This is a genomic window from Cytobacillus firmus, assembly GCF_023657595.1.
Classification (GTDB): domain Bacteria; phylum Bacillota; class Bacilli; order Bacillales; family Cytobacillaceae; genus Cytobacillus; species Cytobacillus firmus_B.
In genome coordinates this window covers 1,606,959-1,722,301 of the sequence record NZ_CP098323.1, presented here as the reverse complement: position 1 = coordinate 1,722,301, position 115,343 = coordinate 1,606,959, and the positions used below count along the sequence as shown (strand labels likewise).

Annotated in this window: 115 protein-coding genes and 1 other annotated feature (2 of these 116 cut by a window edge); of the genes, 15 read left to right on the top strand and 100 right to left on the bottom strand. The window is 41.4% G+C overall.

Annotated elements, in window-relative coordinates; all coding sequences use genetic code 11:
• From rsgA to NAF01_RS08885, 14 genes are all read right to left on the bottom strand, one after another.
• Positions 1-207 carry the 5' portion of a ribosome small subunit-dependent GTPase A gene (gene rsgA / locus NAF01_RS08950; protein WP_048007932.1) on the bottom strand. The gene continues 675 nt to the left of window position 1, outside the view, so 207 of the gene's 882 nt are visible here — the first part of the coding sequence; its start codon is at positions 205-207; its stop codon lies off the left edge, out of view.
• 15 nt (positions 208-222) lie between these two features.
• Complete coding sequence (pknB, locus tag NAF01_RS08945; protein WP_250802439.1) at positions 223-2,208, bottom strand: Stk1 family PASTA domain-containing Ser/Thr kinase; 1,986 nt, start codon at positions 2,206-2,208, stop codon at positions 223-225.
• Complete coding sequence (locus NAF01_RS08940; protein WP_197214831.1) at positions 2,201-2,965, bottom strand: Stp1/IreP family PP2C-type Ser/Thr phosphatase; 765 nt, start codon at positions 2,963-2,965, stop codon at positions 2,201-2,203. The genes pknB and NAF01_RS08940 overlap by 8 nt, the downstream gene beginning before the upstream one ends.
• A 4-nt stretch (positions 2,966-2,969) precedes the next feature.
• Complete coding sequence (gene rlmN, locus NAF01_RS08935) at positions 2,970-4,055, bottom strand: dual-specificity RNA methyltransferase RlmN (RefSeq protein WP_197247994.1); 1,086 nt, start codon at positions 4,053-4,055, stop codon at positions 2,970-2,972.
• Positions 4,056-5,411: a 16S rRNA (cytosine(967)-C(5))-methyltransferase RsmB gene (gene rsmB, locus NAF01_RS08930; protein WP_250802140.1), complete on the bottom strand. Its 1,356-nt coding sequence runs from the start codon at positions 5,409-5,411 to the stop codon at positions 4,056-4,058.
• The gene (fmt, locus tag NAF01_RS08925) at positions 5,408-6,358 is read right to left on the bottom strand and encodes a methionyl-tRNA formyltransferase (protein ID WP_250802139.1); all 951 of its coding nucleotides are present in this window, start codon (positions 6,356-6,358) and stop codon (positions 5,408-5,410) included. The genes rsmB and fmt overlap by 4 nt, the downstream gene beginning before the upstream one ends.
• Positions 6,355-6,840 (bottom strand): peptide deformylase, encoded by a 486-nt coding sequence (gene def / locus NAF01_RS08920; RefSeq protein ID WP_048007927.1) that lies wholly within the window; start codon positions 6,838-6,840, stop codon positions 6,355-6,357. The genes fmt and def overlap by 4 nt, the downstream gene beginning before the upstream one ends.
• 107 nt (positions 6,841-6,947) lie before the next feature.
• Positions 6,948-9,362 carry a primosomal protein N' gene (gene priA / locus NAF01_RS08915; RefSeq protein WP_250802138.1) on the bottom strand — a complete coding sequence of 805 codons (2,415 nt, stop codon included), beginning with the start codon at positions 9,360-9,362 and terminating at the stop codon, positions 6,948-6,950.
• A complete protein-coding gene (gene coaBC, locus NAF01_RS08910) occupies positions 9,359-10,567 on the bottom strand; it encodes a bifunctional phosphopantothenoylcysteine decarboxylase/phosphopantothenate--cysteine ligase CoaBC (RefSeq protein ID WP_250802137.1) in 1,209 nt (402 codons plus the stop codon). The genes priA and coaBC overlap by 4 nt, the downstream gene beginning before the upstream one ends.
• Before the next feature lie 194 nt (positions 10,568-10,761).
• Positions 10,762-10,983, bottom strand: a complete 222-nt coding sequence (rpoZ, locus tag NAF01_RS08905; protein ID WP_048007924.1) for a DNA-directed RNA polymerase subunit omega — start codon at positions 10,981-10,983, stop codon at positions 10,762-10,764.
• A gap of 2 nt (positions 10,984-10,985) precedes the next feature.
• Positions 10,986-11,600, bottom strand: coding sequence for a guanylate kinase (gmk, locus tag NAF01_RS08900; RefSeq protein ID WP_048007923.1), 615 nt, complete (start codon positions 11,598-11,600; stop codon positions 10,986-10,988).
• A gap of 10 nt (positions 11,601-11,610) precedes the next feature.
• Positions 11,611-11,874, bottom strand: coding sequence for an extracellular matrix/biofilm regulator RemA (gene remA / locus NAF01_RS08895; RefSeq protein ID WP_026585597.1), 264 nt, complete (start codon positions 11,872-11,874; stop codon positions 11,611-11,613).
• A 60-nt stretch (positions 11,875-11,934) separates the two neighbouring features.
• A complete protein-coding gene (locus NAF01_RS08890; RefSeq protein ID WP_197214827.1) occupies positions 11,935-12,807 on the bottom strand; it encodes a YicC/YloC family endoribonuclease in 873 nt (290 codons plus the stop codon).
• Positions 12,808-12,984: 177 nt separating this feature from the next.
• Positions 12,985-15,663, bottom strand: coding sequence for a calcium-translocating P-type ATPase, SERCA-type (locus tag NAF01_RS08885; RefSeq protein WP_197214826.1), 2,679 nt, complete (start codon positions 15,661-15,663; stop codon positions 12,985-12,987).
• A gap of 543 nt (positions 15,664-16,206) precedes the next feature.
• Between NAF01_RS08885 and NAF01_RS08880 the strand changes: the two genes are divergently transcribed.
• Positions 16,207-17,922 carry an Rqc2 family fibronectin-binding protein gene (locus NAF01_RS08880; protein WP_250802136.1) on the top strand — a complete coding sequence of 572 codons (1,716 nt, stop codon included), beginning with the start codon at positions 16,207-16,209 and terminating at the stop codon, positions 17,920-17,922.
• A 42-nt stretch (positions 17,923-17,964) separates the two neighbouring features.
• On the opposite strand, the gene pyrE is transcribed toward NAF01_RS08880, so the two are convergent.
• The 24 genes from pyrE to spoIIGA form a co-directional block, all read right to left on the bottom strand.
• Complete coding sequence (gene pyrE / locus NAF01_RS08875; protein ID WP_048007919.1) at positions 17,965-18,600, bottom strand: orotate phosphoribosyltransferase; 636 nt, start codon at positions 18,598-18,600, stop codon at positions 17,965-17,967.
• Positions 18,590-19,309 (bottom strand): orotidine-5'-phosphate decarboxylase, encoded by a 720-nt coding sequence (gene pyrF / locus NAF01_RS08870; RefSeq protein WP_048007918.1) that lies wholly within the window; start codon positions 19,307-19,309, stop codon positions 18,590-18,592. Before pyrF ends, pyrE begins: the two co-directional genes overlap by 11 nt.
• Positions 19,278-20,222 carry a dihydroorotate dehydrogenase gene (locus NAF01_RS08865; RefSeq protein ID WP_197214824.1) on the bottom strand — a complete coding sequence of 315 codons (945 nt, stop codon included), beginning with the start codon at positions 20,220-20,222 and terminating at the stop codon, positions 19,278-19,280. The genes pyrF and NAF01_RS08865 overlap by 32 nt, the downstream gene beginning before the upstream one ends.
• On the bottom strand, positions 20,219-20,995 hold the full coding sequence (locus NAF01_RS08860) for a dihydroorotate dehydrogenase electron transfer subunit (protein ID WP_283914500.1): 777 nt from the start codon (positions 20,993-20,995) through the stop codon (positions 20,219-20,221). The genes NAF01_RS08865 and NAF01_RS08860 overlap by 4 nt, the downstream gene beginning before the upstream one ends.
• A complete protein-coding gene (gene carB / locus NAF01_RS08855; protein ID WP_197247979.1) occupies positions 20,995-24,207 on the bottom strand; it encodes a carbamoyl-phosphate synthase large subunit in 3,213 nt (1,070 codons plus the stop codon). Before carB ends, NAF01_RS08860 begins: the two co-directional genes overlap by 1 nt.
• Positions 24,186-25,292: a carbamoyl phosphate synthase small subunit gene (locus tag NAF01_RS08850; RefSeq protein WP_197247970.1), complete on the bottom strand. Its 1,107-nt coding sequence runs from the start codon at positions 25,290-25,292 to the stop codon at positions 24,186-24,188. The genes carB and NAF01_RS08850 overlap by 22 nt, the downstream gene beginning before the upstream one ends.
• Positions 25,289-26,575, bottom strand: coding sequence for a dihydroorotase (locus NAF01_RS08845; protein ID WP_197214820.1), 1,287 nt, complete (start codon positions 26,573-26,575; stop codon positions 25,289-25,291). Before NAF01_RS08845 ends, NAF01_RS08850 begins: the two co-directional genes overlap by 4 nt.
• Positions 26,538-27,476 (bottom strand): aspartate carbamoyltransferase catalytic subunit, encoded by a 939-nt coding sequence (locus NAF01_RS08840; RefSeq protein ID WP_197214819.1) that lies wholly within the window; start codon positions 27,474-27,476, stop codon positions 26,538-26,540. Before NAF01_RS08840 ends, NAF01_RS08845 begins: the two co-directional genes overlap by 38 nt.
• Before the next feature lie 150 nt (positions 27,477-27,626).
• On the bottom strand, positions 27,627-28,931 hold the full coding sequence (locus NAF01_RS08835) for a solute carrier family 23 protein (RefSeq protein WP_197214818.1): 1,305 nt from the start codon (positions 28,929-28,931) through the stop codon (positions 27,627-27,629).
• Between the two features lie 138 nt (positions 28,932-29,069).
• Entirely contained in the window at positions 29,070-29,618 is a 549-nt protein-coding gene (pyrR, locus tag NAF01_RS08830) for a bifunctional pyr operon transcriptional regulator/uracil phosphoribosyltransferase PyrR (protein ID WP_197214817.1), read from the bottom strand.
• A 178-nt stretch (positions 29,619-29,796) separates the two neighbouring features.
• Positions 29,797-30,708, bottom strand: coding sequence for an RluA family pseudouridine synthase (locus tag NAF01_RS08825; protein WP_197214816.1), 912 nt, complete (start codon positions 30,706-30,708; stop codon positions 29,797-29,799).
• Positions 30,680-31,177 carry a signal peptidase II gene (gene lspA, locus NAF01_RS08820; RefSeq protein ID WP_009330836.1) on the bottom strand — a complete coding sequence of 166 codons (498 nt, stop codon included), beginning with the start codon at positions 31,175-31,177 and terminating at the stop codon, positions 30,680-30,682. The genes NAF01_RS08825 and lspA overlap by 29 nt, the downstream gene beginning before the upstream one ends.
• 79 nt (positions 31,178-31,256) lie before the next feature.
• The gene (locus tag NAF01_RS08815; protein WP_250802135.1) at positions 31,257-31,544 is read right to left on the bottom strand and encodes a hypothetical protein; all 288 of its coding nucleotides are present in this window, start codon (positions 31,542-31,544) and stop codon (positions 31,257-31,259) included.
• A gap of 173 nt (positions 31,545-31,717) precedes the next feature.
• Positions 31,718-34,489, bottom strand: a complete 2,772-nt coding sequence (gene ileS / locus NAF01_RS08810; protein WP_250802134.1) for an isoleucine--tRNA ligase — start codon at positions 34,487-34,489, stop codon at positions 31,718-31,720.
• A 94-nt stretch (positions 34,490-34,583) separates the two neighbouring features.
• Positions 34,584-34,849 (bottom strand) — a binding site (T-box leader).
• Positions 34,850-34,899: 50 nt separating this feature from the next.
• Positions 34,900-35,418 (bottom strand): DivIVA domain-containing protein, encoded by a 519-nt coding sequence (locus NAF01_RS08805; protein ID WP_048007906.1) that lies wholly within the window; start codon positions 35,416-35,418, stop codon positions 34,900-34,902.
• A 455-nt stretch (positions 35,419-35,873) separates the two neighbouring features.
• Positions 35,874-36,647 carry a YlmH family RNA-binding protein gene (locus NAF01_RS08800; RefSeq protein ID WP_197247958.1) on the bottom strand — a complete coding sequence of 258 codons (774 nt, stop codon included), beginning with the start codon at positions 36,645-36,647 and terminating at the stop codon, positions 35,874-35,876.
• 65 nt (positions 36,648-36,712) lie between these two features.
• Positions 36,713-36,976 carry a YggT family protein gene (locus tag NAF01_RS08795; RefSeq protein WP_009330847.1) on the bottom strand — a complete coding sequence of 88 codons (264 nt, stop codon included), beginning with the start codon at positions 36,974-36,976 and terminating at the stop codon, positions 36,713-36,715.
• A gap of 6 nt (positions 36,977-36,982) precedes the next feature.
• Positions 36,983-37,429 carry a cell division protein SepF gene (locus NAF01_RS08790; RefSeq protein WP_048007904.1) on the bottom strand — a complete coding sequence of 149 codons (447 nt, stop codon included), beginning with the start codon at positions 37,427-37,429 and terminating at the stop codon, positions 36,983-36,985.
• 4 nt (positions 37,430-37,433) lie between these two features.
• Positions 37,434-38,120, bottom strand: a complete 687-nt coding sequence (locus tag NAF01_RS08785; protein ID WP_159344832.1) for a YggS family pyridoxal phosphate-dependent enzyme — start codon at positions 38,118-38,120, stop codon at positions 37,434-37,436.
• Entirely contained in the window at positions 38,121-38,948 is an 828-nt protein-coding gene (pgeF, locus tag NAF01_RS08780; RefSeq protein ID WP_197247957.1) for a peptidoglycan editing factor PgeF, read from the bottom strand.
• Between the two features lie 69 nt (positions 38,949-39,017).
• Positions 39,018-39,287 carry a YlmC/YmxH family sporulation protein gene (locus NAF01_RS08775; protein ID WP_095242286.1) on the bottom strand — a complete coding sequence of 90 codons (270 nt, stop codon included), beginning with the start codon at positions 39,285-39,287 and terminating at the stop codon, positions 39,018-39,020.
• A 94-nt stretch (positions 39,288-39,381) separates the two neighbouring features.
• A complete protein-coding gene (gene sigG / locus NAF01_RS08770) occupies positions 39,382-40,161 on the bottom strand; it encodes an RNA polymerase sporulation sigma factor SigG (protein ID WP_026041699.1) in 780 nt (259 codons plus the stop codon).
• 168 nt (positions 40,162-40,329) lie between these two features.
• The gene (sigE, locus tag NAF01_RS08765) at positions 40,330-41,049 is read right to left on the bottom strand and encodes an RNA polymerase sporulation sigma factor SigE (RefSeq protein ID WP_048007900.1); all 720 of its coding nucleotides are present in this window, start codon (positions 41,047-41,049) and stop codon (positions 40,330-40,332) included.
• Positions 41,050-41,093: 44 nt separating this feature from the next.
• Positions 41,094-42,032 carry a sigma-E processing peptidase SpoIIGA gene (gene spoIIGA / locus NAF01_RS08760; protein ID WP_197247955.1) on the bottom strand — a complete coding sequence of 313 codons (939 nt, stop codon included), beginning with the start codon at positions 42,030-42,032 and terminating at the stop codon, positions 41,094-41,096.
• Positions 42,033-42,326: 294 nt separating this feature from the next.
• Here spoIIGA and hmpA point away from each other — a divergent pair, with 294 nt between their 5' ends.
• Positions 42,327-43,556: an NO-inducible flavohemoprotein gene (hmpA, locus tag NAF01_RS08755; protein ID WP_197214811.1), complete on the top strand. Its 1,230-nt coding sequence runs from the start codon at positions 42,327-42,329 to the stop codon at positions 43,554-43,556.
• 345 nt (positions 43,557-43,901) lie between these two features.
• Here hmpA and NAF01_RS08750 read toward each other — a convergent pair whose 3' ends face one another.
• The 25 genes from NAF01_RS08750 to NAF01_RS08630 form a co-directional block, all read right to left on the bottom strand.
• Entirely contained in the window at positions 43,902-44,075 is a 174-nt protein-coding gene (locus tag NAF01_RS08750; RefSeq protein WP_197247953.1) for a hypothetical protein, read from the bottom strand.
• 3 nt (positions 44,076-44,078) lie between these two features.
• Positions 44,079-45,224, bottom strand: a complete 1,146-nt coding sequence (gene ftsZ / locus NAF01_RS08745) for a cell division protein FtsZ (RefSeq protein WP_197207422.1) — start codon at positions 45,222-45,224, stop codon at positions 44,079-44,081.
• 148 nt (positions 45,225-45,372) lie between these two features.
• Entirely contained in the window at positions 45,373-46,659 is a 1,287-nt protein-coding gene (ftsA, locus tag NAF01_RS08740; RefSeq protein ID WP_163143116.1) for a cell division protein FtsA, read from the bottom strand.
• Positions 46,660-46,783: 124 nt separating this feature from the next.
• A complete protein-coding gene (locus NAF01_RS08735) occupies positions 46,784-47,152 on the bottom strand; it encodes a small basic family protein (protein ID WP_019381715.1) in 369 nt (122 codons plus the stop codon).
• Positions 47,152-47,883, bottom strand: coding sequence for a DUF881 domain-containing protein (locus NAF01_RS08730; RefSeq protein ID WP_163143113.1), 732 nt, complete (start codon positions 47,881-47,883; stop codon positions 47,152-47,154). Before NAF01_RS08730 ends, NAF01_RS08735 begins: the two co-directional genes overlap by 1 nt.
• A gap of 69 nt (positions 47,884-47,952) precedes the next feature.
• Positions 47,953-48,684, bottom strand: coding sequence for a DUF881 domain-containing protein (locus NAF01_RS08725; RefSeq protein WP_048007894.1), 732 nt, complete (start codon positions 48,682-48,684; stop codon positions 47,953-47,955).
• Positions 48,632-49,423, bottom strand: coding sequence for a cell division protein FtsQ/DivIB (locus NAF01_RS08720; RefSeq protein ID WP_048007893.1), 792 nt, complete (start codon positions 49,421-49,423; stop codon positions 48,632-48,634). The genes NAF01_RS08725 and NAF01_RS08720 overlap by 53 nt, the downstream gene beginning before the upstream one ends.
• Before the next feature lie 191 nt (positions 49,424-49,614).
• Complete coding sequence (gene murB, locus NAF01_RS08715) at positions 49,615-50,523, bottom strand: UDP-N-acetylmuramate dehydrogenase (RefSeq protein ID WP_048007892.1); 909 nt, start codon at positions 50,521-50,523, stop codon at positions 49,615-49,617.
• 66 nt (positions 50,524-50,589) lie between these two features.
• A complete protein-coding gene (gene murG / locus NAF01_RS08710) occupies positions 50,590-51,693 on the bottom strand; it encodes an undecaprenyldiphospho-muramoylpentapeptide beta-N-acetylglucosaminyltransferase (protein ID WP_250802133.1) in 1,104 nt (367 codons plus the stop codon).
• Positions 51,694-51,978: 285 nt separating this feature from the next.
• Complete coding sequence (gene spoVE / locus NAF01_RS08705) at positions 51,979-53,079, bottom strand: stage V sporulation protein E (protein WP_048007890.1); 1,101 nt, start codon at positions 53,077-53,079, stop codon at positions 51,979-51,981.
• Between the two features lie 169 nt (positions 53,080-53,248).
• Entirely contained in the window at positions 53,249-54,601 is a 1,353-nt protein-coding gene (murD, locus tag NAF01_RS08700; protein ID WP_222497079.1) for a UDP-N-acetylmuramoyl-L-alanine--D-glutamate ligase, read from the bottom strand.
• Positions 54,602-55,576, bottom strand: a complete 975-nt coding sequence (gene mraY / locus NAF01_RS08695; protein ID WP_048007888.1) for a phospho-N-acetylmuramoyl-pentapeptide-transferase — start codon at positions 55,574-55,576, stop codon at positions 54,602-54,604. It abuts the gene before it with no gap.
• 2 nt (positions 55,577-55,578) lie between these two features.
• Positions 55,579-56,028, bottom strand: coding sequence for a hypothetical protein (locus NAF01_RS08690; RefSeq protein ID WP_197214808.1), 450 nt, complete (start codon positions 56,026-56,028; stop codon positions 55,579-55,581).
• A gap of 1 nt (position 56,029) precedes the next feature.
• Positions 56,030-57,490, bottom strand: coding sequence for a UDP-N-acetylmuramoyl-L-alanyl-D-glutamate--2,6-diaminopimelate ligase (locus tag NAF01_RS08685; RefSeq protein ID WP_222497081.1), 1,461 nt, complete (start codon positions 57,488-57,490; stop codon positions 56,030-56,032).
• Positions 57,491-57,875: 385 nt separating this feature from the next.
• A complete protein-coding gene (locus NAF01_RS08680; protein ID WP_197247946.1) occupies positions 57,876-59,792 on the bottom strand; it encodes a stage V sporulation protein D in 1,917 nt (638 codons plus the stop codon).
• Positions 59,793-59,890: 98 nt separating this feature from the next.
• The gene (locus NAF01_RS08675; RefSeq protein WP_250802132.1) at positions 59,891-62,113 is read right to left on the bottom strand and encodes a penicillin-binding protein; all 2,223 of its coding nucleotides are present in this window, start codon (positions 62,111-62,113) and stop codon (positions 59,891-59,893) included.
• On the bottom strand, positions 62,113-62,478 hold the full coding sequence (ftsL, locus tag NAF01_RS08670) for a cell division protein FtsL (RefSeq protein ID WP_163143091.1): 366 nt from the start codon (positions 62,476-62,478) through the stop codon (positions 62,113-62,115). Before ftsL ends, NAF01_RS08675 begins: the two co-directional genes overlap by 1 nt.
• Before the next feature lie 34 nt (positions 62,479-62,512).
• Positions 62,513-63,445, bottom strand: a complete 933-nt coding sequence (rsmH, locus tag NAF01_RS08665) for a 16S rRNA (cytosine(1402)-N(4))-methyltransferase RsmH (RefSeq protein WP_048011615.1) — start codon at positions 63,443-63,445, stop codon at positions 62,513-62,515.
• Between the two features lie 111 nt (positions 63,446-63,556).
• Positions 63,557-63,988, bottom strand: coding sequence for a division/cell wall cluster transcriptional repressor MraZ (gene mraZ, locus NAF01_RS08660; RefSeq protein WP_048011616.1), 432 nt, complete (start codon positions 63,986-63,988; stop codon positions 63,557-63,559).
• Positions 63,989-64,266: 278 nt separating this feature from the next.
• Positions 64,267-65,901, bottom strand: coding sequence for a bacillithiol biosynthesis cysteine-adding enzyme BshC (gene bshC, locus NAF01_RS08655; RefSeq protein WP_197247944.1), 1,635 nt, complete (start codon positions 65,899-65,901; stop codon positions 64,267-64,269).
• Between the two features lie 142 nt (positions 65,902-66,043).
• Positions 66,044-66,430 (bottom strand): DUF3397 domain-containing protein, encoded by a 387-nt coding sequence (locus tag NAF01_RS08650; protein WP_309486291.1) that lies wholly within the window; start codon positions 66,428-66,430, stop codon positions 66,044-66,046.
• A gap of 10 nt (positions 66,431-66,440) precedes the next feature.
• Complete coding sequence (locus NAF01_RS08645) at positions 66,441-67,334, bottom strand: 2-dehydropantoate 2-reductase (RefSeq protein WP_197247942.1); 894 nt, start codon at positions 67,332-67,334, stop codon at positions 66,441-66,443.
• Positions 67,335-67,517: 183 nt separating this feature from the next.
• Positions 67,518-69,059, bottom strand: coding sequence for an acyl-CoA carboxylase subunit beta (locus NAF01_RS08640; protein WP_163143082.1), 1,542 nt, complete (start codon positions 69,057-69,059; stop codon positions 67,518-67,520).
• Positions 69,060-69,426: 367 nt separating this feature from the next.
• On the bottom strand, positions 69,427-69,639 hold the full coding sequence (locus NAF01_RS08635) for an acetyl-CoA carboxylase biotin carboxyl carrier protein subunit (RefSeq protein ID WP_076261491.1): 213 nt from the start codon (positions 69,637-69,639) through the stop codon (positions 69,427-69,429).
• 15 nt (positions 69,640-69,654) lie between these two features.
• Positions 69,655-70,998, bottom strand: coding sequence for an acetyl-CoA carboxylase biotin carboxylase subunit (locus NAF01_RS08630; protein ID WP_197247941.1), 1,344 nt, complete (start codon positions 70,996-70,998; stop codon positions 69,655-69,657).
• A 263-nt stretch (positions 70,999-71,261) separates the two neighbouring features.
• On the opposite strand from NAF01_RS08630, the gene NAF01_RS08625 reads away from it, so the two are divergent.
• The gene (locus NAF01_RS08625) at positions 71,262-71,735 is read left to right on the top strand and encodes an N-acetyltransferase (protein WP_035328746.1); all 474 of its coding nucleotides are present in this window, start codon (positions 71,262-71,264) and stop codon (positions 71,733-71,735) included.
• A 78-nt stretch (positions 71,736-71,813) separates the two neighbouring features.
• Here NAF01_RS08625 and NAF01_RS08620 read toward each other — a convergent pair whose 3' ends face one another.
• From NAF01_RS08620 to NAF01_RS08605, 4 genes are all read right to left on the bottom strand, one after another.
• Complete coding sequence (locus NAF01_RS08620; RefSeq protein WP_197214799.1) at positions 71,814-72,443, bottom strand: RsfA family transcriptional regulator; 630 nt, start codon at positions 72,441-72,443, stop codon at positions 71,814-71,816.
• Between the two features lie 108 nt (positions 72,444-72,551).
• Entirely contained in the window at positions 72,552-73,310 is a 759-nt protein-coding gene (locus NAF01_RS08615; protein WP_250802131.1) for an enoyl-CoA hydratase/isomerase family protein, read from the bottom strand.
• Positions 73,311-73,449: 139 nt separating this feature from the next.
• Positions 73,450-73,623 carry a 50S ribosomal protein L32 gene (rpmF, locus tag NAF01_RS08610; RefSeq protein WP_009791160.1) on the bottom strand — a complete coding sequence of 58 codons (174 nt, stop codon included), beginning with the start codon at positions 73,621-73,623 and terminating at the stop codon, positions 73,450-73,452.
• Between the two features lie 118 nt (positions 73,624-73,741).
• Positions 73,742-74,266, bottom strand: coding sequence for a YceD family protein (locus tag NAF01_RS08605; protein WP_048011377.1), 525 nt, complete (start codon positions 74,264-74,266; stop codon positions 73,742-73,744).
• Between the two features lie 228 nt (positions 74,267-74,494).
• Between NAF01_RS08605 and NAF01_RS08600 the strand changes: the two genes are divergently transcribed.
• Complete coding sequence (locus NAF01_RS08600) at positions 74,495-75,709, top strand: nucleotidyltransferase (RefSeq protein WP_250802130.1); 1,215 nt, start codon at positions 74,495-74,497, stop codon at positions 75,707-75,709.
• A gap of 107 nt (positions 75,710-75,816) precedes the next feature.
• On the opposite strand, the gene NAF01_RS08595 is transcribed toward NAF01_RS08600, so the two are convergent.
• Both NAF01_RS08595 and NAF01_RS08590 read right to left on the bottom strand, forming a co-directional pair.
• Positions 75,817-76,827 carry a SepM family pheromone-processing serine protease gene (locus tag NAF01_RS08595; RefSeq protein ID WP_163143059.1) on the bottom strand — a complete coding sequence of 337 codons (1,011 nt, stop codon included), beginning with the start codon at positions 76,825-76,827 and terminating at the stop codon, positions 75,817-75,819.
• A complete protein-coding gene (locus NAF01_RS08590) occupies positions 76,824-77,615 on the bottom strand; it encodes a patatin-like phospholipase family protein (RefSeq protein ID WP_197247938.1) in 792 nt (263 codons plus the stop codon). Before NAF01_RS08590 ends, NAF01_RS08595 begins: the two co-directional genes overlap by 4 nt.
• A 327-nt stretch (positions 77,616-77,942) precedes the next feature.
• Between NAF01_RS08590 and ylbJ the strand changes: the two genes are divergently transcribed.
• Positions 77,943-79,160, top strand: a complete 1,218-nt coding sequence (gene ylbJ / locus NAF01_RS08585) for a sporulation integral membrane protein YlbJ (protein ID WP_197214794.1) — start codon at positions 77,943-77,945, stop codon at positions 79,158-79,160.
• A gap of 78 nt (positions 79,161-79,238) precedes the next feature.
• On the opposite strand, the gene coaD is transcribed toward ylbJ, so the two are convergent.
• From coaD to NAF01_RS08570, 3 genes are all read right to left on the bottom strand, one after another.
• A complete protein-coding gene (gene coaD, locus NAF01_RS08580; protein ID WP_048011382.1) occupies positions 79,239-79,718 on the bottom strand; it encodes a pantetheine-phosphate adenylyltransferase in 480 nt (159 codons plus the stop codon).
• Positions 79,719-79,777: 59 nt separating this feature from the next.
• Positions 79,778-80,332, bottom strand: a complete 555-nt coding sequence (rsmD, locus tag NAF01_RS08575; RefSeq protein WP_197247936.1) for a 16S rRNA (guanine(966)-N(2))-methyltransferase RsmD — start codon at positions 80,330-80,332, stop codon at positions 79,778-79,780.
• A gap of 354 nt (positions 80,333-80,686) precedes the next feature.
• Entirely contained in the window at positions 80,687-82,090 is a 1,404-nt protein-coding gene (locus NAF01_RS08570; RefSeq protein WP_197214793.1) for a stalk domain-containing protein, read from the bottom strand.
• Between the two features lie 185 nt (positions 82,091-82,275).
• Here NAF01_RS08570 and NAF01_RS08565 point away from each other — a divergent pair, with 185 nt between their 5' ends.
• Positions 82,276-82,665: a DUF7147 family protein gene (locus tag NAF01_RS08565; protein WP_076261517.1), complete on the top strand. Its 390-nt coding sequence runs from the start codon at positions 82,276-82,278 to the stop codon at positions 82,663-82,665.
• Between the two features lie 37 nt (positions 82,666-82,702).
• Here NAF01_RS08565 and NAF01_RS08560 read toward each other — a convergent pair whose 3' ends face one another.
• The 5 genes from NAF01_RS08560 to NAF01_RS08540 all read right to left on the bottom strand — a co-directional run bounded on the left by NAF01_RS08560 (position 82,703) and on the right by NAF01_RS08540 (position 84,999).
• Positions 82,703-82,978, bottom strand: a complete 276-nt coding sequence (locus NAF01_RS08560) for a YlbG family protein (protein WP_009330926.1) — start codon at positions 82,976-82,978, stop codon at positions 82,703-82,705.
• Positions 82,979-83,138: 160 nt separating this feature from the next.
• On the bottom strand, positions 83,139-83,576 hold the full coding sequence (locus NAF01_RS08555; protein ID WP_163143047.1) for a YlbF/YmcA family competence regulator: 438 nt from the start codon (positions 83,574-83,576) through the stop codon (positions 83,139-83,141).
• 59 nt (positions 83,577-83,635) lie between these two features.
• The gene (locus NAF01_RS08550; protein WP_250802129.1) at positions 83,636-84,067 is read right to left on the bottom strand and encodes a hypothetical protein; all 432 of its coding nucleotides are present in this window, start codon (positions 84,065-84,067) and stop codon (positions 83,636-83,638) included.
• A 269-nt stretch (positions 84,068-84,336) separates the two neighbouring features.
• Complete coding sequence (locus NAF01_RS08545) at positions 84,337-84,579, bottom strand: YlbE-like family protein (protein ID WP_048011183.1); 243 nt, start codon at positions 84,577-84,579, stop codon at positions 84,337-84,339.
• 12 nt (positions 84,580-84,591) lie between these two features.
• Positions 84,592-84,999, bottom strand: coding sequence for a YlbD family protein (locus tag NAF01_RS08540; RefSeq protein ID WP_250802128.1), 408 nt, complete (start codon positions 84,997-84,999; stop codon positions 84,592-84,594).
• Positions 85,000-85,159: 160 nt separating this feature from the next.
• Between NAF01_RS08540 and NAF01_RS08535 the strand changes: the two genes are divergently transcribed.
• Both NAF01_RS08535 and NAF01_RS08530 read left to right on the top strand, forming a co-directional pair.
• Positions 85,160-85,657 (top strand): PaaI family thioesterase, encoded by a 498-nt coding sequence (locus NAF01_RS08535; protein WP_197214790.1) that lies wholly within the window; start codon positions 85,160-85,162, stop codon positions 85,655-85,657.
• A gap of 14 nt (positions 85,658-85,671) precedes the next feature.
• Positions 85,672-86,046 (top strand): hypothetical protein, encoded by a 375-nt coding sequence (locus tag NAF01_RS08530; protein WP_163143029.1) that lies wholly within the window; start codon positions 85,672-85,674, stop codon positions 86,044-86,046.
• A 12-nt stretch (positions 86,047-86,058) separates the two neighbouring features.
• Here the strand turns inward: NAF01_RS08530 and NAF01_RS08525 are convergent, their stop codons facing one another.
• The 3 genes from NAF01_RS08525 to NAF01_RS08515 all read right to left on the bottom strand — a co-directional run bounded on the left by NAF01_RS08525 (position 86,059) and on the right by NAF01_RS08515 (position 88,384).
• Positions 86,059-87,099 carry a CAP domain-containing protein gene (locus NAF01_RS08525; protein ID WP_250802127.1) on the bottom strand — a complete coding sequence of 347 codons (1,041 nt, stop codon included), beginning with the start codon at positions 87,097-87,099 and terminating at the stop codon, positions 86,059-86,061.
• 210 nt (positions 87,100-87,309) lie between these two features.
• Positions 87,310-87,741 carry a CBS domain-containing protein gene (locus NAF01_RS08520; RefSeq protein WP_048011188.1) on the bottom strand — a complete coding sequence of 144 codons (432 nt, stop codon included), beginning with the start codon at positions 87,739-87,741 and terminating at the stop codon, positions 87,310-87,312.
• Between the two features lie 13 nt (positions 87,742-87,754).
• Entirely contained in the window at positions 87,755-88,384 is a 630-nt protein-coding gene (locus tag NAF01_RS08515; protein ID WP_226620003.1) for a CAP domain-containing protein, read from the bottom strand.
• A 233-nt stretch (positions 88,385-88,617) separates the two neighbouring features.
• Here NAF01_RS08515 and NAF01_RS08510 point away from each other — a divergent pair, with 233 nt between their 5' ends.
• Positions 88,618-88,977, top strand: coding sequence for a YugN family protein (locus tag NAF01_RS08510; protein ID WP_048011190.1), 360 nt, complete (start codon positions 88,618-88,620; stop codon positions 88,975-88,977).
• A 94-nt stretch (positions 88,978-89,071) separates the two neighbouring features.
• On the opposite strand, the gene NAF01_RS08505 is transcribed toward NAF01_RS08510, so the two are convergent.
• Positions 89,072-89,422, bottom strand: a complete 351-nt coding sequence (locus NAF01_RS08505) for an Asp23/Gls24 family envelope stress response protein (protein ID WP_250802126.1) — start codon at positions 89,420-89,422, stop codon at positions 89,072-89,074.
• A 156-nt stretch (positions 89,423-89,578) separates the two neighbouring features.
• Here NAF01_RS08505 and ytvI point away from each other — a divergent pair, with 156 nt between their 5' ends.
• Positions 89,579-90,637, top strand: coding sequence for a sporulation integral membrane protein YtvI (gene ytvI / locus NAF01_RS08500; RefSeq protein ID WP_163143017.1), 1,059 nt, complete (start codon positions 89,579-89,581; stop codon positions 90,635-90,637).
• Positions 90,638-90,709: 72 nt separating this feature from the next.
• Here ytvI and NAF01_RS08495 read toward each other — a convergent pair whose 3' ends face one another.
• From NAF01_RS08495 to cyoE, 8 genes are all read right to left on the bottom strand, one after another.
• A complete protein-coding gene (locus NAF01_RS08495) occupies positions 90,710-91,882 on the bottom strand; it encodes a GNAT family N-acetyltransferase (protein WP_250802125.1) in 1,173 nt (390 codons plus the stop codon).
• Between the two features lie 131 nt (positions 91,883-92,013).
• On the bottom strand, positions 92,014-92,481 hold the full coding sequence (locus NAF01_RS08490) for a DUF420 domain-containing protein (RefSeq protein ID WP_197214786.1): 468 nt from the start codon (positions 92,479-92,481) through the stop codon (positions 92,014-92,016).
• A 233-nt stretch (positions 92,482-92,714) separates the two neighbouring features.
• A complete protein-coding gene (gene ctaG, locus NAF01_RS08485; protein ID WP_197245641.1) occupies positions 92,715-93,617 on the bottom strand; it encodes a cytochrome c oxidase assembly factor CtaG in 903 nt (300 codons plus the stop codon).
• A 180-nt stretch (positions 93,618-93,797) separates the two neighbouring features.
• Positions 93,798-94,133, bottom strand: coding sequence for a cytochrome c oxidase subunit IVB (gene ctaF, locus NAF01_RS08480; protein ID WP_048011869.1), 336 nt, complete (start codon positions 94,131-94,133; stop codon positions 93,798-93,800).
• A gap of 4 nt (positions 94,134-94,137) precedes the next feature.
• Positions 94,138-94,767: a cytochrome (ubi)quinol oxidase subunit III gene (locus tag NAF01_RS08475; RefSeq protein WP_035328684.1), complete on the bottom strand. Its 630-nt coding sequence runs from the start codon at positions 94,765-94,767 to the stop codon at positions 94,138-94,140.
• Entirely contained in the window at positions 94,767-96,635 is a 1,869-nt protein-coding gene (gene ctaD / locus NAF01_RS08470) for a cytochrome c oxidase subunit I (protein WP_035328682.1), read from the bottom strand. The genes NAF01_RS08475 and ctaD overlap by 1 nt, the downstream gene beginning before the upstream one ends.
• Positions 96,636-96,663: 28 nt before the next feature.
• Positions 96,664-97,740, bottom strand: coding sequence for a cytochrome c oxidase subunit II (gene coxB / locus NAF01_RS08465; protein ID WP_197214784.1), 1,077 nt, complete (start codon positions 97,738-97,740; stop codon positions 96,664-96,666).
• Between the two features lie 111 nt (positions 97,741-97,851).
• Positions 97,852-98,790, bottom strand: coding sequence for a heme o synthase (gene cyoE, locus NAF01_RS08460; protein WP_163143005.1), 939 nt, complete (start codon positions 98,788-98,790; stop codon positions 97,852-97,854).
• A 634-nt stretch (positions 98,791-99,424) separates the two neighbouring features.
• Here cyoE and NAF01_RS08455 point away from each other — a divergent pair.
• A complete protein-coding gene (locus NAF01_RS08455; RefSeq protein ID WP_163143002.1) occupies positions 99,425-100,402 on the top strand; it encodes a COX15/CtaA family protein in 978 nt (325 codons plus the stop codon).
• 229 nt (positions 100,403-100,631) lie between these two features.
• Here the strand turns inward: NAF01_RS08455 and pyc are convergent, their stop codons facing one another.
• The 3 genes from pyc to NAF01_RS08440 all read right to left on the bottom strand — a co-directional run bounded on the left by pyc (position 100,632) and on the right by NAF01_RS08440 (position 105,993).
• Positions 100,632-104,072, bottom strand: a complete 3,441-nt coding sequence (gene pyc, locus NAF01_RS08450) for a pyruvate carboxylase (protein WP_197245639.1) — start codon at positions 104,070-104,072, stop codon at positions 100,632-100,634.
• 179 nt (positions 104,073-104,251) lie between these two features.
• On the bottom strand, positions 104,252-105,454 hold the full coding sequence (locus tag NAF01_RS08445; protein ID WP_197245637.1) for an FtsW/RodA/SpoVE family cell cycle protein: 1,203 nt from the start codon (positions 105,452-105,454) through the stop codon (positions 104,252-104,254).
• A gap of 257 nt (positions 105,455-105,711) precedes the next feature.
• Positions 105,712-105,993: an Fpa/YlaN family protein gene (locus NAF01_RS08440; RefSeq protein WP_048010616.1), complete on the bottom strand. Its 282-nt coding sequence runs from the start codon at positions 105,991-105,993 to the stop codon at positions 105,712-105,714.
• A 273-nt stretch (positions 105,994-106,266) separates the two neighbouring features.
• On the opposite strand from NAF01_RS08440, the gene NAF01_RS08435 reads away from it, so the two are divergent.
• Positions 106,267-106,764, top strand: coding sequence for a molybdopterin-binding protein (locus tag NAF01_RS08435; RefSeq protein WP_197245635.1), 498 nt, complete (start codon positions 106,267-106,269; stop codon positions 106,762-106,764).
• A gap of 88 nt (positions 106,765-106,852) precedes the next feature.
• Here the strand turns inward: NAF01_RS08435 and NAF01_RS08430 are convergent, their stop codons facing one another.
• Positions 106,853-108,184, bottom strand: coding sequence for a PhoH family protein (locus tag NAF01_RS08430; protein WP_175609154.1), 1,332 nt, complete (start codon positions 108,182-108,184; stop codon positions 106,853-106,855).
• Between the two features lie 335 nt (positions 108,185-108,519).
• Here NAF01_RS08430 and NAF01_RS08425 point away from each other — a divergent pair, with 335 nt between their 5' ends.
• Complete coding sequence (locus tag NAF01_RS08425; RefSeq protein WP_197214779.1) at positions 108,520-109,125, top strand: YhcN/YlaJ family sporulation lipoprotein; 606 nt, start codon at positions 108,520-108,522, stop codon at positions 109,123-109,125.
• A gap of 77 nt (positions 109,126-109,202) precedes the next feature.
• Here NAF01_RS08425 and NAF01_RS08420 read toward each other — a convergent pair whose 3' ends face one another.
• Positions 109,203-109,658, bottom strand: a complete 456-nt coding sequence (locus NAF01_RS08420) for a pyridoxamine 5'-phosphate oxidase family protein (protein WP_197207464.1) — start codon at positions 109,656-109,658, stop codon at positions 109,203-109,205.
• Positions 109,659-110,180: 522 nt separating this feature from the next.
• On the opposite strand from NAF01_RS08420, the gene NAF01_RS08415 reads away from it, so the two are divergent.
• Positions 110,181-110,381: a YlaI family protein gene (locus NAF01_RS08415; protein WP_035328651.1), complete on the top strand. Its 201-nt coding sequence runs from the start codon at positions 110,181-110,183 to the stop codon at positions 110,379-110,381.
• Between the two features lie 64 nt (positions 110,382-110,445).
• Here the strand turns inward: NAF01_RS08415 and NAF01_RS08410 are convergent, their stop codons facing one another.
• From NAF01_RS08410 to typA, 3 genes are read right to left on the bottom strand one after another with little or no spacing between them, the layout of a single operon-like run.
• Complete coding sequence (locus tag NAF01_RS08410) at positions 110,446-110,736, bottom strand: hypothetical protein (RefSeq protein ID WP_048010621.1); 291 nt, start codon at positions 110,734-110,736, stop codon at positions 110,446-110,448.
• 15 nt (positions 110,737-110,751) lie between these two features.
• The gene (locus NAF01_RS08405) at positions 110,752-111,066 is read right to left on the bottom strand and encodes a YlaH-like family protein (protein WP_035328645.1); all 315 of its coding nucleotides are present in this window, start codon (positions 111,064-111,066) and stop codon (positions 110,752-110,754) included.
• Positions 111,067-111,093: 27 nt separating this feature from the next.
• A complete protein-coding gene (gene typA, locus NAF01_RS08400) occupies positions 111,094-112,932 on the bottom strand; it encodes a translational GTPase TypA (protein ID WP_035328642.1) in 1,839 nt (612 codons plus the stop codon).
• 218 nt (positions 112,933-113,150) lie between these two features.
• Between typA and NAF01_RS08395 the strand changes: the two genes are divergently transcribed.
• Positions 113,151-113,336 (top strand): YlaF family protein, encoded by a 186-nt coding sequence (locus NAF01_RS08395; RefSeq protein ID WP_048010622.1) that lies wholly within the window; start codon positions 113,151-113,153, stop codon positions 113,334-113,336.
• Between the two features lie 33 nt (positions 113,337-113,369).
• Here the strand turns inward: NAF01_RS08395 and NAF01_RS08390 are convergent, their stop codons facing one another.
• The 3 genes from NAF01_RS08390 to NAF01_RS08380 all read right to left on the bottom strand — a co-directional run.
• Positions 113,370-113,840: a GNAT family N-acetyltransferase gene (locus tag NAF01_RS08390; RefSeq protein WP_048010623.1), complete on the bottom strand. Its 471-nt coding sequence runs from the start codon at positions 113,838-113,840 to the stop codon at positions 113,370-113,372.
• Positions 113,827-114,627 carry an inositol monophosphatase family protein gene (locus NAF01_RS08385; protein ID WP_048010624.1) on the bottom strand — a complete coding sequence of 267 codons (801 nt, stop codon included), beginning with the start codon at positions 114,625-114,627 and terminating at the stop codon, positions 113,827-113,829. Before NAF01_RS08385 ends, NAF01_RS08390 begins: the two co-directional genes overlap by 14 nt.
• Positions 114,628-115,153: 526 nt before the next feature.
• Positions 115,154-115,343: the 3' portion of a hypothetical protein gene (locus NAF01_RS08380; RefSeq protein WP_035328635.1), read on the bottom strand. 5 nt of this gene lie beyond the right edge of the window; the window shows 190 of its 195 coding nt (coding positions 6-195); its start codon lies off the right edge, out of view; its stop codon occupies positions 115,154-115,156.

Here is a 115,343-nt window from a genome sequence, read left to right as displayed (position 1 = left end):
CGGACGAATCAGCTCATTTTTCCGTTCCTTTACTTCTAAGATGTATCCTTCTGTATTACTTTCTGCCTGAAACACTACTTCATCACCGACAAGCGGTGTAACTTTATTTTTCCTGAAAACTCCACGTCCGCGGCACTGAATGGTTTCATTTCCGCTTAATACATAATAAAACCCTGCTATGGCTTTAATAATTTTGCCCTCAGGCATAGCAACACTCCTTGCTTATGATTCTTCATCCGGATAAGGTATTTCCTTTTCCTCAAAAACCTGGCCATCGCGCAGAACCTTATAAGAGGCATTCTGTCCAGGAGCGATTGTCAGATCAATTGGTATTACCACATCTTCATATATCAGCTCTGTATGCATTGGTTCAGAACCTGTATTATTCAAATCCTTAATGATAATCTGAACTTCATTGGGCTCACCTTCGGCGGCAGGCTCATATGGAATGCTGATCTCAATATTTTCAGTCTTAGGAAGGAGTTCTTTTTTTCCTTTTGAAAGAACCACCGTCACCTTCTGTCCCCTTGTCAGATTTGCGCCTGGTGCCGGGTCCTGTTTGATAACCAGCCCTTCAGGAACTTCCTCATGGTACTCTTCTTCCCCATATTCTACCTTCAATCCGGAAGATTCTTCGTACTCCTGCAGACCCTTTTCGTTATAGCCGCGTAAATCTTTTAATGCTATTGGCGCCGGTCCTTTGCTCACAGTGAAAATCAATTCCGTATCCTCTGGAACGACAAGGTCGCCTTCTGATAAGTTTTGATCCAGGATGGTCCCAGCCGGCTCACTATCATCTGTTTCTTCGTTTTTTTCAATGCTTTTAAAATTTTTGTTTTCAAGCAGGCGGACAACATCATCATATTGCCTGCCCTGGTAATCTGCCAATTCAAATTTTTCTTTGCCGGAGCTTTCATAGATATCAATGGAGGTTCCCTCTTTGACAGTTCTGCCTGCTTTCGGATCTGTTTTAACTACCAGGCCTTCTTCAACATCCGGATCACTGATCGGCTTTGTATCCCTAACCGTAAACCCTGCGGCAATCAGCTCTGCTACTGCATCTTCCACCTCTTTGCCGGATACATCCGGAACCTGAACATCCTTTGGCTCCATCAGATCAGGAAAAACGGTTATGGCCAGGATCCCTGTCACAATCAGAAATAAAAAGACTGATACCAGGATTATCGGCCATTTCTTTTTCTTCTTTTTTTCTTTCTTCTTCTTTTCAGGGAGAGGATTCGCCACAGGCTGAGTATCTCCCTTGGTATCCTTTGCATGCACAAGGGTTTCGTCCATACTTTGATATGGGCGGTCATCTGTAATAACAGGTATAGCTTTTGTAGCATCATCGTCAATTGGCACTATGAACTTTTTTTCATGCAGTCTTTCGGGCTCAAGAGCTGTTCTGATATCTTCTTCCATTTCTTCAACGGTATCATACCTGTGAAAGGGATCTTTAGCGGTCGCTTTTAAAACGATATTTTCAACACTTTGCGGTATGGATGGATTCCATCTCTTCAGGGAAGGTGTCTCCGATTGCAGGTGTTTGAGTGCTATTGATACCGCAGATTCACCCGAGAAAGGAAGCCTGCCTGTCAAAAGCTCAAACATAACAATGCCAAGGGAATAGATATCAGACTTTCTGTTGGCCATTCCCCCTCTGGCCTGTTCAGGAGAAAGATAATGAACAGAGCCCAGCACTGAATTTGTCTGGGTTATGCTCGTAGCGCTTAGTGCCATGGCAATTCCAAAATCAGTAATCTTAACATTACCATGCCTGTCTATCAAAATATTATGCGGTTTAATATCCCGGTGTATGATATGGTTTTGATGTGCATGAGATATGGCTGAGGTCAGCTGTTTCAAAATTTCCAGGGCATCATCTATCCGAATAGGGCTGTTTTGCTGTATGTATTGTTTTAACGTTTGTCCATCTACATATTCCATCACAATATAATAGATTGAGTCCTCCTCGCCAACATCATAGATATTGACGATATTCGGGTGGGCTAAGCTGGTAGCAGACTGGGCTTCACGATGAAAACGGCGGATAAATTCTTCATCTTCGGCAAAGTCCATCCGAAGCACTTTCACGGCTACATCACGATCAAGAATCATATCATGGGCCAGGTAGACATTCGCCATGCCTCCTCCGCCAATCATATCAATAATTCTATAGCGGCCGCTTAATCTTCTTCCCTTAATCATCATTTATCATCCCGCTCTCATTGCTTTCATAATACTCAGCAATCACGAGCGTAATATTATCTTCGCCGCCATTATCATTGGCCTTATCAATCAGCACTGAAGCTTTTTCTTCCAGTGCACCTTCACTTTTGAGGATTTCGCTCATTTCTGCCACAGATACCTTGTTGGACAATCCGTCAGAGCATAATAATAATAGGTCGCCTTCTTCGAATGTAATAGTTTTAATATCCATCTCAACAGCTGCTTCCGTTCCCAATGCTCTCAGCAGCACATTTTTTCTTGGATGATGCTCGGCATCTTCCTTTGTAATCTGCCCTGACCTTACAAGTTCATTCACCAGGGAATGGTCTTCCGTCAGCTGCTGAAAACCTGACTCATTTAAAATATAACATCTGCTGTCGCCGATATTCGCAATCGTCGCAAATCGGTCGGTACATATGGCAGCAACAACAGTAGTGCCCATACCTTCGCATTGTTCATTCACTTTTGAATGTTCATAAAGGATGGTATTGACCTCTGCAATATGCTTCTGCAGCCATCCTTCAGCCTCATCGGCAGTCTGAAAGTCATCTGTCTGATCCCAGAATCCTTTTAAACTTGTTAAAGTCATTTCGCTTGCCACATCGCCAGCACGGTGGCCGCCCATGCCATCTGCTACGATGGCAAGGCGCTGACCGCTGCTGTTCACATAGATGCCGCCATTATCTTCATTATGCTGCCTGACTTTGCCTCTATCTGTCATGAAAACAGCTTTCATTCTGTCACCTCGTCTCCTCTTTTCGCTCCTTTGCACGAAGTTGTCCGCATGCTGCATCTATATCGTGACCGTGCTCCCTGCGAATGGTTACATTAATGCCGTGATTCTTCAATGTCTTTTCAAAAGCAAAAATCTGATCCTTGGGTGTTCTTACATAATCCCGTTCCGGCACATAGTTTACTGGAATCAGGTTAACATGGCACTTAACATTTTTTATTAACTTTGCGAGCTCTTCAGCGTGTTCAACCTGATCATTTACCCCTCCGAATAAGCCATATTCGAAGCTTACACGTCTGCCTGTCTTATTTATATAATACCTGATTGAATCCATAAGGTCCGGCAGCTTATAAGCTCTATTTATAGGCATCAGGCGGCTCCTGATTTCGGTGTTTGGGGCATGTAGGGAAATCGCGAAATTAATCTGCATATTTTCATCTGCAAATTTATAAATTTTCGGGATGATTCCGCTTGTCGAAACAGTTATATGGCGTGCGCCTATATTCAGCCCTTTATCATGGTTGATAATTTTAAGGAATGAGAGCATGCTGTCATAATTATCAAAAGGTTCACCTATACCCATAATGACAACTGAGCTGACCCGTTCATCTGTTTCATCAAGTGCCTGTTGTACTTTTACGACCTGAGCAACGATTTCTCCTGCTTCAAGATTACGTTTTAATCCGCCTAATGTGGAGGCACAGAATGTACATCCGATCCGGCAGCCCACCTGAGTGGTTACACATACTGAATTCCCATAGTCATGCCTCATCAGTACAGTTTCAATTGAATAGCCATCATGAAGCTCAAATAAGAATTTTATTGTCCCATCAGCAGACTCCTGCTGGATGATCGTTTTAAGGGTTGTCAGTGAAAAATTTGCTGATAGCGTGTCCCTCAGCCCTTTTGACAGATTCGTCATATCCTCAAATGATGTGACCCTCTTTGTATAAAGCCAATCAAATATTTGCTCAGCCCTGAAGGCTTTCTCATTATTTTCTTTTAGCCATTCCTTCAGCTCATGAAGCTGTAAAGTATAAATGGATGGTTTTTGTTCTGCTGCTGTAATTTTCTCTGCTGTATTTTGTTCCATTTATTGCACCTTCTTTCTCAGACAGGAAATATAAAACCCGTCCGAACCAATATCCTGCGGTAAAACCTGCAGTTCAAAGCCATCTATTAAAGAAGCAATTGCATCAGGCATCCGCTCCTGAACAGAAAGATCTCCCTCAAATTCCGCATTGTCCTTTAAAAACGCGTGAACAACATGCTGATTTTCTTCTTTGTCCACTGTACATGTACTATAAACAAGAATACCACCTTTTTTCAGTAAAGGTGAAACGGCATCCAATAGATTCCTCTGAATCTTATGGAGGTGATATAAATCTTCTTCTTTTTTGGTGTATTTCATATCAGGCTTTCTTCTCATAACTCCAAGGCCTGAACATGGGGCATCCACTAAAATGCGGTCAAAAGATTCTTTTTCATAATGCTCCTGGACTTTTCTGCTGTCAAGGGCATTTGTCTTAATATTTGTTAGTCCCAGTCTATCGGCATTATCATTGATCAGCTTTACTTTATGCTCGTGAAGGTCCAGTGAAATGACCTGACCGGTATTTTGCAGTTTTTCTGCTATATGTGTCGTTTTTCCTCCCGGAGCTGCACAGGCATCCAGAATCTTCTCATCGGGATTTCCTCCAAGAGCATAAGCAGCAAGCATGGAGCTTTCATCCTGAATAGTAATCAGTCCTTCTTTAAATACACGGGAATTGGCCAGATTGCCTCTTAAACATTTAATGGCAACTGGAATAAACGGACTTGGCTCCACTTCAAATCCCTCTTCCTGAAGAAGTGACAGGCACTCCTCCCTTGAAACCTTTACCTCATTTACCCTTGCCGTCTGCAGCGGGGCAGTTAAGTTTATTTCGCACATTTTCTTTGTTTCTTCAAATCCCAGCTGATCGGACCATCTTTTTACAAGCCATTCGGGATGGCTGGTCTCAATGGAGAGGCGCTTCACCCTGTCCTCAATTTGCTCGGGATCCGGAAGCCCCTTCCTCTGAATGTTTCTCAGCACACCGTTGACCATGCCGGAAATCCCTTTATGCCCTCTTCGTTTTGCTATTTCTACTGCCTCGTAAATTGCTGCCCGGTCAGGAATTTTATCAAGATAAACCATCTGATACAGTGTCAGCCTCAAGAGCTGATTTACCCAGCTTTCGATTTTTTTATTGCCTGCCAAAAAGGGCTTCAGGTAAAAATCGAGTGTCATCCGGCGCTGAAGGGTACCATATGTCAGTTCGGTAAGCAGCCCAATGTCCTTCTGGTCAATTTCATTCTTTTTTATGGCGTTATTCAGTAAAAGATTGCTGTAGGACTGATTTTTTTCTATGGCCTCAAGAAGCTCCATTGCCGTTTCTCTAACATTTTTCGTCTGTAGTTTTTTCATTCTATGTCTCCCAGACGGCCACCGGCAGTCAGATTGGATCCTGCACCTCTTAAAAATTGTTCTGCCGGCATCTTTTTCTTTCCTGAAGGCTGCAGTTCAGTTATTTTAACGGCTGTATCATTCCCTGATGCCACAACGATCCCGTCTTCCTCAAGCCTGATGATTGTTCCCGGTTCTTCACTTTTAGCATGTTTGACTTTCTTTGAATTCCAGATTTTAACCACTTTGCCGTCAAATGTTGTATAAGCAACCGGCCAGGGGTTTAAACCTCTAATGTGGTTATAAATTTCTTTTCCGGTTTTGCTCCAGTCGATTTTTTCCTGTTCTCTTTTAATGTTATAGGCAAAAGTGGCTTCTTCTTCATTTTGCTTAATGGGATTCAGTTCGCCATTCAGCAGTTTCGGCAGGGTTTCAGACAAAAGCTTGGATCCTGCCTCGCTAAGTTTATCGTGAAGAGTGCCCACTGTATCTGTTTCAGTAATCGGCACCTCAACTTGTGTTAATATATCGCCGGCATCCAGCTTTTCAGCCATATACATAATGGTGATACCTGTTTTTTCTTTTCCCTGCAGAATGGAGTAATGAATGGGTGCACCGCCACGCAATTCCGGAAGCAATGATGCATGTACATTTATACAGCCATACTTAGGCGCATCCAGAAGCTCCTTGGGCAAAATTTGCCCAAACGCTGCTGTGACAACAAGGTCGGGCTTAAGAGCAAGTACTTTCTCCAATTCATCCGGCTGGCGGATTTTTTCGGGCTGATACACAGGGATGCCCTGTTTTTCAGCTTCGACTTTTACAGGAGGGGGAGTAAGGACTTTTTTCCTTCCAACCGGCCTGTCAGGCTGAGTAACCACTCCGATCACTTCATATCCGTCGTCTATTATTTGCTTTAGTACCGGCACTGAAAAATCGGGTGTGCCCATAAAAACGATTTTTGTCATTCAGCTTCCAATCCTTCCAACTCTTCTTCATTCAAGTATCTTGTTACTTTTGAGGTAAATAGCACCCCATGCAAATGATCAAATTCATGGAGGATCGCTCTTGCCAGGAAATCCTCAGCCTCCAGGGTAAAAAATTTCCCTTTGCGGTCCTGCGCCTTTATTTTGACATATTCAGGCCTTGTAACTTCACCATATAAGCCCGGAAAACTCAAGCATCCCTCAGGGCCTGTCTGCTCCCCATCCGTTTCAAGAATTTCCGGATTGATCATTTCAATTGTTCCAAACTCATCATCTATATCAACAATGGCAATTTGCAGTTTTTGCCCAATTTGCGGAGCAGCAAGCCCGACACCATCGAATTCAAGCATCGTATCATACATATCATTTAACAATTTACCAAGCTTCTTATCAAAGACTTTAACTGGTTCGCATTCTGCCTCCAGAATTTCAGCCGGATAAGTAACAATTTTTTTTACCGCCAAAACGTTTCCTCCATTTTTATCTATTTTCAACCAATTTGGGTTTATTCATAACCAGAAAAGCAGATGCGAATTAATGCACTCCTTCTAAAAGCTGGCTTTTTTAGAAACTACATTAAAATATATGGATTCAGGTCAATTGAGACGGTTAGGCCCCCGGCAGAAATTTCCTGCTGGTAATTATCCAGGATCTTTTTCAGCGTCTGGCCAAGTTCCGGCTCCCGTTTGTATTTTATCAGACATTGATACCGATATCTATTATTGATCCGCGGTATTGGAGAGGCAACCGGACCAAGAACAATGCTCTCTGCAGATAATTTTGACTGAATGTACTGCGTGATCTTCTCGGTTACAGAAACAGCCTTCATTAATTCCTCGTGACTGACTGTGACAAGGGAGATATAGAAGAAAGGAGGATATCTATGGATTTTGCGGACCATCATTTCTCTATCGTAAAATTTATCGTAATCCTGCTCCCCCGCCAGCTCAATACTATAATGTTCAGGAGTGTAGGTCTGAATGATTACCTCACCCTCTAATTCATGCCTCCCAGCTCGCCCGCTTACCTGTGTCAGCAGCTGGAAGGTTTTTTCAGAAGAGCGGAAATCAGGCAAGTGCAGTATGGTGTCTGCCGAGAGTACGCCCACTAAAGTAATATTAGGGAAATCAAGGCCTTTAGCAATCATTTGGGTCCCAAGAAGAATATCTGCATGTCCTTCCTGGAATTGATCGAGGAGCTTTTCATGTGCACCCTTCCTGCTGGTGGTGTCGACATCCATCCGTATTACCTTCGCTTCCGGCAGAATCTTTGCCAATTCCTCTTCCACTTTCTGCGTACCGGTCCCAAAATAGCGGATATGCTCACTTTCACATTCCGGGCATGCATTTGGAACCGATGCCTCATATCCGCAGTAATGACATTTCATCTGCTGGTTATAACGATGATAGGTCAAAGAAATATCACAATGCGGACAATTAATTACATATCCGCAGTCCCTGCACATAACAAATGAGGAGTGTCCTCTTTTATTTAAAAATAATACGATCTGCTCTTTTTTTCCAAGACGGTCTTTTATTTTTTCAAGGAGCTTCCTTGAGAACATAGACCGGTTCCCTTCACGCAGCTCTTCCCGCATATCAATGATATCAACGGCAGGGAGAGCCTGATTGTTCATTCTGTTTTCGAGAGTGAGGAGATGGTAAACTCCTTTTTGTGCCCGCGCGAAAGATTCCAATGAAGGAGTTGCACTGCCGAGCACCACAGGACAATTATGATTTTCAGCTCTTTTGATGGCAACGTCCCTTGCATGGTATCTTGGGTTTTCTTCCTGCTTATAGCTGGTTTCGTGCTCTTCATCAATTATAATAATTCCGAGGTTTTCAAATGGGGCAAAGATCGCCGACCGGGCACCGACTACAACCTTGACTTCCTTCCGCTGAATCTTTCTCCATTCATCATACTTTTCTCCCGCTGACAGGCCGCTGTGCATGACCGCAACCTGATCGCCAAACCTTCCTTTAAAGCGTTTGACCATCTGAGGAGTTAAAGAAATCTCAGGAACAAGGACAATGGCTTCTTTGCCATCCTCAAGCACCCTCTGGATGGATTGAAGATAAACCTCCGTTTTCCCGCTCCCTGTTACCCCATAAAGCAAAAAGGTTTCATGCCTGTTATCTTCAATGGAATTAAGGATGGGGATGATGGCTTTTCTTTGTTCTTCGGTCAAAGAGAGCGGTTCGGTTCTTTCGAATTCACGGTCTCCAAAAGGATTGCGGTAAATTTCCACATCTTTCTGGCCAAGCAGTCCTTTTTGCAAAAGCCCTTTTAACGTGGAGGAGGTGATTCCAAGCAAGGAAAATAACTCTTTCTGATCGACCGATCCTTCTTCCTGAAGAAAATACTCCAGCACTTCCTTTTGCTTAGTTGCATTGCCTGGAAGGTTTTGAAGGTAATCAGCAAGCTCTTTAGAAGGAGCGGCCGCAAACACCTGCTTGACTTTTTTCTTTTTCACCCGTTCTTTTACCTGGTAAATAATTTCGATATTTCCATTGGATGCTTCCTTCTGAAGAAGCGGTAAAGCACCGCCCTTTACTGCATCGTCCCAGGTAATTTCTTCAGCATTCTGAAAAAGTGTGCATACTTTTTCTGGGAGCAGCTTACGATCTGCATTTTCCGCCATAACAAGCTTCTTTTCATATTTCGCCTTCAATGCTGCAGGCAGCATTGCCTGAAAGGCTGAAATTTTGTAGCATAAAGTCTTTTCTGTCAGCCATTCACCAAGATTCAAAAGCTCCTGATTAAGAACTGGATTTAAATCCATCGGCTCTAAAATGGATTTTAACTGCTGAAAATCTGACACTGCTTTTAATCCTGTAACAAACCCCTGTATTTTCCTCGGCCCAAATGGAACAACCACCCTCATACCGGGGAAAATGACACCTTTCAGATGAGAGGGTATTTTATAGTCAAATGCCCGGTCAGTCTGTTTGGCAGGAACATCGACAATTACACTGGCTATATTCATTCATGCTCATCCTTTAGCAGCTTCGAGGCTTCTTCAAGAATTTTCACGGCAACATCTCTTTTAGACATTAGCGGAAGTTTTTCCGACGACCCATCCTTTTTAAATAATGTAACAATATTAGTGTCAGTTCCAAAACCCGCACCTTCAGCAGTTACATTATTGGCAACGATCATATCGGCGTTTTTCTTCATTAGCTTGCCCTTTGCATACTCTTCGACCTGTTCGGTTTCAGCCGCAAACCCTATCAGGATTTGCTTCTCCTTTTTTTGTCCCAGCTCGAACAATATGTCCTTTGTTCTTTCAAGCTCCAATACTTCATCCCCGGGCTGTTTCTTCATTTTTTGCGCAGAAGCCACCTTTGGACGATAATCGGAGACTGCAGCTGTCTTTATGACAACATCGGCATAATCAAATTCATTTAATGCCGCTTGATACATTTCTTCAGCAGATTCCACCTTTATCAGTTTTAATCCGGCAGGCGCGTTAATTGAAACCGGGCCGGATATTAATACAACTTCAGCACCTGAAGAGACGGCAGCTTCCGCTATTGCATAGCCCATTTTCCCCGTAGAATGGTTCGTAATATAACGGACAGGATCAATTTTTTCTCTCGTTGGGCCCGCAGTTATGACCACTTTTCGGCCAGAAAGCTCCAATCTGGAAGGCTTGAAAAATTCACTGATTATTTCTGTAATTTTCTCAGGCTCTTCAAGCCTGCCTTTTCCAACATAGCCGCATGCAAGATACCCTTCTGAAGGCTCTATGAATCTGCAGCCAAAACCATATAAGGTTTCAATGTTTTTTTGGACAGCGGGATGGCTGTACATATGCACATTCATTGCAGGGGCAATCCAAATCGGTGATGATGCAGCCAAAAGGGTTGTTGTGATCATATTATCTGCAATTCCATTGGCAAGCTTCCCGATCACATTTGCTGTAGCCGGGGCAACAAGAATTAAATCGGCCCAATCAGCCAGGTCGATGTGCGCAATAACCTTCGAGTCTTTTTCATCAAAAGTGTCTGTGTAAACATCATGTCTTGAAAGGGCCTGAAAAGTTAATGGTGCAACAAAGTTAACAGCCGATTCACTTATGATTACTTTCACCTGCGCTCCGGCCTGTGTCAGTTTGCTTGTTAAGGCTGCAGCTTTATAAACAGCAATTCCACCGGTTACACATAATAATATCTTCTTTCCAGTCAGCATAATATGACCCCACCAATCTCAAAATAATTCTTCTCTATGAAAAACGGCCTGGCTATTTATTTTTATATAAAGCTGGCCATTAATGGCAAATAGCTTTTATGATAGTTTTATTATGCAAGAAGAGCAGTGAATTTTCATCTAATAAAACCTAAAACAAAAATAACAACCTTTTGAAAGGTTGTTATTCAGCGATTTCACTCGTATGATTCATTGGCTGTTTTTTCACCCAGGCGGTAATGAAGCTGGTCTGCATGTATTTCCTCAAGTGCTTTGCCCACATTTTTATGTGATTTGTATTTTTCAAGCTGCGGTCTGGCATTTAGCTGAAGCTTGCGGGCACGCTTGGCAGCAACAGAAACAAGTGAATATTTGGAGTCAATCTTTGTCATTAGAGAATCAATAGAAGGATAAAGCATATTTATTCTACCTCCAGCATTTTTTTATATTTAGGTTCGACACGTTCCCTGCGGCAGTGTTCAGCTACCACTATGGATTTTATTCTTTCACAGGCCAGATCGATTTGATCATTCTCTACAACATAATCATATAGATTCATCATTTCAATCTCTTCTCTCGCTGCATTCATGCGATTGTTGATGATATCTTCTGTCTCTGTCCCTCTCGTCACGATACGGTTCTTAAGCTCTGACAGACTGGGGGGAACCAGGAAGATGAACAGGCCGTCCGGAAATTTCTCGCGTACCTGGCGGGCACCCTGAACTTCAATTTCAAGGAAAACATCTTTGCCGCGGTCGAGTGTTTCTCTTACATAATCAACCGGTGTTCCGTAGTAGTTCCCGACAAACTCTGCATATTCAAGCAGCTTATCCTGCCTGATGAGCTCTTCAAACTCTTCACGCGTTTTGAAAAAATAATCAACTCCATTGACTTCTCCCTCTCTCGGAGATCTCGTTGTCATTGAAATAGAATATTCAAACGCAGTATCAGACTGAGCAAATATCTCTTTTCTTACTGTCCCTTTTCCTACACCTGAGGGTCCGGATAGAACGATCAATAACCCTTTTTCTTTCATTTATAAAATCCTACCCTTCCTCAATAATTTCATCACGGTCATTTAATCGGTGTGCGACGGTTTCCGGCTGGACCGCAGACAAAATGACATGGTCACTGTCCATAACGATAACAGCACGGGTGCGCCTGCCATATGTAGCATCTATTAAAGAGCCCCGGTCCCGCGCGTCCTGAATAATCCGTTTTATAGGAGCAGATTCGGGACTGACTATTGATATAATCCGGTTGGCAGATACAATATTGCCAAAACCGATATTGATCAGCTTAATTGACATTTGGGTCCTCCAATCATCAGTTATTTAGTTTGACCCCCAGAGCCGGAATCTAAACAACTGCTATTCAATATTTTGAACCTGTTCCTTCATTTTTTCCAATAAACTCTTTATTTCTACGACTTCGGCAGCTATATCTGCACTATTTGCCTTGGAGCCGATCGTATTGGCCTCCCGGTTCATTTCCTGCAGAATAAAGTCGAGCTTTCTGCCTGCCGGATCTGTAAGCTGAAGTGTATGCTCAAACTGGCTTATGTGGCTTTGCAGCCTTATCAGTTCTTCACTGATATCCGCTTTATCAGCGAAAACTGCTACCTCTGTCAAAATTCTCGGTTCATCCACCTGGCCATCAAGAAATTCCTTCATACGCTTATGCAATCTTTCCTGGTAAAGCTGAGCGACCTTTGGCGCATACTCTCTCAGTTTGCTGACACTATTGCTTAAAAGACTAAGATGGCTGCGAAGATCTCTTTCCAGCTCATCGCCCTCTGCTTTCCTCATTTGCATTAACTGCAGGCATGCCTCTTCAGCAGCAGAAAGTACCAGCTGGCTCATTTCCTCATTGCCGGACTCTTTCTCTTCAATGCCAATTAATTCTTCACGAATGACATCCCCGATGGATAATTCCGTTTGAATTTGATACTTTGCTTGAATTGCAGTTATGTATTGATAATATTCATCTAATAGTTCCCAGTCAACATTTACTTTCCTGCTGGCCAGGACATCACCGTCAACGGTGATAAAAACCTCGATTCTTCCTCTTTTGATATGCCTATTAAGCTTTTTCTTTATTTTGTCTTCAATATGCATCAGCTGTCTGGGCATTCTTATTTGAAATTCGGAAAAACGATGATTTACAGTTTTGATTTCAACCGTAATGGAGCCTTGCCCGGAATCTTTTTTGCTTCTGCCATAACCGGTCATGCTTACTGCCATTTCTCACACTTCCTTTTGGGAAAAGCACAGCTTATAAAAAGCACTTACTTTCAGTTAGCGGCATGGTGCCTGTGCATTTTATGTATAAAAATCAAGTAGTGATGGAGATTTATATGTTTGCGCAAAAAAGAAAGGTAATAGAGTTCTTCTCTACTACCTAAAGGATTATAACATATTTTATTTTGTTTTTCTTGCCAAAAATGTGCCTGCCAGTAAAAATGTTGGAATGGCTGAGAGTCCTGTGATCATAAACCAGTCGCGCAATTCAATAGGGACAGTGTGGAAAATTGGCTGAAGCGGCGGATAGTATATGACAATCAGCACTAAAACCAGGGAAGAGATGACTGCCCAGACTAAATATTTATTGCCAAATGGATTTCTTGAAAACACGGATTTTTCACTTCGGCAATCAAATACATGGATCAGCTGAGCCATTACCAATGTGGCAAACGCTACTGTCTGTGCGTATGCAAGATGATCCGGATTTGCCCGGTAGGCAAAAATAAACGCCAGTAATGTCACAAGGCCAATTAAAAATCCCCTTGAAACCACTTTCCAGCCAAGCCCTCTTGAAAAGACACCTTCCTTAGGGCTCCTTGGTTTCCGCTTCATCACATTCTCCTCAGGCTGATCAAGGCCCAGAGCCATTGCCGGAAGTCCATCCGTTACGAGGTTCACCCAGAGAATCTGAATTGGCACTAATGGCAGTGGAAGGGCTAGAAGCATAGCAAACAGCATAACCAGAATCTCGCCAACATTTGATGCTAGCAAATACCTGATGAACTTGCGGATATTTTCGTATATATTTCTTCCTTCTTTTATCGCGGCTTTTATGGTAGCAAAATTATCATCAAGCAATACAAGTGCAGATGCCTCTTTAGCAACATCTGTGCCTGTAATGCCCATTGAAATGCCAATATCTGCTGCTTTAATGGCAGGAGCATCATTGACTCCATCACCTGTCATGGCAACGATATGACCTCTATTCTGGAGAGCCTTGACAATTTTCAATTTATGCTCAGGTGATACTCTGGCAAATACTGTGACATCCTCAACCACTTCTTCCAGGTCTTCTACAGACATCTCTGCCAGGTCTTTGCCCTGAAGTACTTTGGAACCTTCTGTTAAAATGCCTAACTGTTTGGCAATGGCCTGTGCTGTAATCACATGATCTCCTGTGATCATGATCGTTTTGATTCCTGCTTCCCTGCACTCCTTGACTGCTTCTTTAACCTCCGGCCTTGGCGGATCAATCATCCCCTGCAGCCCGATAAAAGTTAATCCCTTCTCCGCCTCTTTTTCATCAAGAATGACATTTTTAGATGGGATTTCTTTATAGCCAATCGCGATCGTTCTCAATGCTTGTGAAGCCAGATCTTCTATGGCTGCCTGAATTTCACCTGAAAGCTCCCTCGAAAGAATCTGCCGCCTTCCCTCCCAAAGAACCGATTCGCTTTTCCCGACTAAGACATCGGGAGCACCTTTGGTAACAATAAATTGTCTTCCATTATGATCCTTTACCACAACACTCATCATTTTTCTGGCAGAGTCAAACGGAAATTCATTAATAATCTGAAATTGATTCAGCAGACTGCTCCTGTTATAACCAGCTTTCATGGCTGCTACAAGGAGAGCACCTTCAGTTGGGTCCCCGTCAATCACAAACTCATTGTTTTTCTGCTGTATTTCCGCATGGTTGCATAGCATGCCAAACATCAGCATCTGCTGGAGCGCTTTATCACTTTTCGGCTCAATTTGGCTCTCATTTCGATAAAACTGCCCTTGCGGTTCATACCCGACTCCATCTACTCTCCATTCTTTCCCTCCGCTCCAGAGATGGGTAACGGTCATTTTGTTTTGGGTCATGGTTCCGGTTTTGTCTGAACAAATAACAGACGCACAGCCAAGTGTTTCAACTGCAGGAAGCTTCCGTACTATTGCCTTTTTCCTGATCATTCTTTGAACACCAAGCGAGAGCGCCACCGTGACAATGGCAGGCAGCCCTTCGGGAATTGCCGCAACAGCCAATGAGACACCAGCAAGGAACATTGTATATAATTCCTGTCCCTGCATCACACCTGCCGCAACAACGAGAACTGTAAGGAAAATCGCTGCCGTAATGAGGATTTTGCCGAGCTGTTCCAATCTCCGCTGAAGCGGTGTTGTCATGGTTTCGGCATTTTGCAGAAGATCAGCAATTTGTCCCATGGCGGTATTCATCCCTGTACCGACAACTACACCCAATCCATTGCCGCGGGTCACCATTGTACCCATAAAAGCCATATTTTCCATATCGCCAATAGCGAGGTTAGGTGTTTTCAGGGATCCGGTCCTCTTTTGAACTGGCAGCGACTCTCCCGTTAAAGCAGACTCCTCAACCTCAAGGCTATTGGATTCTACTATTCTTACATCGGCACCCACTCTGTCGCCCGTAGAAAATTTAAGCAGATCCCCGACGGCCACTTCTTTGGAAGGGATTTTCTTCCACTCTCCCTCCCGGAGAGCAATTACTTGGGGAGCGGATAACTCTTTTAGTGCACTTAGCGACTTTTCCGCTTTCCTTTCCTGAAAAAAGCCCAGAAACCCATTTATGATTACAATTGCAATAATGGCAATCGCATCAATATATTCACCAAGCAGCCCCGAAATCAAGGTGGCAGCTAATAAAACAAGAACCATGAAATCTTTAAATTGACTAAAAAATAAGAGTAAAGCAGACTGCTTTTCTCCCTCTTTCAATTCATTAAAGCCATATTGTTTGTGGCGTTTTTTTACATCGTCCTCTGTTAAGCCTGCCTTAATGTCGGTATTTAAGGCCTGCTCAACCTCCCTTTCATTCATTTCATGGAACTTCATCCGGACATCACACTTCCTCCTTTGTGGTTTGAGAAAAGCCATGAGTGCCTGGGTGCAGGATAATATCATCGAGAAAAATCCCGTAAGCACTCACAGCCAGACTTTAAGGGAATCCACCAGATGGCAGACTATCCTCTTCTGCTAAAACAAGGCAGAGTTGTCCAATCTCACTCTAAAGAAAGCATATTCAGCCCTGTCCAAAAAAATGCTATTATTAAAAAGAAAAGCGGAAGCGCCTTGCCCACCCCCGACAAGCACAAGACGGGGCTACCGGAAAGGCGTCCTTTGCCTTTTTGGGAGGTCAGGCTTGTGACCTCGAGGGGGTAGGCGCTGGAGCTAGACAATATTAGAAAAGCGGAAGGCGCCCGCTTATCGGCGACAAGCTTTTGACCTCGAGCCGATGGCGCCTGGAGCTAGACAGCATTAGAAAAGCGGAAGACGCCTGAAAATAGAAAGACCAAGCAGTAAAACTTGATTTTTATTTAATAAATGAAAGAATAATGTATATCTAATGTTATTTTTAATAGAAGAGGATGTTCCGATATGTCATTTGATGGTTTGTTCACAAGAGCTATGACGAAAGAGCTCATAGATACTTTAAAGGGCGGCAGAATCAATAAGATTCAGCAGCCATATAAAAATGAAATCATTTTAGTTGTGCGGGCAAATGGAAAGAATCACAGGCTTTTGCTGTCAGCCCATCCAAGCTATGCGAGAGTCCAGCTGACGAATGAAACACACGAAAACCCTTCAGAGCCGCCGATGTTCTGCATGCTTTTAAGAAAGCACCTGGAAGGCTACATACTTGAAGATGTCCATCAAATCGGGCTTGACCGTATAATCGTGTTTGAGGTGAAAGGCAGGAATGAGATTGGCGATACATCCTATAAACAGCTGATTGTTGAGATTATGGGCAGGCACAGCAATATTACGCTGGTAGATAAATCCCGAAATATCATTCTCGACAGCATCAAGCACGTTTCTTATGCCGTTAATAGCCATCGTGCAATTTTGCCCGGACAGGAGTACATACTCCCTCCATCTCAGGATAAACTGAATCCCTTCGAGGCGGATGAAGAAGCTATACTGCGCAAGATTGATTTTAACAGCGGGAAAGTTGATAAACAGCTTGTGGCGGGATTCGCCGGAATCTCACCGCTTTTTGCCAAAGAAGTGATGCACCATGCAGGTCTTGTTAACAGGACAACTGTCCCTAAAAGTTTCCAGCATTTTATTGACTTGCTGAAAGACCATACAATAAGGCCTGCCATTACAGAAGGGGAACATAAAGAAAGCTTTTATTTATTGCCCCTCCAGCATATAAAAGGGGAATGCAGGGAGTTTAATTCCCTGAGTGAAATGCTGGACCGCTTTTATTTCGGCAAAGCCGAAAGAGACCGTGTCAAACAGCAATCCAATGATCTTGAACGGTTTATAATAAATGAGAAAGAAAAGAATGAGAAGAAAATTGAGAAGTTGAAAAGAACCCTTCATGAAGCAGAAAATGCCGATAAACATCAATTATATGGGGAATTGATCACGGCCAATATTTATGCTATTCAGAAGGGAATGAAGGAAACCGAAGTCATCAATTATTACGATGAAAATGGCGCTTCAGTTATCATTCCATTGGATCCTCAGAAGACTCCTTCCGAGAATGCACAAAAATATTTTACAAGATATCAAAAAGCAAAAAATGCCGTAATTGCAGTAAAAGAGCAAATCAAGAAAGCAGAAGAGGAAGCAGCATACTTCGAGTCTCTTCTTCAGCAAGTAGAAACTGCATCTACAAGAGACATTGCCGAAATAAGAGAAGAGCTTACTGAAGGCGGTTATATTCGCGAAAGGCAGAAACGGGGAAACAAGAAACAGCAGAATCTTAAGCCTGTTCTTGACCGCTATGCTGCCACGGACGGAACGGAAATACTAGTCGGGAAAAACAATAAGCAAAATGATTATTTAACGAACAAATTAGCTGCAAGGGATGAAATCTGGCTGCATACAAAGGATATTCCCGGTTCACATGTAGTAATCCGAAGCAAGGAACCAGCAGAAAACACCATTCTTGAAGCTGCATCACTCGCTGCTTACTTCAGCAAAGCACGCAATTCAAGTTCCGTACCTGTTGACTTCACCCAAGTCAGGCATGTGAAAAAACCAAGCGGTGCCAAACCCGGATTTGTCATATATGACAATCAGCAGACAGTTTACGTTACACCTGATGAAGAAACGGTTCTGTCCTTAAAACAAAATCTGTAAAGAAATGAAAAAGCAAGCTCCAATGCTTGCTTTTTTCATTGACTAAAACTGAATTGCTTTTCCCCACTCAGCTGGGTCTTTTCGCCATTCAATCAGCTTATTCATATCTTCTTCCTGGATATAGCCCTTTTCAACAGCTACTTCTGTCAGAGCTTCAATATCAGTCAGAGTATATGCTTCGATGTGTTCTTCGGCCAGCATTTCTTTTCCTTTTTGAAGCTGGTATGTGAAGATCGCCGCCACACCCAGCACTTCACAGCCTGCTTCTCTTAAAGCCTTGACAGCAGTAATGGCACTTCCACCTGTTGAGATCAAATCTTCAACAACAACAACCTTCTGGCCTTTATCAGCTTTGCCTTCAATTTGCTTTCCTTTTCCATGGCCCTTGGCCTTGGAGCGGACATAGCACATTGGCAGTTCCATATTGTCACTGACCCAGGCTGCATGCGGAATGCCCGCTGTGGCTGTCCCTGCAATTAGTTCTGCTTCAGGAAATTTATCTAAAATGATAGCCTGAAGGCCGGCAGCAATTTCTTTTCTGACTTCAGGAAAAGACAGTGTCAAACGGTTATCGCAATAAATGGGGGAACGAAGTCCTGAGGACCATGTAAACGGATCGTTTGGGTTTAGTGCTACAGCCTTTATATCCAGTAATTTTTCTGCTATTTTATGCTTCATTCAGAACACCCTCCCAGGATTGCTTGCATTGAATATACTTTTCGAATGGATTTTCCGCTCTGGTAATCGACCTTCCCACCACAATGGCAGAAGCCCCTTCTTTTCTTGCGAACTCAGGTGTGGCCACTCTCTTCTGGTCTCCATCATCGTCAGAGGACAGGCGTATTCCCGGTGTTACAGTCAAAAAAGAAGAACCTATTTGCAATCCTATCTCCCTCGCCTCAAAGCTTGAACATACTACACCATCAAGTCCTGCTTCTTTGGCAAGATTGGCATAATGAAGAACAGACTCATTTAAAGAAACAGCGATTAATTGGTCTGATTTCATTTGCTGTTCGGATGTGCTTGTCAGCTGCGTCACAGCAATACAAGATGGCCTTTTCCCAGTGCTTCCTGCTTCAAGTCCTTCACATGCTGCTTCCATCATGGCTTTTCCTCCTGCGGCATGCACATTTACCATATCGCAGCCAAGCCCGGCAAGACGCTTCATTGCACTTTTTACAGTATTCGGAATATCATGAAGCTTGAGATCAAGGAAAATATCGTGCCCTTGTTCCTTTAAATCGTGAACAATGGAAGGTCCCTCCTGGTAAAATAGCTCCATGCCGACCTTTAGAAATAACTTTTCATTTTCAAAGCCCTGCAGAAAATGATGAACTTCCTTTTTTCCTGGAAAATCAAGAGCAATAATGAGCGGCTTTTTTTTCATGTTTCTTCCAGCTCCTTCCTGTGCATTCGCTAATATGTTCATACCCGAGCTTCTTAATAAGTTCTGGCAGCTCACCGATAATTTTAGGACACACAAAGGGATCTACAAAGTTAGCTGTCCCAACCGCTACTGCACTTGCACCTGCGTAGAAGTATTCGATGACATCCTCTGCAGATTCAATTCCTCCCATGCCGATGATCGGAAGGGATACCTGCTGGCTCACTTCATATATCATCCGGAGTGCGACTGGCTTGATGGCTGGCCCTGAAAGTCCGCCTGATTTATTTGCCAAAATCGGATTGCCGGTTTTTAGATCGATTCTCATGCCAACAAGCGTGTTGATCATTGTTAAACCGTCCGCTCCGCCATCTTCTGCTGCTTTAGCCATTTCTACAATATTTGTGACATTTGGCGAAAGCTTCACATAGACAGGTACTTCAGAAACCTCTTTTACTTTTTTCGTTAGATTTTTTGCAATTTCCGGAATAGTGCCAAATGCAATTCCGCCTGTTTTCACATTCGGGCATGAGATGTTGAGTTCAAGTGCATGTACATTCGGACTTGCAGAAATTTTCCTGGCAACCGCAATATAATCCTCTTCCTGCGAACCGGCTACATTGGCAATGATCGGTACATCGTATTGTTCAAGCCATGCCAGTTCTTCATTTACCACTTTTTCCAGGCCGGGATTCTGCAGACCAATTGCATTTAACATCCCTGCAGATGTCTCAGCCACTCTTGGTGTTGGATTTCCAAATCGGGGCTCTAAAGTCGTCGCCTTTATCATGATTGCGCCCAATTGGCTCAAATCATACAGCTGGCTGAATTCCCTGCCGAAGCCAAAGCATCCGGATGCAGGCATGATTGGATTTTTCAATTCCAGCCCAGGCAGACTGACGTTTAATGAATTCATAGAACTACCTCCCCTGCTTTAAAGACCGGTCCGTCACTGCAGACTTTTTTATAACTGTAACCTTCCGGGTCATCCCCTGTATGGCAGACACATGCAAAGCATGCCCCGATGCCGCATCCCATTCGTTCTTCCAATGACAGGAATACCTTTTTATGAGGGAATTGATTTTCAAGCGCCTTCAGCATCGGCGTCGGGCCGCAGGAATATAAAACATCAAAATCAATATTCAGCCGATTAATAACATCTGTAACAAAACCCTTCATTCCTGCGCTTCCATCAACTGTAGCCAGGTAGGTCTCGCCCAGCCGGGAAAACTTTTCCTCATAAAATACTGCGCCCGCTGATTGAAAACCCAGGACGTGGATCACCTTAACGCCACGGTTTAAAAGCTGATTGGACAGTTCATATAAAGGGGGGACTCCGATTCCTCCCCCTACAAGAAGTGCCGTCTCTCCCCGGCCAGCTTCACTGATCGGAAACCCATTTCCAAGTGGTCCCAGTACATCAGTGTAATCACCAGGTTTTTTTTCTGAAAGCAATGCCGTTCCTCTGCCTTCAGCACGGTAAATCATTTTAAACTGGCTTTCATCAGGTGAAATTTCTGCAATGCTGATTGGCCTTCTCAGCATTGGATCATAGCCCTCCGATATTTTCAAATGGACAAATTGCCCGGGCTCTTTCATTTCATGAACAAGCTCACCTTGAAGGGTGAGCTCGTAAATGTTTTCGGCCAGTTTAATTTGTGATATTACTTTACATTGTTCCTGTCTGATCAAGATAAAACCGCCTCCCGGACTTCTTCTGGCTTATCCATCGCGTCTGCTGAAAAATTCATTGATTCGATTACTTGAAGGATTGCTTCTGCCGTATCAAGTGAAGTTAGGCATGGCACGCCATTTTCCACTGATTCACGGCGGATGCGGAAGCCATCTCTGGCAGGCTGTTTTCCTTTTGTTAAAGTGTTAATAACAAATTGCGCTTCGCCATTTTTTATGACATCCAGAAGGTTAGGCCCTTCTGAGCCGATTTTCCCAGTTACTTTTACAGGGATGCCTTCAGTTTTCAGGAATAAAGCCGTTCCGCTTGTCGCCATTAGTCTGTAGCCGATGGATACAAATCTTTTTGCCAGCTGCAGAGCTTCTTCCTTATCCTTGTCGGCGACAGTCATTAGTACAGTTCCAAACGGCTGGATTTTCATGCCGGAAGCAACAAGGCCTTTATAAAGGGCTTTTTCAAGTGTGGAATCTTTCCCCATAACTTCACCTGTTGACTTCATTTCAGGCCCTAAAGTGATGTCTACTCTTCTTAATTTCGCGAAAGAGAACACCGGCACTTTTACGAACACGCCTTTTCTCTCCGGAACAAGGCCGGATCCAAAGCCCTGCTGAGCAAGAGTTTGGCCCATGATAACCTTTGTGGCGATTTTAGCCATTGGCACATTTGTAATCTTGCTCAAGAACGGAACTGTCCGGCTTGAACGCGGGTTGACTTCCAGGACATATACTTCCCCTTTAGCCACTACATACTGGATATTTAGCAGACCTATAATGCCAAGGCCTTTGGCCATCTTCTCCGTGTACTCAACAAGCTTGTTTTTGATTGCTTCTGATATATTTTGCGGAGGATAGACTGCAATGGAATCTCCTGAGTGTACTCCAGCTCTTTCTATATGCTCCATGATGCCTGGAATAAGCACATTTTCACCATCCGAGATAGCGTCCACTTCAATTTCCTTCCCAGTCAAATATCGGTCAATTAATACTGGATGCTCCGGGTTTACTTTTACAGCATTTTCCATATAATATAGTAGCTCATCTTCTTTATAAACGATCTCCATGGCTCTTCCGCCAAGTACATATGATGGTCGGACGACTACTGGATATCCGATTTCACCGGCAATTGCTACTGCCTGCTCCACTGACAGGGCAGTCTTTCCTTTAGGCATCGGGATGCCAAGCTCAGCAAGAGCTTGCTCAAATTTATCCCGGTCTTCTGCCCGGTCTAAGCTTTCAAGCGAAGTTCCCAGAATTTTCACGCCTCTTTCAACCAGATCTGCTGCAAGATTAATAGCCGTTTGTCCGCCAAATTGCACAACTACCCCTTCCGGTTTCTCAAGATCGATAATGTGCATGACATCTTCAATCGTTAGCGGCTCAAAATAGAGCTTATCGGAGATGCTAAAGTCAGTAGAGACTGTTTCAGGATTATTATTAATGATGATTGCTTCATATCCTGCTTCCTTAATGGCCCATACCGCGTGAACAGTTGAATAATCAAACTCCACTCCCTGCCCGATCCGGATTGGTCCTGAGCCCAGAACCACAACACTTTTGCGGCCGGATACTTCCGATTCGTTCTCATCTTCATAAGTTCCATAGAAATACGGAGTTTCCGATTCAAATTCCGCTGCACATGTATCAACCATTTTATAAACCGGTTTAATCGCATGTTCTTTTCTCCAGCTGTATACTTCCAACTCATTTGAATCCCACAGCCTGGCAATTACCAGATCGGCAAAGCCCATTTCCTTTGCAGCTTTCCCTGTTTCAGGGTCAAAAGGATTTTCAGTTAGTACATTCTCAAAATCTATGATTTTCTTAATCTTATAAAGGAAGAATAAATCAATTTTGCTCCATTCATGGATCGTCTCGATAGTGACTCCCCTTCTGATGGCTTCACCGATATAAAACAGACGTTCATCTCCAGCTTTACGGATTCGCTTTTCGATCAATTCATCAGAAATTTGGCCGGCATCCTTCAGCTCAAGATGATAAATGTTTGCTTCAAGTGAACGTACTGCTTTCAGGAGAGATTCTTCAAATGTCCGTCCTATTGCCATTACTTCTCCTGTAGCCTTCATTTGGGTGCCAAGCGAACGGTTTGCAGATTCAAACTTATCAAACGGCCAGCGCGGAATTTTTGAGACAATATAATCCAATGCCGGTTCAAAGCAGGCATATGTTTTTCCTGTCACAGGATTCATCATTTCATCAAGTGTCAGCCCTACCGCTATCTTGGCTGCCAGTTTGGCAATCGGATAACCTGTCGCCTTTGAAGCCAGCGCAGATGAGCGGCTTACACGCGGGTTGACTTCGATAATGTAATAATTGAAGCTATCCGGATCAAGCGCCAGCTGCACATTGCATCCTCCTTCAATCTCGAGGGCGCGGATAATTTTTAATGAAGTGTTTCTCAGCAGCTGATATTCACGATCACTCAAAGTTTGGCTTGGCGCTACAACGATTGAATCTCCCGTATGAACCCCTACCGGGTCAAAGTTTTCCATATTGCAGACAACAATCGCATTGTCATTGGAATCCCGCATCACTTCATACTCAATTTCCTTAAAGCCCGCAATGCTCTTTTCAAGCAAACACTGTGTAACAGGGCTGTTCTTTAAGCCGCTAGTCACAATTTCAATCAGATCTTCTTCATCGTGGCAGATGCCCCCGCCTGTTCCCCCCAATGTGAAAGCAGGGCGCACAATGACCGGATAGCCAATCCTGTTTACAAACTCATATGCCTCATCCAGGTTATGAATAATTTCACTTTCAGGCACTGGTTCGCCAAGTTCATTCATCAAGTTTCTAAAAAGGTCCCGGTCTTCCGCCTTTTGGATAGCAGATAATTTTGTACCGAGGATTTCAACCCCGCATTCTTCCAAAACACCTGATTCAGCAAGCTCTACTGCCAGGTTTAATCCCGTCTGTCCCCCAAGAGTTGGAACGAGCGCATCAGGACGTTCTTTCCGGATAATGCGGCTGACGAATTCCAGCGTAAGCGGCTCTATATATACCGCGTCAGCAATCTCGGTATCTGTCATAATAGTGGCAGGATTTGAGTTTACAAGAATTACGCGGTAGCCTTCCTCTTTCAAAGCAATGCAGGCCTGTGTTCCGGCATAATCAAACTCTGCTGCCTGCCCGATGACAATTGGTCCTGATCCGATTACTAAAATACTTTTTATATCTGTACGCTTTGGCATGCTGCAGCACCTTCCTCTTTATGTGATTCAATCATTTGCAAGAATTGTTCAAATAATCCGTTTGCATCCTCGGGTCCCGGTGAAGCTTCAGGATGATATTGAACAGTGAATGCAGGGACTTCTTTATGCTTTAAGCCTTCAATTGTTCCATCGTTTAAGGCGATATGTGTTACTTCAAGCGGCGTACCAGTAATTGAATTTTCTTCTACTGAGTATCCATGGTTTTGAGATGTTAAAGCGACTTTTCCGGTTTGCAGATCTTTCACCGGATGGTTTGAACCGCGATGGCCGAATTTCAGTTTTTCTGTATTGGCACCGCAAGCAAGGGCAAAAAGCTGATGTCCCAGACAAATTCCGAAAATCGGTACTTTTCCCAGCAGTCCTTTAATCATTGTGATGGCTTCCGGAACATCTTTCGGGTCTCCAGGGCCATTTGAAAGCATAACTCCATCCGGGCTCATGCTGAGTATTTCTTCAGCTGGTGTATTATAAGGCACAACAATCACATCACAATCCCGTTTGTTCAGTTCTCTTAAGATCCCGTGTTTCATGCCGAAATCTACAAGGACTACCCTTCTGCCGCGGCTAGGGCTTGGATAAGGTGTCTTAGTTGACACTTGCTTAACCTGATCGTTTCGCAGCTTGGTTGCCCGCAGTTTTTCAATGATTACTTCCGGGTTTTCACTTATGCTGCAAATAGCACCTTTCAGCGTACCATGCTGCCTGATAATTCTTGTTAATTTCCTGGTATCTATGCCAGCAATTCCAGGGATGTTTTTCATCTTAAAATATTCTTCAATCGATTGTTCATTTCTCCAGTTTGAAGGAAACTCGCACGCTTCTTTCACAATGAAACCGGAGATTGCCGGGGAGATCGATTCAAAATCGTCTCTGTTTATCCCATAATTTCCGATTAAAGGGTATGTCAAGGTTACGATTTGGCCGCAGTAGGATGGGTCAGACAGGATTTCCTGATAACCCGTCATTCCTGTATTGAATACTACTTCTCCAATTGAATTCGTATCACTTCCGAATCCCTTTCCAATAAAAATTGTTCCGTCTTCCAGAATCAGCTGTTTTTTCATGCTTTTACACTCCCTCTGTCCCAAACAATTTTTCCGCCTGCTATTGTCACTGCCGGCCAGCCTTTACAATCCCAGCCGGTAAATGGCGTGTTTTTCCCTTTTGATAAGAACTGAGCTGGATCAATCTTTTCCTGACGGTTCAGGTCAAGCAGGACAAGATCTGCTATTTCACCAGCTTCCAATTTCCCTGATTGAATGCCGAATGCCTCTGCTGGCTTGATTGTTAAGTAATCAATCAGCTGCTTTAGAGTGAATATCCCCTTCTCAACGAAGTGGGTGTAAAGAAGCGGAAAGGCAGTTTCAAGTCCGACAATCCCGAAAGGCGCCAGTTCCATCCCCTCTTCTTTTTCTGCTGCTGTATGTGGTGCATGGTCGGTGGCAATAAAATCTATTGTGCCATCCTGCAATCCTTCGATTAAGGCAGCTCTGTCATCTGCTCCTCTTAATGGAGGATTCATTTTAAAGTTAGCATCCAGACCCGGGATATCTTCTTCACATAGAAGGAGGTGATGAGGTGTCACCTCGGCTGTTACCTTGATGCCTGCACGCTTTGCATCTCTTACCACCCTGACAGACTCTTTCGTGCTGATGTGGCAGACATGATAATGGCAGCCGGCAGCTTCTGCAAGAAGAACGTCCCTTGCGATTTGCACTGATTCACAGACAGAAGGAATACCATTTAAACCGTTCTCTTTAGCAAAAACTCCATCATGTACGGAGCCTTTGTTAATGAGGGTATTTTCTTCGCAGTGGGCAACAATAGGCATGTTAAGATCTGCGGCATTCCTCATTGCCTCAAGCATCATGGCTGCTGATTGCACCCCTACTCCATCATCTGTAAAAGCAAACGCCCCAGCTTCCTTCAAAGCTTTAAAATCGGTTAATTCCTGGCCAAGCTCACGGATTGTAATCGATGCATAAGGCAGAACCTTGACCGCCGCAGTCTCATCAATACGGCTGTTCAATTTTTCAAGCTGTTCTTTTGTATCAGGTACCGGCCGGGTATTCGGCATCGCAGCAACCGTTGTGAAACCGCCTTTAGCAGCTGCTCTTGTGCCAGTTTCGATTGTTTCTTTCTTTTCACCGCCTGGTTCACGCAAGTGGACGTGCAGGTCTATAAAACCTGGAGCAATCAGCAATCCTTCTGCATCAATCACTTCCTGCGCCTCTCTCCCCACACCTGCACCTATCTCAGCGATTTTTCCTGACTTTATGTAAATGTCCGTTTTTTCAAAATTCCCTTCCTTAGTAAGCAACTGGCCATTTTTTATCAATGTTGACATGTTTAGCTCCCCCTTCAATATGTTCAATTGATCGTTTTAATACTGCCATTCGGATGTACACACCATTTTGCATCTGCTTAAAAATCCTGGAACGACCGCATTCCACTAAACAATCTGCTATTTCAACACCCCGATTTACAGGTGCCGGATGCATAATAATGCTGTTTGGCTTCATTGTTCTTTCACGATCTTCTGTAAGACCGTATGCCAGGTGGTATTCTTCAGCAGATTGGTCAGCTTTCGATTCATGCCTCTCATGCTGTATTCTCAGCAGCATGACAACATCAGAAGTTTCTATAGCTGTGTCAACATCTTCATACATTCCATTCTCAAGCATTTCTTCATCGAACCATTCTTTTGGACCTGAAAAAACAACCTTTGCACCGAGCCGGACAAGTGCATCTGCATTGGATCTTGCGACACGGCTATGTGCGATATCACCAATGATGGCTACTTTTAATCCTTCAAAGGATCCGAATTCCTGTTTAATCGTCAGCAGATCCAGCAGTGATTGTGTTGGATGGTGCCCGCAGCCATCCCCTGCATTCAGGATGGACACACCGCTTTTGTCTGCCAATTCGTCAAAGTAGCGATCCTCGCTATGGCGGATGACGACTGCATGTACACCGATCGCTTCCAGCGTTTTGACTGTGTCGTATAATGACTCACCCTTGGATACACTTGATGTGCTGACTTCAAAAGGAATTATATCCAATCCAAGCCGCCTTTCCGCCACTTCAAAGCTGCATTTAGTTCTTGTGCTATTCTCAAAGAAAAGGTTAGCGACAAAAACCTTTTGTTCAGGAGTCCATGTTCCGCCGTTTAAAAAATATTGCGCATCTTCAAGGATTTTATTGATTTCTTTAATTTCCAACTCTGAGGTAGTGAGCAAATGTTTCATTTTTTATCCTCCCCTTCAAAAAAAGCACCCTGCCGATTTGGTCAGGGTGCTGCAAAGTTGAGGCAGCCGGATATACGGATACACTGATACCGTATAGCCAGGTTTGCCGCCAACACCCTTTTAAGCCTCTCGGGACTTAGTTAAAAAGCATTAAGCTACTTTATTTTTTTTTTCGGTTTCTGTTTCAAATATATCTTCCTTAGTCTCTTCCCTGCCAGGGAGAATCAGGTTCAGGAGAACACCGCTGATTGCTGCCAGTGCCATTCCTTCCAGTTTGAATGCCCAAATCTCGATATGAGCTCCCCCAATTCCCAGGACAAGGATGACTGATGCGATAACAAGATTGCGGTTGTTTCCAAAATCCACTTTGCTGTCAACCAGCATTCTTAATCCTGATGAAGCGATGATCCCGAACAGCAGGATCGATACGCCGCCCATTACTGGAGTAGGGATCGAGCTGATCAGTGCTGTCACCTTGCCAATGAATCCGAAGATGATGGCGATGACTGCAGCACCCGCAAGTACATAGACACTGTAAATTTTCGTGATGGCGAGTACACCAATGTTTTCACCGTAAGTTGTCTTTGGCGGACCCCCGATTAATGCCGAGATCATTGTTCCTGTTCCATCAGCAAGGATGGAGCGGTGAAGACCCGGTTCTTTAATGTAATCTTTTCCAACTACTTTTCCAAGGACAAGCTGATGACCGATATGTTCAGAGATAGTCACAACAGCTACTGGAATCATTAGAAGCGCAAGATCCAGGGTTATCCTCACTTCATAATCTGCGAACGGGAATAAGAATTCCGGCATTTCGAACCAGGCGGCCTGCTGTACAAGCGAGAAGTCGATCAGGCCCACAGCCAGTGAGTAAACATAGCCGATGATGATCCCTGCCAGAATCGGCACCATACTGAGCATACCTTTTGCATAGATGGAAAAGATGATTGTTGCACCTAAAGTGATAAGCGCTGCTGAGAAATGCAGCATGCTGTATTCACCAGTGTCAGGATTGTTCATAGCCATCCCGACCGCTGTCCCTGCTAATGCCAATCCGATTACAATGATCACAGGTCCTACCACAATTGGCGGAAGCAAATTCATAATCCAGCGGTAGCCTGCTTTCTTGATGATCAGGGCTACTGCCCCATACACAAGTCCAGCCATGAAGCTGCCGATCATGGCAGCACCCGGGCCTCCGGCAGCTTTGGCAGCTAAGATCGGGGCAATGAATGCGAAAGATGAACCAAGGTATGCCGGCACCTGCCATTTTGTAATGATTAGGAAGGCTATCGTTGCCAGTCCGCTTGAGATTAGTGCAATGGCAGGATTTAATCCTACTAAGTATGGTACAAGTATAGTAGCTCCGAACATAGCGAATAAATGCTGTAAACTTAATGTCAGCCAATGGGCTGGTTTTGGTACATCCTTTATATCTAAAATAGGCTTATTCATTACGACCTCTCCTCTGCATTTTATTAAAAAACCCTCTTTGCAGGAGTGCAAAGAGGGTTCAAGAGCACAGCAAAAGACAGACCGATTCTGCTGTGTTCCCCTTTGCCAGCCTCTCTGGACTGCATTTAAAAGGGCTATTTAATTTTCATATATACTTACCTGGTCGTTTTCATCCACTTCCTTCAGCTCGACGACAATTTTTTCCGAACTGGAGGTTGGAATGTTCTTTCCTACATAATCAGCTCTTATCGGAAGCTCCCTATGGCCGCGGTCCACAAGGACTGCAAGCTGAATCTGAGATGGCCTCCCAATATCGATCAGCGCATCAAGGGCTGCTCTAACTGTTCTTCCTGTATAAAGAACATCATCGATCAGGATCACCTTCTGATCGTTAATATCTTTTGGAACATCGGAGCCTTTGACAAGCGGCTCCTGATTTTCAGTCTTTTTCGTAAGATCATCTCTATAGAGAGTGATATCAAGTTCGCCTACTTCAATTTTGGCTCCCTCGATTTGTTCAATTCTTTCCGCCAGGCGGTTCGCCAGGTAAATCCCCCTGGTCCGGATGCCAATCAGTATGCAATTTTCAATCCCTTTATTTTTCTCTATGATTTCATGAGCAATCCTTGTCAGCGCTCTCCTGATTGCCTGGTCATCCAAAACAATTGCTTTTTGCTGCTGCATCATGATCACCCCTATTATCAGATTTTATATGCAAAAAACCCTCTCACCGATCAGGTGAGAGGGTAAACTGCAGAATAAGGACACAATTCTCCTTATTCAATCCGTTTCCTTCCCAGCCTCACGGGACTGTTTTAAAGGACTTATTCAACTATAGTCATCATATAGCACAATTGGACAATTGTCAACGATTATTTGCCAGGTTCTCTACTAGATCCTTAAAGTAAGCAGGTGCAGGTGCTTCAAATTCAAGGTACTCACCAGAACGTGGATGTTCAAAGCCAAGAACGCCTGCATGAAGTGCCTGTCCTCCGATATCAAGTGTCTTTCTGGGACCGTATTTAGGATCTCCCGCAAGAGGATAGCCAATGTATTTCATATGAACCCGGATTTGATGTGTTCTTCCCGTTTCCAGCTGGCATTCCACCAGTGTGAAATCCCTGAAACGCTCAATGACCTGAAAATGCGTAACCGCGTGTTTTCCATTGTCCACAACACTCATACTTTGACGATCTTTGGGATCGCGGGCGATTGGCGCATCAATAGTACCGTAGTCGTGTGGAATAACTCCATGGACAATGGCCCGGTACTTACGTGTAACAGTTTTGTTCATCAGCTGGTTCACAAGACTCTCATGTGCCATATCATTCTTTGCAACCATGAGAAGTCCCGACGTATCTTTATCGATTCTATGAACTATTCCGGGCCTCATGACCCCATTAATTCCTGATAAGTCTTTGCAATGAGCCATAAGACCATTTACAAGTGTTCCAGTTCCATGCCCGGCTGCAGGATGGACAACCATTCCTTTCGGTTTATTTACAACGAGGACATCCTGGTCTTCATAATAAATATCCAAATCCATTTCTTCCGGCACTACATCCAGTTCTTCTGGTTCAGGTATTGATATTTCAATTTTATCGTTTGCGGAACATTTGTAATTAGTTTTAGGCTTTTGGCCATTCACCAAAACATTGGCATCCTTGATCCATTGCTGTACCTGAGTTCTTGACCAATCCGCATTCAATGTGGATAACACTTTATCTATTCTTTCTCCTGCCTGTTCATCAGGAATGATGTGTTCCATTTTCTCCATAAGATTTCTCCTTTTTCTTTGCTTCTCTCTCTTCAAGCAGCATCTGAATCATCAATAGTCCTACCCCAATGACCAGCGCTGAGTCAGCAATATTGAAAACGGGAAAGTCATAGCCAAAAATATAAGTGTTTACAAAATCCACCACTTCTTTTCGAAATACCCTGTCAATAAAGTTTCCAATTGCTCCGCCCAGCATCAGGCCCAAAGAGACTCCAAGAAGCAATTTGCCTTTGGCTGCTTTTTGAATGTAATAAATGATACCAATTATGACAATAACGGTTATAACGTAGAAAAACCACATTTGCCCCTGCAGGATGCCCCAGGCAGCGCCACGGTTGCGGTGCGATGTAATATAAAGAAAGTCCTCAATAACTTTAACACTTTCTCCTAATTCAAAGTTCTTTACAATCAGCCACTTCGTAAACTGATCAAGTGCAATAACGAACAATGCAATTATGTAATAAAACACAAAGGCAACCCCCATATCTCATATCATTACCTTTGCATTTTAGCACAATCTGAATAAAAAACACAGCACACGCTTAAACTCAGTGGAAAATAGACTTTCTGTAGAAATCCCCCAGTCTGCTGCAATCCTCCATTGTTTTTAAAGTAGGAATCATCTGCAGCAAATCTTCCGGCAGGAGCTCACCCGACATTTCACACTTGCCGAATTTTCCTGATTCAATTTTGGAAAGTGTTTGTTCAATATCATATAGCTCTTCCAATAAAATAGGCTTTATCAAAGGGGAACTGTTGCCTTCCATAAGCTTTTCCAATATTTCCTGTCTTGTATTACGGAGTTCTGTATATAGCCCTTCTGCTTTTGCATCCATGCTTTTTCCTCCGTTCTGAGATGTTTACTTTATTATTTTCTCGGAACGGATTTCAGACACGGACAAACTTTTAGCAAACGGCACAACATTTAGTGAAGGTGGAATTATTTATAAAAAGGATTTGAAGAAGTTAATCAAAAACAGTCCCCCAATATTTGAGGGACTGCCGGTATTTAAGCCAAGTGGCTATAATTATTTTTTACAACATCAGCACAGCGAGGGCAAAGCGTGTCATATCCTTCTGTCTTGCCAACTTCTGGAGTGACTGTCCAGCAGCGGTCGCATGTTTCGCCTTCTGCTTTGGAAACAACAATAGCAGTGTTTTCAAATTTCACGGCATTTTCAGGAGCATCTGAAAGGCTTCCTGCTACTTCGAATCCAGATACGATAAAGAGCTGCTGAAGATTTTCCTGAATTGAATCCAGAAGGCTCTTGGCTTGATCATTTACATAAAGAGTTACTTTAGCAGTAAGTGATTTGCCGATCACCTTCTCATTACGTGCTTCTTCCAATGCCTTAAGGACATCATTGCGAAGCTTCATGAATGCAGTCCATTTATCTTCCAGCTGCTTCGCGTTCGGAAGCTCTGTATATTCAGGCATATCTGTTAATTGAACACTTTCTTCTTTCACATTCGGTATAAAGCTCCAAACTTCATCAGATGTATGGGAAAGAATAGGTGCAACAAGCTTAGTAAGAGCAATCAGGCTCTCATAGAGAACAGTTTGGATTGCACGGCGTTCTGCATTATCTTTTGCTTCAATATAAAGGACATCTTTTGCAAAATCAAGGTAAAATGCACTAAGGTCCAATGTGCAGAAATTGTTGACAGCGTGGTAGATGCTGGCAAATTCATAGCGATCATAGGACTCGCGAACACTCTTGATTAGCTTGTTCAGCTTCACTAGCATAAACTGATCTACTTCACGCAGATTCTCAAAGGATACCAAGTCTGCTGCTGGATTAAAATCATCCAGATTTCCAAGCAAGAAGCGGAAAGTATTGCGAATCTTTCTATACACTTCTGCAACCTGCTTCAGAATTGCATCAGATACCCGGACATCAGCCTGATAATCAACTGAAGCCACCCATAAACGCAAAATGTCTGCACCAAGCTGGTTCATAACTTTTGCCGGAACAACTACATTTCCGATGGATTTACTCATTTTCCTTCCTTCACCATCAAGGGTGAAACCGTGGCTCAGCACTCCTTTGTAAGGCGCTTTCCCTGTCACTGCTACCGCAGTTGAAAGTGAAGAGTTAAACCAGCCTCTGTATTGGTCAGAACCTTCAAGGTATAGATCTGCTGGACGCTGTAAATCATCGCGCTCTAAAAGAACTGCCTGGTGGGAAGAACCGGAATCAAACCAAACATCCATGATATCCGTTTCTTTTGAAAACTGGCCATTCGGGCTTCCTGGATGTGTAAAACCTTCAGGCAGCAATTCTTTCGCTTCTTTCTCGAACCAGATGTTTGAACCGTGTTCACGGAAAAGGTTTGAAACATGTTCAATCGTCTCATCTGTGATAATTTCTTCGCCATTTTCCGCATAAAAGACCGGAATAGGCACTCCCCATACACGCTGGCGGGAGATGCACCAATCTCCGCGATCCCGGACCATATTAAAAAGTCTGGTCTCACCCCATGCAGGATACCAATTTGTTTCCTTAACAGCTTCCAAAAGCTCATTGCGGAAATCCTTAATGGATGCAAACCATTGGGCAGTAGCACGGAAAATAACAGGCTTTTTCGTTCTCCAGTCATGCGGATAAGAGTGCGTAATAAAAGTCAGTTTTAATAATGCTCCTGCTTCCTCAAGTTTCTCAGTAATCGGCTTATTGGCTGCATCATAGAATAACCCTTCAAAGCCGGGAGCTTCATTTGTCATGTTTCCTTTATCATCTACCGGGCATAATACGTCAAGCCCGTACTTCATGCCGACTTGGAAATCATCTTCCCCATGTCCGGGAGCAGTATGAACACATCCTGTACCGGCATCAGTTGTAACATGCTCACCCAGCATGACAAGAGAATCACGGCCATAAAGCGGATGTTCAGCAATTACATTCTCAAGGTCAGTCCCCTTAACCGTCTGGACAACTTGATAACCTTCCCATTCGAACTCTTTAGCAACAGCTGCCAATAAATCTTCTGCAACCATAAACTTTTTGCCGTTTGCCTCAACTACAGTATAAGAAAGGTCCGGATGAACTGAAATTCCAAGGTTTGCCGGAATGGTCCATGGAGTTGTAGTCCAAATGACGATATGAGTATCTTGATCCAATACTTCTTTGCCATCTTTTACTTTAAATGCAACATAAATGGATGGCGAACGTTTGTCTTTATATTCAATTTCCGCCTCTGCCAAAGCTGATTCAGATGACGGAGACCAATAAACAGGCTTTTTGCCTTTATAGATATAGCCTTTTTTTGCCATCTCCCCAAAAACCTTAATTTGCTGGGCTTCATATTCCGGCTTAAGTGTGATGTATGGGTTCTCCCAATCACCGCGGACACCTAAGCGTTTAAATTGTCCGCGCTGGCTGTCGATCTGCTCATATGCGTATTCTTCACATAGCTCGCGGAACTCAGCAACACTCATTTCTTTACGCTTTACGCCTTTGTTTGTCAGCGCCTGCTCAATTGGCAGACCATGTGTATCCCAGCCAGGAACATAAGGAGCATTATAGCCAGTCATCGACTTAGAGCGGACGATAAAATCCTTTAAGATCTTGTTCAGCGCATGGCCGATGTGGATGTCGCCATTTGCATATGGAGGGCCATCATGCAGAACAAACATCGGACGGCCTTTTGTCCGTTCCTGGACCTTTTCATAAATGTTCATCTCTTCCCATTTCTCCTGGATTTCAGGTTCGCGCTTTGGAAGATTGCCGCGCATTGGGAATTCAGTTTTTGGCATTAATAAACTATCTTTGTAATCCATTCCTTTTCCTCCTGTTTGTAACTCATTAAATACCATGATAGCCAATGAGAGCTTAGAAAAACCTCGGGAAAATACAAAAAACCCTCTCATCCCAAAAAGGGACGAGAAGGTTTTATTCTCCCGCGGTACCACCCTTGTAGATGAAATATAATGAAATTTCATCCGCTCAAAGCATTCTTAACGTGAATGATCCGCCTTGGCCTACTGATTGCTTAACGTTCGGCAAGGAACTCAAGGGTGATTTTCCAGCTTTTGCTTATACCCGGGCTTCCACCATCCCCGGCTCGCTTACAGAGTGAGTATGCCGCTCTGAACATAAGCTATTTGAAAAGACTGTACTGTCCCTCTCATTGTTGATAAACATTGTATTTACTTTGTTTTAAAATTATATGCGATATTTCCAGCTTTCGTCAAGCCAGTGATTCTTCTTCTTCTCTTAATGATTTGAGTTCAGTGGAGTCCAGCTTATATTCCATTAAGTGATCCCAATCATCGTTATTCAGCATATCAAGCTGTGCTTCAACAAGCATTTTGAAGCGTGTTCGGAATACCTTGGACTGTTTCTTTAAATCCTCAATATCCAATGCGATTTTTCTTGCTTTGGATAGGGATTCATTCACTATCCTGTCAGCATTTTTTTCAGCTTCTTTAATGATAAGCTTTGCTTCTTTGTGAGCATTGCGTTTGACTTCTTCTGCTGCTTCCTGTGCAACCACAATAGATTTATTAAGTGTTTCTTCAATTGTGGTAAAGTGGCCAATGCGGTCATTCGTTTCATTGAGCTTTTCTTCTAGCTCTTTTTTTTCCCTGATCAGGATTTCATAGTCTTTTATGATTTGGTCGAGGAATTCGTTCACTTCATCTTCGTCATAACCTCGGAATCCTTTGCTGAATTCCTTGTTATGAATATCTAACGGTGTTAATGGCATTAGTGCCACCTCCCAGGTCTGTTGATCTTATGTACATTTGTTTGAGCCTGCTGGTTCTATTTAATTATAGCAGACTCCGCTGTCTTTTGATTATTTATTCGACAGGTTGTTTCAAAATCCTTCAAATAAAATTAATTCTTTTAACTCTCTATTAATTATTTTTGGCTCTTAAATGTTGCCCGTTGATTTCCACTGCGGACACTTACTTTCCGCGGGGCGGGCGGTGAGCCTCCTCGGCACTTTGCACCTGTGGAGTCTCACCTGTCGCGCTGGCTCCCGCAGGACATTGAATAAGCTTCCTCGAATGAAAACCGCACGAAGGAAATGCTTCAGCATTACGAGGATCAAGTGCCCATAGCGAGGATCTGCTCAGCAGATTAACCATATGTTGCATTTTAACAATAAACTAAAAAAACAGTCTCAATATAGGCTTGTTAAAACCCTCTCCTGCTTTACTACCTCTGCCTTCCGGCAATTATTCTCCATTTGTCCTTTTTTGTTTTCCCATCTATTTCTATGATTTTGGATCGGCCTTGGCCCCTGACTGAGATGATGTCGCATTGCTGACATTCAAATGAGGGGTTTTCAATTTGTGTCCAATTGACTTTAACGAGCCCCTGTTGGATATAGAGCTGGGATTTCTGTCTTGAGATGTTGTAGATGGCTGAGATGACTGTGTCCAACCTCAGGGATGAAGAAGTGATGGAGCTTTCTTTCCACACTTCTGATGATTGAATCGCCTGAGAAAAAGGCTGTTTTTTCAAAGATACTGTCGCTCTGCCAATGGACTGCAGCTGCAGGCTGATGTACTCTTCAATTTCTTGAGCTGCAAAAAACTGGATTCTGTCCTCTTCAAATAGGATATCACCAAACTTTCCTCTTTTTAGTCCCAGTGACATCAGGCTGCCGAGGACTTGCGGGTGTTCAATGGTAACAAACTTCTTTGGATAGTCCAATTCAAACAGCCGAATTTTAAAATCTTCTTCATCGCTTTCATAATAATCCGGAAATATCAGTGCTCTCTTTCTCTCAGCACCTGTTGTTCCGCCAAATAAAGCAAATAAGATTCCCGAATCCTGTCCTATGATGCTTTTTAGGATTTGCTGCTCCCTTGGATCAAGAAAATCAGTAAGCTTTGGTGCATATGTATTTTCCACAAGATTTTTCCAGTTAAGGACCTGGTCAATAAATTCTCTTTCTTCCGGCCGGAAGTGCTGATAAATAGACAAATTTTTGCGGGCCTCCTTTTACACAAATAAAAAAGGGCCATTTTGATAGCCCAGTTTTGTCAGTCTTATGAAATCCAATAAAAAAGCTGCTGCAAGCCTCCTGTGGCAAATCGCAAAACTAAGATAGCCACAATCGGAGAAATATCAATCATTCCAAGCGGCGGAATGATTTTGCGGAAAGGCTCAAGGTACGGTTCACAGATCCTTGCCAGAAATTGGCCAAAAGCCGATTCCCTTGCATTAGGGAACCAGGACAGCAGAATATAAATAATCAGTGCCCATGAGTAATAATAAATTGCAGATGACAATATTCCAAATACTAATTCCATTAAGTGCTACCACCTCGTATTTTCTAATTCTTGTTCTTTCATCAGCTGAGAGATGTTCCCGGATACTTCAACATTGTCAGGTGTACACAAGAAAATATCAGTACCAATCTTCTGAATGTCTCCGCCGATGGCATAAACGGTTCCGCTTAGGAAGTCAACAATGCGCTTTGCCTGATCTTTTTCTATTCTCTGCAGATTGACTACAACAGCTCTTCTGTTCTTCAGCTGATCCGCAATATCCTGCGCTTCTGCGTATACCCGCGGTTCAACAAGAACTACTTTAGAAGATTTCTGCACACTTTGAAGGCTGACAATGTTCTGTTTTTGAACTGGCTGCTGCTGTTTCTGCACCTGCTTCACCGGCTCTCTTTCTTCTTCGATGATTTCCTCTTCCTTATAGTCATATTCATCATCCAGGAAGAAAAATGTTTTAAATTTTGATTTTATACTCATTTTATTAAACCTCCTGACCCTCTTGACCTACTAAAGCTGTCCCAATCCTAACCATTGTGGCACCTTCTTCAATTGCCAGGGAAAAATCATTGGACATGCCCATTGAAAGCTCAGTGCAAGGAGCAAAATCAAATCCCTGATCTTTAACCTGTTTTTGAAGGTCCTTGAGCTTCCGGAAACAGGCACGCAGCAAATCCTTGTCTGATGTATGTGGCGCCATTGTCATCAGGCCAATGATATTGAGATTTTTATAATCAGCCAGGCTTGAAATAAAGTCACCTGCCTCTTCAGGATTTATTCCCTGTTTCGACGCTTCGCCTGAGACATTGACCTGTACAAAGCAATTTATCTTTCGATCCGCCCGCTTGTCGATTTCCTTCGCAAGGGATAGCCTGTCCAGTGAATGAATATAGTCAACTTTATCTATAATATTTTTTACTTTGCGCGTTTGCAGTGTTCCGATAAAATGCCAGGTTGGCCTGTCCTCTAAAACTTCCCATTTAGCAAGAAGTCCTTCATCCCTGTTTTCACCTAAATGATGAATACCTGCTTCAAAGGCTTCCTGTGCCCTTTCCGCTGAAACGTACTTAGTAACAGCAATTACGGTAATTTCTTCCCGCTTGCGGTTCGCCTTTATGCACGCTTCGTGGATGGCAGTCTCTATTTGATTTAAATTTTCCTCTACTCTCATTTAGTTCCCTGCTTCCTCCTTCCAGCCAATAAAACTCATCATCCTGCCGGTATTCCCCCTATCTCTTCGGTGGGAGAAAAAATAGTCTGCATGACAGCTTGTGCAAAAATCAGTCATTATGATATTTTCATGTGGAATCCCTGAGTTTAAAAGGATTTTCCTATTTAGTTCTTTTAGGTCAAGCTGGAATTGATTGTCACTAATTTGATTATATGGCTTTATATCGACATCTTCTAGTATTTTTTGCACTTTTGAAATAACACGATCATCAACAATATAACAGTTTCCGCAAATGGAAGGGCCAATCACGGCTTGGACCTCTCTTAAGTCTATGCCTTCACCTGCAAACAGTTCAGCCATATTCCTGCCAATCCCGCCAACAGTGCCTTTCCAGCCGGCGTGGGCAATGCCTATGGCTCCTGTCTTTTCATGCAGGAAATAAAGGGGCACACAATCGGCATAACATAGGGTCATCAGGACATTTTTAGAATATGTGAAAAAGCCGTCGGTACCTGAAAAGGAATCCTCATAAACAAGAGCACCTTTTCCTTTATCATTTTCAGTAACTTTTTTTATATTTACATCATGTGTTTGTTCAGCGCCAACCCAATTTTCAATTGAAAAGCCAAGCAAGTCAGCCACATGCTGCCGATTTTGGCTGACTGCTTCATAGCTGTCATTTACATGTAATCCTGCATTTAGAGTTTCATATTGATTGCGGCTGAAGCCGCCATTTTTTGTTGTAAAACCAGCCATTATATTAGGAAAACGATCCGCCCACTTTTTTATGACAAAATACTCTTCCCTTTTTAAAGAAAATGGTTCCATGCGATTAACCCCATTTTATTTTTCTATAGTTTACCACAAGGCAGGCAGTGATGACACCATTAACAACTCTTAGGCTTCATCCTCTATATATTTCGGCTCAATCGCATCCTGATAGCGGACAAGTATGACATCTTCACCGATTTTTATGATATTTTTCCAGGGAATGACAATATCTGCGTCTCTGCCAAAGAAGCCTAATACTTTCCCCGCTCCTCCGATAATGACCGCTTCAATTTTTCCTGTATTAATATTAATATCTATATCCCCAATATTTCCAAGCTTTTTGCCGTCAGCTACATTTACAACATCCTTCATTTGAAATTCAGATATTTTCACCATCGACACTTCACTCCCAATTTATGTTCTTATTTAATATATGTTTGCTTCTACAAGAAAAATGTTCAGTAAATATAAAAAGCAGCCAAATTGGCTGCTAGCTTTGAATATTTTTATTCATTTGTTTGATGGCCGCTTTTTCAAGCCTTGAAACTTGTGCCTGGGAAATGCCGATTTCCTCTGCCACTTCCATTTGAGTCTTGCCCTGGAAGAAGCGTTTTCTGAGAATCAGTTTTTCCCGTTCATTCAGTCTTCTCATTCCCTCTTTGAGCGCTATTTCCTCAATCCATTGAATATCTTTGTTCCGTTCATCGCTAAGCTGATCCATCACATAAATTGGATCCCCGCCATCATTATAAATCGGCTCAAATAAGGAAACAGGATCTTGGATGGCATCCAATGCAAAAACGATTTCTTCATGAGGCACATCCAGCTCTTTAGCTATTTCTTCAGCCGTAGGTTCCCTGGATGTTTTACTCATGAGGCGTTCCCTTACTTGCAGAGCTTTATAAGCAATGTCCCTTAAAGAACGAGAAACACGGATCGGATTATTATCACGCAGATACCTGCGTATTTCTCCAATAATCATCGGAACGGCATAGGTGGAAAACTTAACGTTTTGACTTAAATCAAAATTATCAATAGATTTCATCAGACCGATACAGCCGACCTGGAAAAGGTCATCAACAAATTCGCCTCTGTTGTTAAAACGCTGAATCACACTCAATACGAGGCGCAAATTGCCGTTGACGAGTTTTTCCCGTGCGGTTATATCCCCCTTATGCATTTGCTTGAAGAGCTCTCTCATTTCTTCGTTTTTTAAAACTGGAAGCTTTGAAGTATCAACACCGCAAATTTCTACTTTATTTCGAGTCAATCCATTTCCCTCCTCACAGGAGCTGCTGTACAAAAAACAGTATCTCCTTGGAAAGGAAAAATATGCACCGGCTAATCGGGCTTCCGGATGGGGAAATGGTCAAAGCATCATTAACACTAGGTTTTCACCTTGCAAAATTTTGTAAAAAATATTCCGGGCTTTAAACTTCTAAACCATCTTATTAAATTCTTTTTTAAGTCTTTTTATTATTCTTTTTTCCAGGCGTGAAATATAGGACTGGGAAATTCCCAGCATATCCGCCACATCCTTTTGAGTTTTTTCTTCACCTGATCCGAGGCCGAACCTAAGCTCCATGATCTGTTTTTCACGATCTGAAAGCTGATGCAATGCCTTTAACAGCAGCTTTTTATCAACATTTGCTTCGAGATCTTTCGTAATAATGTCATCCTCAGTGCCCAGAACATCAGATAGAAGAAGTTCATTGCCATCCCAATCAATATTTAGTGGTTCATCAAAGGAAACTTCAGAACGAATTTTATTGTTCCTTCTTAAATACATGAGAATTTCATTCTCAATACAGCGCGATGCATATGTAGCCAGTTTGATTTTTTTCTCCGGGTTAAATGTATTTACTGCTTTAATAAGCCCAATCGTTCCAATACTGATTAGGTCCTCTATATTAATGCCTGTATTTTCAAACTTCCTGGCAATATACACAACAAGACGAAGATTTCTTTCAATTAAAATGGACCTTGCCGCTTTATCTCCTTTTGGAAGCTTAATCAGGAGCATTTCTTCTTCTTCCTTACTGAGTGGAGGAGGTAATGCTTCGCTGCCGCCTATATAATATACTTCATCTGTTTTGATCCCCAGCTTAATCAACAATTTATACCAATAGTAGGATAAGCGAAGTTTTAACTTATTCATGAATTGTCCTCCTTCTAAATTAAGTTCGTGCAGAGTATAGTATATTAACTTACTTTTGCATCCGGCTTCATTGTACTTCTGCCTGTAAGCATCTTGGGGTGTACGATGCACTGAAACGAATCGTCTGATGAAAGCTGCTGCATGGAAAATGATATTAATCCGCGTTCTGCTTCAATTATTTCATTCTCTTTTTCAAAGAGAATCCGGTCAGGCTTGAACCCTATGATTAATTGGTGTTCTTGTCCAACAACCTTACATGGAATGACCCTCATTTTATGCTCCCAATCCACTCCAATTGACTCGCTGCCCATAATGATATCCTCCGGGTTTCCTGCCATTTTACTAATTTCAGTCGGAAACTCATCAAGCCTGTCTTTTATGGATATGAACATAACAGGCATTTTTGAAATGGGATCGTATAACTGGTTGCCGCTGTCAATCAGGCCTTTGAAACAATATTCAGTTTCATTGATCACAACACGCACCAGGATTAAAGAGTCATACTGAATTTTTGTCATCTCAATTCCCTCAACATTTCTCTTTGAAAAATGCCAGGCAAGAGGAAACCCAATAACCACGAACAGCCAGCTGATTGGATCACCAAAGCCTTTAATACTGGCCATCATGACAGATGAAGAAAGCTTAAAATCAAAATTGATAAAATAATGAATTCCTATTAAGGAGCCTCCAACTAAAAAAGTAGCAAAATAAAAAGTCATGAGAGCTTTTACAAAATATCGCAAACGCTTAAAGCCGAAAACAGCCAGTACCATTACAATCGAGAATAGCAGCTTAGTGAACGGATGACCTGAATATTCATTAAAAGGTGTAAATGCTAATAAAATAATGATGGATCCTATGAAGCCGCCCGCAAAAACCCTCCATAATCCAGTTTCTCTTTTTAGAATTATGGCTGTTAAATAAAGGAGCAGGCTGTCAAACATAAAATTCAATGCCCAGATAACATCCAAATAGACCGTCAATTATCTTCCTCCTTTATAAAATCAGAATCTGATAGATTGACGTGAGGTTCTAAATCTCTTTTATAGTTAAAGTGCTATGATTCTGTTAGAAAAAAGTATAGCGCATTTCAGTAAAGAAAGTGTGTCGCTTTCTGTATGCAAAAAGATAGAAATTTTCCCTATTCCCAACGGATTTTGTCATTATTTTTCTATTCATTGCCCCTCCTATTTCAAAGGGTGTGATTTATATCACATTTTTTGTTTCCATTATCAACTATAATGACAGTGAAAATAATAAAAAGGAGTTTTGCTGATATGCTAGACACAAAAACAATCGAAATTATTAAAAGCACTGTACCTGTACTTGAAAAACATGGTGAAGATATTACGAAAACTTTCTATAAACTGATGTTTACAAATCACCCTGAACTGCTGAACATTTTCAATCATGCCAATCAAAAACAGGGCCGACAGCAAAAAGCACTTGCAAACTCAGTATATGCTGCGGCTAAATATATCGATAACCTCGAAGCTATTATTCCGGTTGTCACACAAATCGCACATAAGCACAGATCATTAGGCATTAAACCTGAACATTATCCAATTGTGGGAGAACACTTAATTCTTGCAATTAAGGAAGTACTGCAAGAGGCAGCAACTGAAGAAATTATTGATGCGTGGGTTAAAGCATATGGTGTGATAGCTGATGCATTCATCGGATTGGAAAAAAACCTTTATGAGGATGCAGCACATAAGCCAGGAGGCTGGGATGACTTCAGAACTTTCACTGTGGCCAAAAAGGTTAAAGAAAGTGATGTGATTACATCTTTCTATTTTACACCGGCTGATGGAGGAAATATTTCCGGTTACCTTCCGGGTCAATATATTAGTGTGAAATTAACGATTCCAGGTGAAGAATACACACATATTCGCCAATACAGCCTGTCTGATTCCCCGGAAAAATCTTATTACCGGATTTCTGTAAAGAAAGAAGAAGGCTACTCTGAAAAGCCAGACGGAAAGGTTTCCAGCTATCTTCACAATGACCTTAACGAAGGCGATCAGATAGAGATTAGTGCCCCTGCTGGAGAATTTGTTCTGGAGAATGTGGATAAGCCCGTGGTTCTGCTTAGCGGCGGGGTAGGCATTACACCAATGCACAGCATGCTGCGCCATCTTGATGCAGCAGGAGTAAGTCATGAAACTATTTTTATTCATGCTGCACTTAATGGAAATGTACAGGCATTTACCGGCGAAGTTCAGGAGATTGCAAAGAATAATCCATTAGTTAAAACATATTTCTGCTATGAAAAGCCGACAGATAAAGATAAAACGGAAAAAGTCTACAGCAAAGAAGGCTATATTACTTCTGAGTGGTTAAAAACAATCGTGCCAAATAAAGAAAGTATGGTTTATATGTGCGGACCAGTTCCGTTTATGCAGGCTATGTATGAAGCATTGCTTGATGCAGGTTTTAAAAATGAAAATATCCGCTATGAATTCTTCGGGCCATCAATGCAATTAAAAGAAACTCAATCAGTATAAAGTGAAACTTCAATCATCTGGGAGCGCTTTTCTCCCCGATGATTGTTAGTTGAACCAATCGGGCCTTTACGGGCAGTTTGACCCCCACTTATTCTCCTTTGATTCATCTGAGTCCTAAGGTGAGGGTCTTACTGCCCGTTAGACTGCGATAAGTTTAATAAGCATGGCTCATCATTTTGAGCCATGCTTTAATGTGTAGAAACTTTCAGGTCTACTTTCGTATAAATTGTTGTTTTTCGCTTATCAATGTTGCCCGTTGATTTCCGCTCCAGGCTGCTCAGCGAACCGCGGTGCGGGCGGTGAGCCTCCTCGACGCTGCGGCTCTGCGGGGTCTCACCTGTCCCGCTACTCCCGCAGGACTTTGAATAAGCTTCCTTGAGTAAACACCGCACGAAGAAAATGCGAATGCATTTTCGAGGATTTCGCACCTTCCGCTACAATCAACTCAGTAAATATAATTAAAAAGCAACCATAAAAAACACCTGGAATCGAGCTGATTCCAGGTGTTTTTTCATTCATATATTATCTTCTGCGGTTGCGATTGCGCAGGAACGTCGGGATATCCAACGTTTCTTCAGGCTGATGAGATTGGCTGCTTCTTACAGTTTCCTGTGGAGCTTCCTCTCTCTTTGGCTCACGCTTCATAGCTGTTCCCATATTTGGAGCAGATTTAGGCTGTCCAAATGTTGGCCTCATAGGCTTAGGCTGGATCACTTCTTCATTAAATCCCGTTGCAATGACCGTCACTACGATCTCATCTTTAAGATTTTCATTTATAACGGAACCGAAGATCATATTTACGTCCTGATCTGATGCCGAAGCAACAATGTCAGCAGCTTCCTGTACTTCATACAGGCTTAGATTCGACCCGCCGGTAATATTCATTAAGACGCCTTGTGCGCCATCAATGGATGTCTCAAGTAAAGGAGATGAAATCGCCTTTTTCGCGGCTTCTGCTGCACGGTTTTCTCCTGCAGCCACACCAATTCCCATTAGGGCTGAACCTTTATTGGACATGATTGTCTTTACATCTGCAAAGTCAAGGTTAATTAATCCTGGAACCGCGATTAAATCGGAAATACCCTGAACACCCTGGCGAAGAACATTATCCGCTTCGCGGAATGCTTCAAGCATTGGAGTGCTTTTATCAACGATTTCTAATAGCCTGTCATTTGGAATGACGATTAGTGTATCAACCGCTTCCTTCATTGCAGCAATTCCGCCGGCTGCCTGAGTGGAACGCTTACGGCCTTCAAAGGTGAAAGGACGCGTAACGACACCGACAGTAAGAGCACCTAAATCGCGTGCAATCTGGGCAATGACTGGAGCCGCTCCTGTTCCAGTTCCCCCTCCCATACCAGCAGTAACGAATACCATATCCGCACCTTTAAGTGCTTCTTCTACCTGCTCTTTACTTTCTTCTGCTGCTTTTTTGCCTACCTCAGGGTTGGCACCAGCCCCAAGTCCCCTTGTAAGCTTGCCTCCGATTTGCATTTTCACTTCTGCTTTTGATAAATTCAGCGCCTGTGCATCCGTGTTAACTGCAATAAACTCGACACCTTGAACACCATGCTCAATCATTCTGTTTACTGCATTGTTACCGCCGCCTCCAACGCCGATGACTTTTATAGTTGCTAATGAATCCAAATTTGTATCAAATTCCAACATGACTTATCCTCCTAATTCGTCGACATTCCTAAGAACACCTTTATTTGATTCGCTTTTTAACGCACTCCCATAATGGGGCTGCAGTGCTTTTTATATACGCCGTTTGGCTTTCGATTCCGTTTCCCTAACCCTTGCGAATCAAATCAAGTTATTCGAAAAAGTATCCGAGGAACTTTTTAACTCTTGATGTGATCTTTTCTTCCGGCTGTTTTTCCGGCTTTGTTTTCGGTTGCGGTTGCGGTTTTTGCACTCGGTTTTCTTTTGCTTCAGGGACAGTCACTGGCTGCTCCATTTTTCTGCCCTGTATTTTTGCATTCTTATATGCGAACTTAATCAATCCAACAGCAGTTGTGTACTGCGGTTCCCTCACTCCAATATAATCTGGAATTGCAATGCGGACTCTGTTTTGGAAAACATCCTGTGCCAGTTCAAGGATCCCCTGAGTGTTCGCTACTCCCCCAGATAGTACATAGCCGCCAGGAAGATCTTTTGCACCCAGACGTTTCACTTCGTGCTGGATAAGATCAAAAATCTCTTCCATTCGCGCTTCTATAATATCTGAAATTTCCAGCTGATTAAATTGCTGATGCTGATCACTTCCGATGATAGGCACACTGAATACCTCATCTTCAGATGCATGATCATAGAACGCATAGCCATACTTTGTTTTAATTGTTTCTGCATCTTCTGTAGAAGTGCGGAGTCCGATTGACAAGTCTTTTGTAATATGGTCTCCTCCTACAGGAAGGACACTGGTTGCCTTTAAATAGCCATTCTCGAAAATGGCAATAGTTGTGGAGCCGCCGCCAATATCAACAAGAGCAACTCCAAGGTTTTTCTCATCTTTGGATAATGCGAATGCACCTGCCGCCAGAGGCTGAAGTGTAATATCCATGATTTCAAGGCCAGCGCGTTCCACACAGCGCAGTGTGTTATGTAAAATCGTTTTTGATCCAGTAATAATGGTGCCTTCCATTTCCAGACGCACACCAATCATTCCTCGGGGATCACTAATCTCGTCCAATCCGTCGACAATAAACTGTTTTGGAATGACATCAATAATATCCCTTTCCGGCGGGATTGATACAACTTGTGCCGCATCTATAACTCTAGCAACATCTTCGTCTGTTATTTCCCTATTTTCACTTGAGACCGCGACAACACCATGGGATGGCTGCAGCATAACATGATTGCCTGTTATTCCCACAATCACATTTTTTATTTCCATTCCTATCATTCTCTCAGCCTGTTCGATTGCCTTTTTAATAGAATGAACTGTTTCGTCTATATCAACAATAGAGCCCTTGCGCAGCCCCTCTGAATGTACATTGCCAACACCAATAATATTTAAAGAGTCATTGACCATTTCCCCAATGATTACTTTTACACTGGATGTACCGATGTCAAGACTAACATATATTTCATTGCTGTTCATTCTCTGGCACCTCCTTTTTTTTGCTATTCCCGAATATTGAACAACAATCTTTTTTTGCTGTTGTTTGTTTTAAAAAGTTAGTTTATCTATAAAATTATTCGTCAAAACTAATATTTTCCCTTTTTTAAATATCATTTTTTTCTGTTTTTTCTCTGTTTTGAGACCATTTTGCAATTAATATTCTTCTGATGACCGCAATATTCTGGAATAGCCTGACCCCAAAAGCAAATACTGCTGCTAAATACAAGTCTACACCAAGATGCACACCCAGAAAAGCTAAACTTGCTGCCAGCAGGATGTTAAAAAAGAAACCGGAAACGAAAACTTTTTCATCATAAATGTTTTGAAGCTGTGCCCGAATCCCCCCGAATAGAGTATCCAATGCAGCAAGAACAGCAATGGACAGATAATTCGAGTATTCATCCGGCACTTTTATATCTGTCATAAGTCCAAGTATCACACCTATGATCAATCCTAAAACGGGAAGCCACATCATGATTTGCCTCCTTCATCAGGTTTCACAGGCTCCATATATCTGATTCTCAATGCCTCGTCATATGCAGGGACCGTGATTGGCTCTTCAGATTTTTCCACCTTTACCCGAAGATTGTCAATAAAAAATTCTTCTGCAGATTTTGATACCTGCATGCGGTTAAAAAGCTTCTCGGCAGATTGAACATTCTCAGTGATTACTTTCACTTCAATGGGCAGGGATTTTAAGGCATAGCCGTCTATCATGGTCTCCCTGTTAATGTCCCTAATGACGGTAGTGTTGATGACCCTTCTGCCTCCAATGGAAATGTGCATGGCATCATACATATTTAACTCATTGACCAGCCGCTTGAGTAAATCAGGGGAAACAGAATCAGCCTGCTTGCCCAGGAGCAGCTCCTCATGTACCGGTTCTATGGTTAAGATTATGCCTGGTCCCGTCACTTCACTTAAACCGGCTTCCATTTTTAATTCCTCCAGCGTCTCACGGAGCACTTGTTCTTTGCTTTGTTTGCGCTTTGTTTCATATTGGGCAATCTTTTCTTCATTTGAACTGATTTCACGCAAAAGTTTTAATTGCAGTTCCTTTTCTTTAAGGATGTCAGCTCTAAGCTCCCAGGTATCTCTCGTATCCCGGACAGCCGGTTCCTTAACTGTTTGAAACTGTATGGCAATCATAAAGCCAATTACAACTGTTATAAAGGTAAAGCTGAACTTCTTTTGGCTGTCCACTTTAATTCCACCTTGCTTTCCCGAATAAATTATTCTGTGGACAAATTTTATACGAATGCTGGTTTGGCTTTACGAACCCAGTAATGGTTCAATGATAACTTCGCCCTTTTCCTCTAGAGTAAATTGGATGTTTTCATCTACCAATGTATCTTTCACTCCGCCAGTCAGATTCAGAGCTGACGAAAGCACTTCGGCATCACCAATGGCAGTGATGACAAAAGGTGCAGGGTGCTGATAGCCGTCTACTTCTATCACAGGCCCGTTGCATACAATATATGAACTGTGCGACAGCCTCTGCCCGTTAATGGCAACTGCGGAAGCACCGGAAATATAGAGCTCATTAATCACTTTAAAGACATGGTGTTCATGTACAATATAATTATTAATGTTATCTTCATCCGGATTGTAATCGCCATCTGCAAGAGTAACTTCCACACCTGGGCCCTTTACCTTAACTTTTCCAAGATGCATCCTGTACTTCTCAGCATCCTCGGCTAGGTTAAAATAAACCTGAGCTTCCTGTGAAAGCTCCTTTTCAATATCAAGAACGTTTTCCTGCTTTTGATTTAATTCTTTTTGAAGAGCTCTGTTTTTTTCCTCCAGTTCAACAAGCTGATTACGGAGCTCCAGGTCTCTTTCCCATTGCTTCCCGTTTAATGCCGGCTTTTCTTCTTCTCCCTGTGTAAGGTGATAGGAAAAAGCCATCATGTAACCCAGCACGAGAAAGACGAGGGAGAATATTACATGATTACCCTTCACCTTCATTTTCTTCTTCAATCTCTTCAGCTCCCTCTTTTTCATAAGCTTTAAAATAAGAGCCTACTTCCAAGTCAATGACTCCCTTTTTTTCGGGATCCAGCTGGCTTATGATAGAAGGGTAGTGTGCCATTTTTTCTGAAAAACTTCTTAGTGTAGCGCTGACTTCAAAACCATCATTCATATACAAAGTAATATGATTGGAATCTGTCTTTTTTGGAGAGTGGTGGACTTCGGAAATTGAATTTAATACCTCTTCGGGCAGTGTTTCCAGTTCTCCGATCATCATATCAAGGATGTCACCCTCAGAAAAGCCATTTAGGATTGGTGCGTTAACAGGGATCTCTGCAGCTTTTTCATCCTTTAATATGCTCCCATTCTCCATAACAGGAAGGTAGTGCTTCTCTTTCGCTATGTAGGCAATGCGCTTTAATTCATCTACCTGTATAATGATTGTGCTTGGCAGCTGAATCTTAACAGATGAGGATTTTATTTCAGGCAGCTCTTTAAGCTTACCCTCCATACCCTCTTCATCAACCTTCCAAATATTTGTTTTTTCAGTAACACCGCTGATTTGGATAATTTCTTCTTTATCATAAATTGAATTGCCGGATACTATAATTTGTTTAATATGGCTTAAGGGCGATTGAAAGTAGATAACTAAAACAATCAGCGAGAAAAAAAGCAGCAGCAAAAAGATCAGCCTTCTGTTCGCTTTCTTTTTTCTTTGCTGCTTAAGCTTCGGGATTCGATCCTCAAGCGAGACAACCTTACTTTTCTCCACATTTATCACCCCATCAAGAAAAGCGCAAGGACAATAAATTAAATTAATCAAATGGCTTGTCCAGCACAATTTATGCAATAAAAAAATAGGGAAGAGAACGGCATGTGAAACATGCCGTTAACACTGCATATACTATTATCTAATTAATCATTATATCACAATAAATGGTATCTGTGAGGTATTATTTCCCGTTACTTTCGACCGATTATTTCCACTTCTGTCTCCATTTTTACTCCGTACATATCAAAGATTGTATCCTTAATATGCTGAATAAGCGCCAAGACATCTTCCGCTTTTCCATCTCCAGCATTCACGATGAAATTCCCATGCATATTGGAAATTTGAGCACCTCCAATAGAGTGGCCTTTCAAACCGGCTTTCTCAATGAGATGGCCGGCATATTCAGGGAGCGGGTTACGGAAAATACTGCCTGCACATGGGAAGTTCCACGGCTGGGTTTCCTTCCTGTAATCCTTATTCCTTTGCATTGCGGAAGATATTTTTTCCCGGTCTCCCTCTGTAAGCTGAAAAACAGCCTCAAGAACAATCCCTGGACGCTTCTTTTGAAGAACGGAGGTTCTATAAGAAAATTCCATTTCTTCATTTGTGAGCCAGCCCATTTTCCCATCCTCAAAAAGAACATGTGCCTTGGTCAGAATTTGCGAAATATCTGAACCGTGAGCACCAGCGTTCATATAAACTGCTCCGCCTACCGATCCGGGAATCCCACTGGCAAACTCAAGTCCTGACAAGCCTTTTTTACTGATTATGGTGGAGAGGGCTACCAATGAATAACCTCCGCCAGCTTTCAGCTCTGTTCCATTAAGATCCATGTGGTCCATGCCGCGCCCCAATTTAATGACCACGCCTTCTATGCCGCCATCAGAAACGAGCAGATTCGATCCTCTTCCAATCGCTCTCCAGTTCAATTCAAATTGACGGATCAATTCCATCGCTTTTGCCAGGTTTTCTATGGAAGAAGGCTCAATAAACAAATCGGCGGGACCGCCAATCTTCATTGTTGTATGATTAGCCATTGGTTCATTTTCTTTGATTGTTCCAATGTTTAATTCTCTAAGTTTGCTGATAAATTCGTCCATATTTACCTCCCTTTCTATTGATTTCATCCTAAATTTATTTATTCTATGCAAATTTACGATTCAGGGCTACTTCCCGCTATACGAAACCAATTCTGCCATTAATTTGTAAAGTCTATTTGATGCATCCCGGATTCCCAGCTTTCTAGAAGCTTCCTTCATGCTATCCATTTTATCTTTATTGAGAATGATTCGGTCAATGCTATCAATAAGTTTTTTGCCTGTTAATTCTTTTTCAAGCAATAGCTCAGCAGCCCCATGGTCACTAAGCGCTCGTGCATTTTTCTCCTGGTGGTTATTTGTTACATATGGGCTTGGGATTAATATGCTTGGTATGCCTAAAGAAGTTATTTCTGCCAATGTGGTGGCTCCTGCACGTGATACGACAAGGCTTGCTCCTGCCAGCACTTCTGGCATATTGTGAATAAATGGTTTGATTATTACGTTTTCGGGATTTCCCACAAGTTCTACTTCTTTTTGTACATCATCATAATGCACATCCCCTGTAATATAAAGAACCTGATATGGCTTTTCACCAAGCTCAGCCAGTGTTTTTAATACTGCATCATTTATTGGCCTTGCTCCTCTGCTGCCGCCAAAAATCAACACAGCAGGAACACCTGTCTTTAATCCTGCAGACAGCCTACCCCTGATTCCATCCTGTCCCAATACCTCTGAGGCACGCGGATTCCCTGTCATGACGGTTTTAGTTTCCGGAAAAAAAGCCTTTGCTTCTTCAAAACAAACTGCAATTTTATCTACATATCTGCTTAGGAACTTATTGGTTAATCCAGGGACGCTGTTTTGCTCATGAATAATGGTTGGGATCCCAAGCCTGGATGCAGCATATACAACAGGTCCGCATACATATCCGCCTGTACCGATGACAACATCCGCCTTAAATTCCTTAAGCATCTTTTTGCTGTCACGAACGCCTTTCAGGAACCTTAAAACAGTTTTCACATTATCCAAAGAGATTTTTCTTTTAAAACCGGTTATATGTATTGATTTAAAGGGGATATTTTCACGATTCACAATCGTGTTTTCAAGCCCTTTCTCAGTTCCTATATATAAAAATTCAGCATCCTTATGTTCTTTCTGAATTTGTCTTATAAGCGCAAGTGCCGGATATATATGTCCGCCAGTTCCTCCGCCGCTAACAGCAATTTTCATTCTTTCACCTCATAAAAGAGTAATAATCTATAGTGTTCATTCATTAAGCCCCCGGTAAATATTTATGAAGGGCAACAGTGCGTTGGAGAGCAAACACTCCCCCTCATTTCCCTATTCTACTATATTCAAAACAAATAGATAGGAACGAACATCATAATGTTAAAGAAATGTAATAATGTGCAAAATTGCAAACAAGTTAGATAATTCAGCGTGCCGGAATTGTTATTGCTTCCAAAAAAGAAACCCTGCTTCACAGGGTTTCCTAAAATGCATGTTATAAATGCGCTAGTACCTTGCATATCTGCTAATATTAAGCAGAACCCCTATAGCCATTAGCATCAGTGTCAGGGAAGATCCCCCGTAGCTCAGAAATGGAAGTGTGATGCCCGTAACAGGCATCAGACCTGTTACAACCCCGATGTTGATCATTACCTGAATAGCGACCATTGCTATAATCCCAACAGCCAAAAAACTCCCATATAAATCAGGGGCGCCAAGAGCTATGCGGATGCCTCGCCATAAGAGAAGGGCAAATAACAATATGACAAAAGATCCTCCAATAAACCCAAGTTCCTCAGCTAAAATGGCAAAAATAAAATCTGTCTGCGGTTCAGGAAGATAGAAAAACTTTTGTCTGCTCTGTCCCAGACCAAGGCCGAACAGCCCTCCAGGCCCAATCGCATATAAGGATTGGATAATCTGGAAACCGCTGCCCAGCGGATCCTCCCATGGGTCAAGAAAGGATGTAATCCTCTTTATTCTGTAAGGTGCTGACAGAACCAGTGCCACAAATCCGGCCAGACCTGCAGCGGCAAACCAGACAAAGTGGCTGATTCTGGCCCCTGCAATGAAAATCATGACAACACAGGTACCCACCATTACAGTTCCAGTCCCTAAATCAGGTTGCAGCATAATTAATCCAAATGCTAAAAACACCAGCCCTAAAGATGGTACAAGACCTTTCCGGAAAGAAGTGATCAGCTTTTGTTTTTCGGAGAGGAATTTTGCCATAAACACAATCATGGCAAGCTTCATAAACTCCGAAGGCTGTATGGAAAATGCACCAACGCCAATCCAGCTCCTGGAACCGTTTCTCACATTGCCTACGCCCGGAACCAGTACCAGAAGCAAAAGCACAAAACAGATGATGATTAATACTTTTGCCCAAGTTCTCCAGGTCCAATAATCCACATTCATAATAAAAAACATCGCAATAATTCCAACTCCGGCAAAAAGCATTTGCCTTTTCGCAAAAAAGAAAGAATCGTCAAATTTATAATCTGCCCATATTGCACTGGCACTGTATACCATAGTCAATCCTACAGCAAGCAGCGTTAAAGTGACGATCATTAATATAAAATCGGGAGTGGTTTTTTTAGCCGGCAACGAAAACACCTCGAATGCAAGTTTTAGGGCTGTCAAGTAGAACAATATGCCCTGCCGAAATAAGCTTACCCGCTTTCCGGCAGTTTTTTGTTCCTTTTTAAAGCCTTAAATGCCACGCGAGGAAGATTAATGCCTTTGCTGAAAGTTTCTAAGTCCCGCAGACAAGCCCTTAACTAAGTTTATGCACCGCATCTATAAACATGTCTCCCCGAACCTCAAAAGTTTTATATTGGTCCCAGCTTGCACAGGCAGGGGAAAGCAGAATCACATCTCCCGGCTCCGAAAGCTTAAAGGCTGCAGGTACGGCTTTTTCAACATTATCGACACGCTCAATTGTTTTTATTCCCGCTTCCATTGCTGCTTTTTCAATCTTTTCAGCAGTTTGCCCAAAGGTTACCAGAGCCTTTACCTTTTTAAGAGATGGAATGAGTTCATCAAAGCTATTTCCGCGGTCGAGACCTCCTGCAAGAAGAAGAACAGGCTGATCAAATGCTGCGACCGCATTCTTCGTTGCAAGGATGTTCGTTGCTTTAGAATCATTATAAAATTTTCTGTTTTGATGTTCTCCAACATATTGCAGGCGGTGCTTTACACCTGTAAACGATCCCAGAACCCGGCTGATGGCTTCATTGCCCACCCCTGTCAGCTTGGCAGCAGCCACTGAGGAAAGGATATTTTCAAGGTTGTGCTCTCCTGGCAATGATACATCCTTTCTTTCCATCACTTGTTCATCATTAAAATAAATCCAGCCATCTTTCACATATGCACCTTCAGACAGCACTTTGGAAGTCGAAAAAGGAATGATCTGAGCCTTTGACAGGGCAGCCGCTTCCATTACTTTATCCTGGTCGGCATTGACAATGAAATAATCCTGTTCAGTCTGATTCAGCGTAATGTTTGCTTTGGCTGCATGGTATTCTTCTCTTGTGCCATGGTAATCCAAATGGGCATCATATAAATTGGTTAAAATGGCAATTCTCGGCCTGAAATCCTGAATACCCATCAGCTGAAACGATGAAAGCTCAATTACGATATTGTTTTCTTCCGCGGCATTCTGGGCAACTTCGGAAGCTACTGTACCAATATTTCCAGCTATCAGCGGCATCTTGCTCCCTGCCTGAAGCATTTCAAACACAAGTGTAGTGGTTGTCGTTTTTCCATTTGTGCCAGTAATCGCAATAAAAGGAGCTTCAGAAACCTGATAGGCAAGCTCCACTTCTGTAATAACCGGTATGCCCTTTTCAAGGGCTCCTTTTATCATTGGATTATGATAAGGTATACCGGGATTTTTTACAATCAGTTCAAATCCTTCTTCAAGAAGTTCAATGGGATGGCCACCGCAAATAACTGTAATCCCCTGCTCAAGCAGTCCTTGTGCTTCAGGATTTTCTGCAAGCGGCTTATAATCATTAACAGTCACAAATGCTCCAAGCTTATGTAAAAGGGAAGCTGCACTCACTCCGCTTTTCGCCAGCCCCAGTACTAATATTTTCTTATGTCGATAGCGATTGACTTCTTTCACTTACACCCACACCTCAATATAAATTCCTAAGATTGCAAACAATAACCCAACCGTCCAGAACGTAACAACAACCCGCCATTCTGACCAGCCTACCAATTCATAATGATGGTGAAGCGGGCTCATGCGGAAAATCCGTCTGCCGGTGGTTTTAAAGGAGGCCACCTGCAGAATAACAGATAATGTTTCAATAACAAAAACCCCGCCGATAATGATCAGGATGATTTCAAGTTTTGTCAGTATGGCTATGGTCGCAATAGCACCGCCAAGAGCCAGTGAGCCTGTGTCTCCCATAAACACCTTTGCAGGATGGGCGTTAAAGACAAGGAAACCCAATACCGCTCCAACTACTGCTACAGAAAAAATGGATACTTCAAATTGGGATTGATTCCAGGCCAGTACTGCAAATGCTCCAAAAGCGATTGCGGCAGTACCGGAGACAAGTCCATCAAGTCCATCTGTCAAATTGACAGCATTAGAGAATCCGACCAGCCAGAAAATAATAAATAAAACATACCCCCAGCCCAAATCAATCGAAATATCTGTCAGCGGAATATGTACTTCTGTTGAAAAGTCATTCTGCTTATAAACAAAATAAAAAATCACTGAAATAATAATCTGGCCCAGAAGCTTCTGTTTTGAAGTCAGGCCTAAATTACGCTTCAAAACCACTTTAATAAAATCATCGAGGAAACCGAGGAGTCCAAACCCCAGGGTAACCAGAAGCAGCAAATATGTTTCTACTGCAGGCTGTGAAAATTTACCGGTCATAAATAAAGTGGTCATCGTGACGGAAAGAAGAATCATTATCCCGCCCATTGTCGGAGTACCTGTCTTCTTCATATGGGATTTCGGGCCTTCTTCACGGATGCTTTGCCCAAATTTTAACCTTCTCAGGAAGGGAATGAATATGGGAGACAGCAATACCGTAATTAAAAAACCTGCCAATATTGTGAAAAAAATAACTTGCTCCATCATACTTATCCCCTCCTTTCGCGCTTGGCATAACCCGCAGCTTCCGCTAATCTTTCAGCCATTACAGCAATATCATATGTTGTTTCGTTTTCTTTAAGACTTTCTTCATCCGAAATAAGGAAATTAGTTGTGTTCATCTTTTCTTCTGCTTTACTTAATTTATTAATATATAATTCCATGATATCCTTTAAGCCTTTCGTTAAGTCGTTTGTATAAAAAATAGGGAAATGATTTGGGGTGTATGCCGGAGTCTCGGCATTCTCATTCCAGACAGCAGCAACAGCCCCTCTTTCAATAGCTTCCTTCAGATTTCCGTCTTCCTCGTAAGGAATATAAATTCCTTTTGGCTGCGGGTCAGAAGAGGACGATGCCACGGTATGAAATTCCAGCTCATTATCCTTTATTCCTTTGACAGCCGGAAACAATCCCGCTAAATCCTGATAAGTCAAATACATTTTATCGCTCCTCTATAGCCTCTTTTGCCACCAGACGGTCATCAAAGTCAAAAACATGGCTGCCTACAATCTGATAGGTCTCATGGCCCTTTCCTGCTATTAAGATAACGTCTCCTGCACTGGCATTTTTCACCGCATAGTGAATGGCTTCTTTTCGATCGACGATTATTTTATAACTTTCTTCTTTTACTCCCTCTTCCATATCCCTCAGGATTTGGATCGGGTCTTCACTTCTCGGATTATCTGAAGTAAAGATTGGGTCTGTACTGTATTGGCAGGCAATTTCTGCCATTAACGGTCGTTTGGATCTGTCTCTGTCTCCTCCGCAGCCCACGATGGCGAAAATGCGCTTCAGGGCAAATTGCTTTACCGTTTCCAGCGCATTTTTCAGGCTGTCCGGTGTATGTGAATAATCAACAATCACAGAAAAATCCTGGCCTGCGTCTACGGTTTCAAATCTGCCGGCTACCCCTTGAACTTCTTCTGCAGATTTAATGATTTGAGAGATTGATATGCCTGCAGCGATACCTGCTCCAATACTTGCCAGTACATTATAGATGCTGAACTTTCCTATCATTTTTAAAGAAACTTTATGCTTTCCGAATGGAGAGAGTAAGTCAAATTCCGTACCGGCAGCAGTCATTTGAATATTAACGGCCCGCAGATCAGCTTCCTGATCAATTCCGTAGGAAATGACATGAGCAGCCGTCGATTTTTCATATTCTGCGGAAGCAGGGTCATCTGAATTTAAAATGGCATACTTCGGTTCTCCTTGATTATAGGCGCTTCCAAGCTGGGCAAACAACAGCCCTTTTGCTCTTCTGTATTCATCCATCGTTTTATGATAATCCAGGTGATCCTGTGTCAGGTTCGTAAATACGGCTATATTAAAATCACAGCCATGAACACGGCCTTCAACAAGTGCATGAGAAGACACTTCCATTACAGCTGAATCCACACCGGCATCTGCCATTTTTCTAAATGTGCTTTGCAAAGTCAGGCTTTCAGGAGTAGTATTTTTCACTTCAAAAGTTTCATCGGCAATCTTCGTATACATCGTGCCAATTAAGCCGGTTTTCCTTCCTGCATCAGCAAGAATCTTTTCAATTAAATGACTTGTGGTTGTTTTGCCATTAGTCCCTGTTATGCCAATTAGATGAAGCTGCTTGCTCGGCTGTTCATAAAAAGCATCAGCCAGCACGGCCATCGCCCGTTTTGTATTTTTAACTACTATAACCGGGATATCTAAGTCCAGCTCTTTTTGGGCAATTACAGCTGCTGCGCCTTTTTCGGCAGCAGAAGCTGCAAAGTCATGGCCATCCACCGTATAGCCCTCAATGCAAATAAACAGACTTCCAGGCAGAACTTTCCGGTTATCGTTAACAATCGCTGTGATTTCAGGGTTTTCCCCTTTATATGTCATATAAGGCTGTAAAAATCGCAGCAGTTTATGTAATTCCATCTTTACCATTCCTCTCATGTTAAACAGAGCAAACTATTCCCTTTTTTAGTGAAGCTGGCCAGTATAAAGTGAAACTTCAATTAGTGGGGAGTGCTTTTTCCCCGCTAATTGTTAGTTGAACCAATCGGGCCTAAACGGGCAGTTTGACCCCCGCTTATCTCCATTGATTCCTCTGAGTCTTGAAGTGGGGTCTTACTGCCCGTTAGACTGCGATAAATAAATATAATCAAAATAACATTCTAAATGATGGCGATATATATTGTACAGGATAATTACTTTTTTAGCTATTTAATATATAGAAGCCAAACCTTGAAAGTATGTTACAGTTTCCTTACAAACAAAAAAATTCAGGCGGCGCAGGAGGAAGCCGCCCTCATTCTTATTCTTATTTGTCATCAAAATAAAGGCGGATCGTTGAACCTTCTTTTAACTTAATGCCCGGCTGAGGCGTTTGCTTCACCACCGTATTTCCTGTCCCGCTGGCATCAATTTTCAGGTTTAGATATAGTTCACCGAGGTCTTTCTTTGTCAGACCTACCATATCCGGAACCTCAATCATCGGGGAATCCATCCATGTCAGCTCTTTTTCAATTTGATCTTTGCGAGGCTTTACACCCATTGCCCGCAAACTGTCCCCCATGATTTCTCCTACAATCGGAGCGGCAACAACACCCCCAAATTGAACGGTTCCTTTTGGATTATCCACAGCCACATACACGACGAGCTGAGGATCATCAGCAGGTGCAAACCCTATGAATGATACGATATGGTTATTTTCCAGGTACCGGCCATTTTGGGCTTTTTGTGCAGTCCCGGTTTTCCCCCCAACACGATATCCGTCAACGAACGCTTTTTTTCCTGATCCTTTTGCCACAACTGATTCAAGCGCTTTGCGGATTTCATCAGATGTTTCCTTTGAAATTACTTTTCTTTTTGCATCAGGCGATTTTTTCATCAATACTTCACCAGTAGCCGGATTTATAAGCTCTTTTGCTATATAAGGCGTATACAATGTTCCGCCATTAACCGCAGCTGAAATGGCTGCTACCTGCTGAATCGGGGTAACGGAAACCCCCTGACCAAAAGCAGTGGTTGCCTGCTCGACTGGACCAACCCGATCGAGATTAAATAGAATCCCTTTCCCCTCGCCCTGAAGGTCGATGCCGGTCTTTTCGCCGAACCCGAAGTCGCGAATATATTTAAATAGTGACTCTTTGCCTAATCTCTCACCCAGCTCTACAAAGCCGGGGTTGCAGGAATTCTGTACTACTTCAAGATAAGTCTGACTGCCATGTCCACCCTTTTTCCAGCATCTCAGTCTGGCACCGCCAACTTCAACAGATCCCGGGTCGTGGAAATGATCCTTTTCCAAATTTACCTTTCCCTCTTCCAATGCAGCTGCCAGAGTAATGATTTTAAATGTGGAACCTGGCTCGTATGTACTCCATATCGGCAGATTGCGGTTGTAGATCTCCGGAGGAACATTTTTAAAATTCGCGGGGTCAAAATCCGGTCTGCTGGACATGGCAAGAACCTCTCCATTATTTGGATTCATGGCAATTGCAATTATTCCATCAGGGTTATATTCCGCCTGAGCTATATCAAGCTCCCTTTCTACAATAGTCTGTATCTTTGAATCGATGGTAAGCTTTAAATCCATTCCATCAACCGGCGGCTTATAGTCATCCGCCATATCGTTCATCCGCTCTCCCTTTGCATTCGCATAAAACTTAACAGATCCCTTTTTCCCTTTTAGCTTTTCATCATAATATAACTCAAGGCCCATAAGACCCTGATTATCAATTCCCGCAAACCCCAGAACATGCGATAGGTAATTACCAAAAGGATAATGGCGTTTTGAATCTTCACCAATGTAAACTCCTTCAATACCCAATGCACGGATTTCTTTCGCTTTTTCATGGGAAATCTTTCTGCCTTGAGGAATCTTCACACTTGATGCCCTTTTGGTGATAAGCTCATAGGCTTTTTCTTTTGGCATATTCAGTACTGCAGCCAATTTCTCTGCAGCATCTGCAGGATCCTTGATTTGTCTGGGTACAACATAGACAGTTGGAGCACTGACATTCGTTGCCAGCGGAACACCATTTCGGTCAACGATTTCTCCTCTTTCCGGCTCGAAGGGGATATCTCTGCTCCAGAGCTCCTTTGCGCCATCTGTAAGCATATTCCCCAGAAAAAACTGAACATATCCCAGACGCAAATCAATTATAAAAAAAACGAGAATACCAACAAACAACGCTGCAGTCAGCCGTTTTCGAACGGTTACATTTGAAACACGCATGTACGGACGAACCTCCTTAAATTTTGGCTCGTTCCAATATATGCTTGTACCAAAACGAATAGAACGCACTGCCGCACATCCGGCAGTACGTTCTCCATTTAATCAAGCACTGCTTCCTCCTCTTCTTGCTTCTCTTCTGATTTGACGTTCTCCTCATTATATTTCTCAGCAGGATGCTCAAGTTCGACTATTAAATAGTCACCTTCCCTAAGTGCAGAACCGGCTTTTAGATTTTGTTTCACCACATATCCGCTTCCAACAGTATTAAGCTTTAAGTCAGCAAGCTTTGCCACCTTCATGACGTCCCTTAGCGACCATCCAGACATATCAGGCACTGTTAATTCGCCATCTGTCTTTAAGATCACTCGTTCGCCTTCAAGCAAATTGTACATATTGCCAGGGACCTGCCTTTGCACCTTGGTGCCCTTTCCCAGCACAATAGCTTCAAATCCGGATTTTTTCAATTGTGCTTTTGCTTCCTCAACTGTTTTTCCTTCCACTTCAGGCGCTTGTTCCGAGTTTGCCTTTAGTTCTTTTGCCGGTTCTATATTTAAATATTGCAGACTGCTTTTCATTACCGGCGTAAAGATCTTAGCAACAGGTTCTGCACCATTTGTACTGAGGTCAATATCCGGCTGCTGGACCGCTACATAGATGATCAGTTCAGGATCATCTTTTGGCGCCATGCCTAAAAACGAGAAGATAAAATTTTCATGACCTGTTAAATATCCCCCGCCATTTGGATCGGGGATCTGGGCAGTCCCCGTTTTTCCCGCAACCTCGTAGCCTTCGATATTATACCTTTTATACCCTGTTCCTTTTTCAGATGACACAACTGTTTCCAGGATATCCCTGGCTTTCTTTGCCGTTTCTGCAGAGATGGGATTTCCCTTCACCTTCGGCTTTGTTTTTTTCACGACTTCATTTTTATCGCCATCAACAATACTGCTGATGACATGTGGCTGCATCATTTTGCCGTCATTCGCAATGGCGGTAGCTGCCTGTATCTGCTGAATAGGCGTAATGGCCGAACCTTGTCCGAATCCCGTAGTTACCTTATCAAGCGGCCACTCATAAGCGATCTTTCCGCCCGTTTCATTTGGCAGGTCAATTCCCGTCGGATTTTCAAATCCGAACTTTGTTATATATTCCCTGTATTTTTCATACCCAAGCTTTTCTTTCACTATTTTCGCAAAAGCCACATTCGATGAACGCTGAACACCTTCAAGGTAAGTAATCGACCCCCAGCCGCGGCCCTGATTATGGTCCCGTATAGCCGGTGAATTTTCGGTCACTTTATAACTTCCTGATTTATACCATTCATTCGGATCAAACTCACCCTCCTCAATGGCAGCAGCCAAAGTAAAAATCTTCATGGTTGATCCGGGCTCAAATGAGTTTTCAATCACTTCATTATGCCAAGTGTCTTCTATGCCTTCCTTAGTTTTCGGATGAAAGGACGGCCTCTGTCCCATAGCCAAAATTTCGCCTGTTTTAGCATCAGCGACTACTGCCACCATTTTTTTCGGCTTAAATTCCTCGTCTACTTTATTCATAGAATCTTCGAGGAAGGTCTGGATCTTCTTATCGATCGTCAGATACACATCTTTGCCATTTTGAGCAGGCTGGATTTTTTGATCTCCATTAGGAAGCAGATAGCCCCATATATCACTTTCATAGCTGAATTTCCCATCTTTTCCTGTGAGCACCTTATTTAAGCTCTGCTCGAGGCCCAGCATCCCGACTGTATCGGTCTTATTTGTTTTTGATTTTTTCTTTTCGACATATCCCACTAAATGTGAGGCGAAGACTCCATTTGGATAAAACCGCTTGGAATCTGTAATGAATGTAATCCCGGGCAATTTCATATCTTCTATTTCTCTTTTTGTCTTTAGCGGAAGATCGCGGCCCTCTTTTCCAAATTCAACCTGGAATGGTTTTTCTCCATCTTTTGTTTTCTTTGTTAAAATCCTGTAAATCTCTGACTCTTCCAGGTCAATAGCTTTAGAAAGCGCCGCTGCTGTTTTTCCGGGGTCTTTCACATAATCAGGTTTCATGCTTTTGTCCAGGATTGCTACAAGCTTGTAAGAAATAGTATCCTCGGCAATGACTTCTCCATTTCGGTCATAAATGGTACCCCTTTTGGCCTGAATGGTCTTTTCGCGTTCATATTTCTGCTGAGCCTTAGCCGCAAGTGCGTGACCTGCTGCCTCACCTGTTGCCTGAATAGAAACAAAGCGAAAAATTAATACAAAAAAGAGCAGGCTGAATATTAAAAATAATATCGCTGCTCCAAAATTGATATTTGGCTGTTTCTTCATTAATCTTCCACGACCTTGACATTATTTCCGCTGAATTTGAGACCCATAGCTTCAGCTTTCGCTTTAATGCGTTCGTATGTACTTAATTCGCTCACTTGCATACTAAGATCTGTATTCACTTTGTTCTGCGTTTGGATTGCTTCTTCTGTTTGCTGAATTTCTTTGTTTACTTCGTAAATGGCCGCCTGATTTGAAACCATTTGCACTGCACCAAAACAAACAATGCCAGTGAAAGCAAGTCCCAGTATTTTCTCGCCGGGGGATAGCCAGGACTTTTTTGTTTTTAATTTCTTCGGGGCCTGTACGGGCTGGGTTTGAACATCAAATTGTTTTTCTTCCTGTATTTTTCGGGCTAAATTGCTCATAATTCCCCTCCTGTAATTTATTTTCTCTATTCGATTAAAGCTTTTCTGCTATTCTCAGCTTTGCGGACCTTGCTCGATTATTATGTTCCAGCTCTTCCTCTGAAGGCAGAATCGGCTTTCTGTTAATTAACTTTAAGATTGGCTTATATTCATCAGGAATAATCGGCAGGCCGGGAGGCAGATTTGGTGTTTCGCTGGCTTTTTTAAAGGCAGCTTTACAAATTCGGTCCTCCAGTGAGTGAAACGTAATTACGCTGATTCTTCCATTGGGATTTAATATGTCAATAGCCTGGTGCAGAGAATCTTCAAATACACCCAGTTCATCATTAACAGCTATTCTAATTGCCTGAAAAACACGCTTGGCGGGATGTCCGCCTTTTCGCCTGGCAGGTGCAGGAATGGCCTCTTTAATAATTTCTACCAGCTGGCCTGTTGTTTCTATTGGAGAAACTTCCCTGGCCGCTTCAATTTTCCTCGCAATTTGCTTTGAGAATTTCTCTTCTCCATATCTGAAGAAGATTTTTACAAGTTCACCATATTCCCAGCTGTTTACTACATCATAAGCGGAAATATCAGCAGCAGTATCCATTCTCATATCAAGCGGGGCATCATTATGATAGCTGAATCCTCTTTCAGGTGTATCCAGCTGAGGTGAAGAAACGCCAAGATCATATAAAACACCATCCACTTTAGAAACACCAAGGTTTTCAAGCTCTTCCTGAAGATACTTGAAATTACTTTTGATAATCGTGATTCTGTCGCCATATTCAGCCAGCTTTTCTTTTGCGTGTGCGATTGCTGTGTCATCCTGGTCAAATGCGTATAGCTTTCCTTTTTCAGACAGCTGGGAAAGAATTAATTTACTGTGGCCTGCTCCGCCCAGTGTACAATCCACATACACACCATCAGGATGGATGTTTAAGCCTTCTACTGTTTCCTTTAATAGTACTGTTGTATGTTCAAACATTGTTGAATGAATCCACCTTTCCAATCAGAGAAGCACAAGACGCATTTTAAGCATCTGGAGCTAAACAAGTATCTTTGTTTCATGGGAAATTATATTACTAAAACATTCCCATTATATATCAAACCCAATCATATTTTCCGCAATATCAGCAAAAGATTCCTCTGATTCTGCAAAATAATCTTCCCAAAGATTTTTGCTCCATATCTCGATCCGATTGGAAACGCCCAGCACTACACATTCTTTTTCCAATTTTGCATATTGCAGAAGAGGGGAAGCTATATTTATTCTTCCTTGCTTATCTATTTCACATTCAGTGGCACCTGAAAAGAAAAAACGGGTAAATGCACGGGCATCTTTTTTAGTTAGCGGCAAGCCTTTTAATTTCTCTTCAAGCTGCCTCCACTCATCCAATGGGTAGCCAAACAAACATTGATCAAGTCCGCGTGTCAAAACAAATGTTTCACCCAGGTTATCACGAAACTTGGATGGCACGATGAGACGGCCTTTATTATCAACGTTGTGATGGAACTCACCCATGAACATACCCACTGCACCCACTTTCTAACTCAAATGTACCACAATCCCCCACTTTCCTCCACATGTTTTTAATTATTCTACCACTACATTTAAAATCCTGCTTCCTATAAAATATTTGCTTTTTATCCGTTCGTCTTTTTATTACATTTTCTTTAAACTCTTTACTGTTTTTACACATGGTTTTTTAAAGGGGAAATCACAGGTGATAAAAAGGTTTCACCTTCTTTTTTATATAAAAAAGGACCTTATCCAAATGGATAAGGTCCGAAGAATAATGGCGAATATTAAATTTTTATGACTTTGTGTGTCCCATCAAAATCAAACGAGAAATGGAGTAATTCTTCAAGAAAATCTGTCCCATATTTATTAAGGTAATACAGAATATTCCACACTCTCTCCTGAGGAATTCCGCCCGGTCTCAGGGAGTTTTCCGCTTTTTCATATTTTTTTATGACCACATCATATTTTTGCTGTATGGATTTCTGGATTTTATTCTCCATGAATTCTATCTGCTTTAATAACAGCTCTTCATTTTTTTTCAACAGTGGAAGAAGGGCACTAACATCTTTTAATGTAAGCTCTTCAATAAGCTTATAATTTTGTATTAACTGATCCTTTGTTTTACGGAACTGGTCTTCTATGCTTTCATTTTTAATACTCTTTAAATAAACTTCCTTCATTGCTTCCGTTCCTGATATGAGCACAGACTGCAAATCAAGTCCTAATTCGCCAAAATCACTTTCTACAGACCGTTCTAAAAAGGTTATATTTAAACGTGGCATAATAGGAGGCATTTTCATCCCAAACCATTCAAATGCCATTTTAAGTTCAGCCCAATAGGCAATTTCTCCAGGCCCGGCAATAAAGGCAAGAACCGGAAACAGGCATTCCTGAGTGATGGGTCTTGTCACCACATTATTGCTCAGTCTTTCCGGATGATTTTCAGCAATCTCCAAAAGCTCACTCATGGTAAACTCATGGAAGCACTCTTTCCCCGTAAATACCTTTTTCTCCTGATTGAACTCCAAAAGAACCCTTTCTTTATGCTTTTCGTCATAATAGAACAGGTTGGCAGCATTTTCACTTAAATCAATGGCATTTGGAAATCCCGCATTCTTCAGGTTATGCTGCTGGCTTTTCACACGGTTTGTAATTTCTTCAAAGCCTTTAATCTGTTTGCCAAAAATACTGCTTTCAAGTTTGCGGAGCCTTGGGTCACCGGAATCAACCAGAAGAAGCCCTGTTTCTTTAAATAAATGCATGATAATGCCGGCAAAGAAATCCACATAGGTTTGGGAATGCATAATTTTTTCTTCCAATATCAAAAGGAGATTTTTTGTATGTTCGGTCTCTCCAAAAGTTTCAATGATGTCTTCCACCCATGCCCTGCACTTTTCACGGTTCAAAGGGATATTTGAAACCATTTTCTTCTCTAATACTTTTTCAGGATAAGTCATTTTTTCCATTTTATTATTCTTCTCGATAAAAATGTGATTTACTTCCTGATAGTCATGATCCTCGCCGGCAATCCAGAAAACAGGTACAACGGGAATGCCCAGCTTACTTTCCTGCTGTTTTGCAAGATGAATGATTGAGATGATTTTATGTATAGTATAAAGAGGTCCCGTCAAAATCCCTGCCTGCTGCCCTCCGATAATCACTGCACTATTTTTTTGCTTAAGCTTATTTAGCGAGTCATAAACTGCTGGGGAAGAAGGAAAACGATCCATAAACTCTCCAATATATTGAGAAAGTTCATTTCTCATAAACGAACGGCCCTTTAGTTCAGCTAACCTTGCTTTATAATCAGAATCCGAATTATAACGATAGTGAAAAAACTGCATAAGTTCTTCTGTTTGTGCAATATAATCTGTTGCAAACCGGTTTGTTGCCGGTAATGAGAGATTAAGAATCTCCATTAATGAACTTCCTTTCTCATAGCTGATCATTTTGATTTTCATCTTATGAGTATAGCATTGTCTTAATTGAAAAGAAAAAAACTTTGCTTACCTAAAGGCTTCAATTCTAAATGTTAAATTATAATATTTATAAACCTGTTTATTAAGGTATGAAAACAACGGAAGTTACCCTTTGAACCAGACCGATTAGCATCAAGATAATATAAGCTGTTAGATAGAGCAGGAAATTAAATCTCCAGAATCCTTTAAATAAGACACGCATATTAATTTCATGCTTAATTCTCCAATGAATGATAATAAAAATTACAGCTGTAATGAGCAGGGATAGAATAATCATCCATAGAAAAGATTTATCCCAGATAACGATAATTAAATAGTGAACCGACAATATAAATAAAAAAGTGCTGACATCCAAAGCAATATGTACCGACTTTTTATGTTTTTTTGTAATTTGTTTGCTGATAATAAAAACAGCCAGATACCCGAGCAGCGGTATGGTCACCAGCGTTGCAATCAGGCTTGAGAACACAGTGTTCAACTTATTTCCCCCTCTCCCTGCCTTTAATCTGACAATAAAGACTTTCTGTATAAGGAGCAGACATCTTCTTCATTTCAGCTTCCTTGAGGATATAGCCTAAAATAGCATCTATCTCTGTTTCCCTGCCTTCTTCAATATCCTTAAGCATTGAGGATCTGTTCATCCCTGTTTCCTCACAGACACTTTTCACATGGCTTAAAGCAGCTGCTTTATCAGTGATATTTAATATGGCACTTACTTCGTCAAACAACTTTAAAAACAGCTGATAATAATATTTATTCGAAAGCAGTTCACCATTTCTAACACGGAGAACTGCAGTGAGAGGGTTTATCAGACTGTTGACGATTAATTTTTGAATTAGCATTTCCAAATAATCCCCAGCGAAAACAAATGGAAAAAAACAAGATGCCGAATCGGATATTTTCTTCAAAAAATCCATATCTCCCTTTAATGCTGCCACTTTTGTGACTCCTACCCCAGTATGTATCACAGTGTCAGGCGCTGTCTTTAAGGCACCATGCTCAACACTGCCCACAAAAAGGTTATCAGCTTCCAGCATTTCTGCCCACTTCAAGTGCCCCATCCCATTTTGCAGAAACAAAAATGATCCGGATTTGCAAGCATCCATCTTCAATAAATCTATTGTCAAATCGGGAATACTGTATTGCTTAACCGCAACGATTGTTAAATCCTCTTCCCCCTTCCACTCACTAAAATGGCATGACTTAACGCGGGTACTGCTGCGGATTCCATTTCTCTCGATTGTAAGTCCGTTTTTGCGCAGCTTATTCAGCTGAATGCTGTTTCTCACATAGATACGCACATCATGATTTTCATTTAAGTAATGGGCAAACAGAAGGCCGACAGCGCCTCCTCCGATAATAGCTATTTTCATAACAGACTCCACCATTTTTACTTTTTAAACATATTTTAACAATATAAGATAAATTCATGGGTAAAAAGGAATATTTTTAACATGAAATCTAATAGTTATTTCTTAATTCCATTTTCCATCAGCTAAATCCTTTAAAAAAATCCCTTTTTCGAAAATCGAAAAAGGGATTTTTAATGATGAGTATTAAACCGGATAAACCGGATGTTTCCGGACACTAAATGTCAGTTCTTTAGTCTCATAAAGTGTAAATCGATTAATTAAAACATTTCTTAAATCTGAAGGTGCAACAATATCGTCAACAATTAATTCAGAGGCAAGCTTGTAGATATCAATTGTTTCTTTATATTCCTGCTGTTTTTCCTGAACATACTTAATCTTTTCTTTTGGATCTTCAATCGCATTGATTTTATTGGAATAAACAGCATTTACTGCTGCTTCAGGTCCCATTACTGCAATTTGTGCTGTTGGCAATGCTATGCAGCAATCAGGCTCAAATGCCGGACCAGCCATTGCATACAATCCGGCTCCATATGCCTTTCTGACAACAACAGAGATTTTCGGAACTGTTGCAGAACTCATGGCAGCAATAAGCTTGGCACCATGACGGATAATTCCGGCTCTTTCAACCTTCGTCCCGATCATGAATCCAGGGACATCCGCCAGGAATAACAGCGGAATATGGAAAGCATCACAAAGCTGAATAAACTTCGCTGCTTTGTCCGCAGAATCCACAAATAAAACGCCGCCTTTAACCTTTGGCTGGTTGGCAATAATTCCTACTGGCCTTCCGCCTATTCGGGCAAGTCCGGTAATCAGTTCCGCAGCAAAAAGCTTCTTAATTTCAAAAAAGCTGCCTTCATCAATCAAGGAATCAATACACTCATACATGTCAAATGGGGCATTTTGATTTTTTGGGATGATTTCTTCAAGGGCACGGCCGGATTTTGGCATGACGGCTTCCAGCCTCGCAGGTTTTTCTTTAAAGCTTGCCGGGAAATATGCCAAATACCTTCTTGCTGACTCAATAGCCTCTTCCTCACTATAAGCAAGGACATCACCACATCCGCTGACAGAACAATGCATGCGGGCGCCGCCCATTTCTTCCAGGGTTACCTTCTCCCCGATAACCTTTTCTGCCATCCTTGGTGATCCAAGATACATAGAAGCATTTTGATCTACCATAATAACAATATCACAAAATGCAGGTATATAAGCTCCGCCGGCCGCAGATGGTCCAAAAAGGAGGCAAATCTGCGGTATCATGCCTGAAAGCTTTACCTGGTTATAAAAAATTCTTCCTGCTCCGCGTCTATTCGGAAACATTTCAAGCTGATCCGTAATACGGGCACCGGCAGAGTCAACCAGGTATAGAATCGGAACTTTCAACTTCTCTGCTGTCTCCTGAATACGGATGATCTTTTCAACCGTCCTCGCACCCCAGGAGCCGGCTTTTACTGTTGAATCATTCGCCATTACGCAAACAGTCTGTCCGTTTATCTTTCCAACTGCAGTAACAACTCCATCTGCAGGAAGGTCATTTTCCTGGCAGTTCGCAAATTTTCCATCTTCCTCATAGAATCCGTCATCAAACAAAAGCTCAAGCCGTCTTCTGACAAACAGTTTATTTTGTGCTTCGTTCTTTTCATGATATTTTGGATGTCCGCCCGCTTCTATTACCCTGCTTCTTTCCTGGAGCGTCTCAGTTAATGTCTTTGCAGTAGTCATTCCCATCCTCCTCAAATATAAAGTGAAACTTCAATCAGGGAGGCCTTATCCCCTGATTGTTAGTCGCGTTCTAGTGTCGCTAAGATCTCCGCTAGCGCTTCGATCAATCGACACTACGAACCCGATTGGTTCAACTAAGCCTCTGCCTGCGCGTCGGCAAGTTTCACTGTATCTCACCAATCGGGCCTTTACGGGCAGTTTGACCCCCACTTATCCTCCTTTGATTCCTCTGAATCTTGAAGCGGGGGTCTTACTGCCCGTTAGACTGCGATAAATTTCAAATATAGCCAATAACCTGAATTGCAGATAGTTACACGGAGCAGACGGGGCTTAGCTGCAGCCCCTTGCCATGTATGTCCCTTCCTACTTATTCAAATACAACCAGCACATCGCCTTCATTCACAAAATCACCTATGCTGACCTTCACTTCAGCAACTTTCCCAGCAGTTTCGCTTTCGACTGGAATTTCCATTTTCATGGACTCAAGCATTAGTACTTCCTGTCCTGCATTAACCTCCTGGCCCGCTTCGACCAACACATTTAATACAGTACCTGCCATTGATGATGTAATTTCTTTCATTGTAATTTCCTCCTTTTAGTTAACGGCAAAAGCCTTCTGGGTTAGATAGGATGTAGAATAATTTCCATTACGGAAATCTTCATCTTTTAAAATTCCCTTAAATAATGGGCCATTCGTTTTAATACCTTCAATTTTCAGTCCATCAAAGAATTGCAGTGCATTTTTGATTGCTTCATCCCTTGATTGGCCATAGATAATGCATTTTGCGATCATAGGATCATAAAATGGGCTGACTGCCGTATTTGAAGCATATCCGTAATCTACTCGTATTCCCGGAGTATCTGCCCATTCAAATTTTGACAATTTTCCAGGAGAAGGCATGAAGCTTACAGGATCCTCTGCATACAGTCTAAATTCAATCGAATGGCCCTGCTGCTCTATACTGTTCTGTTCAAGTGGAAGCTTTTCCCCTCTTGCTGCAAGGAGCTGCCATTCGACAAGATCAAGTCCGGTTACTTGTTCAGTTACGGGATGCTCAACTTGAAGTCTTGTATTCATTTCAAGAAAATAAAAATTCTCCTGTTCATCTACAATGAACTCAATAGTACCGGCATTCTTATAATTGACTGCTCTGGCAGCAGTCAAAGCTGTATCATACATCTTTTGCTTTGTTTGCTCTGAAAGGAAAGGAGATGGTGACTCCTCCACTACCTTCTGATGTCTCCTCTGTATAGAGCAATCTCTTTCAAATAAGTGGACGATATTTCCATGATGATCACCAAACACCTGTATTTCAACATGTCTGGCATTCTCTATATACTTTTCTACAAAAACCTCATCAGAACCAAAATAAGCTTTAGCACGGGCCTTGGTTGAGGCAAAGGACTTAGCGAGCGCTTGCTCATTTTCACAGCGCACCATACCAATTCCCCCGCCCCCACCACTTGCCTTCAGCATGACTGGGTAACCCATATCATCAGCAAGCCTGCATGCTTCCTCGAGGGTGGAGGTTCCCTCTCCGCTACCGGGGACAACCGGCACTCCTGCTTCCTTCATTGTTTTGCGGGATACAATTTTATCCCCCATCAATTCAATCGTTTCCGGATCCGGTCCAATAAAAGCAATCCCTGCATCAATTACGGCTCTTGCAAAGCCGGCGTTTTCGGACAAAAAACCATATCCCGGATGAATTCCATCTGCCTTTTCCCTTTTGGCAATCTCTAGAATGGCATCTGTTTTTAAATAAGATTTACTGACAGGCGGTTCACCGATATTGAAAGCATATGTAGCTTCTTTAACAAATGGCAGGTCTTTATCTGCATCAGAATATATGGCAATAGTTTCAATTTCCATTTCACGGCAGGTTTTTATGATTCTTAAAGCAATTTCTCCCCTGTTGGCAATCAGAATTTTTCGCACAATCTGGCCCCTTTCTACTTGTATTAATCCTGCAATAATATATATTTCTACAATCTTCTGCTTATTTCCTGCTATTTTTGTAAACGCTTTCTGATTTTTATAAAAAAACTAAAAATATATTAAGTTTTCCATATGTGCAGAATTTTTTGTTTACTTGTTATATAATAATAGACAAAGAAGAAACCTTTCAACTTTAAGGAAGGTATTATAAAGCGTTTACATCCGCAGATGTCCTACACACCGATGGCTAAGGGGGAGATTTTATGAACTATAAGGTTGAAAAATTAAAGGTAAATTATAAAACTCTGGAAGAGTTTAAGAAATTTAAAGAATATGGATTGCAGGAGCTTTCCATGCTTGAAGACCTTGAAGCTAATATTATCGAAAACGACAGTGAGTCTCCATTTTATGGTATTTATTTTGGGGATAAGCTTGTTGCACGCATGAGCCTTTACCAGATCGAAGCAAGATTCGACCGCTATTTCGAACCTGCACAGGATTATTTAGAGCTATGGAAGCTTGAGGTTTTGCCTGATTATCAAAACAAAGGCTATGGGCAATCACTTGTAGAATTTGCAAAAGGATTTGGACTTCCTATTAAAACAAATCCGCGTGTGAAATCAAAGGCCTTTTGGGAGAAGATGGGATTTGAACCCGTTCATTATGATATGGAACGCGACCTGGGAGAGAATCCGCTTGCCTGGTTCCCTGCTGGTGTTAAAGAACAAACTCATTAAGCAGCTGTCTTCTACTATAAATGCATAAAAATAAGCGGACAAATTTCTGTCCGCTTATTTTTATTTATTTACAAGCATCTATTTCTCAACCTTTTCAGGCTTTATTTCGGGATTTACAGTAAAATTCAAGTTTTTGTGGCGGCTGACGTCCTTATGCCCAACAAGCTTTCTTGCACTTTCCATAATCTCTACCAGTGCTTTGTAATCCTGTTCCAGCGTATTTAACTCATTAATTAATTTCTCATTTTCCGCAGCCAGGTAGTACATTTGCTTCTCCAGCTCCTGAATGCGTTTCAAAGCACAGGGATCTTCTGCAGGTGCAGGTTTCTGAGCATTCTCATATAAGGCTTTTAGAAAGCCGACTAATTCATTAAACTCGATTTTCCTATTAATTGCCTGAACTGTGTTTTCGCTTTTTTCCGCCTTTTCCTCAGGAACTGCATGAAGATCTTGTTCACTTCCAGCAGCCTGCGGGTTTTTCTTCATTTCTTTTCTCTGCTTTTTTGCCAATTCAATACCTGATTTATATTGTTTTCTTACATAAGAATTCCAGCGAAATCCGCAGGCAGCCGCGGTTCTGCTTAACTGTTTGCCAACTTCTTCAAATGCCTGAAGCTGAGTTCCTCCTTCACGTATATGACGGAGCACAACTTCTGCAAGAAGCAAATCTTCATCTTGAGACCAAGCATCCTGACGGGTTGAAGACATCAGTGTATCCCTCCTAGTGTTTTTCTTTATACATATGCCAATGCTAGAAAAGATAGACTGATATCATATTATAAAATGTAACTTTATTCATCCCCGCAAAGAATACGCTTATGGCTTATTCAGGAAGCTGTCAACTTTGGCATGGTGTGCTTCTCCTTCCCATAAAACCGAACAGCGGCGCACTTCCTGGTCAATTCTCTCTTCTAAGCCTGCATTCGCCCACTTATTTACAAGAAGATCTTTATAAGCTTCCAATACCTCACTCTCAAGTCTGAGCATTCTTTCCAGAAAACTCAGACACCCATCGGTTGAATCCCCCTGAAAGACTGAATGTACGAAACCTAATTCTTTTAATTCCCCTTCAGTATATAATTTTCCTTCCATCAGCATTCTCATCGCATTGGCAGGAAGCATCTTTTCCATAATAATGGAACCGCCGCCCCAGCCGGTTGTAATGGCTAAAGTTCCCTGAATGAAACCTGCTTTTATTCCCGCTTTAGCAATTCGGTAATCACATGCAGCAGCCAGCTCACAGCCTCCGCCGATAGCTGTTCCATTCAATATGGCAATAGTTGGTTTACGCAAGAATAGCAATTTTTTTAAAAGAGCAGCCATTCTGCTTAGCATTCCAAAGGCTTCATTTTCTGTCTTTAAACTGTGAAAGGAAGATAGATCCCCTCCTGAGCAAAAAGCCTGGTCTCCCTCACCCGTAATCGCAAGCACCTTAACTGATTGCTTACCAGCCATATGAATTGCGGTCTCCAGACCATCCATAACCTCATAGTTTATGGCATTTCTTTTTTCAGGCCTGTTAATCCTGAAAATTAACAGTCCATTCTCATATTCTTCAATTATGTAAGGTTTCATGGGTGCCCCCTTAAATTTTGATTAAACTATTTTTAATATTAGCAAAAACATAGACAGGCTTGTACTTATAATGATTATATCGATGCTTTAAAACGACAAAAGCACAAGAACTAAGTTCTTGTGCTTTGTATCTAAAGGATTAGTCGTTAACTACTTCTTTTCCTTTGTAAGTTCCGCAAGCTTTGCAAACGCGGTGAGCAAGTTTCATTTCACCACAGTTTGGGCATTCCACCATACCAGGAACCTGTAATTTAAAATGGGTACGACGTTTTCTCTTCGCAGTTTTAGATGTTCTTCTAAAAGGTACAGCCATTCTTCCCACCTCCTTAAAGAGTATTAGAGGATGTCCATAGGAATTGGACAAACCCATTAAGAAAGTTATGAAGGCCAGAGCAAGCTGGTGTCTTCAAGTGCTTCTTGTTTTTCTTCCGTTATGAATCGGAAGAAGGATCATTCTGATCAAAAAATTGAGCAAGTCCGGCAAGACGAGGATCTACTTTATCCTGTTTATCCTGCTCATGAATGACCTCCCAATCCTTACCGGATTGCGGAGCTCCCTCTTCACTGCTGTCTTCGCAGAAAACTTGCATTGGGACTTCGAGTAAAAGGATCTCATGAAGGATCGGATTTAAATCAATCACATCCCCTTTTACCTGGTGAACTTCCTCTTCAGTCTCATAATCGGGACCTTTTAAGAGGAAAGTTTCAGTTGTTTCAACATTAATTGGATAATTTACGTCAACTAAAGTACGAGAACAAGGCAGTATTAAATGACCCTTTATAGTTAAATGAAAGGTCACTTTGGCAGAATCGATATCCGCACGGCCAGTCACATGCATTGGTGATGCACCGCGTATTTCCGGATTCAATTTCATGACCTCATCAGCATTGACAGTTTCATCAATGGGAAAGTCCTTGCTTCGATATTTTTGTAACTGACTTAAAGTCCATTTCATACGAATCACCCCAAGGCAACAAAGGTAATTATAGCCTTCCTATAATTATTTGTCAATATTTTTTCTTTACACTATAATGTAGCTATTATCATACTATTGAAGGCTTCTTTAGTAAAAGTTTTTTTGCGGGATTTAGAGACTTTGTCTACTGGGCAAGGCGCTCCCGCTTTTCTTTTAATACTTTTTCCAATACATATCTTTTTAAACCTTTTCGAGGAGTATGTCAATATGAAAGCAACAGGTGTAATTGTAGAATATAATCCTTTTCATAATGGCCATGCCTTCCATTTGGAGCAGGCCAAAAATATTTCAGGTGCAGAAACCATTATTGTGGTCATGAGCGGCAACTTTCTGCAGCGAGGAGAACCAGCGTTAGTTTCAAAATGGAAACGGGCAGAAATGGCACTAAAGGCGGGTGCAGATATTGTATTTGAACTTCCCTACCAGTTTGCTGTTCAGCAGGCAGATATTTTCGCAAGCGGAGCAGTATCCATACTCGAAGCAGCCGGCTGCAGCAGCTTATGCTTCGGGAGTGAATCCGGCAATATGGAAAGCTTTCACCAAACGCTGTCATTTCTCGGAAAACATCATGCTGCCTACCAGGAAAAGGTCAGAGTACACCTTGATGCAGGAGTCAGCTATCCAAAAGCATCATCCTTGGCATTCCTTGATTTGAACCCTGAAGATGAATTGGTTGACCTTTCAAAACCGAATAACATTCTTGGGTTTCAATATTTAAATTCAGCCCGCAGGATCAATTCATCTATGCAGCTGTTTACAGTTGCAAGAAAAAGCGCAGGATATCATGACGAACAATTTTCTTCTGAATCTATAGCAAGTGCGACAAGCATAAGAAAAGCACTTTTTACCGGGAAAGGAGAAATCGAAGGCATTCGCCAATATGTTCCGGAAACTACATATCAGGGTTTACTTCAATATAAAAAAGAGTTTGGTGCGTTTAATCAATGGGAACAATACTGGCCATTTTTAAAATTCCGCCTGATTCATCTAAAGCCGGAACAGTTAAGATGTATTTATGAAATGGAAGAAGGCTTGGAGCATAGGTTTTTATCAGCAGCAATTCAGGCAGAAAGCTTTCAGCAATTCATGGAAAAGATCAAAACAAAGAGGTACACATGGACAAGGCTACAACGGGCTTGTGTACATATTCTTACGAATACAGAAAAAACACAGATGCCCAATAAACCATTAAAAGCCGAATATCTTCGTCTTTTGGGGATGTCCAAGAATGGCAGGAAGTATTTAAACAAGTATAAGTCTGACTTAAAGCTTCCGCTGATATCAAGAATTTCATCACACGCTGCACAGCAGCTGCATTTGGATATCAAAGCCTCACGGGTATATGCAATGGGCATTAATGCTCCTGAGGAACGAAATCTTATGCAGCAGGAATTTAACCAGCCTCCCATTATGGTTGACTAAATTCTGATGTGCCTTCTCTTTTCAAAACGAATAGCTGAAGATAAAAAAGAAAAGCCAGCGGCATCTCTCGATTGCCGCTGGCTTTTTGCTGCCGGCTGCAAGTTTTTTTAATCCAGGTTTCTTAAATATTCCACTGCATCATCAAAAGTATCCACCGGAACGATTTTCATATCGGTCTTAATATCCCTGGCTGTTGCAGCAGCTGCTTTGTAATTGGAGTCTTCTGCACCATTTTCATTAGGCGCAAGGAAAATTTCTGCTCCTGCTTTGTCTGCTGCTACTATTTTTTGCTCGATCCCGCCTATTCTCCCGACTGTCCCTTCGGAATTGATTGTTCCGGTACCGGCTATTTTATAGCCTCCCGTCAAATCTTCTTTTATTAGCTGATTGTAAATTTCAAGAGAAAACATCAGTCCGGCAGAAGGGCCGCCAATTTCTTCACTGTCAATATTTACAGCCGGTTCGACCTCTATTTCTTTGTCGTCAACGAGAGTGATCCCCACGCCAGGTTTTCCTGTTTCCTCAAGTGTTATTAAAGGAATCGAGGTTTCCATCGTTTTATCCTGCCGTTCAAAAGTTAGTGTTATTTCACTGCCCTCCTGCTTATTGGAGACAGCGCTGATAAATTCATCTGAGGATTTGAACTCCCTGCCGTCCACTTTAAAGATGCGGTCACCTGCCTGAAGTTTGCCGTCAGCGGGCATATCAGGCAGCACATTAAGGACATATACGCCATTATAAAGATACTGAATGGGCAGGCCGGCTTTTTTATAGGCAGTTTCAATAGCAGCCAGTTTGGAAGTTGCCATCATATGAAGCTGCCTTACATTATACTCTTCATCTGTTTCATTTTCGGCCCGTATTTCTTCCACAGGATACAATTCCTGATACTTGCTGAATTTGGCAGCCATATATGCATATATATTCGCCCGGCCCATTCTTACAGTAGTCAGCATGAAGCTTCCTTGTTCTTCATAGCCGTTTTCCACCTCAATAATCGGTTCGAGTTCTTTTGCCATACCCGGCTTTGATACGTAATAAGGCAGATAATAAAACGAACTGGCCACAAGGATAACTGCCAAAATCAAGAAGGAACGGGTATAAAATTTGCTTCTCATGAATCAGGATGCTCCTTCCATTTAGTTATGTAATGATAAATACTGTCAATATGCTTTTTTGCTTCTTCTTCACCAATTTTGATGATTTCTTCAATATTTGTAAATGCGCGGGAGCTATACATTTCCACCCTGGGTTTAATCATAAAATCAGAAGCAATTTCCCGGTGACTGACAAGCTCCATCTGCATGATATCCAGACTTTGCATGATTACGTCATAGATTGAGGTGATTTCCGCATTTGTTTTTACATGTGAAACATCGATAGCGATGACGATATCAGCTCCCATTTCCTTAACAACTGACACAGGAACCCTGTCCACTACTCCTCCGTCCACTAGAAGACGGCCATTTAATTTTTCAGGCACAAATATACCCGGGATGGATATGCTTGCCCTAACAGCATCAGAAATGGGCCCGCTTTTAAAAACAATTTTTTCACCAGTCATTAAATCTGTGGCCACAACATTAACAGGAATATCGAGGTCCTCGAGGTTTTTTCCATGAGTAAATATACGGATCAGTTCCTTTACTCGTTTCCCTGCCACAAAACCCATTTTAGGAACTGTAAAATCTAAATAATACTTCCTTTTAAATGCTTTGGAAAGCTTATATAAACGATCAACATCCAGCCCCGCCCCATAAAAGCAGCCTACCATGGCACCCATGCTGCTGCCGGCAATATAATCAATCGGTATGCCGGCCTCCTTGAAGACCTTGATCGCACCCAGGTGGGCGAATCCCCGAGCTCCTCCCGAACCAAGTGCCAAACCTATTTTCGGACGCTGCAAAAGACTCCCCCCCTATTAGCCAATGGCTGATTCGAACTTATGCTTATTCTATTCTTTTTATTTCCAAAAGAAGCATACAATAAAAATTTTCAGCTGAAAATTCACATATGCCTGTACCTAATTCTATGGTCTATTTTAAAGTTCTATGAGTATATTGAGTTATATGGGGACAAGACTTGACAGCACAGACTTTATAGCAGTATACCTTTGTTCCGGATTCAGAAAAAATAAATGAAAAGGCCGGAAAAAAATAGATGCAAATGATTCTTTATTTTACCATTGTTTAAATTCATTTCACAGTCAGTACAACTTGAGGGAGGCTTGTCCGTGTTTCGTTCCAAATTAAAAACGGTTACTCTTGCACTCTCTGTAACCTTAATGGCCATCTCATTAATTTCATTTCCCCAGGAATCGGTTGATGCATCCATCAGGGGATTAGATATGTGGTGGGAAATCGTCTTCCCTTCATTGCTGCCTTTCTTCATAGTATCAGAAATGCTGATCGGCTTTGGTGTAGTTAAATTCATTGGAGTACTTCTTGAACCTTTGATGAGGCCTCTTTTCCGAGTACCTGGAGTTGGCGGGTTTGTCTGGGCAATGGGTATGGCTTCAGGCTATCCGGCCGGGGCAAAACTGACCGCAAGATTGCGGCAGGAGGGACAGCTCTCAAAAACAGAAGCAGAGCGCCTGGTTTCCTTTACTAATTGTTCAAATCCTTTGTTTATATTCGGTGCCGTTTCGGTTGGTTTTTTTAATAATGCCAAGCTTGGTGTGATATTGGCTTTGGCACATTATCTGGGCAATATAACCGTCGGTTTATTAATGAGGTTCTATGGAAAGAAGCCCAAGCAGCCTTCCCATGGTGCAAGGACGTTAAAACCATCTTTAAGGGCTGCCTTATCAGCTCTTCATCGGACAAGAATAAAAGATAATCGTCCGATAGGCAAGCTTCTTGGTGATGCAGTCATGTCTTCCATCCAGACACTTCTGATGATCGGCGGATTTATCATTTTATTCTCTGTTATTAACAAGCTCCTATTTCACATTGGAATCACGGCATTCCTTGCTAAAGGTTTAGAAGCCGTATTGTCAATATTCAGCCTGCCAGCAGAATTAAGCATCCCATTCATCTCAGGTTTGTTTGAAATAACACTTGGCAGCCAGATGACAAGCCAGGTTCAGCAGGCAACATTAATGCACCAGGTCATCATTGTCAGTTTCATACTCGCTTTCAGCGGATTCAGCGTACAGGCTCAGGTGGCGAGCATCCTGGCACAAACTGATATTAACTTCAAGCCTTTCTTCTTCGCAAGAATTGTTCATGGCTTTGCAGCTGCATTTTATGCATTCATTCTTTGGCAGCCAATTTATGAACGCTATTACAATACAGAGCAGCCATCCAATGCCATTCCAGTCGGCTTCTTTGAGAAATACTCGTTTCTCGGTAAATTAATGGATGGATTCGTCTCATCCGGACCGATTATTACCATACTCGCACTTTCAGTTTATACATTAATGCTCGCCAGGCGTTTGGATAGGAAGTAACAGCAAAACGGGTACCTATCAGGCACCCGTTTTGTTAAACCCCATACAATCAGCAGGTAAGACATCTCCGCTGATTAATTATTGAAACTTGTTTTTTAGAGCTTTTTCAACAATGTCAGGAACTAGTTCTGATATGTCCCCGTTGTATTTTGCCACTTCTTTCACAATGCTTGAGCTTAAAAACGAATATTGATTGTTAGTCATAATAAAAAAGGTTTCCACTTCATCATTTAAGACTCTGTTCATGGATGTGATCTGCATTTCATATTCAAAATCAGAAACTGCGCGAAGGCCTCGAATAACAGCATTTGCATTTACCGATTTTGCATAATCCATCAGCAGCCCCTGAAATGAATCGACTTTAACATTCTTAAGATCCTTTGTAACTTCCTCTATCAGCTGAATTCTTTCTTCAACACTAAAAAGAGGGTTTTTTGAAGAATTATTTAATACAACTACATAAACCTGTTCGAATACCTTTGCCGCTCTTTTAATAATATCCAGATGGCCGTAAGTAATTGGATCGAAGCTGCCTGGACAAACCGCGATGCCTCCCATTGTTATCCCCCTGTCATGTTCTTATTATGTATATTTTCCATTAGCATTCCCAGTATGTATTATTCAGCCCAGCTGTAAATAGAAATTGAAATTATCCCATAACTCTCATGTTTCTGCTGAACTAGTCTTCCAACAGTTTCAGGGAGCTCCACATCTGATCCATGTTCGCATAGAATCGTTCCCTGATCCGAAAGCAGATTATTCTCATCAATTACATTGAGAAGCTTAAGCAGCTGCTGCTTGCGGTATGGCGGATCGAGAAATATATAATCAAAAGCCAGATCTCTTTTTAAAATTGCCTTGAGTGCACGATCCGCATCATTTCGATATATTTCCGCCTTTTCTTCAAAATCGCAATTCCGAATATTTTCATGGATGGTCTGAATGGCCTTTCCGTCCCTATCCACAAAAATGACCTTCTCTGCTCCTCTGCTCAGAGCTTCAATGCCAAGGCCGCCGCTGCCTGCAAATAGATCAAGCCCTTGGCCACCTTCAAAATAAGGCCCAATTATATTAAAAATAGCTTCTTTTACTTTATCAGTAGTCGGACGGGTTGAGCTGCCCGGAACAGCTTTTAATATCTTTCCTTTTCTAGTTCCCGATACCACTCGCATACGATCACCACTAACCTGCAATATTTCAATTTTCCACACTGTCGAAATGGAAAACTGTTTTTTTCTATCCTATCCTACCATATCTTACAATTTGTAGCCAATCGGCAATTTGTAAGCGAAATCATCCGCTGGAAAAAAATATAGCAGGATGTGTATATCCATGAGGATTGTGGAAATAATGTAATTAACAGCATCTATTCAAGGATGTTGTTGCCAACCGCGGAGAAGACTTACGTTTCCCCATAAGTTCTTCCTCCGGTTTCTCCTCTCCCTTTGCCTTCTATCCTGAAAAGGATATAGAAGGACCCTGCAGTTAACTGCAGGGCTTTTTATTTTGTATTTATTAAGGTACTGTTAGGGCGTCAGGTGAATCCCGCCTTCTCTTTCTTCAGCAGTCACTCCGAAAAGTGCTTTAAACCATTGGATTTCCATCCATACAGTTCCGTTTTGCCTGGTTAATGGATTCATAAGCAATCCATAATCTTCTTCATTATAGATAAAAACATTTTTATTCAAATAAAACCGATAACTGTTCTTCCCTTTTGACACAAGCAGCGTTTCCTCACCGGAAAGGACCTTGACTTCATATCCTAATGCCTGCATCGCGGCTGTAAATGGCAGAAAGATCTTCCCATCCCTATATACTAAATTTATGCTCGCCTTCTCAGCACCAGATACCCATAAGTTTTTTTCTTCCTGAAAATACAGCGGGGCAAGCGGTGCTTCGTTATTGATATTCATCGTGAAAAATTGTGTGTGAAGACCTTTAGCATTGCCTAAAAGCTTGTCCAGCTTTTCTGCATCCAGAGAATCCGCCTGGAATACATTAATAAGATAATTTTTTAGTTCATCTTCGGTCAACTCTCCCTGCAATTCCTTCAGGGCTATTCTTCCTTTCGTTGAGCCGGGTTTTAAATCCAATAATCCTGCTGCGAATGCATCAATAATCCAGTCAGGATAGCCATCTGCAAATTTTCTCTTAAACTGCAAAGCTATAAGCTTTTTTTCCAGCTCGCCAACTTTAATGTGTGGAGGTGCAATCAGGATATTTTCATCCATATATTCAGGATAGCGATCGGTAAGGATAATCGACATAAATGGAACATTCCCGATGTCATTCAGTTTTTTAAAATCCAAGCTGGCTGCCCGAATACCTGCTGTGTATGCATCTGTGTTGTTTATAGCTGTCTTCAAAAGCGGTTCCGCTTGCCAGTAAAGTGATGTAACATTTCCATAGCCCTCGAAATAATAATAATCGATATGATCTAATTTCTTTTGGGCTTTTAGCTTGATTCCCGCAGCCCAGGATCCCTCTCTTTTGAAAGAATCCGAAATTGATATGGACAAGCCTTCAGCCTTTATTCCGGGGATTTTAACAAACCAATCCGTTAACAAGAATGCTTTCTTCTTTTCATTTATCGGTACAGTATACTCAAATATCATCTGATCATCAGCAGAAAAAAATGTATAATGACTTTCGTCTGCTGAATCACAGGCTTTTCCGGTTCCAGTTTTGCAATTCCATTTAAATAGGGTGTCAGGGATATCAAGCCTATATCCTTTTCGGGCAACAAGTCCGTTTAACTTTTGAGTGATTTTTAGCTCTTTCGGATGCGTTTCAACTATGATTTCCTGTGTAATCGCCCGGGAACTCTTCTTGGCAATCGCATGCTCAGAATAAGCCTGCCACTGCCACAGCACCATACCTGAAATAATTCCAGACAAAATTAAAAAAATAAATAAAGATGCCTTCCACATTGCTATGCCCTCTTAGTCATTTTTCTTTTAACCTAACAATACCAAAGGGAAGGTCATCAGTCACATTAATTTTTATAAATTTTATGATTTTTTTCCATTCTATTTTTATGCTGAAAATGATAAAGTATGGATGGACAAAAATCATTTAATAAGTGAATGCTATGAGTTTTAAGGAGGTTCTAATTTTGATACAGCGTTTTATAGAAATTGGCGAGGGATACTCAGATATTTATGAATTAATTGAAATTGCGCGGGCGAACAAGCATCGATTGTCCCACATGGCCGCTTTCCATACGAGCATCAATAATAGAGAAATGACATCCCTGGCAGTCATATTAAAGCCGACAGACCCGGGAGAATTTCAGCCGTTATATATTTGCCGTGAAGGGATTCCGAATCCAAAGTCAGTGCCAAATAAAAGGTATGATTTATTCGAGGACGCTGCGAAAGAAATGAATAAAGAAATTATTCAGCTGACAGTAAAGCCTTCTGCTATTTTTAATGAAAAGGAATTATATTATCAATATTTGATTGGAATTCTAAGGCTTAATCATTTTATTGCACCTTTGCATTAGATGAGATAAAAAGGCATGAGCTTTTGCTCACGCCTTTTTATATTCCCATCTTATAATCATATTCTTTAGCCTTGTCCGGTTTGGAATTTTCAAATTCCGTTTTAAGGAACGGCTTATAGGATGGTTCAACTTTTTTAACAAAAGAATATGAATTTATCTTCTCCATAATTGTTTCCGTATCTGCAAGATCACAGTATAGCACTACATATTTGAGCCGTTTTGAAACATAATGAACATTTCCAAATCTTCTTAACATTTTTGCCTGCTTTAAAGAATAAAGCCATACGATTATACCTTGCCTTTGACCAAGCATATAGTTTTCCCCTTCAGTGATCGTTTGTTTTATTTAGTCTAGCATAGAAAAATAACTGTTTTCAATGGGAAGGTTCAAACTGCATAATTTATTTAAAAAGAAAAAACCAGCATTAGCTGGTTTTATAAACGATGCCTCGGAACAGAGTACTTACTCTTGTCTAAGAACAGCCACAGCTGCCTCCAGAACCACAGCCTCCTCCGCAGCTTGATTCAAAGAAAGGATTGCCGGTGGGAACTTTAATGTGTTCGGATACAGAACGTCCTATCAGCATGCTTACCTCATCCAAGAGGGTTTGCAGGCCGGTCTCTGCTCTTCTGAATTCCGCCACATGGATATCCATGTCCATGTCGCGCTTCAGCTCTCTAATAGACATCATCACCCTCTTATACTCTGGATGATATTTGCCAAATCGCTGAACTTCTTCATACAGTTCTTTCATTTTGATAAAATCCTGTATCTTCCTTTGAGTTTCCCGGCTGTTCTTTAATTTATATAAACTTTTGCGGTAATGTTCCGCTTCCTCAGATTCTATAATCATCGCTGCAAGTTCGTCAGCTTTGTCCAAAATAGCCATTCTTTCTAATGTAGCAAGCAAAATAGCCCACCTCCGTTTCTTATTTTATCATGAAACGGTTTAAAGCTAAAGCAAGTAGACTAAGGGATCACCACAAGAAAATCTTTTTTCAAAGAGGCTTCAGCACTGTTGCCTTTAACAAGTTCCAGTCCGATTCGATGTTTTCCTGAAGGAAGCCCTTTGATAATAAAAGCAGCTGAATGGATTTCATCCTTCTTCTTTCCGTTAATATACAGGATAATTTTTCCTTTTTCTTTACTGCTCTGCTTTCTAAAGGACACATCCTGCACAATACATTCAACAAAGACATCTTTTCCTTTTGTTTGATGTCTTACAAAAAACGGATCCCTGGCAGAACTTTCCAGACCCGAAACTTGCAATAGCTGTTCTGCTTTAACTGCATTCACCGGAAAATTGGCTTCCGCTTTTGTTTCGGGCTCAGGAATATCTTTCTGGCACGCTGCAAGAACAAATATTACCAGCAATATAAAAATGTATTTTTGCCTTTTCATTATTTTACACTCCTTTAGGATGTCTTCCGTAACGCTCTAATAAAGTTAGTGTTTGCCCGGCTGCTTATTTTTACTCTATAAAGTGAAACTTCAATCAGTGGGGGTTTTCCTTATCCCCCACTGATTGTTAGTTGAACCAATCGGGCCTTTACGGGCAGTTTGACCCCCGCTTATCCTCCTTTGATTCCTCTGAGTCTTGAAGTGGGAGTCTTACTGCCCGTTAGACTGCGATAACAAATAAAAAGCTCTCTCGTGTGCGAGAAAGCTTTCTAATTGGATTGAGAATTCATGGCCTGAAACATGCTCATCATCATGGAGGCCATTTGCACTCCATTCGTGAATTTTTCAACCTGATGGGGGATAGTTTTTTTATAATAGTGCAGTGCGGCCACTTCCAGAGATTGAATTTCGTTTGGATTTCTGCTCAGTTTTCTATACCAATAAGGCTGCTCACGGATAAATTGCCTAAGATCCTGCTTTTGTTCAAGATACTCGACGATATCTTTTCTCATTTGATTGACCCCTTAATCCTTTTTAAATGTAAAAGGGCTGCTTGGTTTAGTCATACTTGGCTTTGAGCCTCCTGATGGTTTCTGGCCGCCGCCCTGGAATTGCGAAATAACCCCTTGCACAGCTGAAAGTGCCTGGCTGAGATTAGTGATGTAACCCTGCATTTGATTCGCATCCATTTGCTTAAGGGTCCCCATAATGCTGCCCATCCAGTCACTTTTTTTCTCTTCTGTATTTTGTGTATTATCTTTGTTTTCTCTATAGGAATCCCACCTTGAATCTTCTTCCCCAAGCAAATACCAATCCTCATATAATTCTTGCCACGTTGCATTTCTATCCCTGACTTCTTTGATGACCCGGGGATTCTGTTTAACAAACTCTTTAAACTTTTCAACAGAGGGATGAAGCTTCGTTTTGGACATGAAATATCACCTCGTTCTAATGCAAATGCCTATAATACCATATGAATATGAATGAAAAAGGTGAATATTTATGTCTGCTTTAATTGGTCCATTAAAATTCAAAAATTCAGCCATTAATGGTAATATATGAATGCAGAAACATATTGAAAGGTGAATAATAATGAATCGAGATCTTATGGAATTATTTGATCAGTGCACCAGGAATGCGACTGACGAAGAATTAACCGCTTTAGAATCCCTGCTTTTAGGTTTTCATAAAAAACAAACCGGCAAAAACAGCTCTTATATTGGCGGACTGCTCCATATGGAACGGCACATAACTGAAGAGGAATGCATACTGACAGTTCCTTTAAGTAAGATCGTCAATAATCCGCTAGGAATTCTCCATGGGGGAATAACCGCTACAATTATTGATTCTGCAATGGGAACACTTGCGGCTTCGCTGCTTCCTGAGGGTTTTGGTGCTGTTACGACACAGTTGAATATTCATTATCTTGCAGTCGGCAAAGGGGAATACGTAACATGCAAAGCGACAATTGACCATAAGGGAACAAAAAGCATGGTATTATCTGCAGATGTACTCCGTTCTGATGGAAGAAAAATTGCACAGGCAACAGGCAGCTTTTTTATCATCGAAAAGAAAAATGTAAATAATTAAAGGCAGGTGGGAAGATGGTCACCGCTATCGTTATTCCAATTATTTGCCTTTATTTTTATTGGCTGACAAAAAAGGAAATGCGGGAAGGTCATGAGAAGTGGGCGAGCCTTGCAGATGTTCCCGAGGAAGCCATTATTTCAGGCGAAGTCATCCATCTTAGCGAGAGCAGGCAGCGCTATAATTACAGCCGCTATGTACATGTTCTTGAACTGACCGTCCGAACAAAGGGCCTCAAGCATTCAAATATAAAAAAAATTACTCCTTTAATGACTAATGCTTCAATTCCTTCTGTCAAGATCGGTGATTCTGTCCACTTGTATGGAAATTGGAAGGATGACTATTTTCAGGTTGGCCGAATTCAGATTGCTAATAGTAAAAAAGAGCCTTAATATAGGCTCTTTTCACTTTTTACCTTCTCCATCAGCTTTTTTTATGAAATTTTGCGTATAATGCTTTTTATAAACTCCAACTCCAAGATGGGTAAACTCTTCTTTCAGCAGACTATCCCGATGGCCTTTGCTGTTAAGCCATCCTTCAACAACAGCGGGAGCATCTGTATAATTTGCAGCTATGTTTTCCCCCGCAGCCTCATATGAGACCTCCGCAGCTTCAAGCCGGTCCGCCAAATCGCCGTAAGTTTTAGAAGTATGAGAAAAGTCTTTTGTTTCATACATATCTTTGCTATGAGCTAAAGCTGCCGCTGCAGTCAGATCATCCCATTTCAGCGGCTTTAAATTGTGTCTGACTCTTATAACATTGGTAATGTCGAAAATTTGCTTCTCTTTCGCTCTCTCCACTTCGTCTTCAAAAGCAGGAGAAGGCAAAGGGGGCTCCAATAATTCACCACGGTAAACCATTTCATACGGGCGAAGCTTAATTAAAGTGGCTGCATCCATTAACCTCACGCTGGAAAGCGTCCCTGTAAATCTATCTATATTAAGCTGTGCATAGTACTCACCAACCATAACAAGCGGCCTTGTATTAAGGTCATCTTCAGATAACTCGAAACGGTATGAGCTGTCTTTTACTTTGAGACTGAATTCCGTTTCAAAAAAGACGGATGAATATAATTCACCAATTGGCTGCCCTATTTTGAAAGGATAAATGTCTGAATCTTCGCCTGTCGCAAACAAACTAACCACTTTTTTATTGCTGACGCCAGCCTGAATATACTCAGTGCCGCTTTTATTATATATCCACCAATCGTATCCATAAAAAGAGGGATCTATTCTGGACGGCTCTCCCAAACTTTCTTTAAGCTCCCCAGCTGATTTTCCCATTAGTGAGGCCACACCCTTTTCAGGAAACCCCGTATTGGAAGATAAGTTATTTTCCTTATTATTTATATCCTTTATTGTATTTTCCTGACTGACAAGGATCTCCCCTTTATCTTTACGCCCAATATCGATGTAAAAACCTGCTGCCAGAAAAATGCAAATCAATATTAAAATTCGGAAAAGTGCTCTCAGAGAACCGTACCTCCCTTCTTTTACTCGCTGTATTCAAGCAGGCGTAATGCTAAATGGAATCTAAATAGAAATTATTGCAAATATACTATTAATCATACCATTAGGTGTATTGTTTATCTATTATTTTCAATTAGTTCTGTAACAGCATTTGCTGCAAAAAAAGAACACCCAGATGGTGTCCTCTTAATGCTGTGCTTCAGTTTCGTGTTTAGAAATATCAGTAAGAGCTTCTCCAGCCTGGTCATCTGTTAAATGACGCACGGCAAAGTCACCTAGTGATACTATCCCCACAAGCTTGTCACCTTCCACAACAGGAAGCCTGCGGATTTGATGTTCTGCCATTAAGCGGGCTGCTTCCCGAGACTCTGTATCCCTCGATACAGTTACTAAATGGCTGCTCATAATATCTTCTACCTTAGAAGAAGCAGGGTGTTTTTCTGCTACACAGCGAAGTACGATATCCCGGTCAGTTATCATTCCGACGAGTTTATCATTATCCACAATCGGGATAGCCCCTACGTTTAGTTCTTTCATCTTAACTGCCACTTCATAAACATTGTCCAATAGAGAACAGCTTTCAACCTCGTCTGTCATAATATCGCGGATTTTTTCCATTTTTTATCCTCCTTTATTTTTCAACAATGAATATGGTCCAATAGTGACCGTGCAGGCCTCCTTGACTATATCCGGAACCAATATGAGTTGCCTTTTTGTTTAGAATATTTTCCCTGTGGACTGCGGAATTCATCCAGGCATCAAACATTTCATCAGCTGTTTTATAGCCCGCCCCGATATTCTCCTTTACGGTCCGAAAAGAAATTTGCTGATTCCTTAACATTTCTATAGGATTTCCATATGTAGGAGAATTATGTGAAACATATTGTAATTTCATCATATCCAAAGACTTTTTTTGGGCAGCACCATTCAGCTTCAAATCTACAGACAATGGCTTTAGCCTTAATTCTCTTCGTTTTTCGTTGGCCAGCCTCATAAGTTTATTTTCATTTTGATCCATTTTGGGCATAGCAATCTTCTTTCCATGGTCGGGAATGATAATAACTTCACCAGGAAAAATTAAATCAGGATTTTCTATCTGAGGATTGCTATTAATAATTTCCTGCAGATCTCTCTGGAATCTTAGCGCAATTTCCCAAAGTGTATCCTTTTGCTCAACTCTGTAATCAGCTGCAGCACCTGCAGGCTGTGGTGTTAATAATATTATAAAAAAGAAGAGACTGATGGCTTTGTATTTCTGCAATTGACGCTTCCCCTTTCACAATTTGGCAGCTGCGAGTTCCAGTTGCTCAAGATATGCCAGCCAGGCGTTAAATTACGGCAGTTCAGCTAACGTTCTTTAAGAGAAGGATGTTTTCTTGCATGAATCCGTTGCAAGTTACGCTTTTTTCTACTATTATTAAATTTGAGATAAACTTGTTAAAATTATACATGGATCGTTCAACAGAACCATGGATGTTTTCAGGAGGGACAATTATGAAGTTTGAAAACACAGGTCTGGAAAATAAAAAAGCAGACTTAACCCGCTTAGATGAAGTAATGCTTTCTCACGGCCTGGTCCGCGAAGGGCAATGGGATTATGAAAGAGTTACATATGACCGTAAATTCGAATTAAAAGAGGGTGTTTTTTACCTTCGTGTATTTGGATATGCGGCTGAAGGAGATGTAGGAGCTCATAGAGCAACTATCCAGCTTATGACACCGCTGCTGGGCAAACATTATTATCCGCATGGGATAGAATATGGTGAAGGCGAAAGCTTCCCTAAATCATTAGTAAGTCAGTGCGAAAAAACTCTAAATGAGATAAAAGCAGAGATTGACCAATTCGCTGAGTAATTTCAACTTGCATTAAAATTGAATTTATTTTCTGCATGGAAAAGACGCATGAACATCATGCGTCTTTTTTACATAAACTTTAGACCTTTAAAATTTAGTTCTCTGAAAGAGTGCTTCCTGCATATATAATTTTTTGGACTGAGAGATCCACTCTTTTAACCTCCAGTCCAGTTAAATGGACAATTTCATCCTTGATTTCTTTCTGAATCCGGAGAGTTTCCTCCAAAATATTTTTTCCATTTACTATGTTAAGCTTAATTTTTAAATATACTTCAGTGTTACTAAAAGTGATGGAAATAGGTTTTTTTTTTCTCTTAAAGAAAGTGAATCTTTCATGCTTAAGAGGAATAACACTCTTTCTTTCCTCCAGGCTGGATTCTACGATTGCGGAGATTATATCACTGGCTGCCTGAATCGTCTCGAAGTCAAGATGGTCGTTATGCATCTTCCGTTCACTTCTTTCTTTACGATTTTTTATATAAGGGCAATAATCTCTCAGCTTTAAATCGTTTTATTTTTAGTTTTTATGATATTTAATGCATACTATAAACAAAGTGTTACGGTCTTTTGTTGGTTAACAAAATTGGGAAGGGGATTTATTTTGTCTGCAATATTCACAAAACGCTTTTTATTAATATTGATTGCTGTAATTCTTATAACTGTCCTTTTTTATTTCATTTTGCCTGTTTCTGTTCCTCTGGTTATTGCTTTTATTACAGCATTAATCCTAGAACCAGCTGTGAAACTGCTGCAAATTAAAATAAAAATAAGCCGAAGAATATCTGTGCTGATTACTTTTCTAGGATTTGTCCTCTTCATTGGATTATCAGGCTACTTTATTACGACAAAAGTAATAACTGAAGCCATTAAACTTGTTGAAAATGCTCCTATGTACATTAATGAAATTACAAAAGCATGGCTCAGGGCAGAAGCGGACTTTTCCAATGCTGCCAAAGACCTTCCTAAAGACCTTGTTAATGAAATAAGTATCCAGATTCAATCCTTTTTGAATAAAACGAAGGATGACCTTGTCGCATACGTAGATATTGATAGCTTAAAAGCACTTCTGACAAACATCCCGAACTATCTTGTCAGTTTCATCGTATACTTGATTGCCTTATTTTTGTTTTTAATAGATCTGCCGCGATTAAGGAAAGGTTTGTATAATCACCTTACAGAAAAAACTGCAGATAAAGTCAAGTTTATGACCTCACGGCTTTCTTATGTCGGATTTGGCTTTTTCAAGGCTCAATTCCTTGTAAGTGTGATTATCTTTATCGTTTCCCTGATTGGATTATTATTCATCAACCCAGAAATGGCATTGATTATGTCTATAATCATTTGGGTTATTGACTTTATCCCTATTATTGGCTCCATTGTCATTGTTGGCCCATGGGCAATGTTTCATTTACTGACAGGAGATGTAGCTATGGGGACACAATTGGCAATTCTTGCAGCCGTCCTCTTAATTATCCGCAGAACAGTTGAGCCAAAGGTAATGGGCACCCATATAGGGCTATCTCCGCTCGCCACGCTAATAGCTATGTATCTAGGGCTGAAACTCATTGGGATACTGGGCTTCATCATTGGCCCATTACTGGTCATCGCCTTTAATTCTGCAAAAGAAGCAGGACTTATTAAGATGAATTTCAAAATATAAACTTTATAAAAAAGTAAAAAAGCGTCCGCCTGGACGCTTTTTCTTTCCTGCATACATCTCAACTGAGTTTCCTTAAAAAAAGTCATAGAAAAAGGACTTTTGCACAGGAATTTTTCTTTCAAGTATTTCTGCATCATTTCTTGGACCTTTAATTTCACCTAGATCATATAACTCCATTGGCCTCTTATAGCCAATTATAATCGCTGAAAGGGCATTGATAGTCATATGCAGACCTCGTGCTGGAGGGTTTATGCATTGGCTTCCTACTTTCTCTTTAAATACCCTGACACCTTCGTCAGCAATTAGGTAGCTTCCATTATTCCATGGTGCATGGTGATCCTCAATATGCAGAAAGACATTTTCACTATTTTCATTGAAAGAATATTGGCCGAGACACTTTCCAGCATTGACGATTCTCCCCATAAAGTACGGAAAAACCTCCATTTTTAAATTAGGCTGATTCAGGTAATAAGGAAATGGATCGTGTACTGATGTAATGATCTTTACTTCCTCAACCATTGAATCATGCTGACAGATAAAGTTCCATAAATTCACTCTGGCTTCCTGATTTAGAGCTGCGAATTCTTCGATATCCATTTTATTGTCTTTTACCTTAAATAATATATAGCCCTGTCCTTCACCTGAGTCGTTAAAATACACCGCAATCTGGTAATCAGAATACACAAAGTTCTCCCACCAGTATGAGTCTCTTACAAGCCCTCCTGAATAACGCTGCATATATTCCTTATAAATCTTTTCGATGGTTAATGTGTGCTGGTTCTTAGTAAATCGCTTAATGGTCCCTGAAGGTTTTCCCGTCATTTTTAAATCTATTTTCTTAATAAGCGTTTTCTTATATTCAGTGAATATCTCCCATCCGTATTTCCGATAGAAAGAAATATCAAATGGATGCAAAAATGAAAAGAGCTGATCCTTATTATTCATCTCGGCTAATGCGTGCTTGATCAGGCTGCTTACATGCCCTTTTCTTCTGAATTCCGGATATGTTGCCACACCAGCAACACCTCCCATATCCCATTCAAAGCCATTAATATGAACTTTCAGGGGGATAATGTGAAGTTTGGCAGCCAAACTTTCCCCTTCCCAGATACCAAAAATGGCATGATTTTTTAAACGTTCCATCCTGGCCGGGATGTCAGCTTCAGGCACATTGTACTGGAAGGCATACATGGAAAGCTTCATGGCCTCAAGATATTCATTCTCTGTTAATTTACTTACCGACACAAAATTCACTCCCAATTAAATATCATTATAACTATTCGCCATATACTTATTAAGTCCTTTTAATTAAGAAGCGGATAATTTTTTGGGCATAAAAAAATACCGCTAAACAGCCAGCGGCATCTCATAACCTGTTACGTACCCAGGATTGCTTTTATAACTGATGTGGTTTCTCCTCCATGGTAGAAAACATACAGCAGCAGATAGACTGCAACACCTGTTATGCCAGTAAAAAACCAGACCACACTGGTTATCGGTCCCAATTTCCTATGTGTTGCCACTTTATTTTTATAGCCCGTATATAACGAGATAATTCCTAAAACTGCCCCAACAGTTGCCAGGGTAATATGGAAAATTAAGAACATCGTATAATAAATTTTTATATCATCAGGGCCGCCAAATGCAGTATTCCCGATAAAAACAGTTCTGCTGGCATAAATGATAAAGAAAATAACAGCAAACACAGCAGCCAAAGTCATTGTTTTCTTATGAGCCTCAAGCTTTTTTTTGCTGATTTGTACCCAACCAATCGCAACCGTTATTGCACTTAATACAATAAAGGTCGTGCTTATGGTAGGGAGTATAGGTAATGAGTATTCCATAAATTCTTCCTCTCTCCACTATCAGTTTAAAATTCCTCTTCACGGTGTTTTTTATCACAGGTTCATTTTATTAAAGTGTACTATATTTTTCAACAACCTGTATGAGCTTTTAATAAAAGTTCCTTAAATGTTCAATATTTATTTAAAACCATGTGATCATTATCATTGCAATATGCCAACATCTTAACTTTTAACAAAAAAATAAACTCCAGCCTCTGACTGGAGTTTATTTTTTATTTTACTAAATGCGGATTTAGTATTGTTTCTTCTTCTGATGGTGTAATTTCCTGTTCTTTTTTGTACCATGCATAGAAAATTTGCGCAAGAATAAAACCATATACAATTTCCTGAATAATCTTCATGATGACCCCGCCAAGCTGCTGATCGTGTATAAGTGACATTGAATTGAACATTTCCGGCCCGCTAAGATTCAGGCTTGCCAGTGTCGCAGAAGGAACACATAACTGAAGGGCCTGTGCCCATGCATTTGGATCAGAATATGTGCTGTACATTGGTGTATCTGCAAAAATGATCAGAGCACATGCAGGAGTCAATAAAACACCATTTGCAAAAATGTATCCTACCTTTTTCAAGCCGTCCAGTGACTCCATTTCAGGAAGCTCATTAATAGTCGGCCACCACATAAAGATTGCCAGGAGAAACAGGCCAGATGTATATACAGTATGAAACATCATATCCGTTTTTACCACGTCAAAAACATCTGGTATGTGGTATATAGAAAATACTCCATTAAACAGGATAATGGCGATTAATGGCTTTGTAAAAATACTGAATACAGGTTTAATAGCTTTGTGATTAACCACTCTTCTCCACACCCACTGAGGGATTCCCATGACTACAAGGGGAGGAACAACTAAATACAGGATAGCCATCTGTATCATATGGGCATAAAACATTAAATGGCCCATCAGGTCCAGCGGAGAGCCTTTGATCGCATACAACACAATCATAGCGATTGTAAAATACACACCCTGCCTTTTAGTTAATGGCTCACTATCATTGAATTTTCCACGATACTTTACTGTTAACATAAAGTAGCCTGCAAGAATCACTGCTACAAATAAAAAGAAATATGGACTCCAAAGTGCACGGAAACCGAATATTTCCAAAGACATGCTATCACCTCATTAAATAATGCTCAACCGGCCTTAAACGTTCCCAATACTAAGCGATATTGACAAGTACTATTATACTCTCTTCAGTCAGCAATCTCAATAAATCGGAAATTGGGTATTAATTGCAAATACTTCATTACATAAAAAGAAAATCGGCCAACAGCCGATTTTCTTTTAAACTTACCACCAAATAACAGTCAAGAAAGCAATGATTGTGATAAATCCGACAAATGCTCCTGAGTATAAGAACAAAGACGGTGCTTCATGACCTTTGTGGCTCATATGCATGAAATAATATAATTGGAAGACTACTTGCACAAGAGCAAGAATCAGGATGAACGGCACTATAAACCATCCGGAGAAACCTTCATAACCTGCTGCTACGAACGCAACAATTGTCAGGAAGATCATTAGTGCAAATGTGATAACTTGATGTCTCATCTCTTCTGCACTTTTTTTACGTCTATATTCAATGTCTACTCTTGGGTTACCTGAGTTTGGTTGTTGATTGGCCATCAGTTTATCCCACCATTCCCATTAAATATACTACTGTGAAGATGAATACCCAAACAACGTCGATAAAATGCCAGTATAGGCTGGCTACATAAAACTTAGGAGCATTGTAAAGGCTCAATCCTCTTTTGCTGTTGCGGATCATCAAAGTAGTGATCCATAGTAAACCGAATGCCACGTGAGCACCATGGAATCCAACTAACGTGTAGAAGGCTGAACCAAAGGCACTGCTTGTGAAGCTATGATGGAATTCATGCACATAGTGATTGAACTCGTAAATTTCCAAACCGAGGAATCCAAGTCCAAGCAAAACAGTAATTCCAAGCCATAGCTGCATTTTTTTGAAGTTGAAGTTCTTCATGTGATACATAGCATATACGCTTGTGAGCGAGCTGGTTAATAGCAGCATTGTCATAATAAATGCCAGTGGTATTTCAAACAAGTCTTTCGCAAGAGCCATGTCACTGCTAGGTACTTTGTCTTTTAAAGCAAGGTAAGTGGCGAATAGGGAGGCGAATAAAACCGTCTCTCCCCCAAGGAAAAACCAGAAACCTAAGAATTTGTTCTTGGCTTCGAGGGTTTGCTTTTCAGGCGACGCAGGCCATGTTTCATAAGTCATTTTTTGTTCAGTAGCCATTATGCCTTAACCCCCTTATCATTAGTGTCTTCCAAATCTTCTTTATGAATGTGGTATCCATGATCATCTTTGACAGAACGCACAAACATGGAGCCTAGAGTAATAAGCATACCCACGATAAGTACTGGGATACCCCAGCTGTGTTCTGCGCGGTACATTGCACCAAATGCAGCAACAAATAAACCGAAAGAAATCACAAATGGAATGAACGAGTTGTTTGGCATATGGATATCACCAAGCGGCTCAGCAGGCGACATGCCTTTTTTACCTTCCATTTTCTCAAGCCAATATGCATCAAGGCCGCGAATGAGCGGAAGCTGCTTAAAGTTATAGAATGGAGGCGGTGAAGGAATGGCCCACTCTAATGTACGGCCGTCTCCCCAAGGATCATTGCCAACTTTTTCATTTTTAACGCTGGTAATAACAATATTTATTAACAAGATGATTACTGCAGCTGCCATGAAGAAAGCACCTACAGTACTTACCATATTAGACGTTTCAAAGCCCTGTCCTGGAAGGTAAGTGAAAATACGGCGCGGCATTCCCCAAAGTCCAAGGAAATGCTGGATAAAGAATGTTAAATGGAATCCAATAAAGAATAATACGAACGTAATTTTTCCAAGGAATTCGTTTAACATTGTACCGAACATTTTTGGCCAGTAAAGGTGAGCACCTGCAAAGAGTGCAAACACAACACCGCCGACAATAACATAATGGAAGTGGGCCACTACAAAGTAGCTGTCATGGTACTGGTAATCCTGTGCAGCAGACGCCAGCATAACACCTGTAACACCGCCGGCTACGAATGAAGGGATAAAGGCAATAGCCCAAAGCATCGGTGTTGTGAAAGTGATGCTTCCGCCCCACATTGTAAATAGCCAGTTAAAGATTTTAATACCAGTCGGTACTGCAATTGCCATTGTTGCAACAGCAAAGATCGCGTTTGCAATCGGCCCCATACCAGTTGTAAACATGTGGTGAGCCCATACCATGAATCCTAAGAAACCAATAAGAACCGTTGCGAATACCATTGAAGAGTATCCGAAAAGGCGCTTTCTTGAGAAAATCGCAAAAATCTCGGAGAAAATACCGAAAGCCGGCAATACCAAGATGTAAACTTCAGGGTGTCCAAAAATCCAGAAGAAATGCTCCCAGATAATTGTATTACCGCCCATAGCAGGATCAAAAAAGTTAGATCCAAACATACGGTCGAAAATTAACAGGAATAGTCCTACTGTTAAAGCAGGGAATGCAAATAAAATCAATGCTGATGTAACAAATGTAGCCCAAGTGAACATCGGCATACGCATGTATGTCATACCAGGAGCACGCATGTTAATGATGGTAACAAGGAAGTTGATCCCCCCGATTAACGTACCCGCACCTGATATCTGCAGTCCAAGTGCATAGAAGTCGATCCCATGCCCTTCAGAAGCAATTGATAGAGATGCATAAGAAGTCCAGCCTGCATCAGGAGCGCCGCCTAAGAACCATGAGAGGTTCAAGAAAACTCCTCCAAAGAAAAACAGCCAGAATCCTAATGAATTCAAGAATGGGAATGCAACGTCACGCGCACCGATCTGAAGTGGCATAACAGCATTCATAAAAGCAAAAATCAGTGGCATAGCTGCCAAGAAGATCATGGTTGTACCGTGCATAGTTAAAATTTCATTATACAATCCGGCACTTACAAAGTCATTATTTGGTACTGCAAGCTGGATACGGATGAACATAGCTTCCAATCCGCCAAGCAAGAAGAAAAATCCGCCAGCTATAAGATAAAGGATTGCGATTTTTTTATGGTCAACTGTTGTTAAGTAATCCCATAAAACCGCTCCGAAACCTTTTTTTTGTGCTAAGGTACTCACAATTTTACCTCCCTTTTCAAAAAATCCCCTATTGTTCCATAACTTTCAAGCCCATTAAATATTCTGTCAGGGCATCAAGCTCTTCTTCAGACAATTCACCATAAGTACCTGTCATTTTATTGCCAGGTTTGAATGTTTCCGGATCTCTTAACCAATCCTTAAGATCTTCTTCAGTATGATCAAGGATACCGGCAATACGGTCACGATCACCGAAGTTTGTTAAGTTAGGAGCTAAACGGGCTGCTTCAGGAGCAGTGTTTGCCGGTGTTACAGCATGACAGCCGATACAGCTGTTATTGAAGACTTCCTGACCAGCTTGAGCCAGATCTGTCTCTGCTTTTTTAGGTTCTTTTACTTCTGCCATTGCAGTTGCCCATTGATCGAATTCATCACGTGGAACCGCTTTAACTTTGAAATCCATTAATGCATGGGAAGGACCGCAAAGCTCAGCACATTTTCCATAAAAGTAATTGTCCGCATCAGCAGCCTTTTCACTGTCAAACTTCAGCCAGAACTTATTCACGTTGTCCGTATTCGTATCCAGCTTACCGCCTACAGCAGGAATCCAGAAGGAGTGCTTAACATCAGAAGCAATAAGATTGAAATAAACTTTTTCATCCGTTGGCACAACTAATTCCTGGCCAGTGATAATTTCCTGGTTTGGATATTCGAATTCCCACCAGTATAAGTTTGCACGCACATTAACAACAAGTGCATCTGTTTTGCCTTCTTCATTCTTCTTTTCCATTGGGCTTACATCAGCAAGCTTAAAGGTAGCTGAAACTGTCGGTACAGCAAGAATAAGAAGCAAAAGAATAGGAATAACAGTCCAAATGATTTCCAGCTTGTGGCTTCCTTCAACTTGTTTTGGAATTCTGTCGTCCTTGCGGCGGAATTTAAAAACAACAATAAAGAAGATTACTGTTACGACCGCAATTACTCCTACCATTATTACAGTACTTAACACCATCAAATCAAATTGTGTCTGCGCCACTTCGCCGGCAGGTTTAAGCGTAGATAAATACGGTTTGCCGGAGCAAGCGGAAAGAATGAGCGCCATCATTGCAAACAGAGAAAAAAGACGCCACTTTGCAAGCCTTTTCATAGCTTAATCAAACCCCTCTTTCGTAAAGATTTCATTTTTTGAATTGTTTGATCAAAAAATATGGATAAATCCCCTCTCGTTATAAACGAAAAAAGGAATTTCCTAACTAAGTTAAATAAGTGTGATGATTACCATGGCTACAAACATGATGGTCAGATATTGCAGGGAGTATACAAACATTAATGTAGCCCATTTAATATCATCATTAAACTTCCTTGCATATATCCCAGTCAATAACCAGCCGATGTTTAAAACCCCAGCAAGTATTATGAATGGCAATCCAAGAGATGGCATAAGGAACGGCAGCGGCAATAATGCTGCAATCCAGATATAAATATGCCTTTTAGTGGCGTTAAACCCTTTTACTACTGGGAGCATCGGAACTCCAGCAGCCCGGTATTCCTCTACCCTTCTCATAGCCAGTGCATAGAAATGTGGAGGTTGCCAGATAAACACGATAGCGAACAGCACCCAAGCCATAGGGTCAAGATTGCCATCCGCAGCTGCCCATCCAATCAAAGGTGGAACTGCCCCTGAAATGCTGCCTACAATCGTATTGGAAACAAACCTGCGTTTCGTCCACATTGTATATAAGACAACATAGCTGAAAACACCAATTAATCCAATTACAACTGCTGTTACTGTTGTAAACATTAAAAAGGCCGTACCAAGGCCAATAAGCAGAAAGCTCAAAAGTGCCACCTTGCCCGGGTTCACTTTCCCGGTAACAGTTGGCCTCCCTTTTGTCCTTTCCATTAATGGATCAATGTCGCGGTCAATATAATTATTTAAGCTGCAGGAGCCTGCAATAATCAAAGAGGAGCCGATTACTGTATATAGAACCAGATCCAGATTATTGAAAAATCCTTTTCCTGAAAAATGCAGTGCAAGCCAAAGACCGGTGAAGGTTGTAATCAGATTGGAATTTACAATGCCAATTTTGATAAGAGCAAGGAAGTCCTTCCAAACTGTAGTCTCAGGTATATCTTGCTGAAGGCTTCGCTCTCTGTTCTCAATAGCAGCATCACTCAAAGCCCGTGAGTCAGACATATCTTTTCCTCCTTAATTCCTTATCGCGAACATTACACCTACTATAAAGTATAAATGCACTGAAAGCCATATTCACGATAAAAAACGAGGGGTGAACCCTGGATGAATAATAACCATACCAATAGTTTTCCTACCATTAATAATGTAGTTAAACTGTTTACTATCTAAATGAATCTAAACCATTTCTCTGTATATTAAATCACACTTTAAAACTCTTTTGTGAATTTTTTTAGAATAATTTATGACTAATTTGTGTCAAAGTCTAAATTCACTTAAAGAAAGGGTTTATTTTTGAGATAATAAAACTGTTTCAGAAAACTACGGAGGAATAATATACTCACTTTTATGTATTTTGGTTTACTTTCCGCGACAGGGGACATCCATTTTATACCCCCTTTATATTTCTAGCAAACTCTATTATAAGTTTCAACCTTTTTTACTATAATTAACTTTATAATTTTTATAACTGTTGTAAAAAGCTTTTTATTCCTGTACTATCGAAAAAGTAAATGGACGCACATTCATATATGGCTTTTTATAGAATCTTTGTTAAGATAGATAATGGACAAATACGCAGTAAATCAATTATTGACACTATTATTAAACCTAGAATATTTAAAGAAGGTGAAAGGCTTTGCAACGATCTTTAAAATGGCTTGCTGTTCTTACATCAATCGGCATGCTTTTGGTTTTGCTGGGCGGTGCCCTTGTAACGAAAACGGAATCAGGTATGGGGTGCGGGAAATCGTGGCCGCTTTGCAATGGCGAGCTAGTTCCCACCGATATTACTCCTGAACTGATTATCGAACTGGCACATAGACTGGTTTCAGGCGCTATCGGATTTATGGTTCTTATATTATCGATTTGGACATGGAGAAAAATAGGACATATTAGAGAGACAAAGTTTTTAGCGCTGACTTCGCTTTTTTTCCTAATCCTGCAGGCTTTAATTGGCGCTGCCGCAGTAGTCTGGGGGCAATCTGATTTTGTGCTCGCCCTTCATTTCGGGATATCTTTAATATCATTTGCTGCTGTACTGCTCCTGACTTTGCTTATTTTTGAAGTTGATAAAAAATTCGAGGCAGAAAAGCTTATTATCGATAAAAGAATGAGGAAACATATTATTGGAGTTTCTTTATACAGCTATGCTGTTGTTTACACCGGCGCACTTGTGCGTCATGTAAATGCCAGCCTTGTATGCCGTGACTGGCCGCTTTGTATAAATGGATCTTTCGCACTTCCCGCTAATATGTACGAATGGGTGCAAATGGGGCACCGGGCTGCCGCGGGCTTAATTTTCATATGGATTGGTTACATTACCTATCTGGCTATTAAACATTACAAGGACCAGAAGGTAATTTACTGGGGCTGGATTATTTCATTTATCTTAGTATCACTCCAGGTTGCCGCTGGAGCATTGGTTGTTTTAACCAGACTTAACTTGTATATAGCTCTTGCACACGCCTTCTTTATTTCCTGCTTATTTGGAGTATTAAGCTATTTTATCCTCCTGTCTTCACGAAGCAGAAAAAATGAGCTTGCTGTTTCAGCTGTTAAGGAAAAAGAGAAAAATGATGAATCTGCTCTCCCTACTTTTACTTCCATTCCATAAATACAATAAACAAAAGAGCTTCGGCATTTGCCGAAGCTCTTTTGTTTAGACTCTTTTCGTATAAAAAGTGTTTTCACCTATCAAAGTTCTCCGTTGATTTCCGCTCCAGGCTGCTCAGGGAACCGCGGGGAGGGCGGTGATCCGAAGGAGTCTCGCACCTTCCGCTCCAATCAACTCAGTAAATAGAATAATACACAAATAGCAACAAACCTTACGAAACAGCTATTGTTTATTTTGACAACTCTATCAGCAAGTCTCCAGTTTGAATTGCTTCACCATTTGAGACGAAAATATCCTTTACAGTTCCAGAGAATGGTGCCTGTACAGTGGTTTCCATCTTCATAGCCTCTGTAATCATTAAGTGATCGCCTTTTTCGACTTTTTCACCTTTTTCTACAAGTAACTTGATGACAGTTCCCGGCATGCTGGCTGCAATATGGCTTTCATTATGCGGATCAGCTTTTGCCTTGGCTGCTGCTGTAGCTTTTATGCTTTCATCTTTTATACTTACTTCCCGAGGCTGACCATTTAGCTCGAAATACACAATTCTTGTGCCGTCAGCTTGAGGCTGCCCTATCGAAACCAATTTAACTATTAATGTTTTACCTGTTTCAATTTCAATTTCCACTTCCTCACCAAGTCTTAGACCATAGAGGAATGTAGGGGTATCAAGAACAGAAATATCACCAAATTGATCGCTGGTCTTAATATAATCCATAAATACTTTTGGATATAGTGCATAGGCAATTGCGTCAAAGCTTGTAACCTGTCTGCCTAATTCTTTGAAAAGTTTTTCTTTTAAAGCATCGAAGTCTACATCTTCAAGAAGCTCTCCCGGTCGGACTGTGATTGGCTCCCTGTCCTTCAATATAACCTTTTGCAGTTCAGCCGGGAATCCACCATACGGCTGCCCCAGGTAGCCTTCAAAAAGCTCAACAACTGAGTCTGGAAAATCCAAAGATTTTCCTTTATTCAAAACATCCTGTTCTGTCAGCTGATTCTGGACCATAAACAACGCCATATCACCAACTACCTTGGATGAAGGTGTAACTTTAACAATATCACCAAACATTTGGTTCACACGGGAATACATGTCCTTAACCTCATCCCACTTATCCCCAAGGCCAACTGCTTTAGCCTGCTGCTGAAGATTACTGTATTGTCCGCCAGGCATCTCATGCTGATAGACTTCTGAATGAGGAGCTTTCATCCCGCTTTCAAAGTCCTGGTAATATTTGCGCACATCTTCCCAATAGTAAGATAATTGCTCGAGCGACTGGATATCAATTTTTGGCTGCCTGTCATTTCCCTGCAGCGCGTAATATAAAGAGTTAGCACTTGGCTGGGATGTTAAGCCTGCCATTGTGCTCAGGGCCGTATCCACAATATCCACTCCAGCTTCAATAGCCTTTGCATATGTGTAAATTCCATTACCGCTTGTATCATGAGTATGAAGATGAATTGGAATGTCAACAGTTTCTTTCAATTCAGAAATAAGAGTGTATGCTGATTGCGGCTTCAATAAACCAGCCATATCTTTGATGGCCAGTATATGAGCTCCCTGATTTTCCAGTTCCTTTGCCAAGTCTTTATAGTATTTAAGATTGTACTTCGTTCTGGCAGGATCCAGAATATCACCTGTATAGCACATAGCTGCTTCAGCAATTTTTCCTGTCTGGCGCACAGCATCGATTGCGACTTCCATCCCTTTAACCCAGTTAAGGCTATCGAAAATCCGGAATACATCGATGCCGGCGTAGGCTGATTTTTCTACGAACTCTCTTATTACATTATCCGGGTAGTTTTTATATCCGACTGCATTCGAAGCACGAAGCAGCATCTGGAATAAAACATTTGGCATTTTTTCCCGCAATGTCAGTAATCTATCCCAAGGATCTTCTTTCAGGAATCTGTAAGCAACATCAAAAGTTGCACCGCCCCACATCTCAAACGAAAACATATCCGGAAGCAATTTTGCTGTCGGCTCTGCTATATGCTTCAGGTCATTAGTTCTAACCCGCGTCGCGAGCAGAGATTGATGCGCATCACGGAAGGTAGTATCCGTGATCAGGACTTCTCTTTGTTCTTTAATCCATTTAACAAGCCCTTCAGGACCTTGATTATCTAAAATTTGCTTTGTTCCATCCTGGTAATCTGTACTGTATTTTAATCTCGGTACTCGAGGCTCTTCAAATACCGGACGCTTCTTCTTTTCAATTCCCGGAAATCCATTTACTGTTACATTCCCGATATAATTCAGCATCTTCGTCCCGCGGTCTTTCTTTTTCGGGAATAAGAATAGCTCAGGAGTTTCATCGATAAATGATGTATCATACTCACCTATTAGGAATTTCTCATGTTTTACAACATTCTCAAGGAAAGGAATATTTGTTTTAATACCCCTGATACGAAATTCCTGAAGGTTCCTCACCATTTTTGATGCTGCCTGCTGGAAAGTCATTGCGTGCGTAGAGAGTTTAACAAGCAGCGAATCATAATAAGGTGTGATTACTGCCCCCTGAAAACCATTTCCCGCATCAAGCCTCACGCCGAAACCGCCGCCTGATCTATATGCCATTAACCTGCCAGTATCGGGCATGAAATTATTTAAAGGGTCCTCTGTTGTTACACGGGATTGAATGGCATAGCCATGTACATGAATATCTTCCTGTTTTGGAACACCAACTTCTTTGCTGTGCAGCGAGTAGCCTTCAGCCACCATGATTTGCGTTTGTACAATATCAACACCTGTTACCATTTCAGTGATCGTATGCTCAACTTGCACACGCGGATTTACTTCTATGAAATAAAACTGATCACCTGAAACCAGGAATTCCACAGTTCCTGCATTTAAATAATCTACATTCTTCATCAGGTTGACAGCAGCCTGGCAAATCTCGTCTCTCAAATTCTCCGGGAGGGAGACGCAAGGTGCAACTTCAACAACCTTCTGGTGGCGCCTTTGGACTGAACAATCTCTTTCATACAGGTGAACAATATTTCCTTCATGGTCACCGATGATTTGAACTTCGATATGCTTTGGTCTTTCTATGAATCTTTCAACATAAACCTCATCATTCCCAAAAGCTGCTTTTGCCTCTGATTTGGCACGCTCATATGATTCCTTTACTTCTTCAAGGTTCCTTACGATGCGCATGCCTCTTCCGCCGCCGCCCAGTGAGGCTTTAATGATAATTGGGAAGCCATGATTTTTGCCAAAGCTAATCACTTCGTCAAGGCTTTCTACTGGACCATCACTGCCAGGTATAACCGGAATTTCAGCAAGCTGGGCTTGAGTTCTTGCCTTAACTTTATCACCAAACATATCCAGATGCTTTGAAGTAGGACCGATAAATATGATACCTTCTTCCTCGCACCGTTTTGCGAACTCAATATTTTCAGATAGAAAGCCGTAGCCCGGATGAACGGCATCAACATCACTGGTTTTTGCTATATCAATGATTCCTTCAATATCAAGATAAGCATCAATCGGTTTTTTGCCCTCCCCTACCAGATAAGCTTCATCCGCTTTATAGCGGTGGTAAGAACCGGAATCTTCTTTCGAATAGATAGCTACCGTGCGAATATCCAGCTCCGTGCAGGCGCGGAATACACGAATGGCAATTTCTCCTCTGTTGGCTACTAATACCTTGTTAATTCTTCTGCTCAAACAAAACACCCCGTCTTTATGTATTTTTTGGCAATATTCTGCCAAATCTAAGTTGAGGCCGGACGGGTATTCCGCTAACCGGCCATAATAACTTCGATTGGCTGCCCCTGATGGAAGCAATTATGTAATCAGCATTAGCTGATTGATATATAAATAAAGCACTGTGAATTTAACTGTGCTTATTTATGAATAGAAAATGTTTTTTCGGAAGCCATCTCAATGGATTCCGGATTTGTCTCTTCATGTTTATTTTTATATTTCTTTTCATAATTGACGAACATAGAGACATTCACTAGAATTCCCATTGCAATCGAAAGCTGAAGCAGGGATGACCCTCCATAGCTTATAAAAGGAAGTGTAACACCAGTGAGCGGCATAACACCCGAAATTCCCGCAAGGTTAATGAACGCCTGAATTCCTATCATGGCGGAAATCCCGATAGCAAGCAAGCTGCCAAAAGCATCTTTACACTTTAAACTGATAAAGATTCCCCTCAGTACAATGTACCCGAGAAGCAAAATGACAAAACCTACTCCGAATGCCCCGAGTTCCTCAGCAATTACAGCCATAATGAAGTCTGTATGGGCTTCAGGAAGATACCCAAGTTTTTGTATACTCTCACCAAGGCCCAGCCCTTTTAACCCGCCTGCACCGAGGGCAATATAGGAATTCGAAAGCTGATATCCGAACTCCGATCCAAAGGGATCTCTAAATGCTTCTACCCTCCCCAATCGATAAGGCGCAAATATCTTATCTTTTAATAGAAGGATAAAAGGAGAAGCCAGCAATACACCGAAAAGCCCCAATTTAAATATGTTCTTAAAATTCATGCCTGAAGTAAAGATCACAGCTCCAGCCACAAGCAATATAATCATGGCCGAACCAAAATCTGGCTGAACAGCAACCAAGATTACGGCAAGAATAAGATAAGCAAGCGGGGGGAGAACTCCTTTGTTAAATTCATTAATATAGGGTTGCTTCTTTGCATAGACAGCAGCCAAATATATAATGACTGAAAGCTTGACAAACTCTGCAGGCTGAAGGCTTCTCTTGCCGATCTCAAACCAGCTCATAGCTCCGCCCGCTACTTTTCCAAAGATAAATAACGCAATCAGGCCGAATAACGAAAGAAACACCATCGGAACAAGAAATTTGTTGCTTTGCATAGCTTTGTATGGAAATAGAGCGACAAAAACGAAAACAATGCCTGAGATAATTAAATTAAGCTTTTGTTTATTGTAGAAAAAGTCGCTATCCTGATCATAAATCTGCACAGCTGTAACCATACTTGCACTGAAAACCATAATGAGTCCAAAAACAGCTAACAGGGCTACAGCTATTATCAGGGTATAATCATATGATTTTAATATTTTTTTTAACATCCAGCCCTCTTCCCTTATCTTCTAAGTTTATTACTTATTCTACTATAGTATTAAATATCCTGCTTTGAAGAAAAGAAAAGTTAATTTAAATGTAACACAGCAAAGAAAATAATTCTATAATTATGTTATACTATTTTTAAATTAAGTTATACAATATTGATTATTCTTTTCTTTTGGATATACTAATACCCATTACATAATAATACGGTTATAAAAAAACTCAAACAATCTTTGGAAGATGTTTGAGTTTTTTATTTTTATTTTTTTACTGAAGCTTCGTGGAGCATGGACAGCTCCCTTTCCAATTCTTCTAAAATAGCCTTGCCTTCAGTCTCTTCAATTAATCCGAGACGGACAGCAAAATCTATTTCTCTGGATAAGCCAAACATCTGGGTATCAAGTACTTCCTCATATAGAGGGCATTGAGGCATGGTTAGATTATCCATTTGCACCTTTATTAACTTTAATATTTTAGCAGCATCTGCCTTTAAAAGGGCATTTGCTTTTTCTTTGTGATCAATAATCATGTCAGAAGCCAACTTTCAATCCCTCCATTTCCGAGCGATTATCCTATCTATAAATTTTATACTTAAGCATGGAAAAAAGCAAGGATAATAAGGGATTCGATAGAGAAATGATTCCGGCATCAATTCATAACCCACTAATAAGGCATGTCACCAATCATTAATTCGTTCTGTTCATTAGCGACTTTAACCAAATAGCACTTGGGCCTGTATGACAAGCGCCTTAAAAATCTGTATACTTAAATCATACATATATTTAGAATAAAAGCTGCTGCCAGGAGGTTCAATATGGAAAATATTATTGCTTTCAAAGGAAACGTAAAATATCAAATCACCTTAGATCCGGGAGTCTGGATATTTGATGACCGAAGGGTGGATTTGACAACATACTTTATGCATGAAAATATCAGAAAAAACGAACTTGAGGAATATACTAAAGCAGTCTCAAAGCATTGGGATAGAGAAATCATGGAAGGCGCAGTTTTTCCTCCAACACTTAAAACAGAAAAGAAATTTGAAAAAGAAAAGGTCCTGACAGGCACATTCGGTATACCTTTTAAACCATTCCTAATGAATGCAGAGCCGGATGAGAGCGCAGAAATCGTTGTTATTGAGAGTGAAGATGGTGAAACCAGTTTGACACTATCTGAAGCCGAGGAATTAATATTGGGGTTCTCAAAGGATGGAAAACCGTTAAAAGAGGATGGGCCAGTTCATGCCTATCTTGGGGATGGCAGCAACTATAATTCCCCCATAAAAAGAGTGAAAGCATTCAGAGTGGAATGACCGGAGAGGGCGATTTGCATCGCCCTTTTTCTTCGCAGTCTCTTCCCCGGCATGAAAACCTCAGAATTCACAAACTCTGTCATGCAGGCTATAACAGATCAGCAGCAAGCTGGGCCAAGCCAGATCTCTCACCTTTAACAAGTTTGACATGACCTGAGATAACCTGATCTTTAAATCGTTCCACGACATAGGTGAGACCGTTGTTATAAGCATCCAGGTAGGGATGGTCAATCTGCTCGGGATCTCCCATCAGTACAATTTTACTCCCTTCCCCTACCCTGGTTAATATGGTTTTTACTTCATGCTTCGTCAGGTTCTGAGCTTCATCAATAATAATGAATTGATCCGGTATGCTTCTGCCTCTGATATATGTCAGGGCCTCCACCTCAATCGAGCCCATCCCTGCCAATATGGCGTCCAATTCACCTGGCTTTTTGACATTAAACAGGTACTCCAGATTATCGAAAATCGGCTGCATCCACGGTCTTAACTTTTCCTCTTTTTCACCCGGAAGAAATCCCAAATCCTTGCCTACAGGCACAATGGGGCGGGCGACAAGCAATTTTTTGTACTGGCCATAATCTTCTGTCTGCATTAAGCCGGATGCCAGCGCCAAAAGAGTTTTTCCAGTACCCGCCTTGCCGATAAGCGTAACAAGCGGCAGGTCGTTTCTCAGCAACAGCTCAAGAGCCATTGTCTGCTGCACGTTCCTGGGCTTGATCCCCCATATATGGTCATGATCAAAAATGAGTTTTTTCACTTTCTTTCCACTTTTGTCCACAATACCAAGTGCAGACGAAGATGAACCAAGCGCATCTTTCATCACCAGAAACTGATTCGGATAGAAAGGATGATTTGCTATTTCAGATAGCGGCAGTTCTCCTTTTTCATAGAAACGGTTCATAATATCGAGACCTATATATACCTCCAGAAACCCGGGATATAAATGATCATTTTCAACTACACGATCACTTAAGAAATCCTCTGAAATTAGCCCGATAGCATCCGCTTTAACTCTGACAAGGGCATCTTTGCTTACCAGAATTACCGTTCGTCCATTTTCTTTTGTCTCTTCCTCCAAGGATAAGTTTTTTGCAACTGCCAAAATCCGATTATCATTCGTTTTTTCTACAAAGATCTCCTGAAGTTCATGAAATGATCTATGATTTAACTCAATTCGCAGGCTTCCGCCATTTTCAAGAGGTATTTTCTCATGGAGCTTACCCGTCTCCCTCATGCTGTCAATCAGCCGGGATACTTGCCTTGCGTTCCTCCCAATTTCATCCATATACCTTTTCTTAGAATCAACCTCTTCCAGAACTACAGCCGGAATAACTACTTCATTATCTTCAAATGAAAATATGGAATTAGGATCCTGCAACAAGACATTGGTATCTAATACGTAAATTTTACTCAATATGATGCCTCCTGCTCCTCTTGTGTCTTGATAAAGCAAATTACAAAAGCGAGGTCCCCTGCATGCAGATTTGCAGTTTCATGAAAAAGATCACCTTCATTCCTGATGGATTATAATCCTGTTGTTTTATATTATTCAGCCTTCGAAAGATGTTGATTAATTAGGAAGAAAGGCTTTCTTATGAAGTGGACAAATCTATCTTGGTAAAAATATATGTAATGCCGAATAAAGATAGAAGAAATTTTGCACAATAACATTAAACAATCCTCAATATTCCTGAACCTGAAAAATTCAAGCTTTCATTTTCAGGAAATTTTGATGTCCCGGAGGTGTCAAATATGAATAAATGGCTGCTGTTATGGATGACAGGATTACTATTAACAGGGTGCGGCATGAACAACAATCAGGCCCAAGACCATCAGGAACAGAAAAATATCAACACCGTAAATGTTAAAAATAGTACAATACAGGAAGTTGACAGGGAGACTGGACAGCAAGTTTCCAGGCATCTTGTCAATTTGGCTGTCCGAGTTCCCAATGTCAATGATGCAACAGCAGTTGTACTTGGACGCTTTGCAGTAGTTGGGGTAGATGTAAATAAAAATCTCGACCGTTCTGAGGTCGGATCAATCAAATATTCAGTTGCAGAAACTCTTAAAAATGATCCTCATGGTGCAAGAGCGATTGTAGTGGCTGATCCGGATATTAACGCCAGGCTTCGGGAAATAGCCGCTGACATTCAAAACGGAGAGCCCCTGCAGGGAATCATGAATGAACTGGCAGATATCGCTGGCCGGCTAATGCCTGAAGTCCCAGCCGACCTGGTTGATCCTAAAAAGGAAAACGAGAAAAACGCAACCGAAGATCCAAAGAAAAAACTCAACAATGATCAGGAAAAACAGCTTGAAGATAAACAGGAAAAACATTCGAACTATTATAAGTAAAAGTGTCACCACCGATGGATTTATTATTTAGCGGTAAAAATGCTGTAAGAACAACAAAAGCTTAGTTCCCTGGGGAACTAAGCTTTTTTCATTGCCTCCATTACCTGTTTGTCCAAACGGGCTGCTGCGTCTTTATCGTATGTTTTGTCATATTGAGGTTCGACAGTGATTTTAGAGCCGTAAAACATGACATCACGGACTTCCTTCACAGTGATGGACATAAGCGCGAGCTTTAAAGGTACGCCTTCCATCTTTTCAGCCTTAAGCGATGCTTCACCTGCGATGGAGTATGTAGATTCATTCGCGATAATATTCAGAACAACTTTGTTATTGCTATTAATGTTTTGAACAATTCTCGAACGGTTATCAACTGCAAAATATAATGTTTCATCATCTTTTGCCAGTATCCATGAAATCGCATTGACATTTGGTCCGCCAGTTTCAAAGTCAATAGTGGCAAGTGTGACGAAACGTTCCTTTTGCAATTCGTCATATAATGGTTTGATTAATTTCGGTTCTACCTGATTTGCCATTCTTTTCCCTCCTTTATTAATTTCATCATAGTATGATAACGCTTTTCTTTCAACTTATAACATTTCTTCTTCAAGTTTGATTTAACCTGCAGCGCTTTCTATACTAATATAAACTAACATATAAAACCCGATACGGGATGACCCTAAAAAAAAATTAATTTGCCGCAAAGCATTCGAATCAAACCTTAACTTGTACTATAATGGTAATAACAACAGTTAAAACAATAGGCTCTTTTTCAAAGATTGTTGTTTATGTTTATGAATTCTGCCCGTTGATTTTCGCTCCAGGCACGCATCGACCTGCGGGGAGGAATGCGATCCTCCTCGTCATCGACTGCGGGGTCTCACACTTCCCTCTCCTACCGCAGGACATTGAATAAGCTTCCTCGGATAAACACCTTACGAAGGAAATGCGTCAGCATTTTCGAGGATCAAGTGCCCACAGCGAAAATCAACTCAGTGAAATAAGTTATTGAAAAGCAACAAACTTTAGGAAAACAGCAAAACAATATGAGGTGTCCCATGCGAGTAAAATGTGTACTATGTGATAAGATTGAATCCATTGAAAACGAGTCCTTACAGGCTAAACGCCTTCGCAACCGCCCGATTCACACATATATGTGCAGACCATGCGAAACAAGAATTACAGAAAAAACACAAAAAAGAGCTGATACTGGAAACTTTAAGCTATATCGGAGCAAAGTTCAGGAGGAAGAATGGTGAACTGCACACCATTCCATGAACAGCAAAAAAGCCGCCCCAAACATTTTGTCTGGGGCGGCTTCTTTTAATCCTCCGGATAATTTACATATTTTTCAGGTTCACTTTGAATCTGTTTAAGCATTACTTCTATCAATTCACAGGGAAAACGGCTCTTATTCCGTTCTTCCCCCTTTGTGTATTGCACATAATACATTACATCATCTTTTTCAAAGTGAATATCGGAAATATTATGCTCTTCCGACAGAATCTCAAAGAACATTCTTTCAGTGTCTGCTGCTGCTGTGTCATCCGGACGATCCTCACAGACAATTTTTATCGTCAGCCAGTTATACAGTGAATCCTGCAAAGACTTCATCCCAGCATCTCCCTGTTATTCCGCCTTTGCCTGTTCCTTCTTTTCCTGGTTAAGGCGGATTTTGTAAATGATTAAGATTAATGCAGCCACAACAAGACCTTCTGCTACAGGAAGGAATACTCCAAGAAATGTCAGCATCGTACAGCCTAAAATCAAGAAAGTGTATATCATAGCTGATTTTAAAATTGGGAGTTTCTTGGCAAACCCTAATTTAAATACCAATATTGACAGCAGAACAATTGTTATATAAAGAAGCCACATTCCAGTTGTGGGATTCTCATCGACTTTGAACAAAGCAGCAAAAAAAGACAGGCGCTGTGATACATCCATATCCTTATCTCCTCCCCCTTCTTAGTCTTAGTTAGTTTCAGCGTATTTCTTCTTCTTGGCCATTCTTTCTCTTTCATTCTTATCAAGAAGTTTCTTTCTCAGTCTGATTGACTCAGGTGTTACTTCAAGCAGCTCATCATCATTCAAGTATTCCAGAGCTTCTTCTAGTGTCATAATACGCGGCTTTTTAATTACATTCGTCTGATCCTTATTAGCAGAACGGATGTTCGTCGCATGCTTCACTTTAGTGATGTTGACTGTAAGATCATTTTCACGAGTATGCTCTCCTACAATCATGCCTTCATAGATTTCAGTACCCGGCTCAACGAAAATTGTTCCTCGGTCCTCAACTTGCATAATTCCGTATGTGGATGACTTGCCGCTTTCCATAGACACTAGGACACCTTTGCTGCGTCCGCCGATTTGACCTTTAATTTCAGGCTGGTAGCTGTCAAATGTGTGGTTGATAATACCATAGCCACGGGTTAGCGTCATAAATTCGGTGGAGTAGCCAATCAGTCCGCGGGCAGGGACATTGAATGTCAGTCTTACTTGACCATTGCCGTTATTGACCATATCAAGCATTTCACCTTTACGGGTACCCATAGATTCAATAATTGAGCCAGTATTATCTTCCGGCACATCGATTTGAACACGCTCTACCGGTTCACAGCGAACACCGTCAATTTCTCTAATAATTACTTCAGGCTTAGAAACCTGCAGTTCAAAACCTTCACGGCGCATATTTTCAATCAGGATCGATAAATGCAATTCCCCACGTCCGGATACAACCCAGGCGTCAGGTGAATCTGTATTTTCAACACGAAGACTTACGTCCGTCTCAAGCTGTGCACGAAGTCTTTCTTCAACTTTTCTTGAAGTAATATATTTGCCTTCTCTTCCCGCGAATGGACTGTTGTTAACAAGGAAAGTCATTTGCAGAGTTGGTTCATCAATCCTTAGAACAGGAAGTGCTTCCTGATGCTCGACAGGGCACACAGTTTCCCCGACGTTAATGTCTTCCATTCCAGAAACGGCAATAAGGTCTCCAGGATAAGCTTCCTGGATCTCTTCACGCTTCAGTCCGAAGAAACCAAAGATCTTTGTAACCCGGAATTGCTTAACAGAGCCATCAAGTTTCATTAAAGCAACCTGCTGTCCGACCTTGATTGTCCCCCGGAATACCCGGCCAATTCCAATTCTCCCCACATAATCATTGTAATCAAGAAGTGCCACCTGGAATTGAAGCGGCTCTTCACGATTATCAGCCGGTCCAGGAATATGTTCAATGATTGCTTCATAAAGAGAATGCATGTCATCATCCTGCTTGTCAGGGGTAACACTTGAAGTTCCCGAAATAGCGGATGCATAAATAACCGGGAATTCAAGCTGATCTTCATCTGCACCCAGTTCAATGAACAAATCGATTACCTCGTCAACAACTTCTGTTGGACGGGCAGATGGTTTGTCAATTTTATTTACAACAACGATTGGCGTAAGTTTTTGTTCCAAAGCCTTTTTAAGAACAAAACGCGTCTGCGGCATACATCCTTCATATGCATCGACAACTAATAATACGCCGTCAACCATTTTCATGATCCGTTCAACTTCTCCGCCGAAATCGGCATGTCCTGGTGTATCCAGAATGTTGATTCTTGTATCTTTATATTTAACTGCAGTGTTTTTAGCTAAAATCGTAATACCGCGTTCTCTTTCCAGATCGTTTGAATCCATCGCACGCTCTTCCACGTGCTCATTTGAACGGAAAGTTCCGGACTGTTTTAAAAGCTCGTCAACCAATGTTGTTTTACCATGGTCAACGTGGGCTATAATCGCAATATTTCGAATATCTTCTCTTAATTTCAAAAGATTTCCTCCTATTTATCAAAACTGAATCAAATTCATTTTTCAACATTTTTCACAACTGATACATTATATCACAATTACTATAGAAACCTAAAAACTTTTTGTGTAAAATAATGTAGAGAAGGATATATTTCTGATAAATTATACTGCCGGGCAGTATATTCTCTACATATTTTTCACCAGTATTTAACTAAATTAATCCTCTTGGGAGTGAAATTATGAAGAATATCAAGTGGCCTTTATTAGCCTTTGCGATTGGAGCAGCTATATGCATGATGGGTATTGGCGTTGCGGTGGCTGAAAGAAGCATTTTTGGGATTATCCTGTCCATCATCGCTTTAATATTTGTGATGGGATATGGTTTTAAGACTAAGAAGAAAATGAGAGAAGAAGGTTTGTTATAATGAAAAACTGCAGCGATTGGCTGCAGCTTTTTTTCATATTAATGGACAGACCATTATTAAAAATTCCCGGCCATCGTCGGAAGTCTCCGACTTAAACTGCTCAAATCCGGCATCAGATAAAAAGTAAATCCATTTGGTCCGATTTTCAGGGACACCCGCAAAGAAAGACTTTTCGCCTTTTTTCTTTAATTCAGCGGCCAACAGTTCGATAACCGCTGTTCCGATTCCTTTTCTTCGCATATCTTTTTTAACAAGGATCGTACCGAGCCACGGCTTCCGGTTAGAAGGGGATAAATTCACATGGAAAGTAACGGCTGTTCGTTCTCCGTTAATACGCCAAATCTTCCACTCTCCATTCAATTCCTGATGCCTGGCCATATAATTGCACAGGTTATTCCCGCATTTTTCTTCTTCTTCCCAATCAGTGCTGTCCTTAATGACTTCTAAAAAAAAGGCCTGGTCTTCCTCTGTGAACTTGCTGCTTGATATGTTACCAATTGCCATTTTTTAAGTATTCTTTCATAATTTGCTGATGCAGCCCTGGCTTAGAGACAAAAACAGAATTGTTTTCAAGGTAGTTCAGCTCCTCACCTTTAACGGTTGTCGCAATTCCGCCCAATTCTTCAATCATAATCACACCAGCAGCGAAATCCCACGGAGCCAGACGCATGGTTATGTATGCATCAACTCTCCCGGATGCTATATATGCCATTTCCATTGCTGCTGAACCATAGGACCGTGTTCCCCTTGCATTTCTTACAAGTGGAGCCAGCAATGATGGATCAATCCTTCTATTTTCGGTAACCCATGTGGCATTCAATCCAATGATGGCTTTTGACACATCCGTTTCCTTTAAGGGAGGAAGTTCCAAATCATTCATGAATACACCATGCCCCTTCATGCAATGATATAACTCGTCATGAACTACATCATATATTAATCCGATTTTGCCTTTTCCATTTTCATAGATGCCGACAGAAATGGCAAAGTTTCTCTGCTGATGGACAAAGTTCATTGTTCCGTCAATCGGATCAATAATCCAGACGATTCCATCCAGGTCATTTAGCTTATCACCAAAACCTTCTTCACCAAGTATCCGGTGCTCAGGGTATTTTTCATTAATTTTCTTTATGAAGAATTGTTCTGTTTCCTGATCTATATCTGTCACTAAATCATTCGCATTTGACTTGGTGGTTATGGTCAAAGTTTTGCTGAAAGAATTTTTAATATTCCCGCCCGCCTCTTTAATCAAGGCTTTGGCATATGTATGAATCTCACTCCAATTTGTCATGGGACAGCCCTCCGCATAGTGATAGCATTAAAATATTTCTAGCTTAAATGAATTAGCAAGGTTCTTCAAGTTATATACTCTCCAATGGTAGGCGTTATCATTTCCGGGTGAATAATTATTTGCCGAGGACAAGCCGTCATTTGTTCATTTGGCTCTATTTTGAAAGATAGTGTTTTGTTTATGAATCCAGCCCGCTGATTTCCGCTGCAGGCACGCAGCGAACCCGCGGGGAGGAATGCGAGCTTCCTCGGCTTCGTCTGCGGGTCTCACACTTCCCTCTCCTCCCGCAGGACATTGAATAAGCTCCTCGAATAAAAACCGCACGAAGGAAATGCGTCATCATTTTCGAGGAATCAAGTGCCTGCAACGAAAATCAACTCAGCAATTAAACTTGATTATTAAGCAACAAATTTACGAAAATAACCAAAATAATAAACGAACTCCTCATAGCATCATGGAGTTCGTTTCTAATTTTTCCTTCTTATTTGCATTTTTTCTGCCTTTTCTCCTTTATCGACAATTCATCTTAAAGTGCTTTTAATCTAAGAAGTTCCTGCCTGATTTTTTCCAGCTTTAGTTTAGATTGTTTTTGAAGGTCTTCATTTTTTTCTGACATGGCATCAAACAAAGTAGCCAGCTCATAGTCCATTTCCAGCCTTAAAACCGCTGTTCTTTCCCTATCACCATTTTTCTTTTTCACTGTATTCATTAGTTGT

Coding starts and splice junctions, on each gene's coding strand:
- NAF01_RS08425 (WP_197214779.1), top strand. CDS start 108,520: ATGAATAAATGGCTGCTGTTATGGATGACAGGATTACTATTAACAGGG.
- NAF01_RS08545 (WP_048011183.1), bottom strand. CDS start 84,579: ATGAGAAAAGATATCGTCGAGTATCTTGAACAAAAGCAGGATCTTAGG.
- NAF01_RS08505 (WP_250802126.1), bottom strand. CDS start 89,422: ATGCATAACGACCATCTTGACTTCGAGACGATTCAGGCAGCCAGTGAT.
- NAF01_RS08850 (WP_197247970.1), bottom strand. CDS start 25,292: ATGAAAAAACAGCTGATTCTGGAAGACGGAACAATTTTTATTGGAAAG.
- pyrE (WP_048007919.1), bottom strand. CDS start 18,600: ATGAAGCATAAAATAGCAGAAAAATTACTGGATATAAAGGCTGTAGCA.
- NAF01_RS08675 (WP_250802132.1), bottom strand. CDS start 62,113: ATGAAGAAACAGCCAAATATCAATTTTGGAGCAGCGATATTATTTTTA.
- rsmD (WP_197247936.1), bottom strand. CDS start 80,332: ATGCGAGTGGTATCGGGAACTAGAAAAGGAAAGATATTAAAAGCTGTT.
- ileS (WP_250802134.1), bottom strand. CDS start 34,489: ATGGATTACAAAGATAGTTTATTAATGCCAAAAACTGAATTCCCAATG.
- NAF01_RS08885 (WP_197214826.1), bottom strand. CDS start 15,663: ATGAAGTTCCATGAAATGAATGAAAGGGAGGTTGAGCAGGCCTTAAAT.
- NAF01_RS08640 (WP_163143082.1), bottom strand. CDS start 69,059: ATGACTACTGCAAAGACATTAACTGAGACGCTCCAGGAAAGAAGCAGG.
- cyoE (WP_163143005.1), bottom strand. CDS start 98,790: ATGTCTGACTCACGGGCTTTGAGTGATGCTGCTATTGAGAACAGAGAG.
- remA (WP_026585597.1), bottom strand. CDS start 11,874: ATGTCAATTAAGCTGATCAATATCGGTTTTGGCAATATTGTATCTGCC.
- NAF01_RS08595 (WP_163143059.1), bottom strand. CDS start 76,827: ATGAGAAGCAAATTTTATACCCGTTCCTTCTTGATTTTGGCAGTTATC.
- NAF01_RS08510 (WP_048011190.1), top strand. CDS start 88,618: ATGAAGTTTGAAAACACAGGTCTGGAAAATAAAAAAGCAGACTTAACC.
- ftsA (WP_163143116.1), bottom strand. CDS start 46,659: ATGAACAGCAATGAAATATATGTTAGTCTTGACATCGGTACATCCAGT.
- NAF01_RS08845 (WP_197214820.1), bottom strand. CDS start 26,575: ATGTCAACATTGATAAAAAATGGCCAGTTGCTTACTAAGGAAGGGAAT.
- NAF01_RS08475 (WP_035328684.1), bottom strand. CDS start 94,767: ATGGCTACTGAACAAAAAATGACTTATGAAACATGGCCTGCGTCGCCT.
- murB (WP_048007892.1), bottom strand. CDS start 50,523: ATGGACGAATTTATCAGCAAACTTAGAGAATTAAACATTGGAACAATC.
- rsmB (WP_250802140.1), bottom strand. CDS start 5,411: ATGAAAAAACTACAGACGAAAAATGTTAGAGAAACGGCAATGGAGCTT.
- NAF01_RS08635 (WP_076261491.1), bottom strand. CDS start 69,639: ATGAAAGAAATTACATCATCAATGGCAGGTACTGTATTAAATGTGTTG.
- rpmF (WP_009791160.1), bottom strand. CDS start 73,623: ATGGCTGTACCTTTTAGAAGAACATCTAAAACTGCGAAGAGAAAACGT.
- NAF01_RS08550 (WP_250802129.1), bottom strand. CDS start 84,067: ATGAAAAGGCAAAAATACATTTTTATATTGCTGGTAATATTTGTTCTT.
- carB (WP_197247979.1), bottom strand. CDS start 24,207: ATGCCAAAGCGTACAGATATAAAAAGTATTTTAGTAATCGGATCAGGA.
- ftsL (WP_163143091.1), bottom strand. CDS start 62,478: ATGAGCAATTTAGCCCGAAAAATACAGGAAGAAAAACAATTTGATGTT.
- NAF01_RS08890 (WP_197214827.1), bottom strand. CDS start 12,807: ATGGCAGTAAGCATGACCGGTTATGGCAGAAGCAAAAAAGATTCCGGG.
- NAF01_RS08865 (WP_197214824.1), bottom strand. CDS start 20,222: ATGAATTCATTAAACGTCAGTCTGCCTGGGCTGGAATTGAAAAATCCA.
- NAF01_RS08385 (WP_048010624.1), bottom strand. CDS start 114,627: ATGACAAATTGGAGTGAGATTCATACATATGCCAAAGCCTTGATTAAA.
- coaD (WP_048011382.1), bottom strand. CDS start 79,718: ATGGGAGGCATCGCGGTTTGTCCAGGCAGCTTCGATCCAATTACTTAC.
- NAF01_RS08410 (WP_048010621.1), bottom strand. CDS start 110,736: ATGAAGTCTTTGCAGGATTCACTGTATAACTGGCTGACGATAAAAATT.
- rlmN (WP_197247994.1), bottom strand. CDS start 4,055: ATGGAACAAAATACAGCAGAGAAAATTACAGCAGCAGAACAAAAACCA.
- coaBC (WP_250802137.1), bottom strand. CDS start 10,567: ATGCTGACTGGAAAGAAGATATTATTATGTGTAACCGGTGGAATTGCT.
- hmpA (WP_197214811.1), top strand. CDS start 42,327: ATGCTAGACACAAAAACAATCGAAATTATTAAAAGCACTGTACCTGTA.
- sigE (WP_048007900.1), bottom strand. CDS start 41,049: ATGAATAAGTTAAAACTTCGCTTATCCTACTATTGGTATAAATTGTTG.
- NAF01_RS08620 (WP_197214799.1), bottom strand. CDS start 72,443: ATGTCTTCAACCCGTCAGGATGCTTGGTCTCAAGATGAAGATTTGCTT.
- NAF01_RS08725 (WP_048007894.1), bottom strand. CDS start 48,684: ATGAAAAAGAGGGAGCTGAAGAGATTGAAGAAGAAAATGAAGGTGAAG.
- ctaF (WP_048011869.1), bottom strand. CDS start 94,133: ATGGCCAATCAACAACCAAACTCAGGTAACCCAAGAGTAGACATTGAA.
- NAF01_RS08625 (WP_035328746.1), top strand. CDS start 71,262: ATGAACTATAAGGTTGAAAAATTAAAGGTAAATTATAAAACTCTGGAA.
- NAF01_RS08790 (WP_048007904.1), bottom strand. CDS start 37,429: ATGAGTATAAAATCAAAATTTAAAACATTTTTCTTCCTGGATGATGAA.
- NAF01_RS08825 (WP_197214816.1), bottom strand. CDS start 30,708: ATGGAGAAAATGGAACACATCATTCCTGATGAACAGGCAGGAGAAAGA.
- NAF01_RS08405 (WP_035328645.1), bottom strand. CDS start 111,066: ATGGATGTATCACAGCGCCTGTCTTTTTTTGCTGCTTTGTTCAAAGTC.
- mraY (WP_048007888.1), bottom strand. CDS start 55,576: ATGATGGAGCAAGTTATTTTTTTCACAATATTGGCAGGTTTTTTAATT.
- NAF01_RS08815 (WP_250802135.1), bottom strand. CDS start 31,544: ATGGATGCAAAAGCAGAAGGGCTATATACAGAACTCCGTAATACAAGA.
- mraZ (WP_048011616.1), bottom strand. CDS start 63,988: ATGTTCATGGGTGAGTTCCATCACAACGTTGATAATAAAGGCCGTCTC.
- NAF01_RS08690 (WP_197214808.1), bottom strand. CDS start 56,028: ATGTATTTGACTTATCAGGATTTAGCGGGATTGTTTCCGGCTGTCAAA.
- NAF01_RS08735 (WP_019381715.1), bottom strand. CDS start 47,152: ATGTGGCTTCCCGTTTTAGGATTGATCATAGGTGTGATACTTGGACTT.
- NAF01_RS08520 (WP_048011188.1), bottom strand. CDS start 87,741: ATGGAAAAAATCCGCGATATTATGACAGACGAGGTTGAAAGCTGTTCT.
- rpoZ (WP_048007924.1), bottom strand. CDS start 10,983: ATGCTTTATCCTTCTATTGATTCTCTAATGACAAAGATTGACTCCAAA.
- NAF01_RS08795 (WP_009330847.1), bottom strand. CDS start 36,976: ATGGAATTAGTATTTGGAATATTGTCATCTGCAATTTATTATTACTCA.
- NAF01_RS08415 (WP_035328651.1), top strand. CDS start 110,181: ATGCGAGTAAAATGTGTACTATGTGATAAGATTGAATCCATTGAAAAC.
- NAF01_RS08445 (WP_197245637.1), bottom strand. CDS start 105,454: ATGTTAAAAAAAATATTAAAATCATATGATTATACCCTGATAATAGCT.
- NAF01_RS08680 (WP_197247946.1), bottom strand. CDS start 59,792: ATGCGTGTTTCAAATGTAACCGTTCGAAAACGGCTGACTGCAGCGTTG.
- NAF01_RS08560 (WP_009330926.1), bottom strand. CDS start 82,978: ATGCTTGGTCAAAGGCAAGGTATAATCGTATGGCTTTATTCTTTAAAG.
- NAF01_RS08750 (WP_197247953.1), bottom strand. CDS start 44,075: ATGAATGAAAAAACACCTGGAATCAGCTCGATTCCAGGTGTTTTTTAT.
- NAF01_RS08685 (WP_222497081.1), bottom strand. CDS start 57,490: ATGGAATTACATAAACTGCTGCGATTTTTACAGCCTTATATGACATAT.
- fmt (WP_250802139.1), bottom strand. CDS start 6,358: ATGACAAAAATCGTTTTTATGGGCACACCCGATTTTTCAGTGCCGGTA.
- NAF01_RS08390 (WP_048010623.1), bottom strand. CDS start 113,840: ATGGCAATTGGTAACATATCAAGCAGCAAGTTCACAGAGGAAGACCAG.
- pgeF (WP_197247957.1), bottom strand. CDS start 38,948: ATGGAACCATTTTCTTTAAAAAGGGAAGAGTATTTTGTCATAAAAAAG.
- NAF01_RS08940 (WP_197214831.1), bottom strand. CDS start 2,965: ATGAAAGCTGTTTTCATGACAGATAGAGGCAAAGTCAGGCAGCATAAT.
- coxB (WP_197214784.1), bottom strand. CDS start 97,740: ATGAAAAGGCTTGCAAAGTGGCGTCTTTTTTCTCTGTTTGCAATGATG.
- NAF01_RS08435 (WP_197245635.1), top strand. CDS start 106,267: ATGGAAAATATTATTGCTTTCAAAGGAAACGTAAAATATCAAATCACC.
- priA (WP_250802138.1), bottom strand. CDS start 9,362: ATGAATATAGCCAGTGTAATTGTCGATGTTCCTGCCAAACAGACTGAC.
- NAF01_RS08490 (WP_197214786.1), bottom strand. CDS start 92,481: ATGGAATACTCATTACCTATACTCCCTACCATAAGCACGACCTTTATT.
- NAF01_RS08645 (WP_197247942.1), bottom strand. CDS start 67,334: ATGAAAATAGCTATTATCGGAGGAGGCGCTGTCGGCCTTCTGTTTGCC.
- gmk (WP_048007923.1), bottom strand. CDS start 11,600: ATGAAAGAAAAAGGGTTATTGATCGTTCTATCCGGACCCTCAGGTGTA.
- murG (WP_250802133.1), bottom strand. CDS start 51,693: ATGAAAATTGCTGTTAGCGGCGGAGGAACTGGCGGACATATATATCCG.
- NAF01_RS08540 (WP_250802128.1), bottom strand. CDS start 84,999: ATGTCCAAAACGAAGCTTCATCCCTCTGTTGAAAAGTTTAAAGAGTTT.
- rsmH (WP_048011615.1), bottom strand. CDS start 63,445: ATGTTTGAACATACAACAGTACTATTAAAGGAAACAGTAGAAGGCTTA.
- NAF01_RS08835 (WP_197214818.1), bottom strand. CDS start 28,931: ATGAATAAGCCTATTTTAGATATAAAGGATGTACCAAAACCAGCCCAT.
- NAF01_RS08395 (WP_048010622.1), top strand. CDS start 113,151: ATGAAGAATATCAAGTGGCCTTTATTAGCCTTTGCGATTGGAGCAGCT.
- NAF01_RS08775 (WP_095242286.1), bottom strand. CDS start 39,287: ATGGTGAAAATATCTGAATTTCAAATGAAGGATGTTGTAAATGTAGCT.
- NAF01_RS08785 (WP_159344832.1), bottom strand. CDS start 38,120: ATGAGAGTAGAGGAAAATTTAAATCAAATAGAGACTGCCATCCACGAA.
- NAF01_RS08530 (WP_163143029.1), top strand. CDS start 85,672: ATGGTCACCGCTATCGTTATTCCAATTATTTGCCTTTATTTTTATTGG.
- pyrR (WP_197214817.1), bottom strand. CDS start 29,618: ATGATGCAGCAGCAAAAAGCAATTGTTTTGGATGACCAGGCAATCAGG.
- NAF01_RS08600 (WP_250802130.1), top strand. CDS start 74,495: ATGAAAGCAACAGGTGTAATTGTAGAATATAATCCTTTTCATAATGGC.
- pyrF (WP_048007918.1), bottom strand. CDS start 19,309: ATGAAAAAAAAGCCGCTCATTATTGCTCTTGATTTTCCAGGAAAAAAG.
- NAF01_RS08840 (WP_197214819.1), bottom strand. CDS start 27,476: ATGAAACATTTGCTCACTACCTCAGAGTTGGAAATTAAAGAAATCAAT.
- NAF01_RS08880 (WP_250802136.1), top strand. CDS start 16,207: ATGTCATTTGATGGTTTGTTCACAAGAGCTATGACGAAAGAGCTCATA.
- NAF01_RS08570 (WP_197214793.1), bottom strand. CDS start 82,090: ATGTGGAAGGCATCTTTATTTATTTTTTTAATTTTGTCTGGAATTATT.
- pknB (WP_250802439.1), bottom strand. CDS start 2,208: ATGATTAAGGGAAGAAGATTAAGCGGCCGCTATAGAATTATTGATATG.
- NAF01_RS08805 (WP_048007906.1), bottom strand. CDS start 35,418: ATGCCATTAACACCGTTAGATATTCATAACAAGGAATTCAGCAAAGGA.
- NAF01_RS08605 (WP_048011377.1), bottom strand. CDS start 74,266: ATGAAATGGACTTTAAGTCAGTTACAAAAATATCGAAGCAAGGACTTT.
- ftsZ (WP_197207422.1), bottom strand. CDS start 45,224: ATGTTGGAATTTGATACAAATTTGGATTCATTAGCAACTATAAAAGTC.
- ctaG (WP_197245641.1), bottom strand. CDS start 93,617: ATGTCTTTGGAAATATTCGGTTTCCGTGCACTTTGGAGTCCATATTTC.
- NAF01_RS08535 (WP_197214790.1), top strand. CDS start 85,160: ATGAATCGAGATCTTATGGAATTATTTGATCAGTGCACCAGGAATGCG.
- NAF01_RS08420 (WP_197207464.1), bottom strand. CDS start 109,658: ATGGCAAATCAGGTAGAACCGAAATTAATCAAACCATTATATGACGAA.
- bshC (WP_197247944.1), bottom strand. CDS start 65,901: ATGGAGATTCTTAATCTCTCATTACCGGCAACAAACCGGTTTGCAACA.
- NAF01_RS08615 (WP_250802131.1), bottom strand. CDS start 73,310: ATGAAACCTTACATAATTGAAGAATATGAGAATGGACTGTTAATTTTC.